The organism is Rhodanobacter sp. FW101-FHT13A11, from assembly GCF_058790335.1.
In genome coordinates this window covers 299,257-414,383 of sequence record NZ_JBYTCN010000002.1, presented here as the reverse complement: position 1 = coordinate 414,383, position 115,127 = coordinate 299,257, and the positions used below count along the sequence as shown (strand labels likewise).

The window sequence follows — 115,127 nt, the reverse complement described above, 5'->3', positions numbered from 1 at the left end:
CGGGGACTTCTTCTTCGGGGTTTCCATCGCTCCATCCTCTCAAGAATTGGAGCCTCCGAGAATCCCGGGGCGGTTCAGTCTATCCGTCCGTGGAAAGGGGTTTTTCTACAGCCTCAACGCTGGAGTTAAGCGGCGGCGAAGCCGTCCGCCTTGAATGATTGAATGGACTCCTCCCGCGTCGCCACACGGCTTCGATGAGCCAGACTGAGCCGTTGCCGTTCAGTCGACGGGATCACGAGAGGAGTCCGCCATGCATGCTACGACTGTCGCCATAGACCTGGCAAAGGATGTGTTCGAACTGGCGTTTGCCGATGCCGATCACCGTATCCTGGAGCGTAGGCGGCTGTCGCGCCGTGTCTTTGCGCACGTGCTGGATAACCGCGTACCACTACGCGTGGTGATGGAAACCTGCGGCAGTGCGCACTACTGGGCACGACGATTTGCCGGACAGGGACATACGGTGCGCTTGTTGCCGGCTCGCGACGTGCGTCCCTACGTGCGACGCAACAAGACCGATCGCACCGATGTAGCCGGCATCCTGGAAGCGGATCGCTGTGCGCAGATCGAGCCGGTGCCAATCAAGTCGCCCGAGCAGCAGGGCATGCAGGCACTGCATCGCATCCGCGAGCGGCTCAAGAGCCAGCGGACGTCGACGATCAATCTGCTGCGCGGCGTGCTGCGCGAGTTCGGCCTGGTCATTCCGCTGGGTGCGGCCAAGGTTCGTCCTGCCGTGCTGGCGGCGCTCGAAGACGGCGACAACGACGTGCCCATGGCCTTGCGCCACACGCTGGGTGAATTGCTGGAGCGCCTGGCAAGCCTGCAAGCGGACATGACGGCGATCGAGCAGCGGCTGGACGTGTTTGCCGAGAGTGATCCGGCCAGCCAGCGCTATCAGAGCGTGCCGGGTATCGGCTTGCTGACCGCCACCGCACTGCGTGCCAGTGTTGGATCCCTGGATCGGTTCCGCAGTGGCCGTCACTTCGCGGCATGGCTGGGACTGACCCCGCGCGAGCACTCTTCCGGCTCGCATCGCCAGCTGGGCGCCATGAGCAAGCGCGGCGACGGCTACCTGCGCCTGCTGCTGATCCATGGCGCACGCGCCGCCCTGCGTGCGGCGCAGGTTCGGCAGCGAAAGGGTCAACCGCTCGACCGCCTGCAGGCATGGGCACTGACGTTGCAGGCCCGGCAAGGTCACAACAAGGCCGCGGTCGCGCTGGCCAACAAGGTGGCCCGGCGCGTCTGGGCGATGGAGCACCATCACGCCGCGTTCGATGGCAACCATTGCAGCGTGCGACCCGCGGTCGCGACCGACGTGGCGTGTGCCACCAAGTAACTGTTTTACTGTCCCCGAGTTGCCAAGGCGATCTGTGTCATGGCGAATGTATCGGTCCCGAATCGAACCAAGCCGATAACTCTTCTGGCCTGCGAGGCCGCTCCGTCCGAACGATTGGCTTTCGATTCGCGGATTCCATGATGGCCCGAGCGTCACTCGCTCACCCCAAGGCCGAATACACGACTGCAACCGATTCATTTACCCGGCATCCATCGACCGAGCAACCTCGGCTAGTTGCATGAGGAGTCCATACACGACTGGTTAGGCCTTACGCCCGACGAACCAGAGACAGCGACCGACGACCCAGCCGAACCCCAATCCGATGATGGCAGCCGGGAAGACCTTGGAGAAGATCAAGTAGCCCGCCAGCGTGCCAACAACAAAGCCGATGAGACCGTAGACCGCTGCGTAGCGACGGGCGGAAGTGAGCCGAGCTTGATGGGCGCGGTTGTATACCAACGCAGCCTGTTGAGCTTTCTTTTCCAGTAGAAGCGCATCCGCTACGGAATTAGCTTGTTCGGAATTCACGGATATTCCTTGGAGGGCCTAACGCTAAGTAGACCCCAAAAGCGGGGTGTTGCGCCGAGTATGCAGTTCTGCTCCTGACCGTTCAAGCGGCGAATTCCTGCGGTAGATCATGTGCTTGCACCACAGCATCAACACCTGTGTGGATACAAGCTGCCGGTGTTATCCGACTCCTTTGAGGGTGTATGAATTACGCCTGCGAAAGTGCGGGTGTAACGGAGGCGAAAACGCCGCGGTTGCTGGATCAGGCACGCACACGCCTGCGTTTGAGCATCGCAGTTCGCGTAAAAAGGGCGCAGGCCGACGAAATCCCGGTAAGCCGTCGAACACGATGAGTGGCCGCCATTCGCTCGGCGACACCTTGCTCCCTTACGCCTTGAAGGCATCATGCCGTGCCGCAGACACCGCGAAGCCAACCGCCTGCCGCGCCTCAATGAAACTGGTCGCTCGCCGGCACCCACGAGCTGGATGACGGCGCGGGGGCGGCCCGCTTTACCGGCAGCACGATGCTTTCGCAGCCGGGTGGCGGCGGGCCGCCGGCGATGCGGGCGGTGGCGCATTCGGCACTGTTGTCGAACTTCACCATCGGCACGGGGGCGGCGTGGACCGCCACGGACGCGGGCGATGCCGGCGGATTGGCCGGGGCCAGGTGCAGCCGATCGTAGACTTTCGGGTCGACCGGCTTCGCCGGCGGGTCGGGGTTGTCGCAGCCGAACAGCGCGACCGGCAGCAGCGGCATCACCGTGCATTTCACGCGCACGCCGCGCGGCAGGTGGAAGGTGTGGCTGACCTTGGTTTTCTCCACCGCACGGCGCAACGCGGTGTCGATCGAGCTTTCGTCTTGCGGAGCCCAGTCCTTGTCGAAGCGGGTCGGCTGGTAGCCGATGTTCGGCGCGCCGTGGCGCATGATCTCGGTATCGCCGCGCGGCTTCAGCTGCACGTAGCCGCCCGGCTCGCCCTGCCGCTCGCCCTGTACCGCGCCGGGTTGCTCGCCGCCGGGCTGGCCGATGCCCTGCCCCTGCGGCTTGCCGTTGCCCGGCTTCGCCACTGGCGGTGCGCTGGCCGCGCCCGTGCCGCCGGCCGCCGGCACGGCGGCGACGGCGCCGGGCGTGGCGAAATCGCTGCCTTGCGCGGTGGCGTCCGGCGCGCGGCTGACGTCGCGTCCGCGATCCGCCTCGGCGGGGTTGGGCGCGGCCTGCTCCGCCGCGGAGGGTTCCGCCGCGGATGCGGGCGGACCGGCCGCCGGTGGTGCCGCAGGGGCCGCCTGCATGGTGGCGGCGACCGTCGGCGGCGCGCTCAATTGCGGCCGGGCGATGGATGGCCGGATGGCGGTTTCGCGCGTGGCTTCCGCCACCTTGATCTTCTCGCTCGCCACCTGCGGCTGGATTTTCGCCGGCGCCGCGGGCGCCAGCGGCACCGCCTCGAGTTCGGCTTCGGCCACTTCGATGGTGGGCGCCTGCACTTGCGGCTTCTCGTTGGGCACGGTGGGCGCGGGTACGCTCAGCTGCGCCTGCAGGTTCACGCTCGGCGCGGCCTGCGCCGGCAGCGGCACCGGCTGCAGCTCGGGCGCCGGCGGTGCCGCGGGCAACTCGGCGCGGGCCGGCGTCACGCTGGCGGGCGCGGCGGATCGGGGCACCTCGGTATCCAGCGCAATGCTGGAGACGGCGATCGGCGGCGCTGCCTGCGGCGGCAGTTCCGGCAACGCCAGCGACGGCGGTGGCGGCATCGCGCGGTTGCCTTCCAGTTGCGGCCTGCGCACCGACTCGGGCTGGTACTTCGGCGGCACCGGCGGCTGCAGAACCGGCGTCGGCAGGGTCACCGCCGGCGGCTCGCCGGCCAACGGCACCGGCTGCAGCTCGGGCGTAGGCGCCGGTTGCGGCAGGCTCACCGGCGGCTTCGGGGCGGACACCGGTTTCGGCGCCGGCGCCTTCAGCTTCGCCACGGCGGCGATCACCGGCGTGGCCGCCGCGGCCGGCCGCTCGGCGGCCACGGCCTGCGCATTGGCGCTGGGTTCGCGGCTCGGCGTGGGCCGGCTGGCGTGGCCCTGGTGGCGTGGTCCGCGCTCCTTCGGCGGGGTGCCGCGCACCGGCGGCGGCGGTGGCAACTCGGGCGGCTCGACCAGGCGCACCTGCATGAACTGCTGCTTCGATGCCGGCGGCGGCACCACCTGGAACGCGGGGCCGAGCACGAAACCGAACAGGAACAGCAGGTGCACCAGCAACGCGCCGACCATGCCGAACAGGCGCAGGCCCAGCTCGCGCGGGCGCGGCCGGGTGCGCAGGTGGTAGACCCGGGCCCGGGTCGCCGCGGCCAGCGGCGAGTTCAGCATCACCCGCGCGGGATTGGCGGCGCGGCCGGTGGCAGGTTGGTCCGGGGGCGGCAAGGGCATGCGGGCGAGTGTAACGGGCGCGGCGCGGCCCCCGCATGACGCTCAGTGGCCGCGCGCGGCTCCCGCGGCACGCCCGCGCAGCTCGGCATCGACCGTGCGGGCGGGCGTGTCGACCGGGCAGCCCCAGGCCAGCGGCTTGCCCGCGCGGTACATCGCGATGCAGGCCGCCTCGTCCGGCTTCGGCGGCGCGTGCGCTGCGCCGTCCAGCGGTGTGGCCGGCGCCATGCTGAGGCGCTCGTCGCCGTCTTTCGCCGAGGGCGGTGGCGGCGGCTCGCCGCCGCAGCCTCCGGCCAGCATGGCGAGGGATACGCCGCAGTGGATGCGCACGCCACGCGGCAGGCGGATGGTCTGCTTCACCGTGGTCTTGTCGACCAGCTTCTGCAACGCGCTGTCGAACGCGTTGCCGCCGCCCCAGTCCTTGTCGAAGCGCGTGGCCCGGTACTCGACCGGGCTGCGGTGCTGCATGATCCGCGCGTCGTCGCGCGGCAGGTTCGGCACGTAGTCCGGCGCAGGCGCACTGGCGGCCGGCGCGGGCAGCAGCGGCTGACCCTGCTGGTCGTAGAGGCGCGGCGCGGCCGGTGGCGCGGGCACTTGCAGCGTCATCGCGTTCCGCGCCGGCGGCTCGTGCCGCGGCGGTGCGGGCGGTCGCGACGCTGCGGACGGTGCGGGCGGCGCCAACACCGCGGCGACCGGCGGCGCGCTGGTGATGAAGCGCACCTCCAGCACTTCATCCCGCGATGCGCGCGGCGTGGCAGGCAGGCGCGGACGCATCTGCTGCCATACCACCAGCGCGAACAGCGCGTGCAGCAGCAGCGCCACCAGCAGGGCCGGCCCGTGCCACCGGTACTCGCGCCCCGGCTCGCGCCAGCGCCGCCGGTGCAGCAGCGCCCGCTCCGCCGCTGTCAGCGGCACCAGGCCACGGGCCGGCGACGCCGGCGGGTCCGGGCTTGGCGAGGTCTGCTGCGGGGGAACACGCTGTGGACGGGCGATGACGGTGGCTCGCGGATGGCGGTACGGCCGGGATGCCGGCCGGCGCCCGGGCATCGGCCCGGCAACCTGCCGCATTGCTGGGTAGACCGCCGCGCCGCAGCGCCGGTTCCCCGCACTGCAACTTGACCGTGCCGACGCTTGGCTCAAGGCTACGCGGACGGCGCCACGCGCCGTCTCTCCGCCATGACCGCCCTCGCCCTGCACGCGCCACGCACTCGCGTCCGCGCAGCGGCAGACGACCATGACGGCCCGCCATCGTCAGCCGCCAACGCGCGGTCTCGTGCGGCGCCGTTCATGCCACGAGGCCGTGCCCTGCATGGGAGGGTCGCATCGTGACGTATTCCACGGAAAGCATCCGCAACATCGCGCTCGCCGGGCACGCCGGCGTGGGCAAGACCACGCTGTTCGAAGCGCTGCTGCACGCCGGCGGCGCGATCCAGGCGATGGGCTCGGTCGAGCGCGGCAACACGGTATCGGACAGCGACAGCCAGGAGAAGGCGCGCGCCCATTCCATCGACAGCTGCGTCGCCAGCCTCGGCCACGCCGGCTGCCACATCAACCTGATCGACACCGCCGGCTACGCCGATTTCCGCGGCGGCACGCTGTCGGCGCTGGCCGCGGTGGAGACGGTGGCGGTAGTGGTCAACGCGGTGAACGGCATCGAGCACGGCACCCGCCGCATGATGATGCACGCGAAGGCACGCGGCCTGGCGCGCATGCTGGTGGTGAACAAGATCGACTACGACGGCGCCCACCTCGCCGCGCTGGTCGACGCGCTGCGCGAGGAATTCGGCAGCGAGTGCCTGCCGGTGAACCTGCCGGCCGGGCGCGGCAGCCGCGTGCTGGACTGTTTCTTCCACGCCGACGGCGCCACCGATTTTTCCTCGCTGGCCGAGGCGCACCAGCGCATCCTCGACCAGGTGGTGGAAGTCAGCGAGAAGCTGATGGACACCTACCTCGACGCCGGCGAAGGCGCGCTGACGCCGCAGCAGCTGCACGACGCGTTCGAACAATGCCTGCGCGAGGGCCACCTGGTGCCGATCTGCTTCGTCAGCGCGCGCACCGGCGCGGGCGTGGCCGAGCTGCTCGACGTGGCCGCGCAGCTGCTGCCGAACCCGGCCGAGGGCAACCCGCCGCCGTTCGTACGCGGCGACGGCACGTCGCTGAAGGTCGACGCCGATCCGGCCGCCCACGTGATCGCCGACGTGTTCAAGATCGTCAACGACCCGTTCGTGGGCAAGCTGGGCGTGTTCCGCGTGTGGCAGGGCACGATCCGCCGCGACAGCCAGCTGCTGGTCGACGACGGCCGCAAGCCGTTCAAGGTCGGCCACCTGCTGCGCCCGCAGGGCAAGGGGCACGTGGAGATCGAGGCGGCGATCCCCGGCGACATCGCCGCGGTGGCGAAGGTGGAGGAGATCCACTTCGACGCGGTGCTGCACGACTCGCACGACGAGGACCGCATCGCGCTGGCGCCGCCGACCTTCCCCTCGCCGATGTTCGGCCTGGCGCTGGTGCCGCGGCACAAGGGCCAGGAGCAGAAACTCTCCAACGCGCTGGCGCGGCTGGCCGAGGAAGACCCGTGCTTCCGCGTCGAGCACCACAAGGAACTCAACGAGACGGTGGTGCGCGGGCTGTCCGACCTGCACCTGAAGGTGATGCTGGAGCGCATGCGCGAGCGCTACGGCGTCGAGGTGGAGGCGCACCCGCCGCGGATCGCCTACCGCGAAACCATCGCCGCCCACGCCGAGGGCCACCACCGGCACAAGAAACAGACCGGCGGCGCCGGCCAGTTCGGCGAGGTGTTCCTGCGCATCGAGCCGCTCGAGCGCGGCGCCGGCTTCGAGTTCGTCGACGCGGTGAAGGGCGGCGTGATCCCCAACCAGTTCCTGCCGGCGATCGAGAAGGGCGTGCGCCAGGCGATGGAGCACGGCGCGGTGGCCGGCTACCCGCTGCAGGACCTGCGGGTGACCGTGTACGACGGCAAGTACCACCCGGTCGACTCGAAGGAAGTCGCCTTCGTCAGCGCCGGCAAGAAGGCGTTCCTCGACGCGGTCGGCAAGGCGCGACCGATCGTGCTGGAGCCGATCGTCAACGTCGAGGTGGCGATCCCCGAGAGCAGCGTGGGCGACGTCACCGGCGGCCTCGCCGGCAAGCGCGCGCGCATCATGGGCACCGACACCCAGCGCGGCGGCGAGCTGGTGATCAAGGCACAGGCGCCGCTGGCCGAGCTGGTCGACTACCCCACCGAACTGAAGTCGATGACCGGCGGCCGCGGCCGCTACAGCCTCGACCTCAGCCACTACGAGGCGGTGCCGCCCACCGTGCAGAAGCAGCTCAGCGCGGCGTGGAAACCGCATGTGGAAGAGGACTGAGACGCGGTCATGATGCTGCCCGAGCCAATGCGTTGCGACGTGTGGAAAAACGCGAAAATCCCCCGTCATCGTCATTCCTGCGCAGGCCGGAATGACGACCAGGAAGAGGTCACAGCAACTCGTCGGGCAACCCTCGTGAGAACAGAATCGAAACTTGACCGTTGATTACCGCTTCGGCTTGAGCAGGGTACCGCTGCATTTCGGCGAGCCGCACAGGCAAACCCACAGCTTCTTCAGGCGTGCGGTGTGCGGCACGTCGAGCACGATGCCGTAGTCGTAGGTGAGCTCCTCGCCCGGCTTGATGTTGCGGATCGCCTCGATCAGCACGCGGTCCCGGCGCGGGTCGCCGCGGGCGCTTTCCTCGACCAGCGCGCGGCAGTTCGGCGCGCAGCTGTGGTTGATCCAGCGTGCGCTGTTGCCGCCCTGGTTGGCGTCGACGATGTAGTCGTCGTTGAGCGTGAACAGGAAGGTGTGGCCGGTTTCGCCGCCGTCGCCGTACAGCTCGTCGGCCTGCGCATGGGTCAGCAGCTTGCCCTTGTATTCGATGATTTCCTCGCCCCTGGCGATCGGGGCAGCGGCGAACACGCCGTTGCCGTGGATCGGCGAGCGGCGCGCAACAAAACGTCGTGACATGCGGTGGAACCCTGCGGGCGAAGAGGAAACGCCGATGATGCCCGTTTGCCGATGCCGGCGAAACCTCGCGATGGCCGTCGTCAGCGGGCGCGCACGATGTCCTGCCCGTGTTGCGCCATTTCCGCGCGCTCATGCACATCGGCCTCCCGACGAAGCGTTTCCGCCAGCCGACGGACCGCTCGATCCGCATGGCGGGGCCGGAGGTTTCCACCGGCGCGGGCACTTGTCGGCCTCGTACTGGCGCCGGCACCCCCAATCGTGGTTAGAATCGGTATTCAAACGATCGTTTGGAGAACCGCGATGCGCCTGCTGCGCTGGATCATCCCCGTCCTGCTGCTGGGCCTGGCCGCCTGTGGCCCGGCCAAGAAAAGCGTGTACCCGCCCAACGTGAGCATCCAGCAGCTGACGGTGCTGCCGGGCGGCCAGTGGCAGCTGACCTTGCGCATCCAGAACAACAGCTACGGCGAGATGGACTTCAGGTCGCTGGACGGCCTGCTGCAGGTTGCCGAACTGGTGCCGGTGCGGCTGCACGCCACTTTCGAGCGCGACATCCCCGAGCTCGCCGGCGACGTGGTCCGGCTCGACGTGCTGCCTACTGCCGCGATGGCCCAGGCGCTGCAGGCGGCCGCCGCCAAGGGCAGCGCCGGTTCGCTGGCCTACCGCGTCAGCGGCAGCATTAGCGCCAGGCCCGAGCAGGAATCGAAGCCGCGCGAATTCGACTTCAGCGGCAACAACTGGATCTCGCCGGTGCCGGGCATTCCCGGCACCTACCGCTGACCCCTTTCACCCAAGGAACTGCCATGACCATCTACAAGGCCCCCCTCGACGACCTGCGCTTCGCCCTGTTCGACGTCCTCGGCGCCGAGCACACCCTCACCTCGCTGCAGGACGGCGAGGCACACAGCCGCGACCTGCTCGACGCGGTGCTGGAGGAAGCCGGCCGCCTCAGCGAACAGCTGCTGGCGCCGACCAACGCGCCCGCCGACGCGGAGGGCTGCCGCTTCGACAAGGCCACCCACACGGTGGCCACGCCGAAGGGTTTCAAGGAGGCGTTCAAGGCCTTCGCCGAAGGCGGCTGGACCGGCCTGACCAACCCCGAGGCCTACGGCGGCCAGGCGTTGCCCGGCGTGCTCGGCACCGCCACCACCGAGATCTTCCAGTCCGGCAACCTGGCCTGGAGCCTGTACCCGCTGCTGTCCGAGGGCGCCACCCACGCGATGGAACAGCACGGCGAGGAGTGGCAGCGTGAGCGCTTCATGAAGCCGATCGTCGCGGGCCGCTGGACCGGCACGATGTGCCTGACCGAGCCGCAGGCCGGCTCCGACCTCGGCCTGCTGAAGACCCGCGCCGAACCGGGCGCGGCCGACGCCGGCGGCCATCCGACCTACCGCATCAGCGGCACCAAGATCTTCATCAGCGCCGGCGAGCACGACCTCGCCGAGAACATCGTGCACCTGGTGCTGGCGCGCCTGCCCGACGCGCCGGAAGGCAGCCGCGGCATCTCGATGTTCATCGTGCCGAAATTCAAGGTCGGCGAGGACGGCTCGCTGGGTGCGCGCAACACCGTCGCCGCCGGCGCGATCGAGCACAAGATGGGCATCCATGCCTGCTCCACCTGCGTGATGAACTTCGACGGCGCCGAGGGCTACCTGATCGGCAAGCCGCACAAGGGCCTGGCCGCGATGTTCACCATGATGAACGCGGCGCGCCTGTCGGTCGGCGTGCAGGGCCTGGCGCTGGCCGAGCGCGCGCTGCAGAACAGCCTCAACTACGCGCGCGAGCGGCTGCAGTCGCGCGCGCTGTCCGGCCCGAAATTCCCGGACAAGCCAGCCGACAACCTGCTGGTGCAGCCGGACGTGCGCCGCATGCTGCTGACCCAGCGCGCCTTCGTCGAGGGTTCGCGTGCGCTGGTGCTGTACACCGCGCTGCAGACCGACATCGAGCATCGCGCCATCGACGAGGCGGCCCGGCAGAAGGCCGGCGAGCTGGTCGCGTTCCTGATCCCGATCGCCAAGGGCATGACCACCGAGCTGGCGCAGGAGTGCACCAAGGAAGCGCTGCAAATCTACGGCGGCCACGGCTACATCGCCGAGAACGGCATGGAGCAGTTCGTGCGCGACGCCCGCATCATCACCCTGTACGAAGGCACCACCGGGATCCAGGCGGCCGATCTGCTCGGCCGCAAGATCCTCCAGCTGCAGGGCGTGGGCGCGAAGCACTTCCTGCAGGAGATCGGCGCGTTCTGCCAGCAGCACGGCGCCGATGCCTCGCTGCGCGGCCTGGTCGGCCCGCTGGCCGTGGCCGCGAAGGAATGGAGCGAACTCACCGCGAGCCTGGCCAAGCGCGTGCAGGCCGACCCGGAGGAACTCGGCGCCGCCGCCACCGACTACTTGTACTACTGCGGCTACGTCACCCTCGCCTACCTGTGGGCGCGCAGCGTGGCCGCCGCCGGGGCCGGCTCGCAATCCGCCGCGTTCAAGCAGGCCAAGCGCGACACCGCCGCGTTCTACTTCGCCCGCATCCTGCCGCGCACCCTGGTGCACAAGGCAGCGATCGAGGCAGGCGTGGCCACCTTGCCGGCCATCGACTGACCATCGGCGCCACAGGCGCACGAAAAGGCCCGGGCAGGTCCCGGGCTTTTCGTCCGTTGCCCGCAGGGGCGGCCGGAAATGTCCCGCCAGGTCAACTTCTGCTCAAGAAGGGCAGTCGCCTCAGGCTCCGGCAAAGCTCCCGGCCTGCCCGGCCTGGGTTCCCAGGTACTGCCGGATCCATTCCTCATGGGCCTCGGCGGCCCGCAGCAGTTCGTGCGCCATGGCCAGGCAGGGGGCGGCGATGTCGGGGCAGGCGGCAACCGCCTTCACCGTGCGGGGTTCCGGCCGCGCGGCCTCGACCGGTTCGCCCTGAAGCAGATGACTGATGTCGTAGGCAAGATCGTTCATGCACCCCATCATGCAATAGGCTTGCCAACGGCACGCGACCGCTGATCCGCGCCGCCGTTGCCGCTACTCTTGGCAGCGCATTGCCAACCGAAGGGGACACCATGAAACCGTGCCGAGTCGCCGCGGGCCTGAAGCCCGCGCTGTTCGCTCTGCTGCTCACGATGAGCGGCGTCCTGCAGGCCACGGGCGCGCCGCAGGCGAAGTACCCGGACTACCCCAGCGAGACGCCGGCGAAGTTCGTGCCGGCCACCGCCGGCTTCGACTACGTCAAGCGCGACGTGATGATCCCGATGCGCGACGGCGTGAAGCTGCACACCGTCATCCTGATTCCGAAGGGCGCCAGCCACGCCGGCATCCTGCTCACCCGCACGCCGTACGACGCCAACGCGCTGACCACGCACGGCATGAGCGGCCACCTCGGGCCGATGCTGCAGGGCTACGACAACGCCGCCGACATCATCGTCGAGGACGGCTACATCCGCGTGGTGCAGGACATCCGCGGCAAGTACGGCTCGGAGGGCGACTACGTGATGAACCGGCCGCTGCACGGGCCGCTGAATCCCACCCCGGTGGACGACGCCACCGACACGTACGACACCATCGACTGGCTGGTGAAGAACATCCCCGAGTCGAACGGCAAGGTCGGCACGCTGGGCATCTCCTACGACGGCTTCGAGCCGCTGATGGCGCTGTTCAACCCGCATCCGGCACTGAAGGTCTCGGTGCCGATGAACCCGATGGTCGACGGCTGGATGGGCGACGACTGGTTCCACCACGGCGCGTTCCGCCAGCAGAACCTGAGCTACATCTACGAACAGGTCGCCAGCCGCGACAACGCGATCAAGTGGTGGACCAGCTACCACGACGAGTACGACCTGTTCATGCACTACGGCTCCGCCGGCGCGCTGGCCGACGCCTACGGCATGCGCCAGCTCGGCTTCTGGAACAAGCTGCTGGCGCACCCAGCCTACGACAGCTTCTGGAGCGAGCAGGCGGTGGACAAGCTGCTCGCCAGGGAGCCGCTGAAGGTGCCGGTGATGCTGGTGCACAGCCTGTGGGACCAGGAAGACATCTACGGCGCGCTCGCCATCTATCGCGCGATCAAGCCGAAGGACACCGGCGGCGACATGGTCAGGCTGGTGATGGGCCCGTGGCACCACGGCCAGGAGATCGACGAGGGCAGTTCGCTCGGCGCGATTCGCTTCGGCAGCGACACCGCGAAATACTTCCGCGAGAAGATCCTGCGCCCGTACCTGGCGCAATACCTGAAGGACGGCGCGCCGAAGGCCGACCTCGCGCCGGTCACCGCGTACCAGACCGGCAGCAACCAGTGGCAACGGCTGCCGCGCTGGCCGCTGGCCTGCGCCGACGGCTGCGCCACGAAGAGCCGCGCGCTGTACCTGCACGCCGACCACAAGCTCGGCTTCGGCGCACCCATCGGCCGCGATGCCTACGACGAGTACGTTTCCGATCCCGCGCATCCGGTGCCGTTCCGCGCGCGCCCGATCCAGTCGGTCGGCTACGGCGACGGCCAGACCTGGTCGCAATGGCTGGTCGACGACCAGCGCGAGGCCTCCGGCCGCACCGACGTGCTCAGCTACGTCAGCGACGTGCTCACTGCGCCGCTCACCATCAGCGGTGCGCCCGAGGTGAACCTGGTCGCCTCCACCAGCGGCAGCGACAGCGACTGGGTGGTCAAGCTGATCGACGTCTACCCCGACCAGGTGGCCGAGCAACCCGGGATGGGCGGCTACCAGCTCGCCGTGGCGATGGACATCTTCCGCGGCCGCTACCGCGAAGGCTTCGCCGAGGGCAAGCCGATCCCCGCCGACCGGCCACTGCCCTACCGCTTCGCCCTGCCCGCCGCCAACCACGTGTTCCTGCCCGGCCACCGCATCATGGTGCAGGTGCAGTCCAGCTGGTTCCCGCTGTACGACCGCAACCCGCAGACCTTCGTGCCGAACATTTTCCTGGCCAAACCGGCGGACTACGTGAAAGCCACCCAGCGCGTGTACCACGCACTGGCGCAGGCGAGTTTCATTGCGTTGCCGGTGGTAGGCGGCTGAACCGCGTAGCTCCTTCCCCTGCAAGGCAGGGGAAGGCCGGCGACCACAGGGAGTCCTTCAGGTGCGGGATGGGCTTTTGACCTGGGAGGCCGGATCAAGAGCAACCCAACCCCGGCTCTCCCTACCTTGCAGGGGGAGCGCGGTGACGATCAGTCCACACGTTGCTCCTTCGCGATCGCCATCGCCTGATTCACCGCATCGATGACGATTTCCGGGCGGTCGTACTGCACGTAATGACCGCTTCTCGGCACGATCATGTTCACGCCATGGGTCGACATCGCGGCAATCTGCGTGTGCATGTCTTCCCAGATCAAGGTGTGCTTGTCCTGCACCTCCTGGGTCCAGTTTTTGTTCCTGGGATACGGCGAGTGCGTAAGGACGATGATCGGCATGTCGCCAAAATCCCTGCGCGTTGCGCGCGTTTGATCCGCACTTGCGTAGAAGAGATTCTGCCGTTCCGACGCAAAGGCCGATTGCCATTTGAGTGACGCCCCATACCCCAGCATCGCCTCGTTGATGGCCTTGCTGTAACGCGGGTCGTCGTCGCCGACACACTTCGCGTAGGCAGGTGATCCTTTGCGGATGAAGCCGTCCTTTGCCGCATCGACGCAACTGGTGTCTTTCAGGCCTGCATCCCACTTTTCCTTCTGGCCCGGAGCTTCGATGGCCCACGACCGGGTCGACTGGTCCTCATGCGAGCCCTCGACCATACCAACCACTTCGTCGCGGTAATGGTCCGCGAACACTCGAACGGTCATTCCAGCCGCCGAGTGCCCCACCAGGATGTACGGCGGCTTGATGTGGGCGGCCTGCAGCAAAGCATGCAGGTCTTCCGCCATATTGCTGGCCGTGCCGGGACGCGTGGCCGCATCGCTGAAACCCAGGCCGGCACGGTCGTACGAGCAGGTCCGCGTCCGCTTCGCCAGCGCCGGTTGCACCAGCGCCCAGGAAATCGTGGAGTCGCCCATGCCGGCATCGAGAACCACCGTGGGCGAACCGGAACCGCGGCAGTACAGGTTCATGCGGCGTCCGTGGTCCATGTCCACCAATTGCTGCGGCTTCGCGTAAATCGGATCGGTGACGATCGGCGGCCTGGGCTTTTCCTGGCCCAGGCATGGCACGGGCAACATGGCGCCCGCGGACAGCCACACGGCGGCCGCGATGGATCTATGCATGGATTCCCCCGTTCCGAACCTCTGTCAACGAAGCCACGAATCTGACATGTGGCGCACTCCGTTCACAACCCGTACGCGCGAAGCCGCCAGGCGGCGCTAGCGCGGATCGCCCTTCGCCGCGGATATCTGCAGCCGCAGAATCCGCCGCAATTCCAGGATCGCCGCCGGGGTTTCCTGCACGCTGTGCCAGGACGGGATCGCCAGCTCGGAGTCGGCGCCGTCCAGGTGCGCGCTGCGGTACGGCACCACGCCGTCGCTGCTGTCCTGCAACGGGCCCTTCGATTTATAGACGCCGACGATGGTGTGGTAGTGCACGCGCGGCGAGATCGGCAGGTTCGCCGCGGCGACGATGAACGGATCGGTATCGCTGAGGTTGTCGATGCTGTTGGACACGTGCAGCGACGGCCCTTCGCCGGCATCGCCGGTCTTCAGCAGGTCGGCGATCTCCGCCATTTCGTTCAGCACGACGACCGGCAACCGGATCAGGTTGCCGAGCCAGCGCGCGAGGCGATGCTGCGCATACGGCGTGCCGCGGTGCGGTGCGGCCAGGAACACCGCGCGGGTCACCTGCGGCATCGGGGTGAACTGCAGGTACGGCGCCAGGCGCTGGCGCAGGCGCTGACGCTTCGCCGCCGACAGGTTCGCGCGCAGCGGGATCAGGCTCCACAGCTTGTCGCCGCTGGATGACACCAGCAGGCGCGCGATCAGGCCGCCCATGCTGTGGCCGATCAGCACCATGTTCTGCGAGGCGCGCGCCTGGCCGGACGGGTCGTAATGCTTCAGCGTGGCATCCAGCGCCTTGCGGATGTTGGCCAGGTTGACCGCGACTGGCAGGTTGGTCGGGTAGTAGACCTCCCACACCTGGTAGTTGCGACGCAGTTCCTCGTCGCCCATCACGTCGTTCGCCACGTTGACCCACGCTTCCGGGCTGCTGGCCAGGCCGTGCAGCATCACCACCGTGAGCCTGCCGGGATCGTACGGCTGCATCAGCAGCACGCGCGGCGTGCGGATGCCGCCTTCGCGCCCCAGCAGCGAGCGGATGGACTGGCTGGCGAAGCCCGAGCGGGCCAGCCACACGCCGTAGGGTGCCGTGAAGTTCGCCCCCAGCGGCACCACCTGCCCGCCTACGGCAAGGCTGTCGTCGCGGTAGGGGGAGCGCACCAGCGGGCGCACCCGCCGCGTCGCCAGCACTTCAGCCAGCGTGTCGCCGTCGAACACCAGCGCACCGGTCATCGGCACATAGCGCGGCTCGCGCCACGGCTCCGCGGCATCGGCCTGCTCCGCCGGCGCGACGCCCACGAAGTCGGAGCCGAAGCCGTCGCGCCGGTATACATTGCGCAGGCCGTTGAAGCGCAGGTTGGCCGCCGGGATCAGTTCCGTCGGCACGCGGGCATCGCCGGCCATGCGCACGTCGCTCTGCGGGCGCAACACGGTCCAGCCGGCCAGCGTGGCCTGCGTCCAGTGCGGGTCCAGCCGCGGCAGCTCCAGGAACAGGCGGCTCAGCACCCGCTGCACGGCCAGGTTGTAGAACCCCGTCACCTGCCCCTGGCGCGATTCGAACGCGCGCTCGGCGGGCGAGCGCGCGGTGTAGAACAGGTACGCGTAGGCGTAGCGCGCGGCCTGCAGGTAGGCATCCAGCGTCGCATCGTCCATCGCCTCGCCGTGCCGCGAGCGCTCCGCCCCCAGCGCTCGGCCCAGCCACAACTCGGCCAGCGCCGAGAGCCGCTGCTCGTCGGTCAGCCCCGCCGAACGGGCCACCGTGTCGGTGCAGGCGGCGAACTCGCGCTGGCAACTGTCGACCGCCAGCGCCACCACGTTGAGCGACTGCATGGTGCGGTCGCTCAGGCGGTCGGTGCCGATGACATCCGCACGCCGCTGGTTGACGTAGTCGTCGGTCCTGACGCGGCTCACCCCGACCATCGCGCAGGCGTTGAGGCCGAGCAGCCCGATGACGGCGACGCCGCGCGCCACCCAAGTGCGGATTCCGGCGCTCACCGGCCTGCTCTCATCTGCAGCATCCCCATCGGCGTCTGGTCCCGGCCCCGGCAGTGCGGGGATTGTAGCCGCCGCATCGGGGGCCGGCATTGTCACGCCGCGGCCAAAGTCGCAGGCTAGCCGCATGGACGGACGCGCGGAAGCACGATGGCCAAGAAGCATGGGGTGATCGGCAGGGCGGCGCTCATCGCGGCGGTGTCACTCGCCGGCTTCGTCTCCGGGGCGTGGGGCGCCATGGCGCTGTGGTACCAGTTGCCCGGCAACGCGACCGTGCGCACGCTCGGCGGCATCCTGTGGGCACTGGCCGTGATCGCCCTGGCCGCCATCGCCATCGCCCGCCGCAGCTGGCTGCCGCTGGGCGCCTATGCGGCGATGTACGCGCTGCTGCTGTGGTGGTGGGCGGGCATCGCGCCGTCCGCCACGCGGACCTGGGCCGACGACGTCGCGCGCCAGTTCACCGGCACGGTGGACGGCAGCGAGGTGACCCTCCACGACGTGCGCGACTTCGACTGGCGCAGCGACGACGACTACGACGCGCGCTGGGAAACCCGCCGTTACGACCTGGACCGGCTCGCCTCGGCCGACGCGGTGCTGTCGTACTGGGGCAGCCGCGCGATCGCCCACGCGATGGTCTCGTTCGGCTTCGACGACGGCCGCCGCGTGGTCTTCTCGGTGGAGATCCGCCGCGAGCGCGGCGAGCAGTATTCGCCGATCGGCGGCTTCTTCAAGCAGTTCGAGGCGGTGCTGGTGGCCGCCGACGAGCGCGACATCATCCGCGTGCGCACCAACGTGCGCGGCGAGGACGACTACCTGTATCCGCTGCGCATGGACAAGGCGGCCATGCGCGCGCTGTTCCTCTCCTACGTGCGTGCCGCCAACGAGCTGGCGACGACGCCGAAGTTCTACAACACGATCACCTCGAACTGCACCACGATCGTCTACCGCATGGCCCGGCAGATCGAGCCGGGGCTGCCATGGGACATCCGCCTGCTGCTGACCGGCTACCTGCCGGACTACCTGCACGACGTGGGCGCGGTGGACCGCAGCGCGCCGGTCGACGAGCTGCGCCGCCGCGGCCGCATCACCGAACGGGCGCGGCGCACGGCGGCGGGCGATGATTTCTCCCGTGCGATCCGCGCCGACCGCTGAGGACTTGTTCCCGGGCGCCTCGCGTCGCCGCCGCGTGGCCGTGCGGACGAACCGCCGCGACCTCGCCGCGATGCGCTGCGCCGCGGCCCTCAGCCCGCCAGCGCGAAGCGCGTCACCCGCGTGCCCGGATCGGCTTCGACCAGGGTCACCTTGACGTCGGCGCCGAGCGGCAGGCTGGACGTGCCCGAGATGCCGGCCTCGATCGCCGGCTCGCGCACGATCACCGTGCCCTTGTCGGGGTCGTCGTGGGCGACCTCGACGATCGCACCGTCGAACACTTCGCCCACGCGCGGCGCCAGCACGGCGGCCTCGGCCAGGTTGAGCACCGCTCTTTCGTACTGGCTGGCGCGGTGGCCGGAAGCCTGCATGGTGGCCGGCAGGCCCGGCAACGCGACCAGCGCCCAGCCCGGCACCGGCTGCTTCGCGCACAGCGCCACGCAGACCTCGCCGGTGTAGCGGTCGACCAGCCGGCGCAGCGGCGCGGTGGCGTGGGTGTACTGCGCGGCCAGTGCCGAGTGCGTCGACTGCGCCGGCAGCGCGCCGTCGAACGCCGCGTAGCCGGCCCCGCGCAGCAGCGTGGTGCAGGCGGTCAGCATCGCCACGTGGACATCCTTCGCGGGGTCCAGCGAACGGATGAAGCCGGGGTAATCCAGCCCGGGCGGCCAGGCGATGCCGAGTACCCGCGCGGTGACGCGCAGGCGCTCGATCGCGTGCGGATCGGGCGGCGGCAGGGTGCGCAGCAGGCCCACCTTCGCCTGCACCATCAGGTACGCCGCGGCCATCCCGGTCAGCAGCGAGATCTGCTCGTTCCAGTCCTCCAGCGGCAGCCGCGCCCGGAACGCCAGCACCCAGCGGTCGTCGACCACGCTGACCTCCTGCTCCGGCAGCGGCAGGCTGACGCCGCCGCGCGACTGCTCGCGCTGCCGGCGCAGCTCGCCGATCTCGCGCAGCACCGCCCACATCGGCTCGGCCGCGCCGGCGTCGATGCGCTGCTGCACGCCGGCGTAGTCCAGCCGGGCGCGGCTGGTCACCCGCGCGCGGCGCACGTCGACGGCAATGCCTTCGCCGGTCTTGTCCAGCTCCATCGTCCACAGCAGCGCCGGGCGCAGCTGGCCCGGCAGCAGCGAGGCGGCGCCTTCGGACAGCGCCTTCGGATGCAACGGGATCCGGGCATCCGCGCCGTACAGCGTCTCGCCGCGGCGGTGCGCCTCGAGGTCGACCGGGTCGCCGGGGCTGACGAACGCGGCGACGTCGGCGATCGCGTAGTGCACGCGGTAGCCGCCATCGGTGCGCTCGACGTGCAACGCCTGGTCCAGGTCCATCGAGCCGGCCGGGTCGATGGTGACCAGCGCGATGTCGCTGCGGTCCAGTTCCGGCAGGCGCGGGTTCGCGGCGGCCTTCGCGGCGGCGGCCTCGACTTCCGGCGGGAACGCCGCCGGCAACTTCAGCTCGGCCTGGATGTCGCGCATGCCCTGGGCGATCACGGCGTTGCCGGCGGGCTGGATGTGCAGGCGGCGGGTGGTCGACATGGACGATCCTCGGTGGCGGTCGGCGACCCGGGCTGGAGCGCATGCCCGTCGCACCGCCCGGAATATACACGTGCCGGGCAGGACTACCGAAGTCGGCGCGCAAGGTGTAGAAACAGCGGCGTCACCATCCAGTCTCCGCCCGATCCGATGACCGACACGACGCTGCTGATCCGCCTGGCCGAAGACGACGACGATTTCATCCTCTCGCTGACATCGCGTTTCGTGGATTTCACCCTGCCGCCATGGCGGCGGCGGCACGAGTGCGTGGAAGGCATCCGCAAGGACCTGCTGCGGCACCTCGAGGACCAGCCGCCGAACAGCTTCCTGTTCGTGGCGGAGGACGCAGACGGCGAACGGGTCGGCTTCATCCACCTGCAGCGCACCGCGGATTTCTTCACCGGGCGCAGCAACTGCCACATCTCCGACCTGGCGGTGGTGCCGCACCGCGAAGGCAACGGCGTCGGAAGCGCTCTGCTGGCGCACGCCGAAACGTGGGCGCGCGAGCACCAATGCCAGTTGGTGACGCTGGCGGTGTTCCCCGGCAACGAGCGCGCCCGCGCGCTGTACGAAGCCAGCGGCTACGCCACGGACCTGCTGCGGCTGGCCAAGCCGGTACGCTGAAGCCGCCAGCGAAAAAGCCGCCCGGAGGCGGCTTTTTCATCGTGGGCAGGTGGCCGCGCGGTCAGTTCGCCGCGCCGGCAGCCGCCTCGGCTTCCTCGCGCGTGTCGAGGCGACGGGCCAGGCGGTCGATGTTGGTCAGCGACAGCAGATGGGCATAGACCCAGCCGAGCACGCCTTCGCGCAGGAACTCCTGGGTGGTCTTCTCGTCCAGCTCGCGCAGCTTCTGCTCGTTGACCACGTACAGGCCGTTGAGGTTGATCGAGCGGCCCTGCTGGCCGTCCTTGCCTTCCTTCTGCAGCTGGACATTGCGCGCCTCCAGCAGGTCGTGCTTGACCAGCTGCTCCATGAACCACTTGGTGCGCGCCACGTTCTGCTGGAACTCGCCGAGGAAACCCACGGCGTTCGTCAGCAGCTCGCTGTCGGTGCCGTCTTCCTCGAACAGGCGCTGGCCTTCGCTGTCGCTGAAGCCTTCGTACTGTTCGTCGAGGAACACGGTGAAATCGTCGCCGTCCTGCCCGGCCGGCTTCTCGGCCAGCACGAACGGATAGCGCCGCACGAAGGCCGGGATGTAGGTATCCGCCGCCCACTGGCCGTTCGCGTCGACGTACAGGTTCTCGTTCTGGCGCAGGCCGAGCAACGCGATCGGGCCGGTGTCGGCCGCGCTGGTGCCGGCGAACAGGATCAGCAGGTCGCGCGCGGCGATGCCGAACTCCACGCCGGTCAGCGGCACCGAATGCGCGTTCATCGCGAACTTCACGTTCGGCACGGTCTTCATGCGCAGGTTTTTGTGATCGTTGCGGTTGAGCGGCACCGGGCGCTCGTAGAAAAGGACTTCAGCCACGTTGTCTACCTCTGCCGCCGCCGTGCCGGGTCACCACCGAAGCGCCCCTACCAAACCCGGCGCCGGATCTGTGTTGACTGCCGATCATATCAGTGCCCGCCGGCGGCGGCGACTGTACGTCCGCGGCGCTCCCTGCCCCATCTGCATGCGAATTGCAACGAAATTGTTCTATGCTGGCCCCGGACAAGCATTCCCGCATTGCCGAAACGCTCTTTCGACGCCCTGGCTGAAGGACGATTTACATGCTGATGGAAGTGCCAAGTCGGGCCGACCTCAACGCGACCCGCGTGTTGTCGCTGGACGCCGCCGGCCGCATCCTCGACTGGATCAGCTGGCAGGAGGCGGTGTGCCTCTACGTCCGCGACGCCGTCGCCTGGACGCTGGGCGACCCCTGCCTCACCGTGCGCGGCGGGCACAACCGCCTGCTCGGCACGCAGAGCCGGATGCACCTGCACCCGATCATCGCCAGCACCGGCCACTGCCGCGAGCACGCGATCGACCCCGCCCCAGCCCTGACCAACACCGCCCTGTTCGCGCGCGACCGCCACATCTGCCTGTACTGCGGCGACCACTTCACCCGCGCCGAGCTGACCCGCGACCACGTGCTGCCGATCTCCAAGCGCGGCCGGGACGAGTGGGAGAACGTGGTCAGCGCCTGCCTCGCCTGCAACCTGAAGAAGAGCAACCGCACCCCGCAGGAAGCCGACATGCCGCTGCTGGCGGTGCCGTACCGGCCGAGCTGGGTGGAGCACCTGATCCTGTCCAACCGCAACATCCTGGCCGACCAGATGGAATTCCTGGTCAGCCGGCTGCCGCGCGACCGCCGTTCGATGAACATGCCGGTGGCCGCCTGAGTCCAGCCGGCGGCAGGCGCGGCCCGGTTCCGCCCGGGCGCCGCCAGGTTCCGTTCACCTGCCCGCCCTTGCCCCGCCCCCGCGCTGGGCCAACAATACGCAGATGAACGACCTTTCCCATTACCCCCACCTGGCGCCGATCGAAACGCCGGCCGACCTGCGCCGCGTGAGCGACGAGGATCTGCCCGCCGTCGCCGACGAACTGCGCCAGTACCTGATCGAATCCGTGGCCAGCTCCGGCGGCCACTTCGGCGCCGGTCTCGGCGTGGTGGAACTCACCGTGGCGCTGCACCACGAGTTCGATACCCCGCACGACCGCCTGGTGTGGGACGTGGGCCACCAGTGCTATCCGCACAAGATCCTCACCGGCCGACGCGACCGCATCACCACGATCAAGAAGAAGGATGGCCTGGCGCCGTTCCCGCGGCGCGAGGAAAGCGAGTACGACGCCTTCGGCGTCGGCCACTCGTCCACCTCGATCTCGGCCGCGCTGGGCATGGCGATCGCCGCGCAGCGCAAGGGCGACAAGCGCAAGGTGGTGGCGGTGATCGGCGACGGCGCGATGACCGCCGGCATCGCGTTCGAGGCGCTCAACCACGGCGGCGACGTCGAACCGGACATGCTGGTGGTGTTCAACGACAACGGCATGTCGATCAGCGAGAACGTGGGCGCGATGACCAAGATGATGGCGCGCGCGATGGCCAGCCGCCGGCTGAACGAGCTGCGCGAGCGGGCCAAGCGGGCGATCCCGAAGCAGTCCTTCGCCGGTCGCTGGTTCAAGCGCTGGGAGGAGCATGCCAAGGGCATGTTCGTGCCTTCCACGCTGTTCGAGGAACTGGGCTTCCACTACACCGGCCCGATCGACGGCCACAACCTCCCGCAGCTGCTGCAGGCGCTGCGCACGGTGAAGAACCTGCCCGGCCCGCAGCTGCTGCACGTGATCACCACCAAGGGCAAGGGCTACGCGCCGGCCGAGCAGGCGCAGATCGAGTACCACGCGGTCGGCCCGTTCGACCCCGAGGCTGGCCTGGTCAAGAAGGCCGCGCCGGCCCGGCCCACCTACACCGACATCTTCAGCGACTGGCTGTGCGACCAGGCCGCCGCCGACGAACGCCTGCTCGGCATCACCCCGGCAATGCGCGAGGGCTCCGGCCTGGTGCGTTTCTCGAGGGAATACCCCGATCGCTACTTCGACGTGGCGATCGCCGAGCAGCACGCGGTCACGCTGGCCGCCGGCATGGCCTGCGAAGGCGCCAAGCCGGTGGTGGCGATCTACTCCACCTTCCTGCAGCGCGCCTACGACCAGGCGATCCACGACGTGGCGCTGCAGAACCTCGACGTCACCTTCGCGATCGACCGCGCCGGCGTGGTCGGCCCGGACGGCGCCACCCATTCGGGCAGCTTCGATCTCACCTTCCTGCGCTGCCTGCCGAACATGGTGGTCATGGCGCCGGCCGACGAGAACGAGTGCCGCATGATGCTCTCCACCGGCTTCCACCACGCCGGCCCCGCCGCCATCCGCTACCCGCGCGGCACCGGTCCCGGCACCGCGATCCACCACCAGCTCGACACCCTGCCGATCGGCAAGGCCGAGCTGCGCCGGCGCGGCCACGGCCTGGCCCTGCTCAGCTTCGGCGCGATGCTGGCGCCCGCCGCCGCGATCGCCGCCGAGCTGGACGCCAGCCTGGTCAACATGCGCTTCGTGAAGCCGCTGGACGAGGCGCTGATCGTGGAGTTGGCGAAGACCCACGACGCCTTCGTCACCCTGGAAGACAACGCGGTCGCCGGCGGCGCCGGCTCCGCCGTGGCCGAATGCCTGGCCGCGCACGGCCTCACCCTGCCGATCCTGCACCTCGGCCTGCCGGACGTGTACCTCGAACACGGCAGCCGCGAGGAAGTGCTCTCCATGGCCGGCCTCGACCTGCCCGGCATCCGCCACGCGATCCGCGCGCGTTTTCCGCAGCTGGCCGCTGTCGTGGCCAACGCGGGCTGATCCCGGTCGGCGCGTAGGAGCGCACCCTGTGCGCGATGCCCTTGGCTTCGTTCGACATCAGAGCATCGCGCACAGGGTGCGCTCCTACGCGTTCCTGCGGCTGCCGGAAACGCGGTCGCGTTGTTCCAGGTCCTGCGCCGTGAATATCCCGGTGTAGCCGGCATCGGCGAGCAGCGCGCGGACGGCGACGCCCTGGTTCCAGCCGTGCTCGAACAGCAGCCAGCCGCCAGGCTCCAGATGCGTGCGGGCATCGCGCACGATGCGGCGGATGGCGTCGAGGCCGTCGGCGCCGGAAACCAACGCCGCGGCCGGTTCGAAGCGCAGGTCGCCCTGCGCGAGGTGCGGGTCGGCGGCTTCGACGTACGGTGGGTTGGAGACGATCAGGTCGAAGCGCTGGCCGGCGAGCGGCGCCAGCCAGTCACCGTGCACGAAGGCGACGTTGCCGATGGCGTGGCGCTGCGCGTTGCGCTGGGCCACGGCGAGCGCTTCCGCGCTGGCATCCGTGGCGACGACGTGCGCGTGCGGGCGTTCGCTGGCAATGGCCAGCGCGATCGCGCCGCTGCCGGTGCCGAGGTCGGCCACGCGGCAGGCGGCGTCGGGTGGCAGGCGCTGCAGCGCCAGCTCCACCAGCAGCTCGGTTTCCGGGCGCGGGATCAGCGTGGCCGGCGTCACCTCCAGGTCCAGCGACCAGAAGCCGCGCCGGCCGGTGAGGTAGGCCACCGGCTCGCCCGCGGCGCGGCGTTCGAGCAGCGCCGAAAAAGCCGTCTGGACGTCCATCCGGGGCACGTCGTCGGCATGCGCGAACAGCCAGCTGCGCGGCTGCCGCAGCACATGCAACAGCAGCAGTTCGGCGTCGGCGCGCTCGCCTAGCCGTGCGGTGGCGGCAGCCAGCAGGCTTCGGATATCAGGCATGCGGCGGCTCGGTCGTCGAGAGCGGCGGCGGCGTCACGCCCGGCTTCGGCACGCGCTTGCGCCAGTAGCCGCCGCGCGTCCACGCGCCGAACGCCCAGCGCAGCCAGTCGATCAGCGACCACGCCAGCCACAGCGCCCACGCCAGCATGGCCAGCTTGTAGACCCACAACGGGACGCTGAACACGCCGGCGCCCGGCAGCGCACCGGCGCTCTGGTCGGCGAACCAGCGCAGGTTCCACGCATCGGACGCGTTGCCGGCCACGTGCATGTCGGGCAGACCGAGCAGGCCCTTCGGCACCGCGCCGATCAGCACCGCCAGCGCCAGCAGGGTGAGCAGGGCGAGACCCAGCTGCATCAGGTTGAACTTCGTGCTGCCCAGCTGCTCGGCCTGCGTGCCGCGCGCACGCAGGCCGAGCAGGATCAGCCAGGCCACCACCAGCGCGTAGGCACTCCACGCGAACGCGGAGAAGCCCAGCCCCAGCAGCAACCAGTGGCGGAAGCGCAACGGCGTGGGCGCCCAGCGCGCCAGCAGCCAGGCGGCGAGCAGCAGCACCACCAGCTGCGACCAGTACAGCACCGCCGGCCCGGTGGTCGGCCCCCACGTCCACAGCACCCAGCGATCCTGCGGCAGCTGCAGCGCGAGGTCGATGTTCGCCACCGGCGCGCGCAGCGCGAATAACGGCGTGCGCGTGCGCGCGGCGACGCCGTGCGGCTCGCGCAGGCGCAGCGTGTAGCCGTGTTCGCCCGGAAGCAGCGGCAGGCCGAGCGCGCCGTCGCGCACGGCCAGGTTGACCGGTACGCCGTCGCGGTTCGCGTCCAGCAACTCGGCGCCGGCAGGCAGGCCGATCGCGTGTTCGCCGCCGCGCGTGCTGCGCGCGCGCAGGCTCAACGTGGTCTCGGTGGCGCGCTCGCCGGCGCGGCTGACCACCTGCACGCCGTCGAACGCCAGGCTGTCGCCGGCGATCGCCACCGGCTTGCCGAAGGCCAGCTGCAGGCTCTCGCCGGGCAGCGGTTGGTACAGCAGGCCGTCGTCGCTGGCGCTGGTCGGCACGCCCTTCGCGTCCACGTGCCACATCGGCGCGGCGTGGATTTCCCATACCTCGGCACGCTCACCCAGCGCCGGCGCCTCGAGCGCGAGCGTCGCCGCGTGGTCGAGCCGGCTGCTCCAGCTCACCTCGCCGCTGTTCGCGTTGAAGGTGATGCCGATGCGGCCGTCCTTCACCAGCGCGCCGTCGCCCAGCGGATGCTCGCCCGGCAGCAGCGGCAGCGTGACGCTGAAGCCGCCACCCTGCGGGGCGATCCGCTCGACCGTGTTCTCGACGGTCCAGTCCACGCCCAACTGCAAGCGGCGGGTCAGCCGCACGTACGGCGGGAAACTCTGCACGGGTGGCAGATCCTTGCCGTCGCTGGCGGTACGCATGCGCTGCAGCGCGATGCTGTCGCCCAGCGGGCGGCCGTCGTCGATCCCGGCCAGCGACCAGCCCTGGCCGCTGAACCCGATGCGCTGCGGGCGCAGCGCGAAGCGCAGGCTGGCGCTGTCCGCCGCGCCGATGCGGTAGCGCAGGCTGATCCGGTGCACGCCGCGATCCAGCCGCAGCAGCAGCTGGTCGCCGCGACGGCCGAGCGGCGCATTGGCACGGCCGTCCACGCCGACGTCGACGAGCTGCAGCGCATCGTCCGCCTGCGGCAGCGGCAACGCGACCGTCGCGCCGACGTGCGCTTCCAGTGCCACGTCGAGCGTGTCGCCGCCGGCCAGCAGTTGCGCCTGCGCCACGGCGGCGCAGGTCGGCGCGCATTTCGGCGCCTCGGTGAGCCGGCTGCGCAGCTGGTTCAGCAGCTCCTGGCTGGGCAGGCTCTGCGCATGCACGCCGGCCGGCAGCAACGCGATGGCCAGCAAGGCCGCGCTTGCCGCGCCGCCACTACGCCAGTCGCGCCAGCGACCGCGCAGCGGCGTCAGCAGCAGCGGCACCAGCTTCGCCAGCAGCAGCGCCAGCAACCCCACCATGACCACCCGCAGCAGCCGCACCAGCCACGCCGGCGCGATCACCAGCCGCGTGCCCTGCTCTGCCGTCACTGGACCGGACCAGCCGAGCCGGTAGTCGTTGCCCTGGTCCCAATGCGGCGTGCCCGCGCCGGCCTGGATCACGCTGCGGCTGTCGACGGCACGGCCGACAGCCGGGCCGGCATACCTCGGCTCCGGAAGACTCGCCGCGGTCACGGCCACCGCACTCAGCGCCGCATTCGATCCGCCGCGCGATACGCCCGGCGCCGAGAGTGCCGTTGAAGCCAGCTCGCCCATCGGAGGAGCCGGCGCAGGCATGGCCTGCTCTTCCACGGCCGGCGACGCCACTTGCTGCTTCATCTTCATCCGCGCATTCGCATAAGCCTCGTCCCGCACTGCCTGCGCGGCATAGCCCGCTGCGACGGCCCGCCCCTGATTTCCCGCTTCGAGCTGCGGATGCAGCGCGTACTGCAGTTGCGTCGCGGCGAACGGCAGGGTCCACAGCACCGCCAGCGCGAAGATCGCCACCGCGGCTGCGCGCGCCGCCGCGCGCAGCCGCCCTTCCGGCAAGGCGCGCAACAGCAGGGCCAGCGCCAGCACCGCGGCCAGCGTCCACAGTGGTGCGCCGTGCTCATGCTGGGCCAGCGCCAGATAGGCCGCCGCCAACAGCGCCCACGGCCAGCCGAGCAGGCGCCCGGCCAGCAGCGCGATCAAGGCCACCACGAACAGGTCGAGCAGGCTCCACTGCGCCACCCACGAATCGGGCGAGCGGTCCACGCCGGTGGCGCCGAGCAGGCGGTAGCCGTATGGCAGGTGCAAGGTGGCGTCGATGCTTTCCAGCGGCAGCTGCCATCCGGCACTGGGAATCTCGCCGCGGTGCGTGGACAGGCGCAGGCCGGCGTCCAGGTCGAGCTGCTGCTCGCGCAGCTCGACGCCGCTGCGGCCGCCCTCACCCTTGCTCACCAGCAGCGGCTCGCCGCCTTGGCTGGCCCGCTGCAGTTGCCACGGCGCCGCCACGTCGAGGCGCTGGTGATGACGCAGTTCGCCGCTGAGGCGGTCGGCCACGCTGAGCCCGCCGCCGTCGAAATCCAGCCACAGCTGGCGCTGCAGGTGCAGCTGGTCGCCCTTGCCGCCCTCGTCGCCGCGCGTGCCTTGCTCGACCGCCAGGCCCGCGCTGTCGTCCAGTACGAACGCCGGCAGCTCGCGCCATTCGCCCGGCACGCCGGCCTGCGCCGCGTCGGTGGCGTGGCCTTCCACCCGGGTGCTGCGCAGCGCGGGATCGTCGACATAACTCCAGGCCTCCTGCCGCGGCCACGGCGCCGCCGGCAGTTTCAGCGCCACCCTGGCCAGCGGCGCGACGCTGCGCGCCTCCAGCGTGACCGTCCACTGGCCCGGCCGCAGCTGCACGCGCAGCCGGCCGTCGTTCTCCAGCCGTGCGGGCAGCTCGCCGGACAAGGCGGTGGCCATGAAACCCTCCGGCAACACCGGCCCCAGCGACTGCTCGCGGGCACTGCCCGCGACGTTGAACTGCAGCTGCGTCTCCAGCGTGGCCGGCAGGCCGTCGGCCAGGCGCCGATACACGCGCAGCGCCAGCGCATCGGCGGCGCGCTGCGCGGCGGCGGCTTCGCCGAGGGTGAGCTGTTCGCCATTGCGCTCGATGCGTGCCACCGCCGTGCCGTCGACGCTCAACGCGACCAGCCCGATCGTCATGGGCACGCGCAGCCGCGCCGGGCGCATCGACCACGGCAGCGTGCCGCGCAACTGGTAGTCGCCGGGCGCCAGCCACAGCATCGGCTGGTCGCCCCGCTGCAGCACGGTGGCCGGCTGGTTGTTCGCACTGACCTGCTGCGGCCAGCTGCGCGCATCGCCGGGCAGCGCCACCCAGCTCGGCGCATCCGCGTGCACGTCCAGGCTGAAGCGGCCGCCGTCCTTGCCGGCATCCAGCACCAGGCGGCCGGGCCACGCGCACTGGCGATTGCCGGCGTTCGGCGCCTGGCTGGCGAGGAGCGGGCAATCGTGCTGCGGCACGTCATGCAGCACCCAGCCCTGCCAGTCGCGCAGCGGCGGAGGAACCTCCTGCGCCGGCAACGGCGCCGCCAGCAGCAACCACAATCCCAACAGTCCGAGTGTCCGGGCAAGCATGCGTCTCTCCCCTGATGCCATGCGGCCGGCACAGTGTAAGTGGAACATCGCAGACGCACAGCCGGGCCTGTTCCGGCAACGGCCACGCTGCCAGCCGGCGGCGGTTACCGCTTCAACGCAGCAGGCGGCACCGGGGGGTTGCGTGTCGATGGCCATGGCGAAGGCATCCGCCTGAATGCTCTCGCCGCTGGCCGGCCGCAGCCGCCGCTCTCACCCCGAAACCGCGAACACGCACTCGTCCGCCCCGCAACTCCGGCAGCAGACGGGAAAGACCGACAACCCGCCCGGCGCGATGGCCGGGCCGAGCAGACCTTCCAGGAAGCCGCCGAAGAAGCTGCAGCCGGAGCGGCCGTGCTGCGCGCACAGCGGGCTGTGCCGTAGGTGTAATTGGCCGCCGCGCCGCTCGACCTCGACAAACGCATGCAGTGCCGGCACGCCGATGGCATCGAGCGCCGCCCCCAGGTCCAGCCCGGTATCCAGCGCATACTCGCGTTCGAACAGCCAGGCGCCGACGCGCTGTCCGGCCAGCTGCAGCGATGCTTCGCGCGCGCCGGCCGCGACGGCGCGATCCAGCGCCAGCAGGCGCGGCAGGATCCGCGGGTACTCGTGCGCCAGGTCGGCCAGCGCCTGCCCGACCGCCGGCGCGTCCGCCTCCAGCGCCAGCAGCTCCACGAATGGCGCGGGCGCGGACTTCGCCGACGTGGGCGCCGGCGGGCGCCGGTAGCTCATCATCAGCTCCTCGAACGATTCCGGCGCCGGCGCCACGGGGACGCTCGGCACGACATCGACGAACACGGGTGCCACGACCGGCGCCACCGGCTTCGCCGCCGCCGGTGTCGCAACAGGGGCTGCCGCCCGGGTTGCGGCGGGACGAGTACGTGTCGGTGCCTGTGTCGGTGCGGGCTCAGGTACGGATGCTGGCGCAGGCGTGGGCGCCGGTGCGGGCACAGGTACGGACGCCGGTGTCGCTGGCCGAGGCGCCGCCGGAGGGGGTACATAGCTGGCGAGCGGGCGCGAGGCGGCGAAGTGCGGTCGCGATTCGCCTTCCACGAACGGTTCAAGCTCGAAGCTGATGATGCGCTCGTAGCCCTCGAGCGCCGCCTGCAGCTCGCGCCGTTTGCGCGACGGGCCGCACACCACCATGGTCAGCAGGGCGCCGTTCGGATCCTGCACCAGGCGTTGCCGCTGCAGGATGAAACCACATGCGGCGGCCAGCCGGCCGACCTCGACGATCAGGCCTCCCCGTCTCTCCGAGAGTGCCTGGATTTCCAACTCGATCATCATCTCCCCGCATGCGATACCGGCGTTCCGCCGCCCATGCTACGCCGGCCGTATTGCCGAAATGCTGACGCGCCCGGCAAAAAAGCCCCGCCATGGCGGGGCTTTTTGCCGGAGCGGCGAATGCGCTCAGCGCAGGATCGCGGCCGGGTCCTGCTTCGCCTTCAGCGCGCTGCACAGCTGGATCGATTCGCCGGTCTGCGCCAGGCCGCGGCCGATGCCGGCGGCATCCTTCTCGTGGGCCTTGAAGAACGCCTGCAGGCGATCGTACTCGGCGCTGGAGCAGCCGCCGCCCGCGGCCATCGACGGCAGGCGGCCGCCGGAGAAGCTGCCGGTGCGCTCCAGGATCTGCTGGTAGTGCGCGGTGAACCACGCCCACATCGCGTCGCGCTGGGCCAGCGTGTCGCGGCTGCCGCGCAGCAGCATGCCCATCTCGCCGACCTTCACCGGCTTGGTCAGCGCGAAGTTGCGCACCTGTTCGGCCAACGCGGGATCTTCCACGCTGGCCAGGCCGCCGAGGATGCCGTTGCGCAGGGCCGCGTCGCTGGTTCTGGGCAGTTCGGCGACCAGCGCGTCGACCGCGCTCTTGCCGCGTTCCTGCACCGCCACGCCCAGCGCGTCGCCGAGCAGGTCGGGATCGGCGGCGGCCAGGTCCAGGCGGCCATCCACCTTCGGCTTCAGCGCCGCCTCGCCCTGCCGGAGCAGGGCCGCACGCACTTCCGGCAGCTTGAAATCGAACGCCAGCGCGCTGGCCAGGCTGCTGCGCATCAAGGCGTCGTCTTCGGATTCGCCGGCCTTGCGCTGGTAGCCCAGCTGCTCCAGCCGCGGCAGGTAGGCGGCCTTCGCCCACGCGGCCAGCCGCGCGCGCTGGGCGTCAGTGACGGCGATGCGCTGATAGAGCCCGCCGGCCATGCCCAGCGGCGCGAGGGCCACTTCGCGGATCTTCGAGCCGGTCAGCGGCTGCAGCGCGGCCAGCACCTGGCCCGCGTCGAGGTCGCCATGGCGGAAACTGGCGTTGATCGCGTCGGCGTAGGCGAGCTGCTCGGCATCGCCGAGCTTGCCGATCTGCTTGACCAGGCTGTCCAGCCCGGCCTTGTCGAGGCTGAAGCGGTAGTAGCCGCTGGCGTTCGCGTTCGGCATCACCCAGGTCGGCGTGCTGGCGCCGGGCAGTTCCATCGCGCCGGTGGCCTGGTCGAGCATCTCGCAGGCGACCTTGCTGCCGGAGACCACTCCGTAGCGCACGCACACCGGCACGCCCCAGATGCGCTGAGGGTCACCGCCGCTGCCGACCGGCAGGTAGCGGCTCTGGCTCAGCTGCAGCACGGTCTTGCCGTCCTTCTGCTCAAGCCGGGTCGCCACGTACGGCACGCCGGACTGGTCGAGGAAGCTCTTGAACGCGTGCTTGAACGCGTCGCCCTTGCCGGCCGCGGCGGCGATCGCCGAGACCAGGTCGTCGGCGGTGGCGTTGCCGAACTTCTGCTTCTGGATGTAGGCGCGCATGCCCTTCTGGTAGATGGGCTCGCCGACATAGCTCTCGAACATGCCGATGACGCTGGCGCCCTTCTGGTAGGTGATGCCGTCGAACGCGGTCATGATGTCGCCGTTGCCGGTGATCGGCTGGCGGATGCTGCGCGCGCTGGTGAGGCTGTCGTTGCTCATCGCGCCCTGCGCGCCGCGTACGCGGTCGAGGTCGGCGCGGTATTCCGGGTGCACCCGCATGGTGACTTTCTGCTGCATCCAGGTGGCGAAGGCCTCGTTGAGCCAGATGTCGTTCCACCACTCGGTGGTGACCGTGTCGCCGGTCCACTGGTGGGCCAGCTCGTGCGCGTTGACGTTGAACGAGCCGCGCACGTTGCGCGCCGGCGAATCCTTGTCGAGCAGCAGCAGCCAGTCGCGGAAGGTGACCAGGCCCGGGTTCTCCATCGCGCCGGCCTCGAAGTCCGGCGCCGCCAGCAGGTCGAGCTTGTCGAACGGATAGCCGAAGCCGTAGTAGTTCTCCAGCGCATGGATGATGCTCGGCGTCTCGCCCAGCACGTGTTCCATGCGGTGGCCCTCGCCCTTGGCCGCGATGCCGCGCAGCTTGAGCGGCTTGGCGCGGTACGCGTCGGGCGAGATGTCCGGGCCGTCGACGATGTCCCACGGGCCCACCGCGAACGCGACCAGGTAGGTGGGCAGCGGCAGCGTCTGCGCGAAGGTCACGGTCTTCCAGCCCTTGCCGGCCGGCTGCTCCTTCACCTGGCGCGTGTTCGCCACCACGTTCTCGTGCTCGGGCACGGTGATGGCGATGTCGAACGGGGTCTTGAAGCCCGGCTCGTCGAAGCCCGGGAAGGCGAAGCGCGCGCTGATCGGCTCCATCTGCGTCATCGCGTACGGCTGGCCCTTGGCGGTGACCTTGTACAGGCCCTGCAACTGCTGGTTGAGCGGCGCGGTGTAGTCGAGCTTCAGGGTCAGCTGCTGCGGCTTCAGGCTGCTGCCGAAGTCCACCCGCGCCACGCCGGCCTTCGGATCCACGGCGACGTACTTGCCGGCGTGCGCCTTGCCGGCGGCGTCGGTGATGGTCACCTTCGACACCTTCAGCCCGGCGCCGTCCAGCCACAGGTGGTCGGAGGCCTGGGTCAGCTTCAGCTTGATCGTGGTGGTGCCGGAGAAATCGGCTTGCGCGGGATCGACCTTGAACACGAGCTGGTAGGACTGCGGCACCGCCCAGCCCGGCAGCCGACCCTGCGGCGCCTGGTCGGCGGTGGCGGCGAACGCGGCGCCGCAGCAGGCGGCCAACGCGGTAAGCAGAAGCGGACGGGCGAGACGGCGCATGAGGATCTTCTCTGGCGGTGGGGAAACCTTCACGCTAGGGCCGCCATGACCTGGGCCCCAGTGCCAGAAGGCATGGCGGCCGCCAGGGGGAGATCCGGAAAAAAAAACCGGCGGCAAGGCAAGCCTTGTCGCCGGTTTGGGGAAACCCGCGCGTCTGCGGGGGAGCAGGAGGGGGAACTCCGACGCGCGGGGTGCTGCGGGCAGAACGTGTGCGCAGGATAGGTCCCGCACTTGCATCGTTCCAATTGATTGTTACCATCCCGGCTATAGCGTATGTCTATTGCCAGCCCGGACCAGCCATGAACCTGCGCGACCTCCAATACCTGGTGGCCCTCGCCGAGCACCGGCATTTCGGCCGCGCCGCCGAGGCCTGCTTCGTCAGCCAGCCCACCCTGTCCACCCAGATCAAGAAGCTGGAGGATGAACTGGGCGTGCCGCTGGTCGAGCGCACGCCGCGCAAGGTGCTGCTGACCGAGGTCGGCCGCGACATCGCTGCGCGTGCGCGCGACGTGCTCAACGAGATCGAGCAAATCCGCGGCGTGGCCCGGCGCACGCTGGACCCCGAGTCCGGCACCGTGCGCCTGGGCATCTTCCCCACGCTGGGCCCGTACCTGCTGCCGCATGCGCTGCCGCTGGTGCGCCAGGCGTTCCCCAGGCTGGAACTGCTGCTGGTCGAGGAAAAGACCGAGGCGGTGCTGCGCATGCTGCGCGAGGGCAAGCTCGACGCCGGCATCCTCGCGCTGCCGCTGCACGAGGACAGCCTGCACACCGAATTCCTGTTCGAGGAACCGTTCCTGCTGGCGGTGTCGGACGCGCACCCGCTGGCGCACAAGCAGGGCCAGCTGAAGCTGGGCGACCTGTCCAACCAGAACCTGCTGCTGCTGGAAGACGGCCATTGCCTGCGCGACCAGGCGCTGGAGGTCTGCCACCTGGCGGGCGCGGGCGAACACAGCGGCTTCCGCGCCACCAGCCTGGAAACGTTGCGGCAGATGGTGGCGGCGAACGTGGGCATCACCCTGCTGCCGGTCACCGCGGTGAAGCCGCCGGTGGCGCCGGTGGAGAACCTGCACCTGATCGAATTCAGGGGCCACCCGCCGAGCCGGCGCATCGCCATGGTCTGGCGCAAGAGTTCGGCCATGGACGGGTTCCTGCAACGGCTGGCGGACGTGTTCCGGCAACTGCCGGCGGACCTGCTCGACGCCCATACGGCGGCCACCGCGCCGGCCGCGCCGCCGGCACCGCGCAAGGCCGCCCGCCGATAGCCGCAAGCTATCCAGGCGATCTAGACAATCAATTTCATCGCGCGCCTGCCGGGCGCTAGGCTCGGCCGGTCAGGCCGTCAAGACCGCAAAGGCACAAACCCTCCCAGCCCAACGCCACGAGGTGATGTCATGAGCAACTTGAAAGGATCCCGCACCGAGCAGAACCTGAAGGACGCCTTCGCCGGCGAGTCGATGGCCAACCGCCGCTACCTCTACTTCGCCGCCAAGGCCGACGTCGAGGGCTACAACGATGTTTCCGCGGTGTTCCGCTCCACCGCCGAAGGCGAGACCGGCCACGCCCACGGCCACCTGGAATACCTCGAAGCGGTGGGCGACCCCGCCACCGGCCTGCCGTTCGGCGGCACCCAGCTGAACCTGAAGAGCGCCATCGCCGGCGAGACCCACGAGTACACCGACATGTACCCGGGCATGGCCAAGGCCGCGCGCGAGGAAGGCTTCGGCGAGATCGCCGACTGGTTCGAGACGCTGGCCAAGGCCGAGCGATCGCACGCGAACCGCTTCACCAAGGCGCTGGGCGAACTGGGCTGAGGGAATGGCACTTAAGCTCGTCATTCCCGCGAAGGCGGGAATCCAGTGACTTCAAGAGTGGTGAGTAGTGTGAAAGACACTGGATCCCCGCCTTCGCGGGGATGACGGCGCTTAAGCAAATCCCAACCGGATCAGGGAGACGACGATGGCCGATCCCATCCACGACACGCGCGAAGGCAATCTGGATGCACCGACCCGGCATCCGCTGAACTGGACCAATCCCGAGTTCATGGACCAGCAGTCGCTGGACGCCGAGCTGGAGCGCGTATTCAACATCTGCCACGGCTGTCGCCGCTGCGTCAGCCTGTGCCACGCCTTCCCCACCCTGTTCGACCTGGTCGACGCCTCCGCGACGATGGAGGTCGACGGCGTCGACAAGGCCGACTATCCGAAGGTCACCGAGCAGTGCTACCTGTGCGACCTGTGCTACCAGACCAAGTGCCCGTACACGCCGCCGCACCCGTGGAACGTGGATTTCCCGCACCTGATGCTGCGCGCCAAGGCGGTGGCGTTCGAGCGTGACGGCGCGCCGTTGTCGTCGAAGATCCTGTCCAGCACGCGCACCGTGGGCAAGCTCGCCTCGATCCCGGTGGTGGTGCAGGTGGTCAATGCCGCCAACCGCAACCCGGCCGCGCGCCAGCTGCTGGAAAAGGCCATGGGCGTCGACGCGAAGGCGCGCGTGCCCGAGTACTACGCACCCACCGCGCGCAAGCGCCTGCGCGACCTCGACGGCCGGGGCGAGGCGGTGCCCGCGGGCAGCACCCGCGGCAAGCTCGCGCTGTTCGCCACCTGCTACTGCGACCACTCCGCGCCCGGCGTGGTCGAGGATCTCGCCGCCGTGCTGGCGCACAACGCGATCCCGACCCGGCTGGTCGAGCAGGAAAGCTGCTGCGGCATGCCCAAGCTGGAACTGGGCGACCTGAAGACGGTGACGAAGTACAAGGAGCGCAACATCCCGGTGCTGGCGAAGATGGCGCGCGAAGGCTGGGACTTCACCGCGGCGATCCCGTCCTGCGTGCTGATGTTCAAGCAGGAGCTGCCGCTGATGTTTCCCGACGACGCCGACGTCGCGCTGGTGCGCGACCGCTTCTTCGATCCGTTCGAATACCTCGCCGAGCGCCACAAGGCCGGCCTGCTGCAGACCGACTTCAGGCAGTCGCTGGGCAAGGTCGCCTGGCAGGTGCCATGCCACCAGCGCGTACAGAAGATCGGCCCGAAGACGCGCGAGATCCTGCAACTGGTGCCGGATACCGAGATCACCACCATCGAGCGCTGCTCCGGCCACGACGGCACCTATGGCGTGAAGCACAAGACCTACGCGCTCTCGCGCAAGCTGGCGAAACCGGTGGAGAATCGCGTCGAGCAAGCCAACCCCGACCACTTCACCAGCGACTGCCCGATGGCCGGCGGCCACATCGCCCACGGTCTCGACGACAAGCCGGCGGCGGAACATCCGCTGAGCCTGCTGCGCAAGGCCTACGGCATTTAGAGGAGCGAGTGGAGCGGAGTGAGGAGTGAGAGAAAGCCTCGCAACCCGCCGCGCCGCTCTTGCTTTTGCCCTCTCTCACTCCTCACTTCTCTTCCCTCACTTCTGATCAGAGATAATGGACAAGCTCGATTGCGCCGACCTGCTCAGCCTCGAAACCTACGCGCAGCAGCGCGACGAATTCCGCGCCCGCGCAATGGTGCACAAGCAGCAGCGCACGGTGCACCTCGGCGAGCATCTCACGCTGGTCTTCGAGGACCGCCTGAGCGTGCAGTACCAGGTGCAGGAGATGCTGCGCATCGAGCGCATCTTCGAGGCTGCCGGCATCCAGGACGAACTCGACGCCTACAACCCGCTGGTCCCCGACGGCAGCAACCTCAAGGCCACCATGCTCATCGAATACGCCGACGCCGGGCAGCGCAAGCGCGAGCTGGTACGCCTGCGCCACATCGAGCATGCGATCGCGCTGACCGTGCACGGCCACGCCCCGGTCACCGCCATCGCCGACGAGGACATGGCGCGCAGCAACGAGGAGAAGACCGCCGCCGTGCACTTCCTGCGCTTCGAACTCACTCCCGCGATGATCACGGACTGGCGCGCCGGCGCGGCGGTCACGCTGGCCTCGACGCTGCCGGCGATGCCGGTCGACGTGGCGCTGACGCCCGGCCAGCGCCACAGCCTGGCGGCGGACTTCGCCTGAGCGCGCGCCGGCTCCTGCTCGCGGCCGCCCTGCTGCTGGCGCTGTGGGGCGGCGTTTCGTGGTGGCATCGGCGACCGCTGCATCCGCCGCCCGGCGTGCTGGCACCCGACACCCCCGCGCAGGTCGATATCGACGACGGCGCCAAGCTGCAGCGCGGCGACGTCACGCTCACCACCCGCGCGCACTTCGACATCACCGCCCGCGTGCTGTCGCGCAAGGACTATTCCCGGGGTGCGGACGCCGGGCTGATCCCGCTCGATCTCGCGCTCGGCTGGGGCCGCATGTCCGACAGCGCAGTGCTGGCGGGCATCGACATCACGCAGTCCGACCGCTTCTACCATTGGCATGTCAAGGCATTCCCGATCCCGCGCCGCGAGATCGAAACCTCCAGCGCCAATATGCACATGATTCCCGCCGACGATGACGTGAAGCGCGAACTCGAACAGGTACGCCAGGGCCAGCTGGTGCACCTCGAAGGGTTCCTGGTCGACGCCAGCCGCGCCGACGGCTGGCACTGGAACACCTCGCTGACCCGCGACGACACCGGCGCCGGCGCCTGCGAGCTGGTCTACGTGGAGCGTGTCGACATTTCCGCGCCGTGACGGCATGGCACAGCCGGACGCCTCAGCAACGCAACAGGCTATACAGCGGCACGTCGCCCTGCCAGCGGGCGCGCCCCTGCAACGCCGGCAGCTCGATCACCACGCTGGCGCCAAGCAGCTCGGCGCCCAGCTTGCCGACCAGGGCCGCGGCCGCGACCAGCGTGCCGCCGGTGGCCAGCACGTCGTCGACCAGCAATACGCGCTCGCCCGGCCCGATCGCGCCGGCTTGCGCCTGCAGCCGGTCGCTGCCGTATTCCAGCTGGTAGTCCACCGTCACCACCGGCGGCGGCAGCTTGCCCGGCTTGCGCAGCGGCACAAAGCCCGCGTGCAGCACCTGCGCCAGCGCGACGCCGAAGATGAAGCCACGCGCCTCGATCCCGCACACCGCCTGCACGCCGGCGTCGTGCCATGGCTCGGCAAGCGCGGCGATGCAATCGGCGAAACCGCGCGCATCGGCCAGCAACGGGGTGATGTCGCGGAACAGCACGCCGGGCTTCGGAAAGTCCGGCACGGCACGGACCAGGTCGGCGAATGCATGCATCGTGTTCTCCACGGTGGTCGATCCCGGCGCGACGCCGGCACGCGCGCGCGGCACCAAAGCGGATACCGCGTGGCTCAGCCGGGCGCGGCGAGCGGATCGCCGGGGTCGTCGCCCAGCTCGCGCATCGCCTCGCGTGCCTCGGCCAGCTGCGCTTCGACCTCGCGCACGATGCCTTCGGCGACGCCCGCACCGGAGTCGGGCACCATCACCGCAAGGTAATCCAGCGCCGGCAACTGGCCCACCCCGCCGGTGAGGTACTCGCCAGCGATGAAGGCGGGAATCTGCGCATGTTCCAGCGCATCCTTCACCAGGTGCGCATCGAACAGGTTTTCGGCGCGGTAGACAGTATGCATGGGTCGCACGCTAGCCCCGCCGAACGTCGACGGCAAGCACCACGCCGATCCAGTAGCGGCGCGGCTGCCATCTGCTCTATCGTCGTGGCAGCGGTGCCGGTAGCGCCGCAGGGCAATACGGGGGATAACCAGCCTATGGGCAAGCGCGACGAAGGCTTGAAGTTCGTGAGCCTGGCGCATCGCCTGCGCACACTCGGGCTGGGGCTGGGCATGCTGCCAGTCGCGGCCGTGCTGTATCAGCAGCAAGCCCCGATCTGGCTGTGGTCGCTGCTGCTCGCCAATGGCCTTGCGTGGCCGCACCTGGCCTGGCTGCATGCCGTGCGCTCCACCCGGCCGGTGCAGCACGAACAGTTCAACCTGCTGGCCGACTCGGCCATGCTGGGCGGGTGGATCGCGGTGATGCGATTCAACCTGCTGCCTTGCGTGATGCTGACCTCGATGATGGCGATGGACCGCATCAGCGCCGGCGGCGGACGGGTGCTGCTGCGCGCGCTACTGCTGCAGATCGCGACCTGCGCGCTGGTCGCGTGGTTGAACGGCTTCGCCTGGCGGCCAACCAGCGACATGTTCGATATCGTCGCCTGCATCCCGATGATGGCGATCTATCCGCTATGGTTGAGTACGGTGAACTTCAAGTTCGGCCGCCGCATCCGCCAGCAGAACCGCCTGCTGGAACAGCTCAACCGCACCGACACGCTCACCGGCCTCGCCAACCGCGCGCACTGGCTGGATACGGCCGCACACGAGATGCACCGCTACCTGCGCAACCAGCACCCGGCCACGCTGATCCTGCTCGACATCGACGGATTCAAGCAGGTCAACGACCATCATGGCCACGCCGCCGGCGACGCCTTGTTGCAGGAGATTGCCGAGGTGCTGCGCGAGAGCCTGCGCAGCGTGGACACGCCCGGCCGCCTCGGCGGCGACGAATTCGGCGTGGTGCTGCCGGAAACCGGCCTCGAACGCGCCCGCGAGATCGCCGAACGGATCCGCCAGCGAGTCGAGCGGATCGGCCGCGGCGATGACTCGTCCGTGCAACCGTACACGCTCAGCCTCGGCGTGGAGGAAATCGGGCCGCGGCACGCCAACCTGGAAGCCTGGATCAAGCAGGCCGACATCACGCTGTACCAGGCCAAGGCGCAGGGCCGCAATCGGGTCTGCGCCAATGTGGCGGAAGCCGTGCCAAGCTGACGCCCGCCTTCGATCGCCGGCGGGAACAAGCTAAACTTCGCGGATTCTTTCGCCCTTTCCGCGAGTCGATTCCGATGTCGAGCCCGTCCAGCCCCGCCGAGTCCGCCGCCGCCGCGCCGGCCGACGGTCCGCGTGACTTCATCCGCCAGATCGTGCGCGACGACCTCGCCGCGGGCCGGCACGCCGCCATCCACACCCGCTTCCCGCCGGAGCCGAACGGCTACCTGCACATCGGCCACGCCAAGGCGATCTGCCTGAGCTTCGGCATCGCGAAGGAGTTCGGCGGCTGGTGCAACCTGCGCCTGGACGACACCAACCCGGGCAGGGAAGACCCCGAGTTCGTCCAGGGCATCAAGGACGACGTGCACTGGCTGGGCTACGACTGGCACGAACTGCGCCACGCCTCGGATTACTTCGAGGTGTTCTACCGCAGCGCCTGCAAGCTGATCGAGGACGGCCTGGCCTATGTCGACGACCTCAGCGCCGAGGAGATGCGCCAGTACCGCGGCACGCTGACCGAGCCGGGCCGCCACTCGCCCTGGCGCGGGCGTCCGGCCGCGGAGAGCCTCGACCTGTTCCGCCGCATGCGCGCCGGCGAGTTCGCCGACGGCAGCAAGACGCTGCGCGCGAAGATCGACATGGCCTCCGGCAACATCAACCTGCGCGACCCGGCGCTGTACCGCATCCGCAAGGTCGCCCACCAGAACACCGGCGATGCCTGGCCGATCTACCCGATGTACGACTTCGCGCACGCGCTGTCCGATGCGATGGAGGGCATCACCCACTCGCTGTGCACGCTGGAGTTCGAGGACCACCGCCCGCTGTACGACTGGTGCGTGGACAAGGTGGACCTGCCGAACCATCCGGAACTGTGGCAGTCGGTGGTCGCCGCGGGCCTGGAGGCGAAGCCGGCCAAGCCGCGCCAGATCGAGTTCTCGCGGCTCAACCTCAGCTACTGCATCACCAGCAAGCGCAAGCTGGCGCAGCTGGTGAACGAGCATCACGTGGACGGCTGGGACGACCCGCGCATGAACACGCTGCGCGGCCTGCGCCGGCGCGGCTTCACTCCGGCCGGGCTGCGCCTGCTGATCGAGCGCGTGGGCGTCTCCAAGCAGAACAGCGTGATCGACTACACCGTACTGGAGAACTGCATCCGCGAGGATCTGGACGCCACCGCGGCGCGCCGGATGGCCGTGCTCGACCCGCTGAAGCTGGTGATCACCAACCTGCCGGAAGGCCACGAGGAAACCCTGAGCTTCCCGAACCATCCGAAGGACGAGAGTTTCGGCACGCGCGAGGTGCCGTTCGCCCGCGAGGTATGGATCGAGCGCGAGGATTTCGCCGAGATGCCGCCGAAGGGCTTCCACCGGCTGAAGCCCGAGGGCGAAGTGCGCCTGCGTGGCGTCGGCATCGTCAAGTGCGAACAGGTCGTCAAGGACGCTGCCGGCAACGTGGTCGAGTTGCACTGCACGCTCGATCCGGAAACCCGCCACGGCCTGCCCGGCGCCGACCGCAAGGTGAAGGGCACCGTCCACTGGGTCAGCGCGAAGCATGCGGTGGCCACCGAGGTGCGCCTGTACGATCGCCTGTTCAGCGTGCCCGCGCCGGACAGCGAAGAGGATGGCAAGAGCTGGCTCGATCACGTCAACCCCGAGGCCAAACGCGTGGTGCGGGCATGGCTGGAACCGGCCGCCGCCCGCGTCGAGCCGGAGCGGCGCTTCCAGTTCGAGCGGCTCGGCTACTTCGTGGCCGACCGCGTCGACCACCGCGCCGACGCCCCGGTGTTCAACCGCACGGTGACCTTGCGCGACGTGTGGGCCAAGCCGGCCGGCCAGTAAGCGGGCCGGCCCACTGACGGAGCCAAGGCATGCTGCCGCTGCAAATCCATCTCACCCTGCCGCCGTGGATCGGCGACGTCGCCGACACCAACCGGCGTTACCAGAGCGACGAGGAGCGCGTGGGCCTGGCGATCGAGCTGTCGCGGCACAACGTGGAGCGCGGCGGCGGCGGCCCGTTCGGCGCCGCCGTGTTCAACAGCCACAGCGGCCGGCTGGTCGCCGTCGGCGTCAACCGCGTACTGCCGCAGAGCTGTTCGGTCGCGCATGCCGAGATGATGGTGATCATGATCGCGCAGCAGCGTTTGAGCCGGCACCGGCTGAACGAGGACGGCGGCCATTACGTGCTGGCCACCAGCTCGCAGCCGTGCTGCCAGTGCTACGGCGCCACCGTGTGGGCCGGCATCGACGAGCTGCTGATCGGCGCGCGCTCCGAGGATGTCGAGGAACTCACCGAGTTCGACGAGGGTCCGTTGCCGGCCGACTGGATCGGCGAGCTGGCCCGCCGCAACATCGCCGTGCGCCGCGACATCCTGCGCGCCCGCGCCCGCGAGGTACTGGCCACCTATGGCGCCACCGGCGTGCCGTATTGAACCGCTGGCGCGCCGCGCTGCCGCTGATCCTGCTGGTGCTGGCCGGCATCGTGCTGTTCGCCTCCGGCTCGCTGGACCGGCTGGGGCCGCAGCAACTGGTGGCGCACCAGGCCGAGCTGCACGCGCAGATCGCCGACCACCCCTGGCTGAGCCGCCTGGCCTACACCGGCCTGCTGACGCTGACCGTGGCCACCGGCATCCCGGGCACCATCGTGGTGATCCTGGCCGGCGGCTTCGCCTTCGGCGTGGTCGACGCCACCGTGTACTCGTCGATCGGCCTGACCCTGGGCTCGCTGATCCTGTTCCTGGCCAGCCGTTACGCGTTCGGCGCCGGCAGCCGCCAGCCGCCGGCGATCGTGGCGAAACTGCACCACGGCTTCGAACGCCACCCGGTGAGCTATACCCTGTTCCTGCGCTTCGTGCCGGTGGCGCCGTTCGGCCTGGTCACCGTCTGCCTGGCCTGGCTGCGCTGCCCGCTGTGGCTGTTCCTCGGCGCCAGCTGGCTGGGCGGTACCGTTTCGCTGATTTTCGAAACCTCGATCGGCGCTGGCCTCGGCGACGCCATGAGCCATGCCAGCAGCTTCGGCCTGGACCTGTTCATGCACCGCGAGGTACTGCTGCCGCTGGGGGCGATCGCTCTGCTCGCGCTGCTGCCGCTGTTGATCGAGCGCGTCACCCGGCGCCGCCGGCGGGGAACCCGGCGCATCGACTGAATGCCCGGCCGCCTCGGGGTGGCCGGTACACCATGCACACCCGGGGCACCACGGCTTTCCTGCGGACGCTGGAAATTCCGCGCGATCGGCAACCGATCCGGGCCGCAGTGTGATCCGAAGCGCTCCCGCCGGACCTCGCCAAGCCGCCTTGCTGGGCAAGTCCGAAAGATCGTGCGCAATGGGCTGGGATGCCGCCAAATACCGGTGGATCGGCAAATTGACATTGCCGGGGGAACATCCCATATTCCTGACGGGCATGGCGTTAGCCCGTGATGCAGCACACGGACAAGCTTGTCGGTCACCCAGCACAATACCGGCAACCCTAGGGGGGAATATGCCAGCTTCGATCCACACCGGTCGACGGTTCACGCCACCGCCGCGCACGTACTTGCGCCAGGCTCAACCCGTCGCGCGTGCACGCGGCTTCACCCTGATCGAGCTGATGATCACGGTAGCGGTCATCGCCATCCTCGCCGCCATCGCCGTGCCCAGCTACTTCAACTACACCCTGCGCTCCAACCGCTCGGCGGCGGAGAGCGTGATGCAGGAAATCGCCAGCGCGCAGGAGCGCTACATGGTCGATTCCCGGCAGTTCGCCGGCAGCCTGAGCACGCTCGGCTATACCGTGCCGAACACGGTAGCGTCCAGCTACAGCGTTGCGATGGTGGCCACCGCAGCCTCCGTTTCAGGCGGCACGCCGCCGCGCTACACCATCACCGCCACACCGAAGGGCACCCAGGTTCGCGACACGGGCTGCGCCACGCTCACCCTCAACGGCGACGGCAGCAAGGTAGCGAGCACCGGCGCCACGAACTGCTGGAAATGATCCATGCGCACATCGCGTAGCCACGGCTTCACGCTGGTTGAGATGCTGGTCACCCTGGCCATCTTTGCCGTGCTGCTGATGATCGCCATCCCCTCGATGCGGCCGTTCCTGCAATCGCAAAGCGTCAAGAACGCCTCGATGGATATCGTCTCCACGGTGGCGCTGGCGCGCAGCGAGGCGATCAAGCGCAACGCCCAGGTCGATGTGAAGGCCACCAACGCGGCCGACTGGAGCCAGGGCTGGGTGGTCAGCCAGAACACCCCCGCCGCGACCATTCGCAAGCAGTCGGCCCTCGGCAACATCGTCATCACGCCGTCCGATCCAAGCTTCAGCTTCGACGGCAACGGCCGGATGACCACCACGGGAGCCACGTTCGCGATCGCGCCGATCAACAAGACCGGCTCGCAGCCGCTTTGCCTCAGCGTCACCGTGGGCGCCACCGGCCGCGTCGAGTCCACCAAGGTCACCTGCCCATGAAAAACCAGACCGGCATGATGTTGATCGAAGCGCTGGTGTCGCTGGTCATCGCGGCCATCGCCCTGCTCGGCACCGTCACCCTGATGGCGAAATCCACGCGCAGCGAGATGGAGTCGTACCAGCGGGTGCAGGCACTGACCCTGGTGCAGGACATGGTTTCGCGTATCAACGCCAACCGGCAGGTCGCCTCGTGCTATTCGGTGGGCGCCAGCATAACCAACCCCACCGGCCCCACCGGCCCCACCGGTTACAGCACGACCAGCGCCCCGACTCCCTGCACCTCGGGTTCGGCCATACAGAACACCACCGTCGCTTCCGACCTCGCCGCCTGGCAAAACGCCCTGCTAGGTTCCCGCGAGACCTCCGGCGGCAACAAGGTCGGCGCCATGATCGGCGCGGTCGGCTGCATCACCCAGATCGACCCAACCAATCAGGTCTACCAGGTCAGCGTTGCCTGGCAGGGCCTGACGCCCACGGCCACGCCAAAGTTGCTGTGCGGGAGTGGAACGCTCGGCAACAACAACCTGCGGCGCGTGATCAGCGTCCAAATCCAGATCGCCAACCTCACGACGACATGATGACTCCTCGCGCCCACGGCCAGCCCATGTCGCATGCCCGCCAGCAGGCGGGCATGTCCCTGATCGAGCTGATGGTCGCCGTCGCCATCGGTCTGGCGCTGCTGGCCGGCCTCAGCTCGCTGTACGTCTCCACCAGCAAGGCGCGCACGGAATTCAACAAGACCTCCGAGCAGGTCGAGAACGGCCGCTTCGCCCTGCAGTCGATCAGGCGCGACATCGAGATGGCCGGTTTCTACGGGCGCGCCAGCTTGCCGCTTGCCACCTCCAGCTACGCCCTGTCGGACCCCTGCGCCACGGCGCCCGCCTCGATGGGTTTCAGCACCAGCCCACTCACCGTTCCGCTCCCGGTCTACGGGCCATCGCTGGCCGCCACCGTCCCCGCATGCCTGGCTACCAAGCTTCCCAACATGCGGACGGGCGCGGAAGTCCTCACCGTCAGCTACGTCTCCGGCAGCGCCACCCCGGCTGACGGCAACAATTACTACCTGCAGCGTTCCGGCTGCGAGACCGACAGCGTACCGCTGGTCTACAGCAACAGCCCCAGCGCCTTCACGCTGCACAACAAGGCGGCCGTCGCCGGCGGCACCTGCAGCACCAGCACCTCCGCCGAGCTGCGCAAATACGTCATGCGCAGCTACTACGTGGCCACCTGCGATGTGTGCAGCGGCACCGGCGCCGACACCACGCCGACGCTGAAGATGGCCGAATTCGTGAACGGCGCCATCCAGGTCTCCTCGCTGGTCACCGGCATCGAAGACGTGCACTACAGCTACGGCATCGACGTCGACAACAACGGCTCGCCGGACTGCTACGTCGACAATCCGTCCGACACCAGCGCCGCACCGGCTGCCTGCGCCACCGCGGTGGCGGCCGCCGCTTACGCATGGACCGCGTCAGCCACCGCCAACTGGGCCAACGTCACCGCCGTACGCGTCAACCTGCTCTCGCGCAATCTCGACAGCACCGCCAGCTGGACCGACACCCGCACCTACGACCTGGGTCGCGCCGCGCCGATCCCCGCATATGGCGACCACTACAAGCGGCACGTCTACGGCACCGTGGCACGCGTCTGGAACACCGGCGGCGTGAGGGAGAACCAATGATGAAGACCTCTCCGTCCCGCACCTCGCAGCGCGGCTTCACCCTGGTGATGACGCTGATCTTCCTGGTCATCTTCATGCTCTTCGCCATTTCCATGGTCAGCTCGAGCATGATCAACACCCGGGTCGCCGCCAACCAGCAGTACCGGCTGGAAGCCGGCACCGTGGCACAGCAAGGCATCGAGCAGGTGATGAGCCAGCCGTTCATCCGGGTGCCGATCACCACCACCACTCCCGTGCCGGTCGACGTCAACGGCGACGGCATCACGGACTTCACCGCCCAGGTCGCGCCTCCCGCCTGCCTCGACAGCAAGGTGATCCCCAACGCGACCCTGCCGGTGGGCGACGTCTGCAAGGTGCCGAACAACCCCAACGGCAACCTGATCCTGCCCGGCCCGTCCTCCTCGGTATCCCCGCCCCCGGCAGCTCCCTCGATGTGCTCGGCGACCCAATGGGACATCCAGTCCACCGTCACCGACCCGAACAACACCGCCGTCGCGGTGACCGTGCACCAGGGTGCCGCTGTACAGGTGCCGATCGGCACGCCCTGCCCCTATTAACCTCGCATCCGTCCCCGCGGAGTAGCCGCCATGTCACACCCACGCACCATCCTGAATCGCCGGCTGCGCATCCTCGTCCTGATGGCCGCCGCGCTGGCGCTGCCGGGCATCGCCAGCGGCGAGGACATCGACCTGTATACCGGCAAGCCGATCAATGGCGGCCAGCCGAATGTGATTGTCCTGCTGGACAGCTCGAGCGCCTGGAACGGCGCCGCCAACTTCACCTGCCCGGCCCCCTATACAAGCGTGGTTTCTTCCATCAATGCCGGCAAGGATGCCGGCTTTGAGCAGTGCGCCCTCTATAGCGCTGTCACCACCTTGGGCACCAGCCCGCAGCTGGCTGGCAATATCAACTTGGGATTCATGCGGTGGGATCAAAACAGCAATGGCGGCTACTTCAAGTTTCCACAGCCACAGCCAGCCCTCCTCCCGTTGATCGGTGACGCTCCCGGCTCCACCACCACGACTGGTTCGACGAACCTCAGCAACCTGCAGACCGTCATTCAGGGCCTCAGCCGACAGAGCAACCCTGGCGATGGGTCGAACAGCCCGAACACCGGTGGCGGCATGCAGGAAGTATGGGCGTACTACGCGCGAAGGACGGGTCTGTCGGGCACCAACTACACATCATTGGCCAAGCTCAACGCCTGCCAGAAGAACTTCGTGATCTACATCGCGAACGCCATGGTCAATGGCGATCCCAATCAAAGTCAAAATATCTGGGGCCCCGCGCTCGTGGCAGCCGGCGCGACGACTGCACAACAACAGACCGTCGTCATTCCCCCGCCCAACGCCAAGTACCAGGGCAAGGGCGGCGGCCCCGAGTGGGCCCGCTTCATGTACCAGACTGATCTTTCCGGTGGGACCAACAGCGGCTCCCCGCAGAACATCATTACGTACACGATCGCGGTGACCGACGGTAAGAATCCCGACTATGTCAGCTATGTCCAGAGCATGGCCAGCAACGGCGGCGGCAAATCGTTCGTGATCAACATCAACGATCCGAATGCACTGAACAACCTGGTCAAGGATCTGGTGGGCATCTTCAACGAGGTGCAGGCGACCAACAGTGTGTTTGCCTCGGTGAGCCTGCCGGTCAGCGTGAACGCCCAGGGCACCTCGCTGAACCAGGTATACGTCGGCATGTTCCGCCCGGACGCCAACGCCGCCCCGCGCTGGGCGGGCAACCTCAAGCAGTACCAGATCGGCTACGACACCAGCGGCAACGTGGTGCTGAACGACTCGCTGGGCCAACCGGCGATCAGCAACGCCGGCACCGGCTTCATTTCGCCCACCGCGCTCAGCTTCTGGACGGCGGACCACCAGGCCGGCACCCCGCGCGACGGCCCGTTTGCCATTGACCAAACCACCGGCAGTCTCCTCAGCACCCCCGTCACTGGCTGGCCGGCCAACGGCTTCTGGATCAACCACCCGACCGGCTCCGGCGGAGCATTCGACGCCCCCGACGGCGAGATCGTCGACAAGGGCGGCGTCGCCGAGATGGCGCGTGCGGATTACCTCACCGATCAGTCGACCCGCAATATCTTCACCTGCAACAGTGTGGGCGGCTGCCCCACCACCGGCACGCTGCCCACGTTCGATACCAGCAATACCGCACTGACGCCCACGGCATTCGCCCTGCCGACCGGGTCGACGTCGACCGATGCCAACAATCTGGTCAACTGGGTCCGCGGCACGGACAACAACAGCACCAGCACTACCGGCGCCGAGAGCCCGGCAGGACCCGGCAGCGGTGTGACCGTGCGCCCGTCCATCCACGGCGACGTGCTGCACTCGCGGCCCGCTGTAGTCAACTACGGCGGCTCCATCGGCATCGTGGCGTTCTACGGCTCCAACGACGGCCTCTTCCGTGCCGTCAACGGCAACAAGGATGCCACCGCCCCCGGCATCATCAAGATGGCCAGCGGACGCTACGTGCGTCCGGGCGGCGAGCTGTGGTCGTTCATCGCCCCGGACTTCTTCGGCAAGTTCCAGCGTCTACGCAACAACAGCCCCGCGCTTACGCTGGGCGCCACCACCGGCAGCGGCAAGGACTACTTCTTCGACGGCACCACCACGGTCTACCAGGATCTGCGCAGCGCCACCAACCCGAAGACTTACATCTACCTCACGGCGCGCCGTGGCGGCCGCCTGATCTACGCGTTCGACGTGAGCGACCCGACCAAGCCGCCGGTCTTCCTGTGGAGCAAGACCAATGCCAACATCCCCGAACTCGGCCAGACCTGGTCGCAGCCCAAGCTGGCCTTGGTCAATGGCCACAAGGACCTCAGCGGCAATCCCATCCCGGTGGTCATCATGGGCGGCGGCTACGACCCCGCCGAGGATACCGACCCGGTAGGTGCCGCCGACACCATGGGCCGCGCGATCGTGGTGCTGGATGCCATCAATGGCAGCACGGTGTGGACCTCCTGCCCGTCCGGCTGCACGGCCACGGTTCCGAAAATGACCTACGCGATCCCGTCCGACATCACCCTGCTCGACCGCAACGGCGATGGCTACACCGACCGCCTCTACACCGGCGACCTGGGCGGCAATATCTGGCGCGCCGACATCGATGACGCCTCCCCCGCCAACTGGAAGGTGACCCAGATCGCCAGCTTCGGCGGCACCGGCACCAGCGCCCGCAAGTTCTTCTATCCGCCCGATGTCACCCCGACCCCGACTTTCGACGCAGTGGTGGCCGCCAGCGGCGATCGCGAGCACCCGTTGCTGTCGAATGCGTCGTCCAACGTGGTCAATCGCTTCTACATGATGAAGGACACCAACACCGGCACCAGCGTGGCCAGTGGCTGGACCACGATCACCGAATCCATGCTCACCGACGAAACCGGTGCCGCGGCCGGAACGACGACGCCCTATTCCTCCACCAGCACCACGTCGGGCTTCTACGTCACCCTGACCCATGCCGGCGAGAAGGCGGTGAACGCGCCGTTGACCGTGGCGGGCTATACCTACTTCGGTACCAACACACCGGCTGATCCTACAAAGAGCCCCAACATGTGCTACCCGAACCTGGGCATTGCACGCGGCTACGCGATCAACTTCCTGACTGGCGCAGGCTTGAACAGCAACGGCTACATCGTCTTCGACGGCGGCGGCCTGCCGCCCTCGCCGGTTTTCGGCCTCGTCGCGGTCAATCCCGACACCCCCAATGTGTACACTCCGGTGCTCATCGGCGGTGGCAACCAGACCGGGGCGGGCGGTGGCAACAACACGTCGTCGCTGGGTTCTCAGAGAGTCACCCCGCCCAACACCGGCAAGCGCAAGCGTACCTACTGGTTCACCGAAGGCCAGAAATAGGCGGCGCGGCAGGCGCGGCAACCATGCCGCGCCTGCCTCATGACCGGCGGCGAAGCGGATCATCCGCGATGGGCATTGTACCTGCGCCCCGCATTTGCGCGGCCCAGTATTGAACGCCACCCGCTGCGTCGACCGAGGCCACGAATCGCGTCCGAAAAAAAAGAGCGCCCGTCGGGCGCCCTGAAAGCTGGTGGGTCGTCCGGGACTCGAACCCGGGACCAATAGATTAAAAGTCTACTGCTCTACCAGCTGAGCTAACGACCCATCATTGCAAAACTCAAGCGGACAATTTTACGGGCTGCACCGCAGCGGCACAAGCAAGCGCGCGGACATTCAAGCGTAACGCGTGGGGTCGGCCAGGCCCGCCTCGCGGAAGCCTTGCGCGCGCAGCCGGCAGGCGTCGCAATGGCCGCAGGCACGGCCGTCGTCGTCGGCCTGGTAGCAGCTCACCGTGGCCGAGAAATCCACGCCCAACCGCTGACCCTCGCGCGCGATGTCGGCCTTGCTCATGCGCATCAGCGGCGCGTGGATGCGGATGCCGGCGCCTTCCACGCCGGCCTTGGTGGCGACGTTGGCCAGTTTTTCGAATGCCTCGATGAAGGCGGGGCGGCAATCCGGGTAGCCCGAATAGTCGACCGCGTTGACCCCGCACCAGATGTCGCTGGAGCCGAGCACCTCGGCCCAGCCCAGCGCGATCGACAGCATGATGGTGTTGCGCGCCGGCACGTAGGTGACCGGGATGTCATTGCTGTCGGCAGTGTCCAGCGGCACGTCGATGTCGGCGGTCAGCGCGGAACCGCCGATGCTGCGCAGGTCGACGCCGACGGTCTTGTGCTCGACCGCGCCAAGCATTCTCGCCACGCGATCCGAGGCGGCCAGTTCCGAGTTGTGGCGCTGGCCGTAGGCCACGCTCAGCGCATGCACCTGATAGCCCTGCTCGCGGGCGATCGCGATGGTAACGGCCGAGTCCATGCCGCCGGAGACGAGCACGACGGCTTTTCGGGGAGAATTTTCAGACATGTTTTGCATCCACACAGGTGCGGCCGGTCACCGGCCGGAAAGCGCTTGCGGCGACACAGGCCACAGCGCGGATTCTGTTTTGAAGAGTGCAGCCATGGATGGCTGCTGTTTGATCCTGGCGTTCAGGGACGAACGCACTGGTTCAAGCAGTGCGGCCATGGATGGCCGCCTTTTGATCTGCGCGTTCACGGACGAACGCACAAGTCACTTTCCGGCTGCGTCGTTCCACAGCAGCTTGTGCAGTTGCAGTTGGAAGCGCACGGGCAACCTGTCGGCGATGATCCACTCGGCCAGATCGCGCGGCTCCACCGCACCGTGCACCGGCGAGAACAGCACCATGCAGCGATCCGCCAGCGCATGCTCGGCCAGCATCGCGCGCGCCCATTCGTAGTCGGCGCGGCTGGCGATGACGATCTTGACCTGGTCGTGCGGCAGCAGGTGATCGAGGTTCGACCACAGGTTGCGGCCGCTCTCGCCCGAATCCGGCGCCTTCAGGTCCATCACCTTGCGCACGCGCGGGTCGACCGTGGAGACGTCCAGCGCGCCGGAGGTTTCCAGCGACACCTCGTAGCCGGCATCGCACAGCTTGCGCAGCAGGATCAGGCAGCGCTTCTGCGCCAGCGGCTCGCCGCCGGTCACGCAGACGTGCCTCGCACCGTATGTGGCGACCTCGGCGAGGATGTCGTCGATCGCATGCCAGTTGCCGCCGTAGAACGAATACTCGGTATCGCACCAGACACAGCGCAGCGGGCAGCCGGTGAGGCGAACGAACACGCTGCGCCAGCCGATCGCATCGGCTTCGCCCTGGATCGAATGGAAAATCTCGGTGATGCGCAGGCGCTCGGCGACCGTCGCCGCAGGCGTGGCGGACGCCTCGCGCGCGTCATGGCCGCTCATGCGCCGCCGCTCAGTTGCCCGACTGCAGTTGCAGGCGCTGCAGGCGTTCCTGGGCCAGGCTGGCCACCTTGGTGCCGGGATACTTGGCGGCGACCTGGGTCAGCGTGGCCCTGGCCGCTGCGGTCTGCTTCAGCTCGAGCTGGCTGTAACCGACCTTGAGCAGCGCATCGGGCGCCTTCTCGCTCTGCGGGAACTGGCTCAGCAACCGCTGGAACGATTCCAGTGCGACCGGGTAGTTGGTGGTGGCGTAGTAGGACTCGCCGAGCCAGTACAGGGCATTCGGCGCCAATGCATGGTTCGGGTATTGCTGGATGAAGCTGCGGAACTCGCGCGACGCCTCGACGTAATTGCCTGCGCGGATCGCCTTGAAGGCCACGTCGTAGGCAGCCTGGGCCGCCGCGGGGTCGGCCGCGCCGGCGCCCGGATTGCCACCGGCTGGAGCCGGCTGACCCGCCGCCGCGTTGCCGGCTGCGGTATTGGCCGCCGCGGCCGCCGGCTTGCCGGCTGCCGGCGCCTGCGGGTTGCCGCCGGCTGTTGCCGCGGCGCCAGCAGCGCCAGCGCCAGTGCCAGCGCTCTCGATGCGTCCTAGCCGGGCGTCGAGATCGGTGTACTGGGCCTTGTTCTTGTCCTCGAGCGTCTGCAACTGGTGCTGCAGTTCCTCGATCTGTCCCTGCAACTGCTGCACCTGTGCCTGCAGTTGCTGCATCTGGTTGACCATGCCGGTGCCGGACTGGTCCTTGTTCTGTGCCTGCTGTTCCAGCCGCGCGACACGATCGGCGAGGCTCAGCCGGGAGTCCTGCGCGAATGCCGGGAACGCGAACAGCATGGCGGACGCGACCGCGCCCGCCATGCCGAACCTGGCTGCAAAGCTGTTAGCCAGTCGCTTCATCTTTACTGCGCCGTGTAGACGATCTCGACGCGGCGGTTCTTGCTCCAGCAATCCTCGTTGTGCTCACGGCACACCGGCTTCTCCTTGCCGTAGCTGATCACTTCCAGCTGGCTGGCCTGGCCGCCATTGCCCTGCAGCGCTTCGGAGACGGCGTTGCCGCGGCGCTCGCCGAGGCCCAGGTTGTACTCGCGCGAGCCGCGCTCGTCGGCGTTGCCTTCCAGGCGGATGTGCGAGGTCGGGCGATCGCGCAGGTACTTGGCGTGGCACGCCATGATCTGCTGGAACTCCGGCTTGATCTCGGTCTTGTCGAAGTCGAAGTAGACGACGCGCTGACGCAGGCAGGCATCCGTGTCGAGGTCGGCAGGGGTGTACTTGCCGTCAGAGACGGGAGCCTGGGTCGGGGCGGTCTGCTCCGGAGCCGGCTGCGGTTTGACTTCCTGCTTCTTGGAGCAAGCGGCCGCGCCTACGCAGAGCAGGGCAACCAGGGCGACGCGAACGGTCTTATTCATGGTGACGTTCCTTACGGGTTGAGTTCCGACTAACGATGACGATCGGGGATAACGGGACAGCTGTCGCCGGTTAACCGGCTGTTATTTTGACACTTGAAAGGTCGATAGTGCGTGACTCTGCACGGTCGCCCTGACTGGCTTTCGACGCGCAAGGCGCCATGGCCGGAAACCGAAACGCGCCTCGCGGCGCCGTTCGGGCCCACTCCCTGGGCATCGGGCTGCCGCACTCGCGCGCGGCAGCCTGGAAAATCAGCGTTGCCGGTATGGTCCCCAGGCCGGTTCGCGCACGTCGCCGTCGGAAAGCACGAGGCGCTGGCGAACCATGCCGTCAGCCGATACGGCATACAGCACGCCGCGACGTCCTTCGGTAGCGGCATACAGCAGCATGCTGGCATTCGGTGCAAAACTCGGGGACTCGTCGATCGGGCCCGGCGAGAGGAACCGCACCTGGTCACCCAGACTGCGATCCATGATGGCAATACGATACACGTTCCCGTTGCCCTGCACCATGGCGATCTGCTTGCCGTCGTAGCTCACGTCGGCATTCAGGTTGCTCTGCCCCTGAAAGCTGATCCGCTGCGGCGTGCCGCCGCTGGCCGGGACCTGGTAGATCTGCGGCCGGCCGGAACGGTCGGAGGTGAAAAAGATGCTCTTGCCGTCGGGCGCCCAGACCGGCTCGGTGTCGATCGACAGGCTGTTGGTCAGCCGGGTCTCGTGGCGGCTGGCCAGATCCAGCACGAACAGCTCCAGGTTGCCGACGTAGGACAGCGCCACCGCCAGCTTGCTGCCGTCCGGCGACCACGCGGGCGCACCGTTGATGCCCCGCGGGTGGGATTCCACCAGCTGGCGCGAGCCGGTGGTGATGTCCTGCACGTAGATCGACGAATTGCCGCTCTCGAACGAGACGTAGGCGAGCTTGCGGCCGTCCGGCGACCAGGCCGGGGTCAGCAGCGACTCCTTCGAACGCGCCACCACCTGCGGGTTGTAGCCGTCCGAGTCGGCCACGATCAGCGAATAGGTGGTGTGGTTGCCCAGGCCCACCGCGGTGATGTACGCGATACGCGTCCAGAACGCGCCGCGCACGCCGGTGATCTTCTCGTAGATGATGTCCGCGATCTGGTGCGCCACGCCGCGCAGGTCGCCCGCCGGCGCCGGCGGCATCTGCTGGTGCAGCAGGCTCTGCTGCTTGTTGACGTCCCACAGTTCGTACTCGACCTGCACCATGCCGTTGCCGGCGTCGGTGATGTTGCCGACCACGATGTAGTCCTGCTTGAGCAGGCGCCAGGTGGCGAACTTGATGTCCGAGCCCTTGGACGGGAATTCCACGATGTCGCTCTTGGCCAGCGAGCGGAACTTGCCGGAGCGGTTGAAATCGTTGCGCATCACGTCGGCGACGTCGGTCGACAGCGGCGCGCCGCCGGCCTGGGCGAACGGCACCACCACGATCGGGGTGGCGGTCTTGACGCCGCCGACGATGTCGACGTTCAGCGACTGGGCGGTGGCCGGGCCGGCGAACAACGCCACCGCGGCCAGCAGGATGACGACAAGGCTTGAGCTGAATTTGCGCATGGTCTTGATCATTGCGGCCTGAAGGTGAAGGTGAGGTTGCGCTGGAACACGCTTTCGAAACCCTTGTACGGCAAGGTCTTGGTGCGCAATACCGCATTTTCGACCGAACGCCGGCCGGCGTCGTCGTAGGGGCAGCTGGAATCGACGGTAGCGCTCATCACGTCGCCACCGGGCGACTGCACGATGTGCACCTGGCACGGAACAGACGGTATGTTATCCGGCCTTAACCAGTTCGGCGTGACCGCATTCTGAATGGCCGCGGCATATTCGTCGGCGAGGTTGCTGTTCTGGCTGTTGTTGCCGGTCTGGCGCTGCGCCGCGTTGGGCAGGTCGGGGGCGCCGTTGTCCTGGGCGTTCTTCAGGTCCTCCATCTGCTGCTTGGCCTGCCTGGCCTTGCTGTCGAGCTTGCGGGTCTGCTGCGCCGCCGCGTCCATCTTGGCCAGCAGGTCGTCGATCTGCTTCTGCTTTTCCTGCTTCTGCTTGACCGCCTGCGCGTCCAGCTCGGCCTGCCGCTGGCGCTGCTTTTCCTCCTGCACCTGCTTCGCCTCCTCGGCCTTCAGCGCAGCCTCCTCCACCACCCGCTCCTGGTCCTTGAGGTCGGGCTGCTTGGGCGGCGGCGGCAGGGTCTTCACCTCCGGCGCCTCGATCTTGGGCGGCGTCGGCGGCGGCACGGTGGGCGGCGGCGGGGTGGAATCGGGCACCGGCTTGACCTTCTCCGCCTTCGGCGGCGGGCTGCCGGTGGGGCCGATCAGGGTGGCCTCGATGACCTGCCCCTGCAGCTCCAGCGGCTTCGAGCAGGTGATCGGGTTCATCCACGCCGGCAGGTGCAGCGCGTTGAACACGTTCTCGTAGGTCGAGCACGGCAGCACCGCGAGGAACAGGAACCCCACGATGCCGATGTGCAGGATGGCGGAAAGTACGACCGCCTTCGGCGTCGCCTTACTTTCGTCCATCGGGGGTGCTCTTGCCATGGCCGGCCGGCTCGTCCGGCTGGCCCATCAGGCCGACCTTGGCCACGCCGGCCTGCTGCAGGTCGGCCAGCACCTTGAACACGCCGCCGTAGCTGCCGCGCTCGTCGCCGCCGACCAGCACGCTGACCTCTGGGTTCTCGCGCACGAAGGCGCCCACCTTGAGCTTGAGCGTATCGGCGTCGACCAGTTCCTTCTTCCCCCCGCTCAAGGTCAGGTAGAGCTGGCCGTCCTGCAGCACCGAGACCAGCACCGGGTCCTTCTTCTGCTGCAGCGACTTGGCGTTGGCCTGCGGCAGCTGCACGTCGACGCTGGAATTCATCATCGGCGTGGTGACCATGAAGATGATCAGCAGCACCAGCATCACGTCGATGTACGGCACCACGTTGATTTCGGATTTGAGCTTGTAGCGCCGCTGGCGCCCGGAGGTTCGCATGGCTGCTCTCCGCTCAGGCGACGTCGTCGGTCTGGATCTGCCGCTGCAGCACCGAGGAGAACTCTTCCTGGAACACGTCGTAGCGCGAGGCGATGCGCTCGACCTTGGTGGCGTAGCGGTTGTACGCCCACTGCGCCGGGATCGCCGCGAACAGGCCCATCGCGGTGGCGATCAGCGCCTCGGAGATGTGCGGCGCGACCACCGCGATGGTCACGTCCTTCATCTCGCCCAGGCCCTGGAACGCGCCCATGATGCCCCACACGGTGCCGAACAGGCCCACGTACGGGCTGATCGAGCCGACGTTGGCGAGGAACTCCAGGTTGCGCTCGAGCAGGCCGATCTCGCGCGTGCCGGCCACCTGCATGGCGCGCTCGGAGCCCTCGATGACGCTGCGCGTGTCGTGGGTCTTGCGCTGGCGCTGGCGCGCGAACTCGCGGAAGCCCGATTCGAAGATGTTCTCGATGCCGCCGGTGCCGCCGTGGCGGTTGCTGACCTCGCGGAACAGCTGGGCCAGGTCGCCGCCGGACCAGAAGCGCTCCTCGAACGCCTCGGCGTCTTCCATCGCCGCCTTGGTCTGCGAGTACTTGCGGATGATGATCACCCACGACAGGAACGAGAACACCAGCAGGATCAGCAGCACCAGTTTTACCGGCACGCTCGAATCCGCGATCAGCGTGAAAATGTTCAGTCCACCGTTCATTGCTTGCAGGTTCTCCGCCAGTCGGCTTGGGGTTGTGGCTCAGGGGGCGAGTTGCGCGATCAGGTCGGTCGGGATCGGCGCGGGGCGCATGCGCTGGAGATCGACGCAAGCCACCCGCACCTGCGCGCGAATCAGGCAGTCGCCGTCCGCCTTCATGATCGCCTGGGCGAACAGGATACTGGCTGCGCGCCGCTCTTTGACCTCGACCGTCACCGACAGTTCATCATCCAGCAGGGCTGGCCGGAGGAAATCGATCTGCATGTCGCGCACCATGAAGGCCAGTCCGGTGGCCTGCTTGAACGCCATCTGGTCGACGCCGAGTGCGCGCATCCACTCGCTGCGGGCGCGCTCCATGAAGCGCAGGTAGCCGGCGTGGTAGACCACCCCGCCGGCGTCGGTATCCTCCCAGTAGACCCGTACTTTCCAGCTGAAGGGCGGCTTCGGAGCGGTTTCAGGCATCGTCGGTTCCGGCATCGAACAGGTCGGCGGGCTGCGCCTGCCGCGGTGGCGGGGTCAGTCCCAGGTGGCGCCAGCCCCTGGCGCTGACCATGCGGCCGCGGGCGGTGCGGATCAGGTAGCCCTGCTGGATCAGGTACGGCTCGACCACGTCCTCCAGCGTGCCGCGGTCCTCGCTGAGCGCGGCGGCCAGCGACTCCACCCCGACCGGGCCGCCGTCGAAGTTCTCGATGATCAGGCCGAGCAGGCGGCGGTCCAGCTCGTCGAAACCCTGCGGGTCGATCTTCAGCATGTCCAGCGCGGCCTGCGCCGCCGCCAGGGTGATCTCGCCACCGGCACGCACCTCGGCATAATCGCGCACCCGGCGCAGCAGGCGGTTGGCGATGCGCGGCGTGCCGCGCGAGCGGCGGGCGATCTCCTGCGCCCCTTCCGGCGCGCAGACGATGCCCAGGATGCGTGCCGCGCGACGCACGATCGCGGTGAGTTCCTCGGCCGTATAGAACTCCAGCCGCTGCACGATGCCGAAGCGGTCGCGCAGCGGCGCGGTGAGCATGCCGGCGCGGGTAGTGGCGCCGATCAGGGTGAACGGCGGCAAATCCAGCTTGATCGAGCGCGCTGCCGGACCCTCGCCGATCATGATGTCGATCTGGAAGTCCTCCATCGCCGGATACAGCACCTCCTCGACCACCGGCGACAGGCGATGGATCTCGTCGACGAACAGCACGTCGTTCGCCTCCAGGTTGGTCAGCAGCGCGGCGAGGTCGCCGGCGCGCTCCAGCACCGGGCCGGAGGTGGAGCGCAGGTTGACCCCCAGTTCGTTCGCGATGACGTGGCTGAGCGTGGTCTTGCCCAGGCCCGGCGGGCCGAAGATCAGCACGTGGTCCAGCGCCCCGCCCCGCTTCCGGGCGGCTTCGATGTAGATCGACAGCTGCTCGCGCACCGCCTGCTGGCCCAGGTACTCGTCCAGCCGCTTCGGCCGGATGGTGGCTTCCAGCGCCTCGTCGTCGAGCTGGGCGGCGGCGGTGATGATGCGGTGGTCGGTCATGCCGGCATTATGGCAGGCTGGCCATGTACTTGTAGGAGCCCGCTTGCGGGCGATGTCTTTTTCTCTGCGGGCTCCAAAGCAAGAGCATCGCCCGCAAGCGGGCTCCTACAGGGCCAACTCAGATTTCGACTTGCGCCCCCAGCTCGATCAGCCGGTTGCCGGGGATCTGGAAGAACGCGGTGGCCGGCAGCGCGTTGCGCGCCATGAACGCGAACAGCTTGTCGCGCCACAGCGCCATGCCGGGGCGGCGGGCGTCGGCCACGATGGTCTCGCGCGACAGGAAGAAGGTGGTATCCATCATGTCGAAACCGAGGCCCTCGCGCGAACACTGCGACAGGGCCAGCGGGATGTTCGGATCCTCGGCGAAGCCGAAGCGCAGCTCCAGCCCGAAGAAGTTGCCGCCCATCGGGGTGATCTCGATGCGCTCATGGGCCTCGGCCACCGGGGTTTCCAGCGTCTCCACCGTCAGCAGCACGTTGCGTTCGTGCAGCACCTTGTTGTGCTTGAGGTTGTGCAGCAGCGCATGCGGCACGGCGTGCTGGTTCGCGGTGAGGAAGATCGCCGTGCCCGGCACGCGCAGCGGCGGGTGCTCGGCGATGTTCTCGATGAACGGCGCCAGCGCCAGGCCGCCCTGCTTGATCTCGCGCATCACCAGCTCGCGGCCGCGGCGCCAGGTGGTCATCACGCTGAACAGCACCACGCCAAGCACCAGCGGGAACCAGCCGCCGTGCGCCACCTTCAGCAGGTTGGCGCCGAAGAACGACAGGTCGATGATCAGGAACAGCACGCCGACCAGCACCACCGTGAACCAGCTCCAGTGCCAGCGCTTGCGAGCGACCACCAGCGCCAGCAGCGTGGTCACGGTCATCGTGCCGGTCACCGCGATGCCGTAGGCCGCGCCCAGGTTGTCGGAGCTGCGGAAGCCGAGCACGGCCAGGATCACCAGCACCATCAGCATGCGGTTGACCCACGGCACGAAGATCTGCCCGGACATCTCGCGCGAGGTATGCACCACCGCCAGCCGCGGCGAATAGCCCAGCGACATCGCCTCGCGGGTCATCGAGAACGCGCCGGAGATCACCGCCTGCGACGCGATCACCGCGGCGCAGGCCGACAGCAGGATCATCGGGTACAGCAGCGGCTCGGGCACCATCAGATAGAACGGGCTCTCGATCGCGCGCGGATTGCCCAGCAGCAGCGCACCCTGGCCGAAGTAGTTCAGCAGCAGCGCCGGCAGCACGAAGCCGAACCAGGCCACCCGGATGGGTTTCTTGCCGAAGTGGCCCATGTCGGCGTACAGCGCCTCGGCGCCGGTCAGCGCCAGCACCACGCCGCCGAGCGCGATGAACGAGGTGTTGCCGTGGTTGACGAAGAAGCGCACCGCGTGCATCGGGTTGACCGCGTACAGCACCTGCGGATTGGCGATGATCTGGCGCACGCCGAGCACCGCCAGCACCACGAACCACAGCGTCATCACCGGGGCGAACGCCCTGCCGACGCTGTGCGTGCCATGCCGCTGCACGGCGAACATGCCCAGCAGGATCGCCAGCGCGATCCACACCACGTACTTGTCCAGCCCCGGCGCGGCGACGCCGAGGCCCTCGACCGCGCCGAGCACCGAGATCGCCGGGGTGATCACGCCGTCGCCGTAGAACAGCGCGGCGCCGAAGATGCCGAAGCCGGCCAGCACCCAGCGCGCGCGCGCCGAGCCGCTCATCGAGCGCTGCGCCAGCGCCATCAGCGCCATGATGCCGCCCTCGCCCTTGTTGTCCGCGCGCATCACGAAGGTGACGTACTTCAGCGACACCACCATGATCAGCGCCCAGAACACCAGCGACAGCACGCCCAGCACCGCCGACGGCGTCGGCGTCATGCCGTGCGTGCCCAGGGTTTCCTTCATGGTGTACAGCGGGCTGGTGCCGATGTCGCCGAACACCACGCCGATCGCGCCGAGCGCGAGTGCCCGCAGTCGGCGCCGGTTCTCCGCCGGGGTGAGGCACTGAACAGTCTGTTGGCTCACGATCAAGCTCCGAGCGCGGCGCGCAGCGCCTTGCGGATGATGGCTTCGGCGCTGTCGCCCTCGGCAGCGACCTTCTGCACCAGCCGGGCCACCTCGGCCGGCTTGTAGCCCAGCTGCTGCAACGCCACGCTGGCTTCGGCGGCGGCGTCCAGCGGCGCGCCGGCCGCGCGCGGCGCGCCGCCCGGCACGCCGGACAGGCCGTCCACGCGGTCGCGCAACTCCACCACGATGCGCTCGGCGGTCTTCTTGCCGATGCCGGGGATCTTGGTCAGCGCGACCACGTCGCCGGCCTGCACCAGCCGCGCGAAATGCTCGGTGGAAACGCCCGACAGCACCGCCAGCGCGATCTTCGCGCCGATCCCGCTGACCTTGAGCAGGTTGCGGAACAGCGTGCGCTCGCTCTCGTGCAGGAAGCCGTACAGCGCGACGCTGTCTTCCTTCACGGCGTGATGGGTGAGCAGGACCACTTCCTTGCCGATGCCCGGCAAGTCGTAGATCGTCGACATCGGCGCCTCGACTTCGTAGCCGACGCCGCCCACCTCGACCAGCAGCGACGGCGGCTGCTTGCTTATCAGGATGCCGCGCAAACGTCCGATCACCGGCGGTGTCCCCTTGTCTTCATCATCATCGGCGACGCCTCCAGGCCGTGCGCGGCAGGCCGACGCGGGCCAGGCTGGCGCGGGTATGCGCGTGGGTCACCGCCACCGCCAGCGCATCGGCGGCATCGGCCTGCAACGGGCCCTTGAGGCCGAGCAGCACGCCGATCATGTGCTGCACCTGGGCCTTGTCGCCGCGGCCGCTGCCGACCACGGACTGCTTCACTTCGGTTGCCGCGTATTCGTGCACCACGATCCCCTGACTGACCACCGCGCAGATCGCGGCGCCGCGCGCCTGCCCAAGCTTCAACGCCGAATCCGGATTGCGTGCCATGAACACGCGCTCGATCCCGCACTCGGCCGGCCGGTGGGTCGCGATGATGTCACACAGTTCGTCAAAGATGCGTTTCAGGCGCAACGGGAACGTGGCCTCGCCGGCCACCGCCAGCGCGCCATGGAAAACGTGCGTCAGCTTGCCCGCGTCGTCCACGTCGATGATGCCCACGCCGGTGCGCTGACTGCCGGGGTCGATGCCGATAATGCGGGTCATCACTGGTGCGATGCGAAGGCGCGTGGCCTCCGACTTACCCGACAGTCCCGGAGGGCAGCAAGGCGTTGTGCGACACCTCGCTCACGTCGTCCAGCGCGTCGAGCCGCTCGAGCAGGTCGAGCAGCGACTCCAGCGCCTCGGCCGGCACCTCGACGCGGTTGTTCGGGCGCATCACCACGCCGGCGTGCTCGGCGGCCAGGCCGGCGTCGATCAGCGCCTGCTGCACCGTCTCGAAGTTCTCCGGCGAGCACAGCACGATGCTTTCGCCGTGCTCGTTGAGCACGTCGTCGGCGCCGGCTTCCAGCGCCGCCTCCAGCACTTTTTCCTCGGTCGCCGCGTCACCGCCGGTGGCGAACACCAGCTCGCCGCAACGGGTGAACTGGAACGCCACCGAGCCGGAAGTGCCGAGATTGCCGCCGTGCCTGGCCAGCGCATGGCGCACGTCGGCCACGGTGCGGGTGGGATTGTCGGTGAAGCATTCGATGATCAGCGCGATGCCAGCCGGGCCATAGCCCTCGTAGCGCAGCTCCTGCATGTCGGCACCGCCGTCGGCTCCGGAGCCGCGCTTGATCGCACGCTCGATGGTGTCCTTGGTCATGTTCGCCGACAGCGCCTTGTCCACCGCCGCGCGCAGACGCGGGTTGCCGGCCGGGTCGGCGACGCCGGCGCGGGTGGCCACCGTGATCTCGCGGATCAGCTTGGTGAACACCTTGGCGCGCTTGGCGTCTTCGGCGTTCTTGCGACCTTCGATGGACGGGCCTCTACCCATGGCGATTCCTGCACGCAGCGATTGGACAAGCGGGCGATTTTACCCGAATTCCGCCACCGTGCCGGCTGCCGCGTCCCGCCGTGCCGCGACATGACGCCTCAGTGCGCGGCGGGCGGGAAGCGGCCGTGGCGCAGGAATTCCGCCACCCGCCGGGCCACTTCCTGCGAAAACAGCAGGCCGGTGTGGTTGACCTCGACCACGCAATGGTCGGTCAGGCCCGGCAGGCGGGTTTCCGCCACCGCCACGGTGCCGTCGTGCTCGCCCTCGAAATGGCCCAGCACCGCACCCAGGCCCAGCGGCAGGCGGCCGGCGATCACGCCGACCTCGCGGCGGCCGTCCCAACGCTCGAAGCCCTGTTCCAGCAGGTCGCGGTTGTGCCCCAGCAGCACTTCGCCGCCCCGCCCCCATGCGGCGAACCCGCGCGCGGCGGCACTGCCCTTCAGCGGCGAACCGAGGCAGACGATGCGCCCGGGCGGCGGTGCGCCGTCGAGGCAGGCACGCAGGGCCAGCAGGCCGCCGAGACTGTGCCCGACCAGGTGCACCGCGTCGGCTTCCCCGGCCAGCGCGGCCATCCGCGCCTGCAACCGGTCCAGGATGCGCTGCTGGGTGGCCGCCACGCTGAGGTAGTCGAAGCGGTGCACGCGGAAACCCGCCTCCATCAGCCGATGATGCAGCATGGACAGCGCGAAGCCGCGCATCCACAGGCCGTGCAGCAGGATCACATGGTCAGGCATGGGGGATCACATCCGACGCGTGGCGAAGAAACGGCCATGCGCGCCCGGCGCGGCATCGCCCGGACGACGAGGCAGGCTCAGGTGCCCGCCGCCGCGCCATCCAGCACCTGCACGTGCAGCTCCTTCAGCTGCACCGCGGCGATCGGCGAAGGCGCGTCGGTCATCAGGTCCTGCGCGCTGGTGGTCTTGGGGAACGCGATCACGTCGCGGATCGACTCGGTACCGGCCATCAGCGCCGCGATGCGGTCGATGCCGAACGCCAGGCCACCATGCGGCGGCGCGCCGAACTTGAGCGCCTTCAGCAGGAAGCCGAACTTCATCTCGGCCTCCTCGGCGCCGATGCCGAGCAGTTCGAATACCGTGCTCTGCATCTCCGGCCGGTGGATACGGATCGAACCACCGCCGATCTCGTTGCCGTTCAACACCATGTCGTAGCCGCGGCTCACCGCGTTGTGCGGATCGGCGCGCAGCTGCGCGGCGTCATCCGCTTTCGGCGCGGTGAACGGATGATGCAGGGCGACGAAGCGCTGCTCCTCGGCGTCATATTCGAACATCGGGAAGTCGGTGACCCACAGCGGCTTCCAGCTGTCCTCGACCAGGCCGCGATCCTTGCCGACCTTCAGCCGCAGGGCGCCCATGAAGTCGGTGACGGTCTTCCAGCTGCCGGCGCCGAAGAACACGATGTCCCCGGTCTGTGCGGCAGTCGCCTTGAGCACGCCGTCCAGCGCCGCGTCGTCGAGAAACTTCGCCACCGGCGAATTGATCCCGTCGCGGCCCTTGGCCAGATCCTCGACCTTCAGCCAAGCCAGGCCCTTGGCACCGTAGCGCGACACATATTCGGTCAGGCCGTCGATATCCTTGCGCGACAGCGTGCTGCCGCCGGGCACGCGCAGCGCGGCGACCCGGCCGGCCGGGTCGTTGGCCGGCTCGGCGAACACCTTGAACTCGACATGCTTCAGCGCGTCGGCCACGTCGACCAGCTCCAGCGCGATGCGCAGGTCCGGCTTGTCCGAACCGAAGCGGCGCATCGCCTCGGCCCAGGTCATGCGCGGGAACACGGCGTCCAGTTCGACGCCCTGCACTTCCTTGAACACGTGGCGGATCAGCTCCTCCACGAAGTCCTGCACGTCCTTTTCCTCGACGAAGGCGAACTCCAGGTCGAGCTGGGTGAACTCCGGCTGGCGGTCGGCGCGCAGGTCCTCGTCGCGGAAGCAGCGGGCGATCTGGTAGTAGCGGTCGAAACCGGCCACCATCAGGATCTGCTTGAACAGCTGCGGCGATTGCGGCAGCGCGTAGAAATGCCCCGGATGCACGCGGCTGGGCACCAGGTAGTCGCGCGCGCCTTCGGGCGTGGCCTTGGTCAGGATCGGCGTCTCGATGTCCTGGAAGCCGCGCTCGTCGAGGTAGCGGCGCAGCGTCTGCACCAGCCTGATGCGCTTGCGCATCATCGCCTGCATCTCGGGACGGCGCAGGTCGAGGTAGCGGTAGGTCATCCGCAGGTCCTCGTTGGGGTTCTCGTGCAGCGCGAACGGCAGGTCCTTCGCCGCGTTGAGCACCTCGACCGTGTCGGCCAGCAGCTCGATGGTGCCGGTCTTCAGCTTGTCGTTGACCGACACGCGCGGACGGATCGTGCCGGTGACGCGCAGGCAGTACTCGTTGCCGATCTCGCCGGCAACGGTGAACGCGGCGGCGTTGTCGCGCTCGATCACCACCTGGGCCAGTCCCTCGTGGTCGCGCAGATCGACGAACGCCACATGGGCCTGCAGGCGGATCTTGTTGACCCAGCCGCACAGGGTGACGGTCCGGCCGATCATCGACTCATCGATGAGGCCGCAGTAATGCGTGCGCATGCGTTGGAACTCCGGCGTCGCCGCGGCGACTTCAGGCGTGGAAAAGGCTGCGAAGTTTACCACCGCGACACGGCACGGCGGGCTGGCACGCCGCCGCCGCAGGCCGTCCGGGCGGGACCTACCAGCGCCGGTCGACCAGGAACTCGCCGCGGCAGCCGTGCGCCACCCACACGCCGGCGCGGTTCCAGCCCCAGCTGTAGCCCTCGGTGCAGCGGGCATCGGAGAGCTGCCGTCCCAGCCGCACGCTGCCGTTGCGGCCCACGTCGACCTGGCACATCTGGTATTTCTTCTTGTTGCTGTCGCACTGCAGGCTGATCCGGCGATCCCAGCCCGGACCGGGCCGCCAGCCGCCCTGATCGCCATAGCTACGATCGCGGTCGCGGTAATCGTCGTCGTAGCGGTCGCCATCGCGGTTGTCGTAACGGCCGTCATAGCGATCGCCATAGCCGCCGCGGTCGGCCGGACCGAACAGGCCGCGACAACCGCGATCGACCCACAGGGTATCGCCATCCATGCCCCAGCTCTGGCCGCGGATGCAGTCGGCCTTCGACTCCCGCTTGTACAGCTCGACGTACCGCCACGGCACGGCGCAGCGCGCGTAATGGCCATCGCTGCTCACGCAGCGCACCGGCGCATCCGACTGCGCCCGGACCGGCGGCGCCAGCCCCAGCAGGCCGCCCACGAGCCCGGCCACGACGATCCCGCCCGCCCATCCGCCGATTGCACCCATCACCCGCCTCCTCGATCCACACCGGACCCGGCACCGGCGCCGGCGTCTTCGGGATCAGCATATCCCGCGTCGGAAAGCGGGAACCGCGCGGGCGTTTTGCCGGTTCAGCTGGCGCTGTCCCCGGAGCCGCCGGGCGCGGGCGCGGCGGCCGGCGCAGGCGCCGGGGCCGCCGCGGGAGTGCCGCCGGGCTGGCTGCCATCGCCGGCCAGGTTGTGCTTCTTCTCGCCGCTCTTCTTGAAGTCGGTCTCGTACCAGCCGCTGCCGGCCAAACGGAACGACGGCGCGCTGACCATCCGCCGCAGGTGCGGGGCATCGCAGGCGGGACAGACGGCGGGATCGGTATCGGACAACTTCTGCAGGCGGTCGAAACGATGGCCGCAATGGCCGCATTCGAATTCGTAGATGGGCATGGAAACTCCGGACACGCCGGCCATCGTGGGCCGGCAACAGGCCATTATCGGGGTGCCAGGGCGGATTTCAACGTGCCCGTCGGCGCATGGTGGCGACCGTGGCGTGGTAGTAGCCTGCGGACCAGGGGCCACACGGGCCGATCGCCGGTTCCCCGCGAAACCCTCATGCACACCCAGGGAATGCGCTTTTTGTGATTTGTCAATTAGACGTCTATACGTCTATTGACGGAGGCAGGTCGCGCCACTAGTCTGCAGTTGCTGCGCCGCAGCAGTCCATGAATCCGGAGAGTTTCCATGAGCAAACGTTCCAGCCCGATCGCCCCGGCATGGCTTCCCGCTGCGGTGCTGCTGGCCCTGGCCGGCAATGTCGCCGCGCAGGACGCCGCCCAGCCCGCGCCGGCCAAGGCCAAGAACCTCAGCGAGGTGATCGTCACCGGTACCCGCTCCGACAGCCGCACCGAGAGCAGTTCGCTGACGCCGATCGACGTGGTCTCGGCCAAGGTGCTGCAGCAGACCGGCACCACCGACCTGCCGACCGCGCTGGCACGCATCATCCCCTCGCTGAACTTCCCGCGCCCCGCGGCCGCCGATACCGCCGACACCCAGCGTCCCGCGCAGCTGCGCGGCCTTTCTCCCGACCAGGTGCTGGTGCTGGTCAACGGCAAGCGCTGGCACCCGGGCGCGATCCTGCTCAACAACGGCGTGATCGGCCGCGGTTCGCAGCCGGTGGATCTCAACACGATCCCGATCTCGGCCATCGACCACATCGAGGTACTGCGTGACGGCGCCTCGGCGCAGTACGGCTCCGATGCCATCGCCGGCGTGATCAACATCATCCTCAAGAAGGGCGCCAGCGGCGGCGGCGTGGAGGTGAGCGGCGGCCAGTATTCGGCCGGCGACGGCCGCCAGTGGCAAGGCTCGGCCAACTTCGGCATTCCCCTGAGCGGCGACCGCGGCTGGCTGCGCTTCGCGCTGGAAAGCGGCAACGAGGACCACACCAACCGCGCCGGCCCGGACAACCGCTCGCCGGCATGGGCGGCGCTCGGCGTCAATTTCCGCCAGGGCGACCCCTCGGTGCACAGCAACAACCTGCTGCTCAACGCGCAGTACGACATCACGCCCAACGTGGAGTTCTACGCCTTCGGCCATTTCGGCAAGCGCAACAGCACTTCGCCGGCGTTCTTCCGCTACGGCACGAACGCGCCGACCCCGAACAACCCGCTCATCGCCGGCGTCTACCCCAACGGCTTCCTGCCGCTGGAACGCTCGGACTCCAACGACGCATCGCTGGTGGCCGGCCTGCGCGGCACCGTCGATGGCTGGCGCTGGGACGTCAGCGGCAACTACGGCGGCAACCGCGTCCGCTACGAGACGTTCAACAGCCTGAACTACGCCTACCTGCATGACTTCGGCACCACGCCGACCACGTTCCGCGACGGCATCCTGAAGGCCACGCAGCAGTCCTTCGACATCGACGTCGCCAAGGACTTCCGCCCCGGCTGGCTGCCCAACCCGCTCACGGTGGCCTTCGGCACCGAGTACCTGCGCCAGACCTACCGCATCGTGGCGGGCGACCTGCCTTCCTGGTACGTGGGCACTTCGGGCAGGTCCGGCGGCGCGCAGGGCTTCGCCGGCTGGCAGCCGGCCAACGCGGTGAACGCCGCCCGCCACGACGTGGCCGAATACCTCGACTTCGAGACCAACCTCACCGACAAGCTCGGCACCTCGCTGGCGGTGCGCCACGAGAACTACTCCGACTTCGGCAGCACCACGTCCGGCGCGTTGTCCGCGCGCTACGACTTCACCGACCGCTTCGCTCTGCGCGGCGGCGCATCCACCGGCTTCCGCGCGCCGTCGCTGGGGCAGGAGTACTTCTCGCAGATCTCGTCGCTGTTCTACGGTGCCGGCGCCCTGCCCGGTCTCCCCGCCGGCATCTACAACCGAGGCCTGGTGCCGGTGGGCAGCCCGATTGCCACCCTGCTGGGCGCGGAAGCGCTGAAGCCGGAGAAGTCGAAGAACTTCACGCTGGGCGCGGTGTGGAACCCGATCGACGCGCTCAACCTGAGCCTGGACCTGTACCAGATCAATATCCGCAACCGCGTCGCGCTGTCCGGTGCCATCTCCACCACCACCCCGTCGGTACTCAACTATCTGGCGGCCAACGGCATCAGCAACCTCGACTACAGCAGCATCAGCTACTTCACCAATGCCGCCAACACGCGCACCCGCGGCGTCGACTTCGTGGGCACCTATCTCGCCGACCTGGGCAGCGCCGGCACCCTGACCACGACGCTGAGCGCGAACTACAACCAGAACAAGGTCACCAGCGTCAAACCCAACCCCGCGGTGCTGGCCAACCTCGGCGTGAGCTTCACGCGCCTCAACCGCCAGGACATCAAGGGCTACCTCGCCAATTCCTCGCCGCGCAGCAAGCTGATCCTCGGCGAGCAGTACGACATCGGCAACTGGGGTTTCGTCGGCACGCTCACCCGCTACGGGAGCTACACCAGCTACGTGAGCAGCCTGGCCAGCTACAACCCGGCGAAGGGCATCGTCGACCAGACCTTCAGCCCCAAGTGGATCCTCGACCTGGCGGGCAACTACCGCTGGCAGGGCTGGACCTTCACGCTGGGTGCGGACAACGTGCTGAACACCCACCCCGACAAGAACATCGCCAACAACAACAACCGCGGCACGCTGCCGTACTCCACCTTCTCGCCGTTCGGCTACAACGGCGCCTACGTCTACGGCAAGGTGGCGTACCGCTGGTAAGCAGCTGCACCGAAAGGCCCGAAGCCCCGGCCATGCCGGGGCTTCCTTAGTTTTGCGGGCGTCGCCAGGCGCAAGCGCGACGGCTGCGAAGCCCGCTACCGGAAGAAGGAACAGCGCCGGCGCGAGGGCGACAAGACGGTGCTCGACCTCGGGTGAGCCCCGGCGGGGCCGGGATCGCGGCGGCGTCCTGCGCCACGACCTCGGCCGGCCGCCGGCGTTTCCTCACCCCTTGCGGAACACCAGGTGCCCGCCTTCGGCGGTAACCTGGACGGTATCGCCGGACTGGAAGCGGCCCTCGAGGATTTCCCTTGCCAGCGGGTTCTCCAACTGCTGCTGGATCGCCCGCTTCAGCGGCCGCGCCCCATAGACCGGGTCGAAGCCGACGTTGCCGAGCAGCGCCAGCGCGTCGTCGCTGACCGACATCTTCAGCTGGCGCTCGGCCAGGCGCTGCTCCAGGTAGGCCAGCTGGATGCGGGCGATCGCGCGGATCTGCGTCTTGTCCAGCGGGCGGAACACCACGATCTCGTCGAGCCGGTTGATGAACTCCGGGCGGAAGTGCGCCTGCACCACGCCCATCACCGACGCCTTCATCTTGGTGTACTGCTCCTCCGCGTCGCCGCCGTCGTCGGATGCGTCCTGGATCATCTGCGAGCCCAGGTTCGAGGTCATCACGATCACGGTGTTGCGGAAGTCCACGGTACGGCCCTGGCCGTCGGTGAGGCGGCCGTCGTCGAGCACCTGCAGCAGGATGTTGAACACGTCCGGATGCGCCTTCTCCACCTCGTCCAGCAGGATCACGCTGTACGGCCGGCGGCGCACCGCCTCGGTGAGGTAGCCGCCCTCCTCGTAGCCGACGTAGCCCGGCGGCGCGCCGACCAGCCGGCTCACCGAGTGCTTCTCCATGAATTCGCTCATGTCGATGCGCACCATCGCATCGGTGGTGTCGAACATGAACTCGGCCAGCGCCTTGCACAGCTCGGTCTTGCCCACGCCGGTGGGACCGAGGAACAGGAACGAGCCGTTCGGCCGGTTCGGATCGGACAGGCCCGCGCGCGAGCGGCGGATCGCGTCGGACACCGCGTGCACCGCTTCGTCCTGGCCGACCACGCGCTTGTGCAGTTCGTCCTCCATCTTCAGCAGCTTGTCGCGCTCGCCCTCAAGCATCTTGCTGACCGGGATACCGGTCCAGCGCGCCACCACCTCGGCGATCTCCTCGGCGGTGACGCGGGTCTGCACCAGTTTGAAGTCCTGCGTCTCGGCGGCCTGCGCCGCGGCCAGCTGTTTCTCCAGCGCCGGCAGCTTGCCGTACTGGATTTCGCTCATCTTCGCGTAGTCCTGCCGGCGCTGGGCGGCATCGAGCTCCTGCCGCGCCTGCTCGATCTGTTCCTTCACCTTGGTCGCGCCCTGCAGCGCGGCCTTCTCGGACTTCCAGATCTCGTTCAAGTCGGAGAACTCGCGCTCGAGCTTGCCGATGTCGGTTTCCAGGTCGGCCAGGCGCTGCTTCGACTCGCTGTCCTTCTCCTTCTTCAGCATCTCGCGCTGGATCTTCAGCTGGATCAGCCGGCGTTCGAGCCGATCAAGCTCCTCCGGCTTGGAGTCGATCTCCATGCGGATGCGCGAGGCCGCCTCGTCCATCAGGTCGATCGCCTTGTCCGGCAGCTGGCGGTCGGCGATGTAGCGATGCGACAGCGTGGCCGCGGCGACGATCGCCGGGTCGGTGATCTCCACGCCGTGGTGCACCGCATAGCGCTCCTTCAGCCCGCGCAGGATCGCGATGGTGTCCTCCACACTCGGCTCGCCCACGAAGACTTTCTGGAAGCGGCGCTCGAGCGCGGCATCCTTCTCGATGTACTTGCGGTATTCGTCCAGCGTAGTGGCGCCGATGCAGTGCAGCTCGCCGCGCGCCAGCGCCGGCTTGAGCATGTTGCCGGCGTCCATGGCGCCTTCGGCCTTGCCCGCGCCGACCATGGTGTGCAGCTCGTCGATGAACAGGATGATCTGGCCTTCGTTCTTGGCCAGGTCGTTGAGCACGGCCTTCAGGCGCTCCTCGAACTCGCCGCGGAACTTCGCGCCGGCGATCAGCGCGCCCATGTCCAGCGCCAGCACGCGGCGGTCGCGCAGGCCCTCGGGCACCTCGCCCTTGATGATGCGCTGGGCCAGGCCCTCGACGATGGCGGTCTTGCCCACGCCGGGCTCGCCGATCAGCACCGGGTTGTTCTTGGTGCGCCGCTGCAGCACCTGGATGGTGCGGCGGATCTCCTCGTCGCGGCCGATCACCGGGTCGAGCTTGCCCGACTCGGCGCGCGCGGTGAGGTCGATGCAGTATTTTTCCAGCGCCTGGCGCTGTTCCTCGGCGTTCTCGCTCTGCACCTTCTCGCCGCCGCGCAGCTTCTCGATCGCCGCTTCCAGATGCGCCTTGGTCGCGCCGGCTGCCTTCAGCGCCGCGCCCAGCTCGCCCTTGTCCTCCAGCGCCGCCAGCACGAACAGCTCGCTGGCGATGAACTGGTCGCCGCGCTGCTGCGCCAGCTTGTCGGTGAGGTTGAGCAGGCGGTTGAGGTCGTTGCCGAGATTGACGTTGCCTTCCTGCCCGCTGACCTTCGGCAGGCGCTCCAGCAGGTCGTTGACGCGCTGGTTCAGCAGCGGCACGTTGACCTGGGCCTGGGTCAGCAGCGGCGCGGTCGAGCCGCCCTGCTGGCCGAGCAGCGCGGCCATCACGTGCACCGGTTCGAGCATGTTGTGGTCGCGGCCCACGGCCAGCGACTGCGCGTCGGCCAGCGACTGCTGGAAACGCGAGGTGAGTTTGTCCATCCGCATGAGTAGGCCCCCGCAAGAGGTGGAAGATTCCGGCGGACGATGCCGCCACTGCCCGGCTAAATGCGGACAACGGGGAGCGATTCAAGCAAACGACGCGACGACGCGGCGTCAAGGGCCGGCCGCGGCTCAGCCGTCGGCCAGCCAGACCAGGCTGGCGAAGCGGCCGCTGCGGGCGCCGTCGCGGCGGTAGGAGTAGAAACGCGCGTCGGCCAGCGTGTCGTAGTCGCCGCCATGGATGTACCGCACGCCGGCCGCCTGCAGCCGGCGCCGCGCCAGCGCGGCGAGGTCGCAGCGCCAGTGGCCGGGCCGGGTCGGCACGAAATGGGCGGCGGCCGCGGCATCGGGGGCCACGAAGGCCTCGCGCACCTCCTCGCCCACCTCGTACGAAGCCGCGCCGATGCACGGCCCCAGCCATGCCAGCAGCCGCACCGGCGGGGTTTCCAGCTGGGTCAGGGTGGCCTCCAGCACGCCGGCGGCCAGCCCGCGCCAGCCCGCATGGGCCGCGCCGATCTCGCTGCCGTCGGCAGCACAGAACAGCACCGGCAGGCAGTCGGCGGTGAGAATGGCCAGCACCGTGCCGGGAATGTGCGACACCGCCGCATCCGCCTGCGGCTCGCTCGCGCCGGGCAGCGGCCCCAGCTGGGCCACGCCGACCCCATGCGCCTGGTGCAGCCAGCGCGGCGCGGACGGCAGGCGCAGTGCCTGCTGCAACGCGCTGCGGTTGGCTTCGACCGCATCGATCGAATCGCCGCTGCGCAGCCCCAGGTTGAAGCGGTCGAACGGCGCCGCCGAGATGCCCGGCCCCTGCCGCGTGGTGATCGCCGCATGGACCCGCGACGGGGCGGGCCAGTCGGGGAAGATCCAGGTATCGGTCATGGTTTCAGGGCATGGGAATGGGGAACGGCAAGCATCGCACATGCGCCGGCGGCGTTCCCCGCAGTTGCCGTCAGTAATGGTCCGGGCCGTGCTCGGCCAGGTCCGCGCGCAGCGCCTCGATCAGCGCCTGCTGGTCGGCCGGCCGCTTCGCGTCGAACGACAGCGCCTCGCCCGTGGCCGGGTGGACGAACGACAGCTTCTCGGCGTGCAGCGCCTGCCGGCGGAAGCCGCGCAGCGCGGCGGCCAGTCCCGTGGTGGCGCCCTTGGGCAGCTTCAGCCCGCCGCCGTACAGCGGGTCGCCGACCAGCGGGTGGCCGATGTGCGCCATGTGCACCCGGATCTGGTGGGTGCGGCCAGTTTCCAGCTGGCACTGCAGCAGGCTGTGCGCGCGGAAGCGCTCGCGCAGCCGGTAGTGGGTCACGGCATGCTTGCCGTCCTCCTCGTCGCGCACCGCCTGGCGCAGGCGATCGCCCATGCTGCGGCCGATCGGCGCGTCCACCGTGCCGCCGGCCACCAGCGTGCCCAGCACCACCGCCTCGTACTGGCGCTCCACCTCGTGCCGCGACAGCAGGTCGACCAGCGCGGTGTAGGCGGGCAGGGTCCGCGCCACCACCATCAGGCCCGAAGTGTCCTTGTCCAGCCGGTGCACGATGCCCGCCCGCGGCAGCTCGGCCAGCCTCGGGTCGTGGTGCAGCAGCGCGTTGAGCAGGGTACCGGCCGGGTTGCCGGCGCCGGGGTGGACCACCAGCCCGGCCGGCTTGTCCAGCACCAGCAGGTGCGCGTCCTCGTGCACGACCGCCAGCGCGATGTCCTCCGGCGCGCTGGATACCTCGTTTTCCAGTTCCACCTGCAGGCGCACACGCTCGCCGCCGCGCAGCAACTGCCGCGGCAGTGCCGGCGCGCCGTCCAGGGTCGCCGCGCCGGACTTGATCCAGCCACTGAGCCGCGAACGCGAGTAGTCGGGGAACATCTCGGCCAAAGCCTGGTCGAACCTGCGTCCCGCCGCGCCCAGCGGAACTTCCGCCTCGTGCCGGACCGTGGTCATGCCGTCCACCGCGGCCGGCGGCCGGTTTCGGCTATCATGCCTTTTCGCTCAAACATCCGAATTCCTTCCTTATGCGCCCAACGATCGACCCGCCCAAGCTGCCGATGTCCCCGTTGCCTGTCTTGAAAGTGCTTGTGGTGCTCATGCTCGCCGTGTCGATCGGCGCGTGCTCGATGTTCAAGTCCAAAGGCGATTCGATCGACACGATGCCGGTGGACGCGCTGTACAACAACGCGCACAACTCGCTGGAAAACGCCGACTACGCCGCCGCCACCAAGGCCTACCAGCGCCTGATCGCGCGTTTCCCGTCGGGCGACTACAACGAACAGGCCCAGCTCGAGCTGGCCTATGCGCAGTACAAGGACAACCAGCCGGATGATGCCCTGTCGACCGTGAACCGCTTCATCAAGACGTATCCGGCCAACAAGCACGTCGATTATGCCTATTACCTGCGCGGCCTGATCAACTTCGACCGCACCAGCACGTTCATGGAGCGCTACATCCCCCGCTCCACCGCGAACGCGCGCCGCGACCAGGGCTACAACCTGCAGTCGTTCGACGACTTCTCCGAGCTGTCGCGCCGCTTCCCGGACAGCGCCTACACGGCCGATGCGCGCCAGCGCATGATCTACCTGCGCAACGTGCTGGCCCAGTTCGAGATCAACGTGGCCGAATTCTACCTGCGCAACAAGGCCTATATCGCCTCCGCCGATCGCGCGCAGTACGTGATCGAGCACTACCAGCAGTCGCCGCAGACCGGCGACGCGCTGGCCATCCTCAGCCGCAGCTACCTGGCGCTGGACCAGAAGGCGCTGGCCGACCAGAGCCGCCAGGTGCTGGCACTGAACTACCCGAACCACCCCTACCTGACCGACCCCAAATGGCCGCGCGCGCCCTCCACGCTGCGCAAGCTGGTGCCGTTCTCGGGACACCATTGAGGCGGGGCGCGCAAGCGCCCCCTACGGGATTGGGGATTCGGATAAGCCGGATCCCGCGCTGCCCCGCTCTTACGAATCCCCAATCCCCAATCCCATCACCTCCAGCCGGAGGTGATGGGATAACGCCGCTCGCGGCCGAACGCGCGGGTGGTCACCCGCGGTCCCGGTGCCGACTGGCGGCGCTTGAACTCGTTCAGCAGCACCAGCCGCACCACCCGGCGCACGGTGTCGGCGCGGAAACCCTGCGCCACGATTTCCGCCTGCGACTGCTCGCCCTCGATGAAGCGCGCCAGGATCGCGTCCAGCTCGTCGTACGGCGGCAGCGAATCCTGGTCGGTCTGGTTGTCGCGCAGTTCAGCCGATGGAGCGCGGTCGATGACTTCTTCCGGGATTGGGGATTGGAGATTCGGGATTCGGAGAAGCTCGTTCTCGCGGGACTGCTGCTCTTCCCGAATCCCGGATCCCGAATCCCGAATCCCGTTCCTCCAACGCGCCAGCCGGTACACCACGGTCTTGTAGACATCCTTCAGCGGTGCGTAGGCGCCGCACATGTCGCCGTACAGCGTGGCGTAGCCCACCGCCATCTCGCTCTTGTTGCCGGTCGCCAGCAGCAACAGGCGGTGCTTGTTGGACAATGCCATCAACATCGTGCCGCGGATGCGCGACTGCAGGTTTTCCTCGGTGGTGTCGGCCGGCTTGCCGGCGAACGCCGGGGTCAGCGCATCGAGGAAGGCCTGGCAGGTCGCCTCGATCGGGATCACGTGGTAGGCCACGCCGAGCCGCTCCGCCTGGGCGCGCGCGCCGTCCAGCGACAGCTGCGAGGTGTAGCGGGTGGGCATCATCACCGCGGTGACCCGCCCGGCACCCAGCGCGTCGACCGCCAGCGCCAGGGTCAGCGCCGAGTCGATGCCACCGGACAACCCCAGCAGCACGCCGCCGAAACCGTTCTTGTCGATGTAGTCGCGGGTGCCGCGCACCAGCGCGGCATACAGCACGGCCTCGGGCGCCTGGTCGGCGGCGACCGGCCAGTCTTGCGCCGACAACGTGCGCGTGGCCGGATCGAATTCGGCCCACAGCAGCGCATCGACGAAGGCCGGCGCGCGCGCAGCGACCGAGCCGTCGCCGTTCACCAGCAGCGAGCCGCCGTCGTAGACCACCTCGTCCTGGCCGCCCACCAGGTTGAGGTAGGCGACCGCGCAGCCGGTTTCGCGCGCCCGCGCCTGCAGCACTTCCTCGCGCTCGGCCTGCTTCGCGCCATCCCACGGCGAGGCATTGATCACCAGCAGCAGCTCCGCGCCTTCGGCCGCCGCCTGCGCGGCGGGTTCGGGCTGCCACACGTCCTCGCAGATCAGCAGGCCGATCCGCACTCCGTCGACCACCGCGGTGGTCGACTCGTGGCCGGGGCGGAAATAGCGCTTGTCGTCGAACACGCCGTAGTTCGGCAGCGCCTGCTTGTGCGCGGTGCACTCCACCCGGCCGTCGCGCAGCAGGCTGGCCGCGTTGAACACCTCGCCCTCGCTGTGCGGGTGGCCGACCAGCGCGGCGATGCCGCGGGCCGTCGTCGCCAGCGCGGCCAGCTCGCCGGCGCAGGCAGCCAGGAAACTGGGCCGCAGCAGCAGGTCCTCCGGCGGGTAGCCGCTCAGGGTCAGCTCGGGAAACGCCACCAGCGCGGCGCCGCCGCCGCGCGCACGCGCGATCAGCTCGCCGGCCTTCGCGGCATTCGCCGCCACCGCACCGACTGGAAAATCGAACTGCGCAAGCGCGAAGCGTAGGGAGGGCATGCCGACGAATCCGTGTTTCGGGGTAGCTCCCTATGATACCCGAGGCGCCCGCGCGCCCCCGGGCATCAGCCTATCCGCCGGGCCAGCAACAGCGCCGCCAGCGCGAGCATGAGGACGCCCACGGCCACGTCGAACAGCCGCCATGCCACGGGGCTGCGGAACACCGGCAGCAGCGCGCGCGCGCCGTAGCCCAGCGAAAGGAACCACAGCACGCTGGCCGTGGATGCGCCTCCGGCGAATGCCCAGCGGCCGTCGCCGTCGTACTGGGTGGACAGGCCGCCCAGCAGCACCACCGTGTCGAGGTACACGTGCGGGTTGAGCAGGGTGAAGCCCAGGCAGGCGAGCACCACGCGCCGGCGGCTCCCCGCGCCGTCGCTGGCCGGTTGCAGGCCGCTCTCGCCGCGCCAGGCGCGCCACAGCGCCAGTGTCGCGTAGGCGGCCAGGAACGTCGCGCCGGCATAACGCAGCCATTGCAGCAAGCCGGGATGCTGCTGCACCGCCAGGCCCATGCCCGTCACGCCCAGCAGGATCAGGCAGATGTCCGCCAGGATGCACACCAGCACCACGGCAGCGACGTGGTTGCGCTGCAACCCCTGCCGCAGCACGAAGGCATTCTGCGCGCCAATAGCGACGATCAAGCCCGCGCCGGCGCCGAGCCCGGCCAGGTAAGCCGAAGTAAACATGCGGATGCCCTCGGGAAAGGCGGCCACTCTGGCGCAGGCCCGTGCTTCAGTAAAACTAAATATCCTTAAGTGTGTTCAGTTTTGCTAATGTGCTTGAAGACGTCGCCGTGGAAGCGTGCCCGCTGCACGGGCGCGGCGACGGATGCCCCGCTCCGGCGGCCGGTCGCGCAGCGGGCGAATTCCTCCACACTGGCGGGTACCGCCCATGAGCCTCCTCAATCCGCAACTCGCCGCCTTCGCCGCCGTGCTCGAGGAGGGCAGCTTCGACGGGGCCGCCCGGCGGCTCTCGCTGACGCCGTCGGCGATCTCGCAACGGATCAAGGCGCTGGAGGATCGCCTGGGCCAGGTGCTGCTCCTGCGCCGAGCGCCTTGCACGGCCACGGCCGCCGGCGAGCGGCTGTTGCGCAGCGTGCAGCAGATGCGGCTGCTGGAGGCCGAAACGCTGGAGGCCTTCCACGTGGAGCCGGCCAGCGCCGGGCCGGGCTCCGTCGCAATCGCCGTCAATGCCGATTCGCTCGCCACCTGGTTCGTATCCGCGCTGGCGGACCTGCACGCGCAGCACGCGATGCTGTTCGACGTGCGCGTGGAAGACCAGGACCATTCCGCCAACCTGCTGCGCGACGGTTCGGTGCTCGGCGCCGTCACCGCCATCGCCCGGCCGGTGCAGGGCTGCAGCGTGCAGAAGCTGGGCGTGATGCGCTACCTGCCGGTCGCTTCGCCCGCCTTCGTCGAGCGGCACTTCGCGCGCGGCGTCGACGCCGCCTCGCTGGGCAGCGCGCCGATGCTGGTGTTCAACCGCAAGGACACCCTGCAATGGCGCTTCATCCATGGCGTGACGCGCGCCCGGCTGGCGCCGCCGATGCATTACCTGCCCTCCGCCACGGCCTTCGTGGAAGGCGCGGCGCTCGGCATGGGCTGGGCGATGGCACCGGAGAGCATGCTCGGGCAACCGTTCGCCGCGGGAACGCTCGAGGCGATCGTTCCCGGCCGCTGGCTGGACGTGCCGCTGTACTGGCAGCACTGGTCGATCCGCTCCGCCACGCTGTCGACGGTGACCGCGATGCTGCTGCGCGCCGCCCGGCAGGGCCTGCGAAACCCACAGCGGGCCTGACCGCGGAGCCGCGGCAAAGGAAAAGGGCCGCGTCGCCGCGGCCCTTTTCCGGTCGGTCGCGTCGACCCGGTTACTTCTTCATCAGCTTCGCGAGCGTCTTGCCCAGGTCGGCCGGCGACTTCACCGTGGTGACGCCGGCCTTCTCCAGCGCGGCGAACTTCGCCGCGGCGGTGCCCTTGCCGCCGGAGATGATCGCGCCGGCGTGGCCCATGCGCTTGCCAGCCGGGGCCGAGGCGCCGGCGATGAACGACACCACCGGCTTGGTCACGTACTCGCCGATGAACTCGGCGGCGTCTTCCTCGGCGCTGCCGCCGATCTCGCCGACCATGATGATGCCCTCGGTCTGCGGGTCGTCCTGGAACAGCTTCAGGCAGTCGATGAAATTGAGGCCGTTGATCGGGTCGCCGCCGATGCCGATGCAGGTGGACTGGCCCAGGCCCTCGTTGGTGGTCTGGAACACCGCTTCATAGGTCAGCGTGCCGGAGCGCGACACGATGCCGACCTTGCCCGGCTGGTGGATATGGCCCGGCTGGATGCCGATCTTGCATTCGCCCGGAGTGATGATGCCGGGGCAGTTCGGCCCGATCAGGATGGTTTCCGGATGCTGCGCCAGCACGTTCTTCACGCGCAGCATGTCGAGCACCGGGATGCCCTCGGTGATCGCCACGATCACGCGGATGCCGGCGTCGACCGCTTCCAGGATGGAGTCGGCCGCGAACGGCGGCGGCACGAAGATCACCGACGCGTCGGCGCCGGTTTCCAGCACGGCCTCATCGACCGAGTTGAAGACCGGCAGGCCGATGTGCTCGGAGCCGCCCTTGCCCGGGGTCACGCCGCCGACGACCTTGGTGCCGTAGTCGAGGCACTGCTGCGCATGGAAGGTGCCCTGCTGGCCGGTGAAGCCCTGCACGATCACCTTGGTGTTTTTGTTGACCAAAACGCTCATGGGAATGTCCTGTGTTCGTGTAGGAGCGCACCCTGTGCGCGATCGCTCTTCGTCACGTGACGGAAAGCATCGCGCACGAGGTGCGCTCCTACATGGTTATTTGGCTGCGGCCACGGCTTTCTGCGCCGCGTCGTTGAGATCGTCCGCCGGCGTGATCGCCAGGCCGGAATTGGCCAGCAGTTCGCGGCCCTGATCGACATTGGTGCCCTGCAGGCGCACCACCACGGGAATCTTCAGCCCGACTTCCTTCACCGCCGCGATGATGCCCTCGGCAATCAGGTCGCAGCGCACGATGCCGCCGAAGATGTTGACCAGGATGGCCTTCACCTTGTCGGAGGAAAGAATCAGCTTGAACGCCTCGGTGACGCGCTCCTTGGTGGCGCCGCCGCCGACGTCGAGGAAGTTGGCCGGCTCGCCGCCCGCCAGCTTGATCACGTCCATGGTGGCCATCGCCAGGCCGGCGCCGTTGACCATGCAGCCGATCGAGCCGTCCATCGTCACGTAGTTGAGGTTGTTCTGCACCGCGGCCGCCTCGGCGGCGTCTTCCTGGGTGAGGTCGCGCATCGCGGCCAGGTCGGGGTGGCGAAACTCGGCGTTGTCGTCGGAGTTGACCTTGCCGTCCAGCGCGGCGAGGTTGCCGTCGGCGAGGATCGCCAGCGGGTTCAGCTCGACCAGCGACAGGTCCTTCTCGTTGAACAGCTTGTACAGGCCCAGCATGATCCTGGTCAGCTGGTTGACCTGCTTCGCGTTGAGATCCATCGCGAAGCCGAGCTGGCGGCACTGGTAGGGCTGCAGGCCCTCGACGAAGTCCACCACGATGGTGTGGATGTCCTCGGGGGTGTCCTTGGCGACCTGCTCGATGTCCACGCCGCCGTGCTTGGAGGCGATGAACGAGACGGCCTTGGAATCGCGGTCCACCAGCACCGACAGGTACAGCTCCTTGGCGATGTCGGTGGCGTCGGTGACCAGCACCAGGTTGACCGGCAGCGCGCGCCCGGCCGACTGGTAGGTCTCCATGCGCGTGCCCAGCATGCCCTTGGCGGCGGCGCGGACGTCGTCGAAACTCCTGCAGAACTTCACGCCGCCGGCCTTGCCGCGGCCGCCGGCGTGGATCTGCGCCTTGACCATCCATTGCGTGCCGCCGAGCGCCTTGGCGGCATCGACGGCGGCGTCGGGGGAGTTGGCGATCTTGCCCGGCGGCACGGCAATGCCGTACTGCGCGAACAGTTCTTTGGCCTGGTATTCGTGGAAATTCATTCGATACCTCGAGCGAACGGGAAACGGGTGACGGCCGCACGCGGACACAGCAGCGTGGGTCAGGAGGTCGGACAGCGGATGAATGCGCCGCCGGGATGCATGCGCCTGCCATACAACCGGCAACATCTACGCAACATGGCCGCCTATTTTCGCGGAAGCGGGCGCCGATGGAAAGTGTCGCCCGCCCGGAAGCCCGCGTGGCGCGGTTTCATGCGCTTTCGGCCGCTCCGCACGGCGCCGGCCGGCCCGTCTATACTCGCCGTGAACCGTCGGGGACGCTCCAAAAATCCATCCAGCTGCAGGCGGCACGATGTCCAGCACACCCTCTCCAACCAGCGCGCGCGCGGGTACCGCGACGGTTCGCCACGAGCTGTCTTTCCTCAATGCCTTCCGGCTGGTGCAGGCGCTGGTCTACGTCGGCCTGGCCTTCAGCCCGCCGGGCCTGAGCTGGCCGCAGCTGGCCGTGCCCGACTTCGCCCGCGGCATGGCCATGCTGTACCTGGTGTTCGCGCTGCTCATGCTGCTGTTCAACCGGCGCAGCATGCCGTACGCGCGAGCGGTGGTGGCCTCGACCCTGGCCGTGGACATCACCGCCGCGGTGCTGGCGATCGTCGCCATGCACGACGCGCGCATCGGCATCGCGATGATGCTGGCGGTGAACCTCAGCGCCGGCGCGCTGATCCTGCCGCTGCGGCTGTCCAGCTTCTTCGCCGCGCTGGCCACGCTGGGCATGCTCGGGCATACCTTCTTCGGCAAGTCGGCCGAGAGCCCCGGCGACCGCGACCTGCTCGAGGCCGCGCTGTTCGGCCTCGCCTACTTCGCCACCACCACGCTGTGCCACGTGCTGGGCCGGCAGCTGCGCGCCACCGAGGCGCTGGCCGAGCAGCGCAGCACCGACCTGGCCAACCTGGCCCAGGTCAACGAACTGATCATCCGCCGCATGAAGACCGGCGTGCTGCTGGTGGACGATGCCAACCGCATCCACCAGATCAACGAGTCGGCGTGGATGCTGCTGGGCAACCCCGGCGCCGACCAGCGCGACCTCGGCCAGCTGGCGCCGGAACTGTCGCGCCGGCTGTACCACTGGATGACCTCGGGCAAGCTGGACGAGACCGCCACCCAGCTCGCCGACGGGGTGCCCGAGGTGGTACCGCGCTTCACCCGGCTGGCGCCGAACGACGACTCGCACGTGCTGATCTTCCTCGACGACACCTCGCTGCTGTCGCGCCGCGCCGAGGAACTCACGCTGACCTCGCTGGGCCGGCTGTCCGCCTCGATCGCGCACGAGATCCGCAACCCGCTGGCGGCGATCCGCTACTCGGCGCAACTGCTCGCCGAGTCCCGCAGCATGGACGCCACCGACCAGCGCATGGTCGAGATCATCAACAACCACTGCATCCGGCTCAACGAGATCATCGAGAACATCCTGCAGCTGTCGCGGCGCGAACGTTCGCGCCCGGAGACGCTGGACCTGGGCCACTGGGCGAAGAACTTCGTCGACGAATACCAGCAGGGCAACGACCTCGGCGCCGACTCGCTGCGCGCGATCGCCGGCAGCGGCAGCCCGGTGGCGGCGGTGGCCGATCCGCAGCAGCTGCAGCAGGTGGTGTGGAACCTGGTGCAGAACGCGCTGCGCTATGGCCGCCTGCCCGGCGAACCGGCGCGGGTGATGGTGGTCACCCGCCAGGGCGAGCACGGCGTGCCGATCCTGGAGGTGATCGACCGCGGCCCCGGCATCGCGCCGAAGGTGGCTGCGCAGATCTTCGAGCCGTTCTATACCACCCACGAATACGGCACCGGCCTGGGCCTGTACCTGGCCCGGCAGATGAGCGAGGCCAACCAGGCCGCGCTGGAGTACGTGCGCGTGGCCGGCGGCGGCAGCTGCTTCCGGCTGGTGCTGACGCCGCCGGCGCGCAGCCCGGCCGATCCCGCCGAGACCGCCGAAGCCGCCGCGCGCTGAGCCGCCCTCAGGTCGAACGCAAGATCAGGCTGACCGGCAGGGATTCCGAGCTGGCCGGTTCGCCCTCGATCAGCGCCAGTACCTTGCGCGCCAGCAGCATGCCGCCTTCCTGCCAGTCCTGCCGCACCGAACTCAGCGGCGGCAGGAAGCTGGCGCCGAGCGGCATGTCGTCGTAACCCACCACCGACACGTCGGCCGGCACCGAGCGCCCCAGGTCCAGCGTGGCGCGGATCGCGCCCATCGCCAGCAGGTCGTTGCAGGCGAAGATCGCGTCGAAGCCGACCTTGCGCTGGTGCAGCGAGCGCACCGCATCCATGCCCGAGTCCATGGTGAACTCGTCGCGCCGCATCAGCAGCGGCTTGATCCCGCGCACCGCCAGCGCGTCGATGAAGCCGTTCAGGCGCTCGAAGATCTCCGGGTGGCTGGGATTGCCGATGAACACCGGGCGGCGCCGGCCAAGCGCGATGAAGTGCCGTGCCACCACCGCGCCGCCGAGGCGATTGTCGCTGCCCACCACCACATGCGTGTCGCTGGCCGACTGCGCGCCCCACACCACCATCGGCAGGTTCAGCTTGTCGAACCGGCGCACCGCGTCCTGGTGCGCGCCCTGGCCCAGCAGGATCAGCCCGTCGGCGGCCTGCACCGCCGCCGCGCTGGCGCCCTGGCGGGTGGTCAGCAGCACGCTGTAGCCGGCCGCGGTCAGTTCCTGCGAGATGCCGCCCAGCAGCACCAGCGGGTACGGATCGAACATGGTGCGGTCGGTGGACGGCTTCATCTCCACGATCACCGCCACGGTATGGCTGCGGCGCAGGCGCAGGTTGCGCGCGCTGATATTGAGCTTGTAGCCGTGCTCGCGCGCCAGCGCCTGGATCCGCTCGCGGGTTTCCGGATTGACCAGCGGGCTGTCGCCCAGCGCCCGCGAGACGGTGATCTTGGAAACCCCGGCCAGTTGCGCCAGGTCGGCCATGGTCGGGCCGCCCGACGCGTGCCTGCGCGTGCCCTTCTTGCTCAACTATCCGATTCCCTGTTGGTCTGGCCGATCCGGTGACGTGGCGCCGCCGGGCTGCGGCAATGGCCGGCACCGGCGCCTGCAGTGTGTCGACATTCGCCTTGCCGATGCAACCTCGCCCCGCGCGCCCGCCGGCAGCACGCCGAGGCAAGCGGAAAGCACGCACCCATGCCCTTCTCCCTCGCCCCGGAACGGTTTGGGCAAGTCTGCCACATCAAATGTTATCGGTATCTTGATACCGATAACATTTGATGCCAAGCTCCCCGCCAGCCGGGTGCGGGACGGCCCATGCCATGCGAATCGGGGAGATTTATCGTGGAACACCAGATGACGGCAGCAGCGAGCGTCGATGCCCGGCCGCCCGAGAGGCAGGCCGTGGACGATCCGTGGCTGCTGGTCCGCCATGGCACCGACCCGGCCGGCTTCGCCCGGGACGAGAGCCTGTTCGCCCTCGCCAACGGCACGCTCGGCGTACGCGGCAACCTGGAGGAAGCCGACAGCGCCAGCCAGGCCACCCTGCTGTCCGGAGTATGGGAACGCACCCCGATCGAGTACCACGAGCGCTTTCCCGGTTTCGCCAGCCATACCGACACGCGCATCCCGGTCGCCGACGCCACGCACATCCGGCTGCGCCTGGGCGACACGCCGGTGCGGCTGGACCAGGGCGAATGGCTGCAGTTCGAGCGCATCCTCGACCTGCGCCACGGCTGCTACCGGCGGCGGCTGCGCTGGCGCTCGCCGCAAGGCGCCACGTTGGAGATCGAGGCCGAACGCCTCGTCAGCCTGGCGGAGGCCGGGCTGCTGGCGATCCGCTACCGCGTGCGTTCGATCGACTACCGCGGCCCGGTCACGCTGGAGTCGTCGATCGGCTGCGGGCGCGAGGCCGTCGGGCAGGGCGATGACCCGCGCATCGGCAGCCGCCTCGCGGGCGGCCTCACCACTTGGGCCGCGCAGGCGAACGAGGCCTCGGCCTGGGTCGGCCAGCAGACCACCCACAGCGGCATCCGGCTGGCCTGCGTGCAGCGCCACGAACAGGCCGCCGGCCTCGTCTTCCGCGACGCCGGCCGGACCGCGGATGGCGTGATGCAGGCCTATGCCGGCACGCTGGCGCCGGGCCAGAGCGTCGGCCTGGACAAGTACGTCGCCTACGCCTTCACCGCGCCATTCGCCACGGATTCCGCCGACACCCTGCCGGCCCGGGCCGAGGCCACGCTCGCCGCGGCGATCGCACTCGGCTACCCGGCCCTGCTCGAACGGCAGGCGCGGGTGCTGGCCGGATTCTGGGCGCAGGCCGACCTGGCCATCGCGGGCGACCCGGCGACCGAGCGGGCGCTGCGCCTCAACCTGTTCCACCTGTTCCAGTCCAGCGGCCGCGACGGCCACAGCAGCACCGCCGCCAAGGGACTCACCGGCGAGGGCTACGAAGGCCACTACTTCTGGGACGCCGAGGCCTTCATGCTGCCGGCGCTGGTCACCCTGGCCCCGGAACTGGCGCGCGCCATGCTGGCGTACCGCTACCGCACGCTGGGCCATGCGCGCCGGCATGCGCGTGAACTCAATCATCTGCGCGGCGCGCTGTACGCCTGGCGCACGATCAGCGGCGACGAATGCTCCGCGTACTTCCCCGGCGGCTCGGCGCAGTACCACATCAACGCCGCGGTGGCGTGGGCGGTCCGCCTCTACGTCGACGCCAGCGGCGACCAGGCGTTCCTGCTCGAATGCGGCGCCGAGATGATCTTCGAGACCGCGCGCATCTGGCTGGAGATCGGCCACTTCAATCCGCGCCGCGGCGGCGCGTTCTGCATCCACGAGGTCACCGGCCCGGACGAGTACTCCGCCCTGGTCGACAACAACCACTACACCAACCGCATGGCGCAGCGGCACCTGCGCGACGCGGCGGCCACCGCCGAATGGATGGCGCTGAGCCACCCGGCCGACTACGCCGCGCTGGCCGCACGGATCGGCCTGCAGGCCGACGAGCCGGCACGGTGGCTGGCCGCGGCCCAGGCGATGCACCTGCCGGTGGACGCCGCGCTGGGCATCTTCCCGCAGGACGACGGCTTCCTCGACAAGCCGCGGCTGCCCGCCGCGCTCGCCACCACGCCGGACAAGCGCCCGCTGCTGCTGCGCATGCATCCGCTGGGCATCTACCGCCACCAGGTCTGCAAGCAGGCCGACGCGCTGCTCGCCCTGATGCTGGCCGGCGAGCAGGTGGACGTGGCCGCCAAGCGGCGCAACTTCGACTACTACGAAGCCATCACCGTGCACGACTCCACCCTGTCCGCCTCCACCTTCGCGGTGATCGCGGCCGAGGTGGGCTACGCCGACAAGGCGCATCGCTATTTCCTCGACACCTTGCGGGTCGACCTGGACGACCTGCACGGCAACGCGGCGCACGGCCTGCACATGGCGGCGATGGCCGGCAGCTGGCTGGCGCTGACCTGGGGCTACGGCGGCCTGCGCGTGCACGATGGCCTGCCCGCGCTGGCGCCGCGGCTGCCGGCGGCATGGCGCAGCTACCGCTTCGGCCTGCGCTGGCGCGACGCGCACCTGCGCGTGGAGGTCGACGGCGACGGCGTGCGGTACACGCTTACCGAAGGCAGCGCGCTCACCTTCCTGCACGACGGCCTGCCGCAACGCCTGCATGCCGGCCAGCCGCTGCGCCTGCCCTGCGCGGGCGTCGTCGCGCCGACGCCGTTGAAGGCAGTGGTGTTCGATCTCGACGGCGTGCTCGCCGACACCGCCGTGCTGCATCGCGCGGCGTGGCAGCAGCTGGCCGACGAGATCGGCGCGCCGCTCGACGAGGCCACCGCCGGGCGCATGAAGGGCGTGGACCGCCGCGGCTCGCTGGACATCCTGCTGGAGCGCGCGCCGCGCTCCTACAGCGAAGCGGAGAAGGTAGCGCTCGCCGCGCGCAAGAACAGCTACTACGTCGAACTGATCGGGCGCCTCGGCCCGCAGGACCTGCTGCCCGGCGCGCGCGCCGCGGTGGAGTCCGCGCGCCGCGCCGGGCTGAAGACCGCGCTGGCCTCGGCCAGCCGCAACGCGCCGCAGCTGCTCGACCGGCTGGGCATCGCCGCGCTGTTCGACTACGCGGTCGATGCCGGCCGCATCGCCCGCTCCAAGCCCGACCCGGAAATCTTCCTGGCGGCGGCGAGCGGGCTGGGCGTGGCCCCGGAGGAATGCCTCGGCGTGGAAGACGCCGCGGCGGGCATCGCCGCGCTGCACGCGGCGGGCATGGCGGCGGTCGGCATCGGCCGCGCCCAGGAGCTGGACAAAGCGGATGTGCTGTTGCCGGACATTGCCGCGTTCGACATCAGCCGTTTCATTGCATGAGCGGCCATTCCGCGCGGCCGGCATGGGCTGCGCGGCGAAAATAATCCAATCCAACTATTGGTGGGGAGTGACGTAAATGAAGAGCAAGCAGCTGTCCAGACTGAGTCTTCCGGTGGCGATAGCCGCCATCCTGTTCTGCGGCACGGCCATGGCCCAGGACACCACGCCGGCGCAGGGCACCCAGGCGCCGGCGAGGAAGAGCACGGCCCAGCAGAAGAAGGCCGATGTCGACCAGGCCAAAAACCTCGAGCAGGTGGTGGTAACCGGCAACACCGCCACCGGCGGCCTGAAGAAGATCGACACCAGCTACTCGGTCACCGCCGCCTCGGCCGAGCAGATCAAGATGGCCAACCCGAAGAGCACGGCGGACCTGCTGAAGATCTCGCCCGGCATGTGGCCGGAATCCACCGGCGGCCAGACCGGCGCCAACATCGAGATCGCCGGCTTTCCGGGCGGCGGCGACGCTCCCTATTTCTCCACCCAGCTGATGGGCTCGCCGCTGTACGGCATGCCCACGCTGTCGTTCTTCGAAACCACCTCGATCTTCCGCCTCGACGATACCGTCGAGCGCGTGGAGATCCTGCAGGGCGGCCCGTCGGTGGTGTTCGGCGACGGCCAGATCGGCGCCACCGCGAACTTCATGCTCAAGACCGGCACCGACGTGCCCGGCGGCAGCGTCGGCGTCACCTACGGCAGCGAGAACCTGCGCCGCGTCGACGGCTTCTTCGGCTTCCCGATCGCCAAGAACTGGTACGGCAGCGTCGGCGGCTTCTGGCGCACTTCCGACGGCGTGCGCGACCCGCAGTTCGCCGCGGACAAGGGCGGTCAGCTCACCGCCACGCTGAGCCACGACAGCGACAACGGCAGCATGACCCTGTACGCGCGCCAGCTCAACGACCGCAACCAGTTCATCACGCCGATCCCCCTGCTCCAGCACGGCACCGACCAGTTCAGCGCCTACCCCGGCTTCGACCCGCTGACCGACACCTACTACAGCAAGGCGATCCAGCACGTGCACCTGCCCGGTTATCCCGGCGGCGGCACCGACGCCAACCTGGCCAACGGCCGCGGCACCAAGTTCAGCTTCTTCGGCGGCAACTTCGACTACGACCTGGGCAACGGCTGGAACCTGTCGGACAAGTTCCTGCTCGACGGCGGCGACGTCGACACCAACGCGCTGTTCTCGGGCAACAACCCCGGCCGCATGAACGACATGCTGTACACCGATACCGCGAGCATGGGCGCCTTCAACCTGCCCGCCGGCTCGGCCACCGCCAGCTACGTGAACGGCGGCGGCGCGGTCGACCCGAACCAGAGCGTGATCCACCAGGGCTGGTGGTACATCCACAAGCACCTGAAGAACATCAGCAACGACTTCCGCCTGAGCAAGGAGCTGTTCGAGGGCAACACGCTCACCGGCGGCCTCTACGTGGCCCACTACACCATGGACGACAAGTGGGCACTGGGCAACCAGATGCTGATGACCAACGCGCCCAACGCGCAGCCGATCCGGGTCAGCTACATCGACAACGGCCAGACCAAGTACCTCACCGACGGCCAGGGCTTCCTCGACTACGGCGGCTACAACATCGCCCAGCACGGCGACGCCACCAACAAGGCGTTCTACCTGTCCGACGTGTGGCGCATCGGCAAGTGGTTGATCGACGTGTCCGGCCGCATCGAGAACGAAAACGCCACCAACAACGTCTGCAACCTCACCAACGTCAACCTTGACGGCAACCCGAACACGCTGTACGACAACAGCGTGCCGGTGTGCAACGGCACCTACGCGCAGACCCGCTATGACAAGACCCACCCGTCGTGGACCGTCGGCGTGAACTACGAGCTGGCCGACAACATGAGCGTCTACGTCCGCGCCAACCGCGGCGCGCACTTCGGCGACTTCGACAACGCGCTGCGCGGCAACACCACCGGCAATACCCCGCCGCTGCAGAAGGTGCAGAACTTCGAGGGCGGCTTCAAGTACCAGTCCGACCTGCTCTATGCCGATATCAGCGTGTACCACCGCCAGTTCAACGGCCTGACCTACCAGCCCACCAACAACCAGGGCGTGCCGGTCGGCGCGCAGGCGCTGTACGGCTCCGACTCCAAGGGCGTGAACCTCGCCGGTGCGGTCACGCCGTTCGAGAACTTCAAGGTGCAGGTGGTCGCCAACTACCTCGACGGCCACTACTCGCACAACAACTCCTGTTTCCTGTACACCGACCTCGCCAGCGGCTCCACCCAATGCATCGGCATCAACGGCAAGCAACTGCAGCGCCAGCCGAAGGTGCGCTACATGCTCACGCCGAGCTACCGCCTGCCGTTCGCCTGGGGCGATATCACCGCCTTCGTGACCTACACCCACGTCGGCCCGCACACCCAGGACCAGTCCGGCCTGCAGCAGCTCGGCAGCTACGACACCTGGGACTTCGGCATCGTCGCCAACGTGGAAAAGAGCTGGCAGATCCGCCTGCAGGGCACCAACATGACCAACGAACTGGGCCTGACCGAGAGCAACTCGCGCATCTTCGGCTCCGCCGCCGGCACCGATGGCGTGATCCTCGCCCGCCCGATGGAAGGCCGCGAGGTCAACGTGACGGTGAAGTACCTGTTCTGAGCCTGGGCTTGTTGCAGGGCGCGCGGTCCGGGTCGTACCCCCAAGAGCGACCCGGATCGCGCTTTTTCCGAAACTTCATGCGCTGCGGCGCCGGGGGTGACATGAACCGAATCCGCATGATCCTCGCGCTGGCGCTGATCTACATGATCTTCGCGATCCTGCTCAACAGCGTCGGCACGGTGATCCTGCAGTCGATCGCCACGTTCGGCATCGACAAGCCCACGGCCAGCGCGCTGGAGCGCTACAAGGACCTGACGATCGCGTTCACCTCGTTCCTGGTCGCCTCGTTCCTGCCGCTGTTCGGCTACCGGCGCTCGATGATGCTGGCGCTGGCCATCGTCGGCGGCGCCTGCATGCTGATGCCGCTGTACCCAAGCTTCCTGGCCACGCGGCTGCTGTTCGCCTGCGTGGGGTTCTCGTTTGCGCTGGCCAAGGTCGGCGTGTATTCCTCGATCGGCCTGCTCACCGCCGACAAGACCGCGCACTCGCGGCTGACCAACACCATCGAAGGCCTGTTCATGGTCGGCGTGCTCGCCGGGAACTGGATCTTCAGCGCCTACATCGACCCGGCGAGCCCGGGCGACCCGGTGTGGTTCAACGTGTACTGGCTGCTCGCCGGCGCCTGCGCGCTGACGATCGCGCTGCTGGCCGCCAGCCGGATGGACGAAAGCGCCGCCCACGCGCAGGGACACAACAATTCGTTCACCGGCGCGGTCATGGAGATGCTGCGCCTGTTCGTGCGCCCGCTGGTCTACGTGTTCCTCGCCTCCGCCTTCCTGTACGTGCTGATCGAGCAGAGCTTCGGCACCTGGCTGCCCACCTTCAACAACGAGATCCTGAAGCTGCCGAACGCGATGAGCATCCAGTTCGCCAGCATCCTCGCCGGGATGACCGCGCTCGGCCGCATCGGCGCCGGCTTCGTGCTCAAGCGGGTGCGCTGGTACGCGCTGCTCAACGCGTGCGTGCTCGGCATGGGCGTGCTGGTGGTCGCGGTGTTGCCGCTGGCGCGCGGCGTGGTGGCGCGGCCGGACGTCGGCTGGTTCGACGCGCCGCTCGCGGCGTACCTGATCCCGCTGCTCGGCCTGCTGATGGCGCCGATCTACCCGGTGATCAACTCGGTGGCGCTGAGCTCGCTGCCCAAGCCGATGCACGCGGCGATGACCGGGCTGATCGTGGTGTTCTCCGCGCTCGGCGGCACGCTGGGCTCGTACATCACGGCGCGGGTGTTCGCCAGCTTCGACGGCATCCACGCGTTCTATTTCTCGCTGCTGCCGATGACGCTGATCCTGGTCACCTTGTTCCTCTTCAAGCGCGAGACCGATCGTGTCGGCGCCGCTGCCCCGGCGGCGATCCGGCTCGCCGCGAAATAGCCTTCCGCCCGGAACGACCATGAAACCCCGCATCGACCGCGGCGCCGACGGCAAGCCGCGGCTGATCCGCAAGGCGCGCTGAAACCGTGCCCTGCCGACGCCGCCAGAGGGCCACCACGCCCCTCGCGCGTACCCGGCGGCCATCACCGGCCGCGCCGTCCGGCAGCGGCGGCGACTGTCCGGATACCACGGCCGGCTTGCCGGACCGGACGGCGCCCGGATCGCGCCCGTCGCAGGCCGCGGCGACGGGCTTCCGAGGACCGCCTGCGGCATCGGCGGTCTTTGCCCCGCAGCGCGGGGCCGGGTATTCTCTGTCGCATCGTTTGCCACGCGCCGTGCCATGAATCCACAGACCGTCCTGGTCATCGACGACGAACGCGACATCCGCGAGCTGCTGACCATCACGCTGGGGCGGATGGACCTGCAGGTCGACGCCGTCGGCACCGTCGCCGAGGCACGCCGCGCACTGGCCGAACGCAGCTACGACCTGTGCTTCACCGACATGCGGCTGCCCGACGGCACCGGCCACGAGATCATCGAACTGATCGCCGCGGACCATCCCGACATGCCGGTGGCGATGATCACCGCCTACGGCAACGTCGACGCCGCGGTGAACGCGCTGAAGGCCGGTGCGTTCGACTTCGTCTCCAAGCCGGTCGACATCCAGATGCTGCGCGGGCTGGTACGCACCGCGCTGCGCCTGGCCGAGGAAAGGCGCACCGGTGCCGCCGCCGCGAAGACCGGCGAATCCGGCGATCGCCTGATCGGCAGCTCGCCGGCAATGCAGCAGGTGCGCGCCACCATCGCCAAGCTGGCGCGCAACCAGGCGCCGGTCTACATCGCCGGCGAATCCGGCGTGGGCAAGGAGCTGGTGGCGCGACTGATCCACGAGCAGGGCCCGCGCGCCAGCGGCCCGTTCGTGCCGGTCAACTGTGGCGCAATTCCATCCGAGCTGATGGAAAGCGAGTTCTTCGGCCACCGCAAGGGCAGTTTCACCGGCGCCAGCGTAGACAAGGAAGGCCTGTTCCAGGCGGCCCAGGGCGGCACGCTGTTCCTCGACGAAGTGGCCGAGCTGCCGCTGCACATGCAGGTGAAGCTGCTGCGCGCGATCCAGGAAAAGGCGGTGCGCCCGATCGGCGGCCGCGACGAGATCCCGGTCGACGTGCGCATCCTCTCGGCCACCCACAAGAACCTCGGCCAGTTGGTCGAACAGGGGCAGTTCCGCCAGGACCTGTTCTACCGCATCAACGTGATCGAGCTGCGCGTGCCGCCGCTGCGCGAGCGCCGCGGCGACGTGCCGCAGCTGTCCGACTTCATCCTCAAGGCGCTGGCCGGCAAGAGCGGCGAAAGCGTCGGCCAGCTGTCGCCGTCCGCGCGCGACGCGCTGGAAGCCTATGACTTCCCCGGCAACGTGCGCGAGCTGGAGAACATCCTCGAGCGCGCGATGGCGATGTGCGACGGCAGCACCATCGAGGCGGCCGACCTGATGCTGCCGCAGCGCGGCGCACGCGCCGGCGCCGACGCGCCGCTCGCCGGCATCGCCGCGGCGGCACCGCCGCCGGCGAGCGCGAACGGCGGCCTCGACGACTACATCAGCAACCTCGAGCGCACCGCCATCGTCAAGGCACTGGAAGAATCGCGCTACAACAAGACCGCCGCCGCGCGCAAACTCGGCATCACCTTCCGCGCGCTGCGCTACAAGCTGAAGAAGCTCGGTATCGACTGAGCCGCCGGCTTTACTCCCTCACCTGCTTGCAGGGGAGGGTTGGGGAGGGGTAGCTCTTGATCTTGATGGAAGATCAAAAGCCACCCCCTCACCTGAAGGACTCCCTTCGGTCGCCAACCTCCCCCTGCTTTGCAGGGGGAGGAGCAAGAGCACCGGCTGGAACCGCATGTCCGGCGGCCAACCAGATCACGTCATCAGACCGAGCGCGTCGCCTCCACCGGCGGCACGGCAGCGGCGCGCCGCGCCGGACCGAGCACGGCCAGCTGGCCTAGCAGCCACAGCAGCACCGCGCCGACGCCGAGCACCCACAGCGGCATCCGCGGCAGTTCATGGTGCGTCATCAGCGACAGGTTCGCGGCGATGCCGAGTGCCACGCCCAGCACCACGCCGACGCCGACGATCAGGGCGTTCTCGACCTGGAAATAACGCAGGATGTCGCCACGCGTGGCGCCCAGCGCGCGCCGCACGCCAATGGAGCGCCGCCGCTGGCCGACCCAGAAACTGCTCAGGCCCACGATGCCGCCGGCCGTCGCCAGCAGCAGCAACACGCACATCGCGGCCATCATGATCGCCACGCCGCGATCGGTGGCGTAGGCCTTTGTGCGTGCCTGTGCCAGCGTGACCACGCCGTCCTCCGGGCTGATCAAGCGCATGCGGTTCTGCGCCACCAGTGCCGCTGGCGCCGAGCGCAGTAACGCGGCCAGCTGGCCCGGCTGCGCGCGCACCAGATAGACCACCCCGCCGGCGTAGGCCGCCCCGTCGTCGACACTGGCGTAACGCGCCGGCACCAGGACGGTGTACTCATCGATCGAGCGCGTGCTGCTGCCCGCGTAACTGCCTTCCAGCCGATCGACCACGCCGATGATCGTGCTCGGGCCGTCATCGCTGAGATAGACGCGCTGGCCCACGGCCGCGCCATCGGGGAAAAGTTTTTGGGCCAGGTCGCGCGTGATGATGATCACCGCCGGCACTACCTTGTCGTACGGGCCGAGGCTGCCGATCTCGTCGGCGCGGAAGTTTCGGCCGGCCACCAGCGCGATGCCGAACGTGTCGATCGCGTGCTCGTCGGCAAAATAGGAAAGCGCCAGCTGCAGCTTCTTCTGCTCGACCCGATGCTTGATGCGCACCAACCCGCCGCCGCCTTCTTCCAGCGGATAGGCCTGGCTGGCGAACGCGTTGCGCACGCCCGGCAACTTGCGCAAGGTCGCCAGGTCGGCGCGCATCTGCGCATGAATATGCGGCACCTCCGGCCGGCCGATCCACTGGTTGTTGATCGCGAACAGATGCGCCTCGTCGGTGCCGCTCGGACGCGACAAGTGCACCACCCGCGTCTTGACGATGAACAGCGCGTTGCTGACCACGGCGAGAGTCAATGCGATCTGCAGCACGATGAGCAGCGTGGCCATCTTGTGCCGGCGCAGCGCGGCGAGGATCGGGCGTATCTGCATGGCCGCGTTCATCCGTTCGACTTCAACTGCCACGCCGGCTGCACCTGGGCGGCGCGCCAGGTGGGATACAGCGCCGCGATCAACGTGGCGGCCACCGCGACCAGCACGGCCAGCAGAAACAACGACGCATCCAGCCGCGCCAGCCGGGCGATCTCCGGTTCGAACACCTTGCCGATGCCGGCCATGCCCAGCGCCGTCAGCAGCACTCCCAATACACCGCCGGCCAACCCGATCGCCGCCGCCTCGACCAGGAACTGACGATAGATCGCCCCGCGCGACGCACCCAGCGCGCGACGCACGCCGATCTCCGGCGCGCGACGCATGAAGCGGGCCAGCATCAGGCCGACCACGTTGACGAGGCATATCAGCAAAAAACTCACCGAGACGATCAGCGACAGCGCCGACGACTTCGGTATCACGTTGAAGCCATCCTGGTGCAGCCACTGCATGACATCGGACAGGCGCACGTTCGGTGGCCAGTCAAGGCGGCCGAGGCGTCGCTGTTCGGCCGCGTAGTTGCGCAGCCAGTCGTGGTAATGCGCCACGTCGGCGCGCGTGGGCAGCTCCACCCAGGCCACGATCCATGCGCATTCGCTGTGCAGGATGCTGCTCCAGTCCGGCAGGTGGGGATCGACGGTATTCGTGCTGCAATAGAACTGGCCACTGGCGGCTTTCTGCAGATCGATGGCGCGACTGAACGGGAGATAGATCTGCCGCGGATGGCCGAAGGCATCGAATGTGCTCGTCACGTCGAAGAAGCGCGGGCGCGGATCCCAGTCGTCCAGCACACCGACGATGCGATAGACGTGCGCATCCAGGTTGATCTCGCGCCCCACGCTGTCGTCGCCGCCGAACAGCTTCCGGTTGAGCGCGCTGCTGATGACGGCCACCGCCGCGCGCTGGTCGTCATCGTTGGCCGACCAGCCGCCGCCGTAGCGGAACCGCGCGTCGAACATGGCGAAGAAATCGCTGCTGACCGCATCGCCTTCCTGCGGGAACGGCTGCTGCCGCGCGTCATCCGGCAGCACCGTCCACTTGCTGCCGTAGATCAGCACCTGACGCCGCGCCTGCCGCGCATGCAGCAACGCCTCGGCATCGTTATAGCTGAGCAGGATCGGCGGCTGACCCTTCCAGTTGTGCACCGGCCCGAAGTTGTCGATCTGCGGCACGAACAGCTGGTTCGATTTCCACGGTATCGGATCGGCCGCGGCGGCGCGGAACACCGCGAAGGCGACCATGCAGGTGGCCACGCCGCAGCCCATCAGCACCACCACGAGTGCCGTCAGCGCCTTGCTGCGACGGAAGCTGCGCAGGGCCAGATCAAAGTAGTACGCGAACATCCCTGTCCTCCCGGTCGTTGCATCCGCGCGGCTCACGCATCCGCCGCGTTACCGGCCGTGTCCAACGCCTTGCGCAAGGTGCGCAGCAGCACCTGGGTGGTGACCGGCTTGTCGATCACGTACAGGTGCTGCAGCGGAGGGAGTTCGTGCAGGTCGGGCGTGGCACCGGGGCGCGCCAGCAGGATCACCGCGCCGCTGTAGCCCTGCTCGATCAGCGCGGCCAGTGTACGCACGCCGGTGAACAGGTTCATGTCCGCGTCCAGCACCACCAGGTCGGGCAGGCCGGCGGCCTCGATCCACTGCAGCGCGGCGGTGCCGCTCTGGCTGGCGTGGGCCTGGTAGCCCCAGGCATCCAGCGTGTCGGCCAGCAGGGACAGCTGGCCGGCCTCCTCCACCACCACCAGCACGCGCTCGGCGGCGCCCTCCAGGCTTTCCTGTTCGCCCAGTTGCTCGTCGACGGCCGGCGGCGCCTCCAGCGGAAGGTACAGGTCGAAACGGCTACCGCGGCCCGGCCCGCTGTCCACCCGCATCACGCCGCCATGGCTGGTGACGATGCGCTTGCACGAGAGCAGGCCGAGCCCGGTGCCGGCCTCCTTGGTGGTGAAGAACGGCTCGAACAGGCGCGCCTTGACCGCCGGCGGCATGCCCGGGCCGTCGTCGATCACGCTGATGCAGAGGTAGTCGCACTGCCACGACCGCTCTTCGGCCTGGAAGAAGTCTTTCGGCAGCTGCGCCCGCGCCGCCTCGACGCGCAGGTGGCCGCCATCCGGCATGGCCTGGATCGCATTGAGGCACAGGTTGAGCAGGCACTGCTGCAACTCGGTGTGGTTGCCCTCGAACGTCAGTTCCGGGTCGTCGATGGCCAGCTCCATCGTCACCGTGCGCGGCACGCTGCCCTGCATCAGCAGGTCGAACGCGCTGAACAACGCACCCAGCCGCACCTGTTCCGCGCGACGCGCACCGCTGGCGAACGACAGCATGGAGTGCACCATGTCCAGGCCGCGCTTGCCGCAGTCGCGCACCAGCTTGCCCAGCCGCGCCAGGCGCGGGTCGTCCTGGTAATCCTGCAGGCTGTCGCCGGCGAGCAGCAGCGGCTGCAGCAGGTTGCGCAGGTCGTGGCTGAGGCCGCCGGCGAGCATCGCCAGACTCTCGAAACGCTGTGCGCGGACCAGTTCCGTCTCGGCACGGCGCCTGGCCCGGCGCGCCTCGGCCTCATTGAGGGCACGCCGCACGGCGCTGGCCAGCCGGGCCGGGTTCTGCTTCAGGATGTAGTCGGTGGCGCCGTTGCGCAGCGCCTCGATCGCCGCCTCCTCGCCCAGCGTGGCGGAGACGAAGATGAACGGCAGATCCTCGTCGTGCCGCCGCAGCAGCTCCAGCGCGTGCTGGCCGGAGAACCCCGGCATGCTGAGATCCGACAGCACGATGTGCGGATTGAATTCGTCCAGCGCCGCGAGGAAGCCCGACTCGTCGTCGACCAGGCGCACCTCGTAGCCGATGTCGTCGGCATCCAGCTCGGCCAACACCAGCTCGGCATCGAGCTGGCTGTCCTCGACCTGCAGCACCCGGATGGTCGGCATCACCCGAATTTGCCCGTTTGGCATATGGTTACCTGCTGCCCTGCCCGATTTCGCCGCCCGCTTGCGGCTCATGGGCCGGCGCGGGTCGCCGCGTTCCATTCGCTCACTCTTGCTCGGGTGCCTGGTTGAGCACCGCCCAGAACTGCCCCAGCGTGCGCACCGCGTCGAAGAACTGGTCCACGTCGACCGGCTTGATCACATAGGCATTGGCGCCCAGGTCCCAGCTGCGCGCCAGATCGCTTTCCTCGCGCGAAGACGACAGGATCACCACCGGAATCCGCCGCAGCCGCTCGTCGCCGCGCATCGCGGTCAGCACGTCCAGCCCGTTCATGCGCGGCATCTTGATGTCCAGCAGCACCACCGCCGGATCACCCGGCTCGCGCGAATCCCATGCGCCGCGGCCGTAGAGGTAGTCCATGCATTCCACGCCGTCTTCCACGTGCACCACCGGGTTGGCCAGATGTGCCTCGCTCAGCGCGTCGATCGCCATCTCGGCGTCGGCCACGCTGTCTTCGACCAGCAGGATGGTGCGCAGGTCTCTCTTGTTCATGCTCAACTCTCGGTATGTGCCCCGGTCGCATCAGTGGCCGGCAGCGAAAAGTGGAAACGGGCTCCCTGACCCGGCTCGGCCTCGGCCCAGACGCGGCCACCGTGGCGGGCCACGATCCGCCGCACGTTGGCCAGGCCGATCCCGTTGCCCGGGAATTCCGAGGCGCGATGCAGGCGCTGGAACACGCCGAACAACTTGTCCGCGTACTGCATGTCGAACCCCGCGCCATTGTCGGTCACGGTGAATTCGTAGTCGCCGTTGCGCCCTCTTCGCACGCTCACCCCGATCTGCGCCACCTCGCAGTGGCCGGTGTACTTGACCGCATTGCCGAGCAGGTTCTGCCATACCGTGCGCAGCATGTTCTCATCGCCGATCACCATCGGCAACGGTGCGATGTTCCACACGATGCGCCGGTTCTCCACGCCAGCCTCGGCCAGCGCCCGCGCCTCCTCGGCCAGCGACTGCATGTCCACCGCCTGCAGCCGCAGCGCGCCGCGGCCGAGCCGGGAGAACACCAGCAGGTCGTCGATCAGCAGGGCCATGCGCTGGGCCGAGCTGGCGATCACCTCGATGTAGTGGCTGGCCTTTTCGTCGACGTGGTCGCCGAGGTGCTGCTCCAGCTTGCGCGCGAACCCGGCGATGTGGCGCAGCGGCGCGCGCAGGTCGTGCGAGACCGAGTAGCTGAACGCCTCCAGCTCGCGGTTGACGTCGGAGATCTGCGCCACCTTGCCCTCGAGCTGGTGGTTCAGCTCGAGGACCCGCTGCTCGGCCAGTGCGCGCGCGGTGACGTCGCTCACCGTCAGCAACAGCGCATGCGCGTTGGTGTCCTGCTGCAGGCGCCGCGCGTTGATCACCACGTGCCGGTCGACCCCGTCGACGGTACGCTGGACCATATCGTAGTCCCACAGCTCGCGGTCGCGCAGCAGCACGTCACTCAGGCGCTGCAGCAGCACGCTGTCGTCCCAGGCGCCCTTGCCGATCTGCGCCAGCGGCATCGCCCGCTGCCGCGGATCGACGCCGTACAGCTCGCCGAACGCGTTGTTCACCAGCAGGCTGTTCAACCCCTCGTCGAACAGCGCGATCGGTTCGCGCACGGACTGGAAGATCATCTGCGAACGCAGCACCGCGCGACCCTCGCGGGTTTCGGCCAGCTGGCGCCGGCCGATCTGCCGCTCGGAGGTGACCACGATGATGATCAGCAGCACGAGCTGCGCCAGCGCGGTGATGGCGAGCGCGACATGCCCGTTGAAGGACTGCCGCGCGACCTCGGCCTGGCGTGCCTTCAGCAGGTCCTCCTCGCTCTTGGCGATGCCGGCGATCTTGTCGTTCATGCCGAACAGGTCGTCGCTGTCGCGCAGCGATTGCCGCGCGCCGGCGGGGTCGCCGTGCCGCAGCCTGTCCAGCGCCCGATTCATGAAGGCGATGCGGCCGGCGACGCTGCCGCCCAGCGCGCCCAGCGCAGCCTGCTGGTCGGCGTTGTCGCGCGTCATCAGGCGCAACTGCTGCATCAGCGGCGGCGCCTCCTCGCTGGCGCGCACGGCGCGCTTGCGGGCAGCGTCGCTCTCGTCGCCGGCCAGCAGCCGGTAGGTGGCCGCCTCGCTGTCGTGGACGACATAGGCCACGCGGTAGACCAGCGATTTCACCGCGACCGAATGGGCCACCCAGTCCGTGGCACGCTCGGTGCTGCGTGCGCTCTCGCGCGTGACGAAGTAGGGCAGGCCGACGATGATCAGCATCGCCAGCAGCAGCCCGGCGGTACGCCAGCGCATGATGCCCCTGGTTTTCATGCCGCTCGCCGCATCGGCAGGTTCGCCCCGGAAGGTCTCCGGGGCATTCTTGCATGATTCATTCACGTCGCGCCCCCGGGCCGGCCGGCGTCGCTCATCCGCCGTAGCGGCTCATTGCCGCCGGCCGCGCTGCCGCCGCACGGCCCCACTCCCGGTTCGGTTCGGCCTGCATGGTGAAGTGCAGCTCGCCGCCGGCCATGATCTCGCCGTGGCGCAGGTAGGTGCGATCCAGCGGCTTGCCATTGAGGGTCACCGCGCCGACGTAGGGATGCGCCCCGTCCAGCGGCGTGGCGCTGACCGTGAACGTGCGGCCGTTGGCGAGGCGGATCGCCGCCTTCGCCACGAACGGCCGGCCGATCGCGTACTCGTCGCTGGCCGGCGTCACCGGGTAGAAGCCCAGCGCGGTGAACACGTACCAGGCCGACATCTGGCCGAGGTCGTCGTTGCCGCTGAGGCCGTCCGGGCGCGGCGCGTACTGGCTGTCCATGATCTGCTTCAGCCTGGCTTGCGTCTTCCACGGCGCGCCGGCGTAGTCGTACAGGTAGGCGATGTGGTGGCTGGGTTCGTTGCCGTGCGCGTACCAGCCGATCAGGCCGGTGATGTCCTCGACGTTCTTGAAGTGGCTCGGGTCGACCTTGGCCTCGAACAGCGCGTCGAGCTTGGCCACGAATTTCGCGTCGCCGCCCATCGCGGCGATCAGCCCAGCCACGTCCTGCGGCACGTACCAGGAGTACTGCCAGGCATTGCCCTCGGTGTAGTCGCTGCCGTAGCCAGCGGCTTCCGGGTCGAACGGTTCGCGGAATTTGCCGTCGCTCAGTCGTGCACGCATGAAGCCGGTCTTCGCGTCCCAGGCATGGCGCCAGTTGCCGGCACGCTTGCCGAACGCGGCGGCGACGTCGGCCTTGCCCATCGCCCTGGCCATCTGCGCCAGCGACCAGTCGTCGTAGGCGTATTCCAGCGTCTTGGAGGCGGCCTCGGGCTCCTTGTCGATCGGCACGTAGCCGAGCTTCATGTAGTCGGCCAGGTCGCCGTACGGGCCGTAGCTGGCGCTGGCCACCATCGCCGCCAGCGCCTTGTCCGCGTCGAAGCCGCGCACGCCCTTGATGTACGCGTCGGCGATCACCGGCACCGCGTGGTAGCCGATCATGCACCAGGTCTCCAGCCCCTGGTACGCCCACACCGGCAGGATGCCGAACGGGCTCGCCTCGCGCGCGGCGATCAGCGAGCGGATGAAGTCGGTGCTGCGCGCCGGTTGCAGCAGCGCCATCAGCGGCTGCTGCGCGCGGTACACGTCCCACAGCGACCAGGTGGAATGGAACTCGAAGCCGTCCGCGCGGTGCACCGCGTGGTCCGGCCCGCGGTAGTCGCCGTTGACGTCCATGCTCAGCGTGGGCGACAGCATGGCGTGGTACAACGCGGTGTAGAACTGGGTCTTCGCGGTCTTCGGCGCGTCCACGTCGATCACCGCCAGCGCCTTGTCCCAGGCCGCGGTCGCCTCGGCGCGGCGGGCGTCGAAGTCCCAGCCGGCGCCGTCGTGGTCGAGGTTGGCCACGGCGTTCGCCTCGCTCACCGGCGAGATCGCCACCTTCACCTCCAGCGGCTTTTCCAACTGGCCGAAGTCGAACACGCCGACCAGCGCGCGGCCGTCCTGCGCGTCGCGGTCCTCGGCCTGGTGGCCCGGCCCCTTGAAGCCCTTGTAGGCGATGTCGGTCTCGCGGTTGTACAGCTCGCGCGAACTCATCGGCTGCGAAAAGCGCATCGCGAAGCACAGCTCGCGCCCCGGCGCCCAGCCGCGGGTGGTGCGGCAGCCGGTGACGGTGCCGTCGGCGTGCACGCGCAGGCTGGCCCACAGCACCTTGCCGGCGTAGTCGTAGATGCTCGGGCGCAGGTCCAGCAGCACATGGGCTGGCTTGCCGGCGGGGAAGGTGTAGCGGTGCCAGCCGATCCGGCGGCCGGCGGTGAGTTCGGCGCGCACGCCGTAGTCGCCCAGCGTCACCGCGTAGTAGCCGGCCTGCACCACCTCGCCGTCATGCGAGAAGCGCGAGCGGTAGCCGCTGCCGGGCGTGGCCGGGTCGCCCGGCTCCAGCCGCACGTCGCCGGCGATCGGCATCACCAGCACGTCGCCCAGGTCCGAGTGGCCGGAGCCGGAAAAGTGCGTGTGCGAGAAGCCCATGATGGTGGGGTCGCCGTACTGGTAGCCGGCGGCCCACTTGTAAGCGTGCTTGAAGTCCGGCATCGCGGTGTCCGGCGACAGCTGGATCATGCCGAACGGCACGGTGGCGCCGGGAAAGGTGTGTCCGTCGCCGCCGCTGCCGATGCGCGGGTCCACCTCGCCGGCATGGCCCGTCGCGGCATGCGCGCCGACCGGCGCGAGAGCGACGATGCCGAATGCGGCAGCGAGCAGAAGGGAAAGCGGGGCACGCAAGCGGACAGTCATCTGGGCTACCTTTTGTAACGATCCAAGCCGCACGCTAGCATCCGGTGGCGGACAAGGCATGTTGCGCCGCGACGTGCTTAAAATCGTCGATAAGCTAGTTTTGGATCGTTCCAACCCGGTAAAACCGCATGTCGAGCTATACCCAGATCGGGCGCAAGGTCACCCTGAACGACATCGCCGCCGGCTGCGGCGTATCGCGCGCCACGGTCTCGCTGGTGCTGCGCGGCAGCCCGCTGGTGAACAAGCACACCCGCGCCCGGGTCGAGGAGGAGCTGCGCCGCCAAGGTTACGTCTACAACCGCGCCGCCGCCAACCTGCGCCGGCGCACCTCGTCCAGCATCGCGCTGGTGCTGAACGACCTGGCCAACCCGTTCTTTGCCGAATTCGCCGCCGGCGTGGACGAGTCGCTGGCCGCCGCCGGCTTCGTCACCCTGCTCGGCTGCACCGGCGAGTCGGCCGCGCGCGAGCTGGCGGTGCTCGGCTCGCTGCTGGAGCACGGCCCGGCCGGCATCATCCTGTCGCCGGCCGAACACAGCCGGGCGCCGGACGTGCTGGCCGCCGTCGGCCGGCGCGCGCCGTTGCTGCTGTTCAACCGCGAACTGGACGGCGCCGTGGCCGAAGCGGAACCCTGGGACCGGCTGATGCTGGACAACCAGCACGGCGCCCGCCTGGCTACCGAGCACCTGATCGAGCGCGGCCACCGCCGCATCGCGTTCTTCGGCGGCCACCACGATTCCAGTTCGTGCCGGCAGCGCCATGCCGGCTACCTCGAGGCGATGCGCGCGGCCGGGCTGCGCACCGAGCCGCACGGGCGCGTCGAATGCGCGCCGACCCGGCTCGACGCCGCCCACCATGCGCCTGCCCTGTTCACCGGCGCACTGCCGCCGACCGCGGCGGTCTGCTACAACGATGCGGTGGCGCTGGGGCTGATGCTGGGCCTGCGCCGGCGCGGGCTGGAGCCGGGCCGCGATTTCGCGCTGACCGGCTTCGACGGCATCGCCGAGGCGGCACTCGGCACGCCGCCGCTGACCACCCTGTCGGCCGCACCACGCGAGCGTGGGCGGCAGGCCGCAGAACTCGTACTGCAGCGGCTGCAGCAACCGCGGGCCGCCGGCCGCCAGGTCCTGGCGCCGGTGGAACTGGTGGTTCGCGAAAGCAGCTGTCCACCCATCGCCTGACCAACACGTCCCAGGGGAGCTCCATGGCCTTCGCCCAACCGCCCGCACCGACACCCGACGCGCCCGTCCGCGGCGAGCACTACACCGATTACCCGATGGCGATGGGTGTGCTCACCACGATCTTCTTCATGTGGGGCTTCCTGACCTGCCTCAACGACATCCTGATCCCGCACCTGAAGTCGATCTTCCAGCTCAACTACGCCCAGGCGATCCTGGTGCAGTTCACCTTCTTCGGCGCGTACTTCCTGATGGCGATGCCGGCTGGCCGGCTGGTCGCCGCGCTGGGCTACAAGAAAGGCATCGTGGCCGGACTGGCGATTGCCGGCGTCGGCGCGCTCGGCTTCTGGCCGGCGGCCAGCCTGCACCTGTACCCGGCGTTCCTCGGCGCGCTGTTCGTGCTGGCCACCGGCATCACCGTGCTGCAGGTGGCCGCCAACCCCTACGTGGCCCTGCTCGGTCCGGAGCGGACCAGTTCCAGCCGGCTGACCCTGGCACAGGCGCTGAACTCGCTGGGCACCACGCTGGCGCCACTGTTCGGCGGCCTGCTGATCCTGTCCAACGTGGTGAAGAGCCCGGCCGAACTGGCCGCGCTGGCGCCGGCGCAGCGCCTGCTCTACGACACCCAGCAGGCGCAGGCGGTGCAGTTCCCGTACATCGGGCTGGCCGTGGTGCTGTTCCTGCTGGCGGTCTTCGTGTGGCTGTTCCGCCTGCCGGCGCTGACCGAAGCCACCGACAGGGGCGATCATGACCGCCACGGCTTCGTCGAGGTGCTGCGCCATCCGCACGTGCTGTTCGGCGTGCTCGGCATCTTCTTCTACGTCGGCGCCGAGGTGGCGATCGGCAGCTTCATGGTCAACTACCTGTCGATGCCCGAGATCGGCCACCTGAGCGAGCAGCAGGCCGCGCATTACGTGTCGTGGTACTGGGGCGGCGCGATGGTCGGCCGCTTCGTCGGTTCGGCGCTGATGGCGAAGTTCTCGCCGCGCAAGCTGCTCGCCCTGTTCGCCGCGATCAACGCGCTGCTGGTGCTGACCACCATGCTCGGCAGCGGCGCGGTGGCGATGTACAGCATCATCGCGATCGGCCTGTTCAACTCGATCATGTTCCCCACCATCTTCGCGCTCGGCATCGAGCGGCTGGGCCCGATGACCAGCAAGGCGTCCAGCCTGCTGATCATGGCCATCGTGGGCGGCGCGATCGTGCCGTTCGTGCAGGGCGTGTTCGCCGACCGGATCGGCCTGCAGCATGCGTTCTTCCTGCCGCTGCTGTGCTACCTGTACATCGTGTTCTACGGCCTGCGCGGCTCGCGCATCCGCAGCCTCTCGGCGCCGGATGCCGGCGGAAACGATTGAGCATGGCCATGCGATCTATCCTGTGCTTCGGCGAGGCGCTGATCGACCTGCACGCCGACGGCCTCGACGGACGCGGCTTCGCCGCCCGCTTCGTGCCGTTCGCTGGCGGCGCGCCGGCCAACGTGGCGGTAGCCGCGGCGCGGCTGGGCGGGCAGGCCCGCTTCGCCGGCATGCTCGCATGCGACCGCTTCGGCGACTTCCTGCTCGACAGCCTGCAGCAGGCCGGCGTCGGCACCGCCGACGTGGTGCGTACCGAGGCGGCGAACAGCGCGCTCGCGTTCGTCACGCTGGATGCCCACGGCGAACGCAGCTTCAGCTTCTACCGCGACGGCACGGCCGACCTGCGCTTCCGGCCGGCCGATTTCCGCGCCGAGACGTTCCGCGACATCGCCGTGTTCCACGTCTGCTCCAACAGCATGACCGACCCGGCGCTGGCCGCGACCACCCGCGAAGGCATGCAACGCGCGCACGGCGCCGGCGCGCTGGTCAGCTTCGACGTCAACCTGCGCCCCGCGCTGTGGCCGGCCGATGCCGATCCGCGCCCGCTGCTGTGGCCGGCGCTGCACCTCGCCGACGTGGTGAAGCTGTCGGCCGAGGAATTCGCCTGGCTGGCGGTCGACGGCGAACAGCCCGCGCTGGACCGGCTGTGGCTGGGGCGCACCCGGCTGGTGGTGGTGACCGACGGCGCGCGGCCGCTGCGCTGGTTCCACCCCGAGGCCGAAGGCGAGCTGCCGTGCTATCCGGTCGCGGTGGTCGACAGCACCGCCGCCGGCGACGCCTTCGTGGGTGGCCTGCTGTGCTGCCTGGCCGAACTGGAAGCCGCCCCCGACCGGCTCGACCGGCTGGTCGCCGCCCTGCCGCGCCTGCACGCCATGTTGCGCTTCGCCGCCGCCTGCGGCGCGCTCACCGTGACGCGCCAGGGCTCGTTCGCCGCGATGCCGCGCGGCGACGAGGTACTCGCCTTCATGGGGCAGCAGGCATGAACAGCACCCCCGACTTCCGCTCGGCGACCTTCCTGCGCGAGCACATCGCACAGACGATGGCGTTCTACCACCCCCGCGCGATCGACCCGGCCGGCGGCTTCTTCCACTATTTCAGGGACGACGGCACGGTCTACGACCGCAGCCACCGGCACCTGGTCAGCAGCACCCGCTTCGTCTTCAACTACGCGATGGCGGCGACCGAGTTCGACCGTGCGGACTACCTCGAGGCGGCGCGCCATGGCCTGCGCTACCTGCGCGAGGTGCACCGCGACCCGTACACCGGCGGCTACGCCTGGACGATCCGCGACGAGCGGCCGGAAGACCGCACCAACCACGCCTACGGCGCGGCCTTCGTGCTGCTCGCCTACGCCAGCGCGGTGAAGGCCGGCATCGGCGAGGCCGCCGCATGGATGGACGAAACCTGGAACCTGCTGGAACGGCGCTTCTGGGATGCCGACGCCGGCCTGTACCGCGACGAAGCGGACGCGAACTGGCAGTTCAGCGGCTACCGCGGGCAGAACGCGAACATGCACATGTGCGAGGCGATGCTGGCGGCCTACCAGGCCAGCGACGAGCCACGCTACCTGGAACGGGCGCTCGCCCTCGCCGACCACATGACCCGCCGCCAGGCGGCCCAGGCCGGAGGGCTGGTGTGGGAACACTACGACGCCGGCTGGCGCATCGACTGGGACTACCACCGCGACGACCCGAAGCACCTGTTCCGGCCGTGGGGCTTCCAGCCCGGCCACCAGACCGAGTGGGCCAAGCTGCTGCTGATCCTGGAACCGCTGCTGCTGGAACGCGGCCGCGAGGAAAACTGGCTGCTGCCCACCGCGATGCACCTGTTCGATACCGCGCTGGCGCGCGCCTGGGACAGCCAACACGGCGGCATCTGCTACGGCTTCGCGCCGGACGGCAGCGTCTGCGACGACGACAAGTACTTCTGGGTGCAGGCCGAATCGCTGGCCGCCGCCGCGCTGCTGCACGCGCGCACCGGCCTGGCCGCGTATGACGACTGGTACGCGAAGCTGTGGGCGTATGCGTGGCAGCATTTCGTCGACCACCGTTACGGTGCGTGGTACCGCATCCTCACCCGCGACAACCGCCAGTACAGCGACGAGAAAAGCCCGGCCGGCAAGACCGACTACCACACCATGGGCGCCTGTTACGAAGTGCTGGCGCTGCTGCGCGCCGGCGGCCGGCCGTGATCCACCACCCTTCCCAAGGCACTACATGACGAAGCTCGCGATTTCCCTCGCCATCACGGCCGCCACGCTGCTGGCCGCGCCCGCGTTCGCTGCCGACAGCGCAAGCTCACGCTTCGACCCGCTGCAGACCTTCGCGCCGTACAACTACCCGCAGCCGGCCACCGCATACCGCTCCGCCAGCGGCAAGCCCGGCCCGCTGTTCTGGCAAAACCGCGCCGACTACACGATCACCGCCACGCTCGACCCGGCCACGCGGCAGCTGCGCGGCAACGAGGTGATCAGCTACACCAACCACAGCCCCGACGCGCTCGACGTGTTGTGGTTGCAACTGGACCAGAACCGCTACCGCCGCGACGCCCGCGGCGCGTTCACCAGCAAGTTCCCCACCGAGTTCACCGACGGCTACCGGATCACTTCCGTCGAAGTGGAGGACGCGCACGGCCGCACGCAGCCGGTGAAGTGGCTGGTGTCCGACACGCGCATGCAGGTGCAACTGCCCGCCGCGCTGAAGGGCAACGGCGGCAGCCTGCGCCTGCACGTCGCCTGGAGCTACACCGTGCCCGGCGAATTCGGCGGCCGCACCGACGTCAACCCGAGCAGGAACGGCGAGATCTTCGAGATCGCGCAGTGGTACCCGCGCATGGCCGTGTACGACGACCTGCGCGGCTGGGACACCGCGCCCTACCTCAACAGCGAGTTCTACCTCGAATACGGCGATTTCGACTACGCGATCACCGTGCCGTGGGACATGATCGTGGCCGGCTCCGGCGAGCTGCTGAACCCCGACGAGGTGCTGACGAAAACCGAGCGGCAGCGACTGGAACAGGCACGCCGCAGCGACGCCACGGTGATGATCCGGACGCCGGAGGAAGTCACCCAGCCGTCCAGCCGTCCAAAACAGAGCGGCACGCTGACCTGGCGCTTCCGCATGCACAACACCCGCGACGTGGCGTTCGGCGCCTCGAAGGCGTTCGTGTGGGACGCCGCGCGGATCAACCTGCCCGAGGGCAAGACCGCGCTGGCGATGTCGGTCTATCCCGCCGAAAGCGGCGGCCAGCAAGCCTGGGGCCGCGCTACCGAATACCTCAAGGCCGCCACCGAGTATTTCTCGAAGCAGTGGTATCCGTACCCGTGGCCGGTGGCGATCAACGAGGCCGGCACTGCTGGCGGCATGGAATATCCGGGCATCACCTTCGACCACAAGCTGGCCAAGGGCAGCAAGCTGCACATGGTGATCGCGCACGAGATCGGCCACATCTGGTTCCCGATGATCGTGGGCAGCAACGAGCGCCGCGACGCGTGGATGGACGAGGGCTTCAACACCTTCATCGACGTCTACGAGGACGACGCCTTCAACCACGGCGAATACGCGCCCAAGCGCGACAGCGAGTACGCGCCCGGCGGCGGCAATCCGGCCGACGAGATCGCGAAGGTGCTCGCCGACCCCGCCGCGCCCGCCCTGCTCAACGGCGCCGACATGACGCCGGAGAAGTATCGCCACCCGATCAGCTACTTCAAGAGCGCGTTCGGCCTGGTGCTGCTGCGCGAACGGATCATCGGGCCGGAGCGCTTCGACCCCGCGTTCCGCCGCTACATCGCCACCTGGGCGTACAAGCACCCAAGCCCGTCGGACTTCTTCCGCTTCATGGAAAGCGACACCGGCGAGGACCTGGGCTGGTTCTGGCGCGGCTGGTACGAGCACAACTGGCCGTTCGACATGGCGGTACGCAAGATCGCGCCGGTCGACGGCCAATGGTCGCACGGCGCGGAGATCACCGTCGCCAACCTCGGCCAGTTGGTGCTGCCGAACACGCTGCGGGTGAGCTACGACGACGGCAGCACGCAGGACGTGCGCATCCCGGTCGAGACCTGGCAGCAGCACCGCGACTACGTGGTGCGGGTGGCGGGCACGCGCAAGGTGAAGTCGGCCACGCTGGACCCGGCCCACGCGCTGCCGGAAGCGGACCGCTCGAACGACACGCTGAAGGTGGAATAAGCCGTGGTGCGCGGCTACCGGCCCGGCAGGCGCTGCCGCAGTTCGCCGATGCCCTGCCACGGATCGGCACGCAGGCTTGCCGCCCGCGCGAGCGCGGCGTGCAGGCCGAACGCGGCGCCGCCCGCGACCTCGTCCAGCTCGCCCCAGCCCAGCGGCATCGCCACCGGCGCGCCGGCACGTGCGCGCAGCGACCAGTTGCACACGCTGGTGGCGCCGCGGGTATTGCGCAGCCAGTCGATGAAGATGCGGCCCTTGCGCCGCGCCTTGCCCGCGGTGGCGACGTAATCCGGCGGATGCCCGGCCACCATCGCCTCGGCGAACGCCGCGCAGAAACGCTTCACCACATCCCAGTCCGGACCGCGGCGGAACGGCACCACCACGTGCAGGCCCTTGCCGCCGCTGGTGCGCACGAAACCCTGCAGGCCGGCGTCCTGCAGCCGCACACGTATCCTGCGCGCGGCCTCGATCACCGCCGGCCAAGGTACGCCGACGGCCGGATCGAGGTCGAACACGATCCGGTCGGGCGCCTCGGGCCGATCCACCCGCGCGCCCCAGGGATGGAACTCCAGCGTGTTCATCTGCACCAGCTCGAGCACGCCGCGCAGGTCGCGCACGTAGAGGTAATCGGCGACCCCGCCGTCCTTCTCGCGCAGGGCGATCGAGCGCACGTGCGTACCGAGCGCCGCCGCATGATGCTTCTGGAAGAAACAGGCGCCGGCGGCGCCGTCCGGGCAACGCAGCAGCGACAGCGGCCGGTCGACCAACCCGGGCAGCAGCCACGGCGCCACCGCCGTGTAGTAGGCCGCCACGTCCCCCTTGCTGATCCCTGCATCCGGATAGACCATGCGCCCGGCGTGGGTGATCGCCACGCCCGCCGCCGCCGCATGCGAACGCTCTGGCAGGGAGCCGGCTGCCGGACCGGGATCGCTCACGCTCATGGCCTGCCTCCGCGCCGTGGAGTGCGCCTAGGGTAGGCACCAGGCGCGTGCATGGCGCGGCAAGGCCATCGCCTGGCCGGCAGGGCCGTCCGGCTTCGGCTTCGTCGCCCTGGCCATCGTCACCTCGCTGATCCCGCCCGGCGGCGGCGATCCCGTGCTGTTCCTGGGCAAGGTGGCGGGCGGCTGCGCGCTGCTGGTCGGCATCGGCCTGGTGTTCTACTCGCGGCAACGCCGGCGCGCCGCGCGTTGAACGCGCATCGCGCCTGCCGGGCGCGTGCACTGCTCGGCCGTTGCAATTCCTCTCGCCGCTTCACTCGCCATCGTCTTCCTCCAGCTCCAGCTCGTCGCTGCGCAGGCCGGTGCGCGCGCCCCAGAGGTAGACGAGCAGGGCGAGCAGGGCCATCGCCAGCGAATCCCACGGCTGCGGGATCGCGCCGATGCCGCCGAAGCTGCCCAGCCAGGACATGCCCAGCACCAGCAGGTAGAAGCCGATCAGCCACAGCGAGCCCTGCACCTGGCGCCGCAGGCGCGGTCGTGCGGCCTTCGACGGCAGGCGGTACAGCACGTAGGCCGCGAAGATCAGCACCTGCAGCCCCAGCAGCCACGACAGCGTCCGCCAGGTGGACCAGTACACGATCAGTGCGGCGACCACGAACGACAGCGGCCCCAGCAGCCCGAACGCGCTGACCCGGAACGGCCGCGCCAGCGCCGGCGCGCTGCGCCGCAGCGCCGCCACGGTGACCGGCGCCACCGCGTAGCTCAGCACCAGCGCGGCGGAGACCACGTTGATCAGGGTTTCCCACGACGGGAACGGCAGCGTCCAGAACACCGACAGCGCGAGGCTCAGCCACAGCGCCGGACGCGGGATGCCGGACTTCGCGTCGACCCGGGCCAGCACCGGCAGGAAACCGCCGCTGCGCGCCCAGCCGTAGGCCACGCGCGGGGTGGCGTTCATGTAGATGTTGCCGGTGCCGCTGGGCGAGACCACCGCGTCGCTGACCACCAGCGTCGCCAGCCAGCCCATGCCCAGCGCCAGCGCGATGTCGCGGTAGGGCAGCGCGAAGACTTGCTCGATGCCGCCCCAGCCACCCGCCAGCCGCCCGGCCGGGATGCCGCCGAGGAAGGCCAGCTGCAGCAGCACGTAGATCACCGTGGACAGCGCCACCGACAGGATCAGCGCGATCGGGATCGTGCGCTGCGGCTCGCGCACCTCGCTGGCCACCGCCACGATCGGGGTCAGCCCGAGGTAGGCGAAGATGATGCCGCCGGCCGCGATCGCCGCCTCCACGCCCGCGGCACCGAACGGCGCGAAGCCGTGCTGGTGCAGGTTGCCGGGGTTGAAGTGCACCAGCAGCAGCACGATCACCAGCACCGGCACCACGAACTTGAACACGCTGACGATGTTGTTCGCCACCGCGAAGGACTTCACGCTGAAGTAGTTGAGCAGGAAGAACAGCACCAGCAGCGCGAACTGCAGCAGCCAGCCGGCCAGGCTCGGATGCGTGCTGCCCGGCAGGCTCAGCGACGGGAACCACGCCGCGGCGTACTGGCGGCAGGCCTCGACCTCGATCGCGATCAGGCTGGAGAACGCGATCAGGGTGATGAAACCCATCAGCGAACCCAGCAGCGCGCCGTGCGAATACTCCGGATAGCGCACCACCCCGCCGGCGCGCGGCAGCGCCGCGCCCAGCTCGCAATACACCAGCCCCAGCAGCAGCACCGCGACGCCGCCGATCATCCAGGACAGAATGCCGGCCGGCCCGGCGATCCCCGCCACGTGGCTGGCGGCGAACAGCCAGCCCGAGCCGAAGATCGAGCCGAGCCCGATGAAGGTCAGGTCGACCAGACTCAGACTCTTGTGGAACTTGCCTTGTGCGGCCATGCATTTCCCCCGGTGGAAACGAACGCGCCGCCCCCGCGGCGCGCGATGTACGGATGGCGGGCGCGCGGCCGGATCATTCGGCCGCGCCCGCCCACGGCGACTTGCCGCCGCCCGCGATGAAGCGGTCGATCTGCGCCTCCAGCAGCGGCAGCGGCACCGAGCCGGTCTGCAGCACCGCGTCGTGGAAGGCGCGCAGGTCGAACTTCCCTCCCAACGCCGCCTCGGCCTTACGGCGCAGCTCGATGATTTTCAGCTCGCCGAGGTAGTACGACAGCGCCTGGCCAGGCCAGCTGATGTAGCGGTCCACCTCGGTGGTGATCTCGTGCTCGCTCAGCGCGGTGTTGTCGCGCAGGTAGGCAATGGCCTGCTCGCGCGTCCAGCCGGCGTGGTGGATGCCGGTGTCGATGACCAGCCGGCTGGCGCGCCAGACCTGGTAGGTGAGGTAGCCGAAGCGCTCGTAGGGCGTGTCGTACATGCCCATCTCCTGCCCCAGGTATTCCGCATACAACGCCCAGCCCTCGCCGTAGGCGGAGATGTAGGTGTAGCGGCGGAAGTCGGGCAGCGTGGCGTCCTCGGCGGCGAGCGGCATCTGCAGCGCGTGGCCGGGCGCCGACTCGTGCAGGGTCAGCGCCGGCAGCACATACAGCGGGCGCGACGGCAGGTTCCAGGTGTTGACCAGGTAGAGGCCAGGGCCGCCGCGGCCGCCGGTGTAGAACGGCGCCAGGTCGGCCGGCACCGGCTCGATCGCGAAGCGGCGGCGCGGCAGCCGCCCGATGTAGTCGCCTATCTTCCCGTCCACGCGCTTGGCGATCCAGGCGGCGTCCTTCAGCAGCTCCTGCGCGCTCTTCGGGTAGAAGCGCGGATCGGTGCGCAGGAAATGCAGGAACGCCGGGAAGGTCGACTCACCCGGTGGCGCCTTGAAGCCGCTGTCGGCGATGGCCTGGTCCATCGCCCGGCGCAGGCGCGCCACTTCCGCGAGGCCGAGCTCATGGATCCGCTGCGGGTCCTGGTCGAGCGTGGTGTATTCGCGGATCTGCGCGTGGTAGTAGGCCGCGCCGTCCGGCAGCGCCTCGGCGGCCAGCGTGGTGCGCGTGCGGGCCAGGTATTCCCCGCGCATGAACGCCAGCAGCTTCGCGTAGGCCGGCGCCACGCTGGACGAGATGGCCGCCAGCGCCTGCTTGCGCAGCTCGGCCTGCCGCGCCGCGGGGATGGTCGCCGGCAGGTGCCGGAACGGCGTGTAGAACAGGTTCGCCTCGCCCGCGGCGTCGGCGACCTCGGCGATCGACCGGTCGCGCCCCTGCAGCGTCACCCGCGGCTGGCTGAAGCCGCGCGCCAGGCCGACGCGCATGTTGGCGATCTGCTCGTCGAAATAGCGCGGGATGTCGGCCAGCTGGCCGAGGTAGCGCCGGTAGTCGTCGTCGCTGTGGAAGCTGCCGCGCGCGGTGAAGCCGAGGTTGCTCCAGAACGCGCTGTCGCTGTTGAACGGCATCTCCCAGGCGCGGAAGCGCTGCCGCTCCAGCAGCACCGCGATCTGCTGGCGGTAGACCAGGTAGTTGACCTGCTCCGCCGGCGGCAGCTGCGCCGGCGCGATCGCGTCCAGCTCCGCCATCACCTGCTGCCAGTAGGCGGTGCGCTGCTGCTGGCTGGCCGGATCGACCTTCGGCAGGTGGTCGGCCGGCGTGCCCTGGCTGTCCTCGGTGTCGGCACCGGCGAACTGGGCCTGGCGCCAGTGCCATTCGCGCTCATACAACGCCTTGAAGCGCGCGGCGGCATCGTCTTGCGCGGGCGCAGCGGTCGCCGATGCCCCCGTCACGGGAGGTGCGACCTGCTGGCAAGCGGCGAGGAGCACGGCAGCGAGCAGGCCGACGGCAAGTGCGAGCGGACGGAACGGCATCATGCGATCCCTCCGGCAGGATCGTGGCGAACGGAACCACGCGGAAAGCGCCACGCCCCGGCCGTCACGCGAACGGCCGGTCGATCGCCGGCGACGGCGGCGTGAACCACTGCGCGCCGTCCGCGGTGACGTGGAAGTGGTCTTCGAGCCGCACGCCGCACTTGCCCGGCAATACGATCATCGGCTCGTTGCTGGCGCACATGCCCGGCTGCAGCGCGGTGCGGTTGCCGCGCACCAGGTACGGCGCCTCGTGGATCGCCAGGCCGCAGCCGTGGCCGGTGCGATGCGGCAGTCCCGGCAGGCGGTAGTCCGGGCCCAGCCCGGCCGCCTCCAGCACCTTGCGCGCGGCGGCGTCCACCTCTTCGCAGGCCACGCCCGGACGCACCGCGGCGAACGCGGCGGCCTGCGCGGCCTTTTCCAAATCCCAGATGCGGCGCTGCTCGTCGTCCGGCGTGCCGAAGATCCAGGTACGGGTAATGTCGGAGTGGTAGCCCTGCACCGTGCAGCCGGTGTCGATCAGCACCAGCTCGCCTTCGCGCAGTTGCTGCACGCCGGGGATGCCGTGCGGGAACGCGGTGGCATGGCCGTACTGCACGATACAGAAGGTGGAGCCGTGGTCGGCGCCCAGCGCGCGGTGCGCCTGGTCGATGAAGCGCACCAGCTCGTCGGTGCCCAGGCCCTCGCGGGCGATGCCGGCGGCCAGGCGCTGCACCTGCAGGGTCATGTCGCAGGCCTGCTGCATCAGCGCCAGCTCGGCCGGCGACTTGCACCGGCGGCAGCCGTCGATCACCGGCGCGGCGTCGACGATGGCGCGCGGGTCCAGGTGCGCGCACAGCCCGGTATGCAGCGCGAACGCCGCGGCGGGGTCCAGCGCCAGCGTGCGCGCGCCGCGCTCGGCCATCGCCTGCGCGACCAGCGCGTATGGGTCCTCGTGTTCTTGCCACAGGCGCTTGCGCGCCGGGATCTTCAGCACCGCGTCGAGCGAGCCTTCCTCGAACGCCGGGCACACCAGCAGCGGATCGCCCGCGGCGGTGAGCAGCAGCGCCACCAGCCGTTCGCTGGCGCCCCACGGCACGCCGGCGAAGTAGCGCAGCGAGGTACCGGCGTTGACCAGCAGCGCATCCACGCCCAGCGTGCGCATCAGCGCGCGGGCTTGCTCGATCCGCTGCTGGTACTCCGCCCCGGCAATGGCCGGCGCGCGCCGCGCCCACGGCTGCAGCTGCGCCTGCGCCTCGGCGAGGCCGAGCTGGCCGATCTGCGCGCTCATGCCCGTGCGGCCACGTCGGCGACGGTCCACTGCCCGTCGAGCAGGCGCGGCACGCCGCCCGGGTTGGCGTCGCGCAGTTCCACCGGCAGCAGCGCGTCGGGCACGCCGTCGTAGCTGTGCAGCGCGGCGAAGCGGCGGATCGCCGCCGGCATGCCGACCGCGGTGAAGCCGGGCTGGCTGGTGCTCGGGAACGGCCCGCCGTGGTTCTGCGCGGGGCTGACCGCCACGCCGGTCGGCATCTTGCTGTTGATCAGGCGACCGACGCGGGCGCGCAGCACCGGCGCGATCGCCCGCCACGCCGCGTCGTCGGAACCGTCGGCGGCGCGGTACAGCGTGCCGGTGAGGTTGCCTTCGAGCGCGCGCGCCACCGCGAGCATCGCGCCGGCATCGGCCGTGCGCACCAGCAGGCCGACCGGGCCGAACGCCTCGGTCTGCAGCTCGCGCGGACGCGCCAGGAAGTCCGCCGCGTCCACCGCCAGCAGCGTGGGCGGATAGCGGAAGCCGCCCTGCCCGTCGGTCGGCGCCGTCGCCAGCACCTGGGCGCCAGCCAGGCGCAGCGTGTCCACGCCGCGCGCGACGTGCTCCACGCCGCCCGCCGAGAACAGCACCATCGGCGCGGCCGCGGCGAAGTGCGCGGCGGCCGCGGCGGCGAAGGCGTCGCCGTCGGCGCCGTGCGGCACCACCAGCACGCCGGGGTTGGTGCAGAACTGGCCGCTGCCCAGCGTGCACGAGGCGAAGAACTCCTGCGCCAGCGCCGCGCCGCGCTCGGCCAGCGCGCCGGGCAGCAGGAACACCGGGTTGACGCTGGACAGTTCGGCATAGCACGGCACGCCCGCCGCGTCGGCGGCCGCCTTCAGCGCCAGCCCGCCGGCGCGGCTGCCGGTGAAGCCGATCGCGCCTAGCCGCGCGTCGCCGGCCAGCCGCAGCCCGATGCCGTGGTCGAAGTGGTACAGCAACTGCACCGCCGCGGCCGGCAGGCCGCTGTCGCGCAACGCCTGGTGCGCCAGCTGCGCCAAGCGCTGGCTGGTCGCCGGATGCAGCGGGTGCGCCTTGGCGATCACCGGGTTGCGCGCGGCGATCGCCGAGGCGAAGTCGCTGCCGGCGACCGCGTTGAAGGCGAACGGGAAGTTGTTGGGGCCGAACACCAGCACCGGTTTGGACAGCGGCGCCAGATGCGAGCGCAGGCCGGCAGCAGTGTCGATCACCGGATGCGTCCACGCGTAGCCGCGCACCGCCTTCGCCGCCTGGCGCAGCTGGCCACTGGCGCGCGGCAGCTCGTTGCCGCGCAGCCGGGTCGGCGCCGGCAGCGCGGTCTCGGCGTGCGCCAGCGCAACCAGGGTGTCGGCATCGGCGTCGAGCGCGTCGGCGTAGGCCTCCAGGAATGCGGCGATCCGTTCGGCCGGCGCCGCAGCCAGCTCGGCGGCGACAGCGCTGGCCGCGGCGACGGCGGCCTCGACATCGCTGCCGCCGCTGACCGGGAAGGCCGGGCCGATCGCCGCGCCGGTGGCGGGGTCGGCGGCACGGAAGCTGCCCGTCGGCTCGCGGCTGGGCTGCCAGGCGCCGGCCAGCAGGACGGGTTGGAGTGCATCGTTCATGGCGGATACCTCGGGACTTGAGGGGATCGGGAACCCCCCCCCCCCAGCGGGAAGGGGGCCCGCCCCC

Annotated in this window: 89 protein-coding genes and 1 tRNA gene; 37 read left to right on the top strand and 53 right to left on the bottom strand. The window is 69.1% G+C overall.

All coding sequences use genetic code 11. The annotated features are described in order from the left end of the window. Nucleotides 1–250: 250 nt before the first annotated feature. Nucleotides 251–1,333 carry an IS110 family RNA-guided transposase gene (locus AC3WRN_RS04320; RefSeq protein ID WP_492622033.1) on the top strand — a complete coding sequence of 361 codons (1,083 nt, stop codon included), beginning with the start codon at nt 251–253 and terminating at the stop codon, nt 1,331–1,333. 261 nt (nt 1,334–1,594) lie between these two features. On the opposite strand, the gene AC3WRN_RS04315 is transcribed toward AC3WRN_RS04320, so the two are convergent. The 3 genes from AC3WRN_RS04315 to AC3WRN_RS04305 all read right to left on the bottom strand — a co-directional run bounded on the left by AC3WRN_RS04315 (nt 1,595) and on the right by AC3WRN_RS04305 (nt 5,159). Then, a complete protein-coding gene (locus AC3WRN_RS04315; RefSeq protein WP_492622032.1) occupies nt 1,595–1,861 on the bottom strand; it encodes a hypothetical protein in 267 nt (88 codons plus the stop codon). 427 nt (nt 1,862–2,288) lie between these two features. After that, nucleotides 2,289–4,247, bottom strand: coding sequence for a hypothetical protein (locus AC3WRN_RS04310; RefSeq protein WP_492622031.1), 1,959 nt, complete (start codon nt 4,245–4,247; stop codon nt 2,289–2,291). 42 nt (nt 4,248–4,289) lie between these two features. Next, a complete protein-coding gene (locus AC3WRN_RS04305; protein WP_492622030.1) occupies nt 4,290–5,159 on the bottom strand; it encodes a hypothetical protein in 870 nt (289 codons plus the stop codon). A 410-nt stretch (nt 5,160–5,569) separates the two neighbouring features. Between AC3WRN_RS04305 and fusA the strand changes: the two genes are divergently transcribed. Continuing rightward, nucleotides 5,570–7,609, top strand: coding sequence for an elongation factor G (gene fusA / locus AC3WRN_RS04300; RefSeq protein WP_492622029.1), 2,040 nt, complete (start codon nt 5,570–5,572; stop codon nt 7,607–7,609). Between the two features lie 165 nt (nt 7,610–7,774). Here the strand turns inward: fusA and AC3WRN_RS04295 are convergent, their stop codons facing one another. After that, nucleotides 7,775–8,242, bottom strand: coding sequence for an SET domain-containing protein (locus tag AC3WRN_RS04295; RefSeq protein WP_492622028.1), 468 nt, complete (start codon nt 8,240–8,242; stop codon nt 7,775–7,777). Between the two features lie 300 nt (nt 8,243–8,542). Here AC3WRN_RS04295 and AC3WRN_RS04290 point away from each other — a divergent pair, with 300 nt between their 5' ends. Beyond that, on the top strand, nt 8,543–9,019 hold the full coding sequence (locus AC3WRN_RS04290) for a hypothetical protein (RefSeq protein WP_492622027.1): 477 nt from the start codon (nt 8,543–8,545) through the stop codon (nt 9,017–9,019). Between the two features lie 23 nt (nt 9,020–9,042). Beyond that, nucleotides 9,043–10,833, top strand: a complete 1,791-nt coding sequence (locus AC3WRN_RS04285; RefSeq protein WP_492622026.1) for an acyl-CoA dehydrogenase C-terminal domain-containing protein — start codon at nt 9,043–9,045, stop codon at nt 10,831–10,833. 120 nt (nt 10,834–10,953) lie between these two features. On the opposite strand, the gene AC3WRN_RS04280 is transcribed toward AC3WRN_RS04285, so the two are convergent. Next, nucleotides 10,954–11,181, bottom strand: a complete 228-nt coding sequence (locus tag AC3WRN_RS04280) for a hypothetical protein (protein ID WP_492622025.1) — start codon at nt 11,179–11,181, stop codon at nt 10,954–10,956. Between the two features lie 101 nt (nt 11,182–11,282). Here AC3WRN_RS04280 and AC3WRN_RS04275 point away from each other — a divergent pair, with 101 nt between their 5' ends. Continuing rightward, entirely contained in the window at nt 11,283–13,247 is a 1,965-nt protein-coding gene (locus AC3WRN_RS04275) for a CocE/NonD family hydrolase (protein ID WP_492622024.1), read from the top strand. 149 nt (nt 13,248–13,396) lie between these two features. Here the strand turns inward: AC3WRN_RS04275 and AC3WRN_RS04270 are convergent, their stop codons facing one another. Beyond that, complete coding sequence (locus AC3WRN_RS04270; RefSeq protein WP_492622023.1) at nt 13,397–14,422, bottom strand: alpha/beta fold hydrolase; 1,026 nt, start codon at nt 14,420–14,422, stop codon at nt 13,397–13,399. A gap of 96 nt (nt 14,423–14,518) precedes the next feature. After that, complete coding sequence (locus AC3WRN_RS04265; RefSeq protein ID WP_492622042.1) at nt 14,519–16,342, bottom strand: esterase/lipase family protein; 1,824 nt, start codon at nt 16,340–16,342, stop codon at nt 14,519–14,521. A gap of 222 nt (nt 16,343–16,564) precedes the next feature. Here AC3WRN_RS04265 and AC3WRN_RS04260 point away from each other — a divergent pair, with 222 nt between their 5' ends. Continuing rightward, the gene (locus tag AC3WRN_RS04260) at nt 16,565–17,566 is read left to right on the top strand and encodes an Lnb N-terminal periplasmic domain-containing protein (RefSeq protein ID WP_492622022.1); all 1,002 of its coding nucleotides are present in this window, start codon (nt 16,565–16,567) and stop codon (nt 17,564–17,566) included. An 89-nt stretch (nt 17,567–17,655) separates the two neighbouring features. On the opposite strand, the gene AC3WRN_RS04255 is transcribed toward AC3WRN_RS04260, so the two are convergent. Then, complete coding sequence (locus AC3WRN_RS04255) at nt 17,656–19,095, bottom strand: RNB domain-containing ribonuclease (RefSeq protein WP_492622021.1); 1,440 nt, start codon at nt 19,093–19,095, stop codon at nt 17,656–17,658. Nucleotides 19,096–19,242: 147 nt separating this feature from the next. Here AC3WRN_RS04255 and AC3WRN_RS04250 point away from each other — a divergent pair, with 147 nt between their 5' ends. Continuing rightward, on the top strand, nt 19,243–19,716 hold the full coding sequence (locus tag AC3WRN_RS04250; protein ID WP_068096065.1) for a GNAT family N-acetyltransferase: 474 nt from the start codon (nt 19,243–19,245) through the stop codon (nt 19,714–19,716). Between the two features lie 61 nt (nt 19,717–19,777). Here the strand turns inward: AC3WRN_RS04250 and AC3WRN_RS04245 are convergent, their stop codons facing one another. Beyond that, complete coding sequence (locus AC3WRN_RS04245; protein ID WP_492622020.1) at nt 19,778–20,557, bottom strand: SapC family protein; 780 nt, start codon at nt 20,555–20,557, stop codon at nt 19,778–19,780. Nucleotides 20,558–20,799: 242 nt separating this feature from the next. Here AC3WRN_RS04245 and AC3WRN_RS04240 point away from each other — a divergent pair, with 242 nt between their 5' ends. Together AC3WRN_RS04240 and dxs are read left to right on the top strand one after the other, a co-directional pair. Continuing rightward, nucleotides 20,800–21,411, top strand: a complete 612-nt coding sequence (locus AC3WRN_RS04240) for an HNH endonuclease (protein ID WP_068096069.1) — start codon at nt 20,800–20,802, stop codon at nt 21,409–21,411. A 103-nt stretch (nt 21,412–21,514) separates the two neighbouring features. Continuing rightward, nucleotides 21,515–23,404: a 1-deoxy-D-xylulose-5-phosphate synthase gene (gene dxs / locus AC3WRN_RS04235; RefSeq protein ID WP_068096071.1), complete on the top strand. Its 1,890-nt coding sequence runs from the start codon at nt 21,515–21,517 to the stop codon at nt 23,402–23,404. Between the two features lie 84 nt (nt 23,405–23,488). Here dxs and prmC read toward each other — a convergent pair whose 3' ends face one another. From prmC to AC3WRN_RS04215, 4 genes are all read right to left on the bottom strand, one after another. After that, a complete protein-coding gene (prmC, locus tag AC3WRN_RS04230) occupies nt 23,489–24,316 on the bottom strand; it encodes a peptide chain release factor N(5)-glutamine methyltransferase (protein WP_492622019.1) in 828 nt (275 codons plus the stop codon). Further along, nucleotides 24,309–28,460, bottom strand: coding sequence for a hypothetical protein (locus tag AC3WRN_RS04225; protein WP_492622018.1), 4,152 nt, complete (start codon nt 28,458–28,460; stop codon nt 24,309–24,311). The genes prmC and AC3WRN_RS04225 overlap by 8 nt, the downstream gene beginning before the upstream one ends. 210 nt (nt 28,461–28,670) lie before the next feature. Beyond that, a complete protein-coding gene (locus AC3WRN_RS04220; RefSeq protein ID WP_492622017.1) occupies nt 28,671–29,741 on the bottom strand; it encodes a hypothetical protein in 1,071 nt (356 codons plus the stop codon). 126 nt (nt 29,742–29,867) lie between these two features. Next, nucleotides 29,868–32,549, bottom strand: coding sequence for a M1 family metallopeptidase (locus AC3WRN_RS04215; protein ID WP_492622016.1), 2,682 nt, complete (start codon nt 32,547–32,549; stop codon nt 29,868–29,870). A 299-nt stretch (nt 32,550–32,848) separates the two neighbouring features. On the opposite strand from AC3WRN_RS04215, the gene AC3WRN_RS04210 reads away from it, so the two are divergent. From AC3WRN_RS04210 to AC3WRN_RS04190, 5 genes are all read left to right on the top strand, one after another. Further along, nucleotides 32,849–33,811: a LysR substrate-binding domain-containing protein gene (locus tag AC3WRN_RS04210; protein ID WP_068094887.1), complete on the top strand. Its 963-nt coding sequence runs from the start codon at nt 32,849–32,851 to the stop codon at nt 33,809–33,811. Nucleotides 33,812–33,940: 129 nt separating this feature from the next. Further along, nucleotides 33,941–34,360 (top strand): rubrerythrin family protein, encoded by a 420-nt coding sequence (locus tag AC3WRN_RS04205; RefSeq protein WP_068094890.1) that lies wholly within the window; start codon nt 33,941–33,943, stop codon nt 34,358–34,360. Nucleotides 34,361–34,505: 145 nt separating this feature from the next. Then, nucleotides 34,506–35,849 carry a (Fe-S)-binding protein gene (locus AC3WRN_RS04200; protein WP_492622015.1) on the top strand — a complete coding sequence of 448 codons (1,344 nt, stop codon included), beginning with the start codon at nt 34,506–34,508 and terminating at the stop codon, nt 35,847–35,849. A 115-nt stretch (nt 35,850–35,964) separates the two neighbouring features. Further along, the gene (locus AC3WRN_RS04195; protein ID WP_492622014.1) at nt 35,965–36,546 is read left to right on the top strand and encodes a DUF3501 family protein; all 582 of its coding nucleotides are present in this window, start codon (nt 35,965–35,967) and stop codon (nt 36,544–36,546) included. Nucleotides 36,547–36,641: 95 nt separating this feature from the next. Beyond that, nucleotides 36,642–37,148 carry a hypothetical protein gene (locus tag AC3WRN_RS04190; RefSeq protein ID WP_492622013.1) on the top strand — a complete coding sequence of 169 codons (507 nt, stop codon included), beginning with the start codon at nt 36,642–36,644 and terminating at the stop codon, nt 37,146–37,148. A 22-nt stretch (nt 37,149–37,170) separates the two neighbouring features. On the opposite strand, the gene AC3WRN_RS04185 is transcribed toward AC3WRN_RS04190, so the two are convergent. Both AC3WRN_RS04185 and AC3WRN_RS04180 read right to left on the bottom strand, forming a co-directional pair. Further along, nucleotides 37,171–37,689 (bottom strand): adenine phosphoribosyltransferase, encoded by a 519-nt coding sequence (locus AC3WRN_RS04185; protein WP_492622012.1) that lies wholly within the window; start codon nt 37,687–37,689, stop codon nt 37,171–37,173. A 74-nt stretch (nt 37,690–37,763) separates the two neighbouring features. Continuing rightward, nucleotides 37,764–38,042 carry a putative signal transducing protein gene (locus AC3WRN_RS04180; RefSeq protein ID WP_492622011.1) on the bottom strand — a complete coding sequence of 93 codons (279 nt, stop codon included), beginning with the start codon at nt 38,040–38,042 and terminating at the stop codon, nt 37,764–37,766. A 135-nt stretch (nt 38,043–38,177) separates the two neighbouring features. On the opposite strand from AC3WRN_RS04180, the gene AC3WRN_RS04175 reads away from it, so the two are divergent. The 10 genes from AC3WRN_RS04175 to AC3WRN_RS04130 all read left to right on the top strand — a co-directional run bounded on the left by AC3WRN_RS04175 (nt 38,178) and on the right by AC3WRN_RS04130 (nt 49,236). Then, nucleotides 38,178–39,233: a diguanylate cyclase gene (locus tag AC3WRN_RS04175; protein WP_492622010.1), complete on the top strand. Its 1,056-nt coding sequence runs from the start codon at nt 38,178–38,180 to the stop codon at nt 39,231–39,233. Nucleotides 39,234–39,307: 74 nt separating this feature from the next. After that, nucleotides 39,308–41,071: a glutamine--tRNA ligase/YqeY domain fusion protein gene (locus AC3WRN_RS04170; RefSeq protein WP_492622009.1), complete on the top strand. Its 1,764-nt coding sequence runs from the start codon at nt 39,308–39,310 to the stop codon at nt 41,069–41,071. Nucleotides 41,072–41,100: 29 nt separating this feature from the next. Further along, nucleotides 41,101–41,661, top strand: coding sequence for a nucleoside deaminase (locus AC3WRN_RS04165; protein WP_068094759.1), 561 nt, complete (start codon nt 41,101–41,103; stop codon nt 41,659–41,661). Further along, a complete protein-coding gene (locus AC3WRN_RS04160) occupies nt 41,658–42,374 on the top strand; it encodes a TVP38/TMEM64 family protein (RefSeq protein ID WP_068094763.1) in 717 nt (238 codons plus the stop codon). Before AC3WRN_RS04165 ends, AC3WRN_RS04160 begins: the two co-directional genes overlap by 4 nt. A gap of 334 nt (nt 42,375–42,708) precedes the next feature. Next, nucleotides 42,709–43,200 (top strand): type IV pilin protein, encoded by a 492-nt coding sequence (locus tag AC3WRN_RS04155; RefSeq protein WP_068095251.1) that lies wholly within the window; start codon nt 42,709–42,711, stop codon nt 43,198–43,200. Between the two features lie 3 nt (nt 43,201–43,203). Beyond that, nucleotides 43,204–43,677, top strand: coding sequence for a GspH/FimT family pseudopilin (locus AC3WRN_RS04150; protein ID WP_068095253.1), 474 nt, complete (start codon nt 43,204–43,206; stop codon nt 43,675–43,677). Continuing rightward, nucleotides 43,674–44,255 (top strand): type IV pilus modification protein PilV, encoded by a 582-nt coding sequence (gene pilV, locus AC3WRN_RS04145; RefSeq protein ID WP_492622008.1) that lies wholly within the window; start codon nt 43,674–43,676, stop codon nt 44,253–44,255. The genes AC3WRN_RS04150 and pilV overlap by 4 nt, the downstream gene beginning before the upstream one ends. Next, complete coding sequence (locus tag AC3WRN_RS04140; protein ID WP_255373814.1) at nt 44,252–45,358, top strand: PilW family protein; 1,107 nt, start codon at nt 44,252–44,254, stop codon at nt 45,356–45,358. The genes pilV and AC3WRN_RS04140 overlap by 4 nt, the downstream gene beginning before the upstream one ends. Next, nucleotides 45,355–45,915 carry a pilus assembly PilX family protein gene (locus AC3WRN_RS04135; protein WP_235604416.1) on the top strand — a complete coding sequence of 187 codons (561 nt, stop codon included), beginning with the start codon at nt 45,355–45,357 and terminating at the stop codon, nt 45,913–45,915. The genes AC3WRN_RS04140 and AC3WRN_RS04135 overlap by 4 nt, the downstream gene beginning before the upstream one ends. A gap of 30 nt (nt 45,916–45,945) precedes the next feature. After that, complete coding sequence (locus AC3WRN_RS04130) at nt 45,946–49,236, top strand: pilus assembly protein (RefSeq protein WP_492622007.1); 3,291 nt, start codon at nt 45,946–45,948, stop codon at nt 49,234–49,236. Between the two features lie 188 nt (nt 49,237–49,424). Here the strand turns inward: AC3WRN_RS04130 and AC3WRN_RS04125 are convergent. The 19 genes from AC3WRN_RS04125 to AC3WRN_RS04035 all read right to left on the bottom strand — a co-directional run bounded on the left by AC3WRN_RS04125 (nt 49,425) and on the right by AC3WRN_RS04035 (nt 65,384). Continuing rightward, nucleotides 49,425–49,500, bottom strand: a tRNA-Lys gene (locus tag AC3WRN_RS04125). A gap of 69 nt (nt 49,501–49,569) precedes the next feature. Continuing rightward, nucleotides 49,570–50,256: a 7-cyano-7-deazaguanine synthase QueC gene (gene queC / locus AC3WRN_RS04120; RefSeq protein WP_492622006.1), complete on the bottom strand. Its 687-nt coding sequence runs from the start codon at nt 50,254–50,256 to the stop codon at nt 49,570–49,572. A gap of 204 nt (nt 50,257–50,460) precedes the next feature. After that, nucleotides 50,461–51,153, bottom strand: coding sequence for a 7-carboxy-7-deazaguanine synthase QueE (gene queE / locus AC3WRN_RS04115; RefSeq protein WP_492622005.1), 693 nt, complete (start codon nt 51,151–51,153; stop codon nt 50,461–50,463). 10 nt (nt 51,154–51,163) lie between these two features. Continuing rightward, a complete protein-coding gene (gene ybgF, locus AC3WRN_RS04110; RefSeq protein ID WP_492622004.1) occupies nt 51,164–52,042 on the bottom strand; it encodes a tol-pal system protein YbgF in 879 nt (292 codons plus the stop codon). Between the two features lie 2 nt (nt 52,043–52,044). Further along, nucleotides 52,045–52,551 carry a peptidoglycan-associated lipoprotein Pal gene (pal, locus tag AC3WRN_RS04105; protein ID WP_068095267.1) on the bottom strand — a complete coding sequence of 169 codons (507 nt, stop codon included), beginning with the start codon at nt 52,549–52,551 and terminating at the stop codon, nt 52,045–52,047. A 249-nt stretch (nt 52,552–52,800) separates the two neighbouring features. Further along, nucleotides 52,801–54,129, bottom strand: coding sequence for a Tol-Pal system beta propeller repeat protein TolB (tolB, locus tag AC3WRN_RS04100; RefSeq protein ID WP_201028682.1), 1,329 nt, complete (start codon nt 54,127–54,129; stop codon nt 52,801–52,803). Then, the gene (tolA, locus tag AC3WRN_RS04095; RefSeq protein WP_068095269.1) at nt 54,129–55,073 is read right to left on the bottom strand and encodes a cell envelope integrity protein TolA; all 945 of its coding nucleotides are present in this window, start codon (nt 55,071–55,073) and stop codon (nt 54,129–54,131) included. The genes tolB and tolA overlap by 1 nt, the downstream gene beginning before the upstream one ends. Next, nucleotides 55,060–55,524 (bottom strand): protein TolR, encoded by a 465-nt coding sequence (gene tolR / locus AC3WRN_RS04090; protein WP_492622003.1) that lies wholly within the window; start codon nt 55,522–55,524, stop codon nt 55,060–55,062. Before tolR ends, tolA begins: the two co-directional genes overlap by 14 nt. A 13-nt stretch (nt 55,525–55,537) precedes the next feature. Then, the gene (tolQ, locus tag AC3WRN_RS04085) at nt 55,538–56,224 is read right to left on the bottom strand and encodes a protein TolQ (RefSeq protein WP_492622002.1); all 687 of its coding nucleotides are present in this window, start codon (nt 56,222–56,224) and stop codon (nt 55,538–55,540) included. Between the two features lie 39 nt (nt 56,225–56,263). Continuing rightward, nucleotides 56,264–56,683, bottom strand: coding sequence for a tol-pal system-associated acyl-CoA thioesterase (gene ybgC / locus AC3WRN_RS04080; protein ID WP_068095274.1), 420 nt, complete (start codon nt 56,681–56,683; stop codon nt 56,264–56,266). Beyond that, complete coding sequence (gene ruvB / locus AC3WRN_RS04075; RefSeq protein WP_492622001.1) at nt 56,676–57,725, bottom strand: Holliday junction branch migration DNA helicase RuvB; 1,050 nt, start codon at nt 57,723–57,725, stop codon at nt 56,676–56,678. The genes ybgC and ruvB overlap by 8 nt, the downstream gene beginning before the upstream one ends. 118 nt (nt 57,726–57,843) lie before the next feature. Further along, nucleotides 57,844–59,745 carry a potassium transporter Kup gene (locus tag AC3WRN_RS04070; protein WP_492622000.1) on the bottom strand — a complete coding sequence of 634 codons (1,902 nt, stop codon included), beginning with the start codon at nt 59,743–59,745 and terminating at the stop codon, nt 57,844–57,846. 2 nt (nt 59,746–59,747) lie between these two features. Continuing rightward, nucleotides 59,748–60,344: a Holliday junction branch migration protein RuvA gene (gene ruvA, locus AC3WRN_RS04065; protein ID WP_492621999.1), complete on the bottom strand. Its 597-nt coding sequence runs from the start codon at nt 60,342–60,344 to the stop codon at nt 59,748–59,750. Between the two features lie 25 nt (nt 60,345–60,369). After that, nucleotides 60,370–60,891, bottom strand: coding sequence for a crossover junction endodeoxyribonuclease RuvC (gene ruvC, locus AC3WRN_RS04060; protein WP_492621998.1), 522 nt, complete (start codon nt 60,889–60,891; stop codon nt 60,370–60,372). A gap of 34 nt (nt 60,892–60,925) precedes the next feature. Further along, complete coding sequence (locus AC3WRN_RS04055; protein ID WP_492621997.1) at nt 60,926–61,660, bottom strand: YebC/PmpR family DNA-binding transcriptional regulator; 735 nt, start codon at nt 61,658–61,660, stop codon at nt 60,926–60,928. 98 nt (nt 61,661–61,758) lie between these two features. After that, nucleotides 61,759–62,394, bottom strand: a complete 636-nt coding sequence (locus tag AC3WRN_RS04050) for an alpha/beta fold hydrolase (RefSeq protein WP_068095284.1) — start codon at nt 62,392–62,394, stop codon at nt 61,759–61,761. A 77-nt stretch (nt 62,395–62,471) separates the two neighbouring features. Continuing rightward, the gene (gene aspS / locus AC3WRN_RS04045) at nt 62,472–64,244 is read right to left on the bottom strand and encodes an aspartate--tRNA ligase (protein WP_492621996.1); all 1,773 of its coding nucleotides are present in this window, start codon (nt 64,242–64,244) and stop codon (nt 62,472–62,474) included. A gap of 118 nt (nt 64,245–64,362) precedes the next feature. Next, the gene (locus tag AC3WRN_RS04040) at nt 64,363–64,974 is read right to left on the bottom strand and encodes a DUF3011 domain-containing protein (RefSeq protein ID WP_492621995.1); all 612 of its coding nucleotides are present in this window, start codon (nt 64,972–64,974) and stop codon (nt 64,363–64,365) included. Nucleotides 64,975–65,078: 104 nt separating this feature from the next. Continuing rightward, entirely contained in the window at nt 65,079–65,384 is a 306-nt protein-coding gene (locus AC3WRN_RS04035; protein ID WP_492621994.1) for an FmdB family zinc ribbon protein, read from the bottom strand. 294 nt (nt 65,385–65,678) lie between these two features. On the opposite strand from AC3WRN_RS04035, the gene AC3WRN_RS04030 reads away from it, so the two are divergent. Then, on the top strand, nt 65,679–68,156 hold the full coding sequence (locus AC3WRN_RS04030) for a TonB-dependent receptor plug domain-containing protein (protein WP_492621993.1): 2,478 nt from the start codon (nt 65,679–65,681) through the stop codon (nt 68,154–68,156). A gap of 222 nt (nt 68,157–68,378) precedes the next feature. On the opposite strand, the gene clpB is transcribed toward AC3WRN_RS04030, so the two are convergent. The 3 genes from clpB to rluD form a co-directional block, all read right to left on the bottom strand. Further along, nucleotides 68,379–70,970 (bottom strand): ATP-dependent chaperone ClpB, encoded by a 2,592-nt coding sequence (gene clpB / locus AC3WRN_RS04025; protein WP_492621992.1) that lies wholly within the window; start codon nt 70,968–70,970, stop codon nt 68,379–68,381. Between the two features lie 126 nt (nt 70,971–71,096). Then, a complete protein-coding gene (gene pgeF / locus AC3WRN_RS04020) occupies nt 71,097–71,846 on the bottom strand; it encodes a peptidoglycan editing factor PgeF (RefSeq protein ID WP_492621991.1) in 750 nt (249 codons plus the stop codon). A gap of 70 nt (nt 71,847–71,916) precedes the next feature. Continuing rightward, nucleotides 71,917–72,891, bottom strand: a complete 975-nt coding sequence (rluD, locus tag AC3WRN_RS04015; protein WP_492621990.1) for a 23S rRNA pseudouridine(1911/1915/1917) synthase RluD — start codon at nt 72,889–72,891, stop codon at nt 71,917–71,919. A gap of 71 nt (nt 72,892–72,962) precedes the next feature. Between rluD and AC3WRN_RS04010 the strand changes: the two genes are divergently transcribed. After that, complete coding sequence (locus AC3WRN_RS04010) at nt 72,963–73,829, top strand: outer membrane protein assembly factor BamD (RefSeq protein ID WP_492621989.1); 867 nt, start codon at nt 72,963–72,965, stop codon at nt 73,827–73,829. 95 nt (nt 73,830–73,924) lie between these two features. Here the strand turns inward: AC3WRN_RS04010 and AC3WRN_RS04005 are convergent, their stop codons facing one another. After that, nucleotides 73,925–75,610, bottom strand: coding sequence for an NAD+ synthase (locus AC3WRN_RS04005; RefSeq protein ID WP_492621988.1), 1,686 nt, complete (start codon nt 75,608–75,610; stop codon nt 73,925–73,927). 65 nt (nt 75,611–75,675) lie between these two features. Further along, nucleotides 75,676–76,293, bottom strand: coding sequence for a LysE/ArgO family amino acid transporter (locus AC3WRN_RS04000; RefSeq protein ID WP_492621987.1), 618 nt, complete (start codon nt 76,291–76,293; stop codon nt 75,676–75,678). A 205-nt stretch (nt 76,294–76,498) separates the two neighbouring features. On the opposite strand from AC3WRN_RS04000, the gene AC3WRN_RS03995 reads away from it, so the two are divergent. Further along, complete coding sequence (locus AC3WRN_RS03995; RefSeq protein ID WP_492621986.1) at nt 76,499–77,404, top strand: LysR family transcriptional regulator ArgP; 906 nt, start codon at nt 76,499–76,501, stop codon at nt 77,402–77,404. 70 nt (nt 77,405–77,474) lie between these two features. Here the strand turns inward: AC3WRN_RS03995 and sucD are convergent, their stop codons facing one another. Then, entirely contained in the window at nt 77,475–78,350 is an 876-nt protein-coding gene (gene sucD / locus AC3WRN_RS03990) for a succinate--CoA ligase subunit alpha (protein WP_492621985.1), read from the bottom strand. Nucleotides 78,351–78,446: 96 nt separating this feature from the next. Further along, nucleotides 78,447–79,607: an ADP-forming succinate--CoA ligase subunit beta gene (sucC, locus tag AC3WRN_RS03985; RefSeq protein ID WP_068096503.1), complete on the bottom strand. Its 1,161-nt coding sequence runs from the start codon at nt 79,605–79,607 to the stop codon at nt 78,447–78,449. Between the two features lie 310 nt (nt 79,608–79,917). On the opposite strand from sucC, the gene AC3WRN_RS03980 reads away from it, so the two are divergent. After that, entirely contained in the window at nt 79,918–81,567 is a 1,650-nt protein-coding gene (locus AC3WRN_RS03980) for a sensor histidine kinase (protein WP_492621984.1), read from the top strand. Nucleotides 81,568–81,574: 7 nt separating this feature from the next. Here AC3WRN_RS03980 and AC3WRN_RS03975 read toward each other — a convergent pair whose 3' ends face one another. Continuing rightward, nucleotides 81,575–82,579 carry a LacI family DNA-binding transcriptional regulator gene (locus AC3WRN_RS03975; RefSeq protein ID WP_492621983.1) on the bottom strand — a complete coding sequence of 335 codons (1,005 nt, stop codon included), beginning with the start codon at nt 82,577–82,579 and terminating at the stop codon, nt 81,575–81,577. A 324-nt stretch (nt 82,580–82,903) separates the two neighbouring features. On the opposite strand from AC3WRN_RS03975, the gene pgmB reads away from it, so the two are divergent. From pgmB to AC3WRN_RS03955, 4 genes are all read left to right on the top strand, one after another. Continuing rightward, on the top strand, nt 82,904–85,912 hold the full coding sequence (gene pgmB, locus AC3WRN_RS03970) for a beta-phosphoglucomutase (protein ID WP_492621982.1): 3,009 nt from the start codon (nt 82,904–82,906) through the stop codon (nt 85,910–85,912). A 76-nt stretch (nt 85,913–85,988) separates the two neighbouring features. Beyond that, nucleotides 85,989–88,532: a TonB-dependent receptor gene (locus tag AC3WRN_RS03965; RefSeq protein ID WP_492621981.1), complete on the top strand. Its 2,544-nt coding sequence runs from the start codon at nt 85,989–85,991 to the stop codon at nt 88,530–88,532. Nucleotides 88,533–88,633: 101 nt separating this feature from the next. Then, a complete protein-coding gene (locus AC3WRN_RS03960; RefSeq protein ID WP_492621980.1) occupies nt 88,634–89,902 on the top strand; it encodes an MFS transporter in 1,269 nt (422 codons plus the stop codon). A 340-nt stretch (nt 89,903–90,242) separates the two neighbouring features. Further along, the gene (locus tag AC3WRN_RS03955) at nt 90,243–91,628 is read left to right on the top strand and encodes a sigma-54-dependent transcriptional regulator (protein ID WP_492621979.1); all 1,386 of its coding nucleotides are present in this window, start codon (nt 90,243–90,245) and stop codon (nt 91,626–91,628) included. A gap of 194 nt (nt 91,629–91,822) precedes the next feature. On the opposite strand, the gene AC3WRN_RS03950 is transcribed toward AC3WRN_RS03955, so the two are convergent. From AC3WRN_RS03950 to AC3WRN_RS03925, 6 genes are all read right to left on the bottom strand, one after another. Then, nucleotides 91,823–93,088 carry an ABC transporter permease gene (locus tag AC3WRN_RS03950; RefSeq protein WP_492622041.1) on the bottom strand — a complete coding sequence of 422 codons (1,266 nt, stop codon included), beginning with the start codon at nt 93,086–93,088 and terminating at the stop codon, nt 91,823–91,825. Beyond that, nucleotides 93,085–94,416: an ABC transporter permease gene (locus AC3WRN_RS03945; protein WP_492621978.1), complete on the bottom strand. Its 1,332-nt coding sequence runs from the start codon at nt 94,414–94,416 to the stop codon at nt 93,085–93,087. The genes AC3WRN_RS03950 and AC3WRN_RS03945 overlap by 4 nt, the downstream gene beginning before the upstream one ends. Before the next feature lie 32 nt (nt 94,417–94,448). Next, a complete protein-coding gene (locus AC3WRN_RS03940; RefSeq protein WP_068096519.1) occupies nt 94,449–95,993 on the bottom strand; it encodes a response regulator in 1,545 nt (514 codons plus the stop codon). Nucleotides 95,994–96,096: 103 nt separating this feature from the next. After that, nucleotides 96,097–96,543 carry a response regulator gene (locus AC3WRN_RS03935; protein ID WP_492621977.1) on the bottom strand — a complete coding sequence of 149 codons (447 nt, stop codon included), beginning with the start codon at nt 96,541–96,543 and terminating at the stop codon, nt 96,097–96,099. Nucleotides 96,544–96,545: 2 nt separating this feature from the next. Next, complete coding sequence (locus tag AC3WRN_RS03930) at nt 96,546–98,312, bottom strand: sensor histidine kinase (protein ID WP_492621976.1); 1,767 nt, start codon at nt 98,310–98,312, stop codon at nt 96,546–96,548. 112 nt (nt 98,313–98,424) lie between these two features. After that, nucleotides 98,425–100,767 (bottom strand): GH92 family glycosyl hydrolase, encoded by a 2,343-nt coding sequence (locus AC3WRN_RS03925; RefSeq protein WP_492621975.1) that lies wholly within the window; start codon nt 100,765–100,767, stop codon nt 98,425–98,427. Between the two features lie 128 nt (nt 100,768–100,895). Here AC3WRN_RS03925 and AC3WRN_RS03920 point away from each other — a divergent pair, with 128 nt between their 5' ends. The 5 genes from AC3WRN_RS03920 to AC3WRN_RS03900 all read left to right on the top strand — a co-directional run bounded on the left by AC3WRN_RS03920 (nt 100,896) and on the right by AC3WRN_RS03900 (nt 107,484). Continuing rightward, entirely contained in the window at nt 100,896–101,945 is a 1,050-nt protein-coding gene (locus AC3WRN_RS03920) for a LacI family DNA-binding transcriptional regulator (RefSeq protein ID WP_492621974.1), read from the top strand. A gap of 95 nt (nt 101,946–102,040) precedes the next feature. Further along, the gene (locus tag AC3WRN_RS03915) at nt 102,041–103,297 is read left to right on the top strand and encodes a sugar MFS transporter (RefSeq protein WP_492622040.1); all 1,257 of its coding nucleotides are present in this window, start codon (nt 102,041–102,043) and stop codon (nt 103,295–103,297) included. Beyond that, nucleotides 103,294–104,280: a carbohydrate kinase family protein gene (locus AC3WRN_RS03910; RefSeq protein WP_492621973.1), complete on the top strand. Its 987-nt coding sequence runs from the start codon at nt 103,294–103,296 to the stop codon at nt 104,278–104,280. The genes AC3WRN_RS03915 and AC3WRN_RS03910 overlap by 4 nt, the downstream gene beginning before the upstream one ends. Further along, nucleotides 104,277–105,488, top strand: a complete 1,212-nt coding sequence (locus tag AC3WRN_RS03905) for an AGE family epimerase/isomerase (protein ID WP_492621972.1) — start codon at nt 104,277–104,279, stop codon at nt 105,486–105,488. The genes AC3WRN_RS03910 and AC3WRN_RS03905 overlap by 4 nt, the downstream gene beginning before the upstream one ends. 25 nt (nt 105,489–105,513) lie before the next feature. Then, nucleotides 105,514–107,484 carry a M1 family metallopeptidase gene (locus AC3WRN_RS03900; RefSeq protein ID WP_492621971.1) on the top strand — a complete coding sequence of 657 codons (1,971 nt, stop codon included), beginning with the start codon at nt 105,514–105,516 and terminating at the stop codon, nt 107,482–107,484. Between the two features lie 14 nt (nt 107,485–107,498). On the opposite strand, the gene ligD is transcribed toward AC3WRN_RS03900, so the two are convergent. The 5 genes from ligD to AC3WRN_RS03875 all read right to left on the bottom strand — a co-directional run bounded on the left by ligD (nt 107,499) and on the right by AC3WRN_RS03875 (nt 115,060). Beyond that, nucleotides 107,499–108,422: a non-homologous end-joining DNA ligase gene (ligD, locus tag AC3WRN_RS03895; protein ID WP_492621970.1), complete on the bottom strand. Its 924-nt coding sequence runs from the start codon at nt 108,420–108,422 to the stop codon at nt 107,499–107,501. A 310-nt stretch (nt 108,423–108,732) separates the two neighbouring features. Further along, the gene (locus tag AC3WRN_RS03890; protein WP_492621969.1) at nt 108,733–110,304 is read right to left on the bottom strand and encodes an APC family permease; all 1,572 of its coding nucleotides are present in this window, start codon (nt 110,302–110,304) and stop codon (nt 108,733–108,735) included. 73 nt (nt 110,305–110,377) lie between these two features. Continuing rightward, a complete protein-coding gene (locus AC3WRN_RS03885; RefSeq protein WP_492621968.1) occupies nt 110,378–112,201 on the bottom strand; it encodes a DUF885 domain-containing protein in 1,824 nt (607 codons plus the stop codon). A 61-nt stretch (nt 112,202–112,262) separates the two neighbouring features. Beyond that, nucleotides 112,263–113,465 (bottom strand): M24 family metallopeptidase, encoded by a 1,203-nt coding sequence (locus AC3WRN_RS03880; protein WP_492621967.1) that lies wholly within the window; start codon nt 113,463–113,465, stop codon nt 112,263–112,265. Further along, nucleotides 113,462–115,060 carry an aldehyde dehydrogenase family protein gene (locus AC3WRN_RS03875; RefSeq protein ID WP_492621966.1) on the bottom strand — a complete coding sequence of 533 codons (1,599 nt, stop codon included), beginning with the start codon at nt 115,058–115,060 and terminating at the stop codon, nt 113,462–113,464. Before AC3WRN_RS03875 ends, AC3WRN_RS03880 begins: the two co-directional genes overlap by 4 nt. Between the last annotated feature and the right edge of the window lie 67 nt (nt 115,061–115,127).

Coding starts and splice junctions, on each gene's coding strand:
- ybgF (WP_492622004.1), bottom strand. CDS start 52,042: ATGAAGCGACTGGCTAACAGCTTTGCAGCCAGGTTCGGCATGGCGGGC.
- AC3WRN_RS03955 (WP_492621979.1), top strand. CDS start 90,243: ATGAATCCACAGACCGTCCTGGTCATCGACGACGAACGCGACATCCGC.
- tolA (WP_068095269.1), bottom strand. CDS start 55,073: ATGGACGAAAGTAAGGCGACGCCGAAGGCGGTCGTACTTTCCGCCATC.
- AC3WRN_RS03880 (WP_492621967.1), bottom strand. CDS start 113,465: ATGAGCGCGCAGATCGGCCAGCTCGGCCTCGCCGAGGCGCAGGCGCAG.
- prmC (WP_492622019.1), bottom strand. CDS start 24,316: ATGCCTGATATCCGAAGCCTGCTGGCTGCCGCCACCGCACGGCTAGGC.
- AC3WRN_RS03940 (WP_068096519.1), bottom strand. CDS start 95,993: ATGCCGACCATCCGGGTGCTGCAGGTCGAGGACAGCCAGCTCGATGCC.
- AC3WRN_RS03935 (WP_492621977.1), bottom strand. CDS start 96,543: ATGAACAAGAGAGACCTGCGCACCATCCTGCTGGTCGAAGACAGCGTG.
- AC3WRN_RS04165 (WP_068094759.1), top strand. CDS start 41,101: ATGCTGCCGCTGCAAATCCATCTCACCCTGCCGCCGTGGATCGGCGAC.
- AC3WRN_RS04205 (WP_068094890.1), top strand. CDS start 33,941: ATGAGCAACTTGAAAGGATCCCGCACCGAGCAGAACCTGAAGGACGCC.
- AC3WRN_RS04255 (WP_492622021.1), bottom strand. CDS start 19,095: ATGTCGACCACCCGCCGCCTGCACATCCAGCCCGCCGGCAACGCCGTG.
- tolQ (WP_492622002.1), bottom strand. CDS start 56,224: ATGAACGGTGGACTGAACATTTTCACGCTGATCGCGGATTCGAGCGTG.
- ruvB (WP_492622001.1), bottom strand. CDS start 57,725: ATGACCGACCACCGCATCATCACCGCCGCCGCCCAGCTCGACGACGAG.
- AC3WRN_RS03885 (WP_492621968.1), bottom strand. CDS start 112,201: ATGATGCCGTTCCGTCCGCTCGCACTTGCCGTCGGCCTGCTCGCTGCC.
- AC3WRN_RS04250 (WP_068096065.1), top strand. CDS start 19,243: ATGACCGACACGACGCTGCTGATCCGCCTGGCCGAAGACGACGACGAT.
- AC3WRN_RS04295 (WP_492622028.1), bottom strand. CDS start 8,242: ATGTCACGACGTTTTGTTGCGCGCCGCTCGCCGATCCACGGCAACGGC.
- ruvC (WP_492621998.1), bottom strand. CDS start 60,891: ATGACCCGCATTATCGGCATCGACCCCGGCAGTCAGCGCACCGGCGTG.
- AC3WRN_RS04175 (WP_492622010.1), top strand. CDS start 38,178: ATGGGCAAGCGCGACGAAGGCTTGAAGTTCGTGAGCCTGGCGCATCGC.
- AC3WRN_RS04320 (WP_492622033.1), top strand. CDS start 251: ATGCATGCTACGACTGTCGCCATAGACCTGGCAAAGGATGTGTTCGAA.
- AC3WRN_RS04035 (WP_492621994.1), bottom strand. CDS start 65,384: ATGCCCATCTACGAATTCGAATGCGGCCATTGCGGCCATCGTTTCGAC.
- AC3WRN_RS03925 (WP_492621975.1), bottom strand. CDS start 100,767: ATGACTGTCCGCTTGCGTGCCCCGCTTTCCCTTCTGCTCGCTGCCGCA.
- AC3WRN_RS04265 (WP_492622042.1), bottom strand. CDS start 16,342: ATGGTCGGGGTGAGCCGCGTCAGGACCGACGACTACGTCAACCAGCGG.
- AC3WRN_RS04185 (WP_492622012.1), bottom strand. CDS start 37,689: ATGCATGCATTCGCCGACCTGGTCCGTGCCGTGCCGGACTTTCCGAAG.
- AC3WRN_RS03950 (WP_492622041.1), bottom strand. CDS start 93,088: ATGAACGCGGCCATGCAGATACGCCCGATCCTCGCCGCGCTGCGCCGG.
- AC3WRN_RS04280 (WP_492622025.1), bottom strand. CDS start 11,181: ATGAACGATCTTGCCTACGACATCAGTCATCTGCTTCAGGGCGAACCG.
- AC3WRN_RS03905 (WP_492621972.1), top strand. CDS start 104,277: ATGAACAGCACCCCCGACTTCCGCTCGGCGACCTTCCTGCGCGAGCAC.
- AC3WRN_RS04200 (WP_492622015.1), top strand. CDS start 34,506: ATGGCCGATCCCATCCACGACACGCGCGAAGGCAATCTGGATGCACCG.
- AC3WRN_RS03900 (WP_492621971.1), top strand. CDS start 105,514: ATGACGAAGCTCGCGATTTCCCTCGCCATCACGGCCGCCACGCTGCTG.
- AC3WRN_RS03960 (WP_492621980.1), top strand. CDS start 88,634: ATGAACCGAATCCGCATGATCCTCGCGCTGGCGCTGATCTACATGATC.
- AC3WRN_RS04220 (WP_492622017.1), bottom strand. CDS start 29,741: ATGATCGAGTTGGAAATCCAGGCACTCTCGGAGAGACGGGGAGGCCTG.
- AC3WRN_RS04215 (WP_492622016.1), bottom strand. CDS start 32,549: ATGCGCCGTCTCGCCCGTCCGCTTCTGCTTACCGCGTTGGCCGCCTGC.
- AC3WRN_RS04130 (WP_492622007.1), top strand. CDS start 45,946: ATGTCACACCCACGCACCATCCTGAATCGCCGGCTGCGCATCCTCGTC.
- pal (WP_068095267.1), bottom strand. CDS start 52,551: ATGAATAAGACCGTTCGCGTCGCCCTGGTTGCCCTGCTCTGCGTAGGC.
- AC3WRN_RS03890 (WP_492621969.1), bottom strand. CDS start 110,304: ATGGCCGCACAAGGCAAGTTCCACAAGAGTCTGAGTCTGGTCGACCTG.
- sucD (WP_492621985.1), bottom strand. CDS start 78,350: ATGAGCGTTTTGGTCAACAAAAACACCAAGGTGATCGTGCAGGGCTTC.
- AC3WRN_RS04285 (WP_492622026.1), top strand. CDS start 9,043: ATGACCATCTACAAGGCCCCCCTCGACGACCTGCGCTTCGCCCTGTTC.
- AC3WRN_RS04225 (WP_492622018.1), bottom strand. CDS start 28,460: ATGCTTGCCCGGACACTCGGACTGTTGGGATTGTGGTTGCTGCTGGCG.
- queC (WP_492622006.1), bottom strand. CDS start 50,256: ATGTCTGAAAATTCTCCCCGAAAAGCCGTCGTGCTCGTCTCCGGCGGC.
- AC3WRN_RS04135 (WP_235604416.1), top strand. CDS start 45,355: ATGATGAAGACCTCTCCGTCCCGCACCTCGCAGCGCGGCTTCACCCTG.
- AC3WRN_RS04030 (WP_492621993.1), top strand. CDS start 65,679: ATGAGCAAACGTTCCAGCCCGATCGCCCCGGCATGGCTTCCCGCTGCG.
- AC3WRN_RS04010 (WP_492621989.1), top strand. CDS start 72,963: ATGCGCCCAACGATCGACCCGCCCAAGCTGCCGATGTCCCCGTTGCCT.
- AC3WRN_RS04005 (WP_492621988.1), bottom strand. CDS start 75,610: ATGCCCTCCCTACGCTTCGCGCTTGCGCAGTTCGATTTTCCAGTCGGT.
- AC3WRN_RS04040 (WP_492621995.1), bottom strand. CDS start 64,974: ATGGGTGCAATCGGCGGATGGGCGGGCGGGATCGTCGTGGCCGGGCTC.
- pilV (WP_492622008.1), top strand. CDS start 43,674: ATGAAAAACCAGACCGGCATGATGTTGATCGAAGCGCTGGTGTCGCTG.
- AC3WRN_RS04150 (WP_068095253.1), top strand. CDS start 43,204: ATGCGCACATCGCGTAGCCACGGCTTCACGCTGGTTGAGATGCTGGTC.
- dxs (WP_068096071.1), top strand. CDS start 21,515: ATGAACGACCTTTCCCATTACCCCCACCTGGCGCCGATCGAAACGCCG.
- AC3WRN_RS03995 (WP_492621986.1), top strand. CDS start 76,499: ATGAGCCTCCTCAATCCGCAACTCGCCGCCTTCGCCGCCGTGCTCGAG.
- sucC (WP_068096503.1), bottom strand. CDS start 79,607: ATGAATTTCCACGAATACCAGGCCAAAGAACTGTTCGCGCAGTACGGC.
- rluD (WP_492621990.1), bottom strand. CDS start 72,891: ATGACCACGGTCCGGCACGAGGCGGAAGTTCCGCTGGGCGCGGCGGGA.
- AC3WRN_RS03980 (WP_492621984.1), top strand. CDS start 79,918: ATGTCCAGCACACCCTCTCCAACCAGCGCGCGCGCGGGTACCGCGACG.
- AC3WRN_RS04170 (WP_492622009.1), top strand. CDS start 39,308: ATGTCGAGCCCGTCCAGCCCCGCCGAGTCCGCCGCCGCCGCGCCGGCC.
- AC3WRN_RS03875 (WP_492621966.1), bottom strand. CDS start 115,060: ATGAACGATGCACTCCAACCCGTCCTGCTGGCCGGCGCCTGGCAGCCC.
- AC3WRN_RS03915 (WP_492622040.1), top strand. CDS start 102,041: ATGGCGATGGGTGTGCTCACCACGATCTTCTTCATGTGGGGCTTCCTG.
- AC3WRN_RS04210 (WP_068094887.1), top strand. CDS start 32,849: ATGAACCTGCGCGACCTCCAATACCTGGTGGCCCTCGCCGAGCACCGG.
- ligD (WP_492621970.1), bottom strand. CDS start 108,422: ATGAGCGTGAGCGATCCCGGTCCGGCAGCCGGCTCCCTGCCAGAGCGT.
- AC3WRN_RS04275 (WP_492622024.1), top strand. CDS start 11,283: ATGAAACCGTGCCGAGTCGCCGCGGGCCTGAAGCCCGCGCTGTTCGCT.
- AC3WRN_RS04050 (WP_068095284.1), bottom strand. CDS start 62,394: ATGCCTGACCATGTGATCCTGCTGCACGGCCTGTGGATGCGCGGCTTC.
- AC3WRN_RS04000 (WP_492621987.1), bottom strand. CDS start 76,293: ATGTTTACTTCGGCTTACCTGGCCGGGCTCGGCGCCGGCGCGGGCTTG.
- queE (WP_492622005.1), bottom strand. CDS start 51,153: ATGAGCGGCCATGACGCGCGCGAGGCGTCCGCCACGCCTGCGGCGACG.
- pgmB (WP_492621982.1), top strand. CDS start 82,904: ATGACGGCAGCAGCGAGCGTCGATGCCCGGCCGCCCGAGAGGCAGGCC.
- AC3WRN_RS03930 (WP_492621976.1), bottom strand. CDS start 98,312: ATGCGCTGGCGTACCGCCGGGCTGCTGCTGGCGATGCTGATCATCGTC.
- AC3WRN_RS04290 (WP_492622027.1), top strand. CDS start 8,543: ATGCGCCTGCTGCGCTGGATCATCCCCGTCCTGCTGCTGGGCCTGGCC.
- AC3WRN_RS03945 (WP_492621978.1), bottom strand. CDS start 94,416: ATGTTCGCGTACTACTTTGATCTGGCCCTGCGCAGCTTCCGTCGCAGC.
- AC3WRN_RS04310 (WP_492622031.1), bottom strand. CDS start 4,247: ATGCCCTTGCCGCCCCCGGACCAACCTGCCACCGGCCGCGCCGCCAAT.
- AC3WRN_RS04195 (WP_492622014.1), top strand. CDS start 35,965: ATGGACAAGCTCGATTGCGCCGACCTGCTCAGCCTCGAAACCTACGCG.
- aspS (WP_492621996.1), bottom strand. CDS start 64,244: ATGCGCACGCATTACTGCGGCCTCATCGATGAGTCGATGATCGGCCGG.
- AC3WRN_RS04140 (WP_255373814.1), top strand. CDS start 44,252: ATGATGACTCCTCGCGCCCACGGCCAGCCCATGTCGCATGCCCGCCAG.
- pgeF (WP_492621991.1), bottom strand. CDS start 71,846: ATGACCGATACCTGGATCTTCCCCGACTGGCCCGCCCCGTCGCGGGTC.
- AC3WRN_RS03920 (WP_492621974.1), top strand. CDS start 100,896: ATGTCGAGCTATACCCAGATCGGGCGCAAGGTCACCCTGAACGACATC.
- AC3WRN_RS03965 (WP_492621981.1), top strand. CDS start 85,989: ATGAAGAGCAAGCAGCTGTCCAGACTGAGTCTTCCGGTGGCGATAGCC.
- AC3WRN_RS04180 (WP_492622011.1), bottom strand. CDS start 38,042: ATGCATACTGTCTACCGCGCCGAAAACCTGTTCGATGCGCACCTGGTG.
- ybgC (WP_068095274.1), bottom strand. CDS start 56,683: ATGCCTGAAACCGCTCCGAAGCCGCCCTTCAGCTGGAAAGTACGGGTC.
- clpB (WP_492621992.1), bottom strand. CDS start 70,970: ATGCGGATGGACAAACTCACCTCGCGTTTCCAGCAGTCGCTGGCCGAC.
- AC3WRN_RS04055 (WP_492621997.1), bottom strand. CDS start 61,660: ATGGGTAGAGGCCCGTCCATCGAAGGTCGCAAGAACGCCGAAGACGCC.
- AC3WRN_RS04260 (WP_492622022.1), top strand. CDS start 16,565: ATGGCCAAGAAGCATGGGGTGATCGGCAGGGCGGCGCTCATCGCGGCG.
- tolR (WP_492622003.1), bottom strand. CDS start 55,524: ATGCGAACCTCCGGGCGCCAGCGGCGCTACAAGCTCAAATCCGAAATC.
- AC3WRN_RS04270 (WP_492622023.1), bottom strand. CDS start 14,422: ATGCATAGATCCATCGCGGCCGCCGTGTGGCTGTCCGCGGGCGCCATG.
- AC3WRN_RS04155 (WP_068095251.1), top strand. CDS start 42,709: ATGCCAGCTTCGATCCACACCGGTCGACGGTTCACGCCACCGCCGCGC.
- AC3WRN_RS04240 (WP_068096069.1), top strand. CDS start 20,800: ATGCTGATGGAAGTGCCAAGTCGGGCCGACCTCAACGCGACCCGCGTG.